The sequence below is a fragment of the Sphingomonas sp. PP-CC-1A-547 genome (assembly GCF_003610375.1).
GTDB lineage: Bacteria > Pseudomonadota > Alphaproteobacteria > Sphingomonadales > Sphingomonadaceae > Sphingomonas.
Map to the genome: position 1 here is coordinate 1 of NZ_RAPZ01000014.1, position 112,524 is coordinate 112,524.

Below are 112,524 nucleotides of genomic sequence, written 5' to 3' on the forward strand. Positions count from 1 at the left end.
AGACGTCCAGACCCACGAAATGCGTCATCGCTCTCACTCCTTCCCTCGATGCACGAGGTCAGGTCGACCCCGATCCAGGCATCGTACGTGAAGGGGCTGCAAATCTCATCTGCTGTCGAAATGCAGCCGCCGCGATACACCATCTTAGGGAACAAGCTTAGGACAGAAGCTCGTCCACCCAAGCCGGCACCAAGACCCCCGCCGCACCGATCCGCGTCTGCTCGAAGAACACGCTCCCCATCGACGGATCGAGGTTCAACTCGAGCGTCCGCGCCCCGTGATACGCCGCGGTCTGCACGAACCCCGCCGCCGGATACACCGCACCCGAAGTCCCGATCGACACGAACAGATCCGCCTTCGCTAATGCGGCCTCGATACGCTCCATCTGGTACGGCATCTCGCCAAAGAACACGATGTCCGGCCGCAACGCCGCCGCCCCGCACGCGCCGCACACCGACCCCTCCGGCAACGCCCCCGCCCAAGGCTCACGCGCGCCGCACACGGCACACAAGGCCGACAGCAGCTCGCCATGCATATGTAGCATCCGCGTCGCGCCCGCCCGCTCATGCAGGTCATCGACATTCTGCGTAACGATCAGCAGCTCGCCGTCCCAAGCCGCATCCAGCCGCGCCAGCGCGTGGTGCGCGGCGTTAGGCTCGACCGTCGCTAGAGCCGCGCGTCGCAGATCGTAGAACCGGTGCACCAGTTCCGGATCCGCCGCGAGCGCCTCGGGCGTGCAGACGTCTTCGATCCTATAGCTTTTTGGAGCCAGATCGTTTTCGTAAACATTCCAATAGGTTATGCCGCCTTTAGAGCGAAATGTCGGGACGCCGGACTCGGCGGAAACGCCCGCGCCGGTCAGGATTACAATGTTCTGGATATCGCGCATGGCGACAGAATACGCGAGTGACGGAATGTCGGAAAGTGGTGGAAAGCAGCCTTTCCGCTTTGGAGCGGGGCAATACCAAGTCTCGCCAACTCGGCGGCGGCAATAGCCAAGTATTGTCGATAGACTGCAATCAGGATAAGCCGGAAGTATAAAATGTTTAGGGGAGGAAGAAATGCGTAGATTCCTGCTTGGTATGATTGCCTCAATCATCGCATCGGCGGCCGGAGTACAGGCTCAACAAGGGGGCGCGGGAGCGGGGCCGAACAACAGCGGTCCTGGAGACTTGAACCGTCAGCGGACTTTCGAAGAGTTCCAAGTAGGCGTTGCCGACTCCAATCGATTGACGACGCGGCCTGTACCGACGCTGCCGGGAGAAATTAGGCAGGGGCTGGAAGTCCATGACGCAAAGGGACTGGTCATCGGCAAAGTCGAGTCCGTCGGTAAAAGCTTTGCGACGGTGTCGAGCGCGATCGGTAGCGTCGAGGTAGACTTCACCTCCTTTGCAAAAAACAAGAACGGGCTTTTGATCAATCTTCCCAAGAGCAAGATCGACGTGCTGATGGCGCGGGGGCATCCGGCATCGTGAGGGGCTGATAGGCTCAGCCCCGGCCGTCGCCTCTTCACAGGGCGGAGTGTCCCCCGCCGCGCTCCGCCGCGCCGACGTTCGACTTCGAAAAAGCGGACGGGTCGCAATCGCGTGATCCGATCGGACCGATGCGTCCGGTTTCCCCCGTCGGACGTTGAGCAGCATCGACCACGCCACCGTGGCCGTCCGCGACCCGTTCGCAGGTACCATGTCGGCGTCTAGGCCGGCAGAACTGAAGGATCCGATGCGATGTTGACGAAAAAGCTGATGCTGCTGAGCGGCGTGGTCGCGGTCCTTGGCGGCTGTGGTCAGACGACTTCGACCGACTCGAACACCTCGACCGCAAATATCGCCATGGGCAACACCAGCGCCGCGGCGAGTGCGACCCCGGCTGTCAACCGCGTCCGCGGCGTCATCACCGCGATCGGCACCGATGCGCTGACCATCCAGACCTATGACGGCAAGTCGGCCACCGTGCCGCTCGACGCCAACACCAAGTTCGCCTGGGTGGTGAAGTCCGACCTGTCGACGCTCAAGGATGGCGACTTCATCGGCACCGCGACGACTGGTCCTGACAACGCGTTGCGCGCGGTCGAACTGGTCATCTTCCCCGAGGCGATGCGCGGCACCGGCGAGGGGCATTATCCCTGGGACGTTCCCGGCGCGGTCGCGGCAGCGGGCGGCGGCACGAGCGGCTCCAGTGCAATGACCAACGGCACCGTCGACGGGCAGAGCGCGATGACCAACGGCACCGTCGATGGCCAGAGTGCGATGACGAACGGCACGGTCGCGCAGCAGAGCGGCATGACCAACGGCACCGTTACCGGCGGCGCAGGCAAGCCCGGCGAGACCAAGCTGAGCATCTCGTACAAGGGCGGCAAGGCCCAGGTCGTCGTTCCCGTCGGCACGCCGATCGTCCGGTTCGAGCCGGCCGAGCGCACCGTCCTCGCGAAGGGCCAGAAGCTGTTCGCGATCGTCACGACCGACTCCAAGGGCGCCAAGTCGGTCGCCGTTGGCAAGAACGGTCTGACACCGCCAATGTAATCGTACTAACATATTGAAATAACTAGGAAAGGTCGGGGTGGCGCTAAGGCCATCCCGGCCTTTTCCATTTGGTGAAATCGGATACGCCAGCGCACGTTGGTGTGACCTTATCGTAACCTTTGGCCGTTTGCGCGCCGATCACCGCAACGACCCCGTCTTCAAAAATCGCACGATCGCCGCTAAGACGCTTGCAAACCTGTATCCGTAAAGGCGCTGCATGACCGTCATCACCGAAGCCGACCTGATCGAAAGCGTCGCCGACGCACTCCAGTTCATCAGCTACTACCACCCGATGGACTACATTCGCGCACTGGGCGTCGCGTACGAGGCCGAGCAATCGCCTGCCGCCAAGGATGCGATCGCGCAGATCCTCACCAACAGCCGGATGTGCGCGGAGGGCCACCGCCCGATCTGCCAGGACACCGGGATCGTCACGATCTTCGTCAAATGGGGCCAGGATTGCCGCCTGGAGTCGACCCGCAGCTTGCAGGAGGTCGTCGATGAAGGCGTGCGGAAAGCCTATCTCAACCCCGAGAACAAGCTGCGCGCGTCGATCCTCGCCGACCCCGCCTTCACCCGCCGCAACACCAAGGACAACACGCCGAGCGTGATGCATGTCGAGATGGTGCCCGGCAACACCGTCTCGATCGACGTTGCCGCGAAGGGCGGCGGCAGCGAGAACAAGTCGAAGTTCAAGATGATGAACCCGAGCGACTCGATCGTCGACTGGGTGCTCGAGATGATCCCGCAGATGGGCGCCGGCTGGTGCCCGCCCGGCATGCTCGGCATCGGCATCGGCGGCACCGCCGAGAAATCGATGATCCTCGCCAAGCAGTCGCTGATGGGCTCGATCGACATGGCGCAGTTGAAGGCGCGCGGGCCGAGGAACGACATCGAGGCGCTGCGGATCGAGATCTACGACAAGGTCAACGCGCTAGGCATCGGCGCGCAGGGGCTGGGCGGACTCTCCACCATCCTCGACGTGAAGATCTTCGACTGGCCGACGCATGCCGCGTCGAAGCCGGTGGCGATGATCCCGAACTGCGCCGCCACCCGCCACGCGCATTTCGTGCTCGACGGCTCGGGCCCGGTGTATCTGGAGGCGCCGAAGCTGGAGGAATGGCCCGACGTCAACTGGACACCCGACAAGGCCGCGATCCGCGTCGATCTCGACACGCTGACGCCCGACGTCGTGCAGACGTGGAAGCATGGCGACCGCCTGCTGCTCAACGGCAAGATGCTGACCGGGCGCGATGCGGCGCACAAGCGGATCAAGGACATGCTCGATGCGGGCGAGCCGCTACCGGTCGATTTCAAGGGTCGCGTGATCTATTATGTCGGCCCGGTCGATCCGGTCGGCGCGGAAGTCGTCGGACCTGCGGGCCCCACCACGGCGACGCGGATGGACAAGTTCACGCGGATGATGCTCGACCAGGGCCTTTTGGCGATGGTCGGCAAGGCGGAGCGCGGCGGCGATGCGACCAAGGCGATCGCGGAAGCCAAGTCGGCGTATCTGATGGCGGTCGGCGGTGCGGCGTATCTCGTCGCGCGCGCGATCAAGGGCTCGAAGGTCGTCGGCTTCGCCGATCTCGGGATGGAGGCGATCTACGAATTCGAGGTCAGCGACTTCCCGGTGACCGTCGCGGTCGATTCCGCGGGCGAGAACGTCCACCAGCTCGCACCGCTGGTGTGGCGCGAGAAGATCGCGCGTGAAGGCTTGCTGACGCCGGCATGACGACGCGCGCTGGCAGAAGGGGGCGGGGGCCCATCCGGTGGGTCGTGGCCTTCCTCCTTCTGCTTGCCGTCGCAGTCGTCCACGCGCCGCAGTTGCTAGCGTTTCCGTATGAGCAGCACGTCGGCACCGTCACCGTCTATGCCGAGCGTCCGATCGATCCGCGGATCGCCAGCGAACTGGCGCGCGCGGAAGGGTTGCTGCGCGCCAGTCCGATCTACACCGGCCCGCTCGATCGGTCGCTGTTCCTGACGGACGCTGGCTGGCGGTGGCGCCTTTTGGCGATCCAATCGCCGGGTGCCTTTGCATTCCGCCGGACCTTCAGTTCGGCGATCGTCTTCAACCGCAGCGATGTCGCTGCGGATCGCGTGACGAACGGTCGTGCGATCGGCGGCACTCGCACGCTGTCCGGCGTCATCGCGCACGAGACGACGCACATCATGATCGCCAACCATCTTGGCGAACTGCGTAGCGCGATGCTCCCGACCTGGCAGCAGGAGGGGTATGCGGATCATGTCGCGCGCGAGAGCAGCCTGACGGACGCGGAGGCCTCTCGTCTTCGTAAGACCGATCCGGGCGCGCCGGCGCTCGTCTATTACGACGCCCGGCGACGGGTCGCGGCAGCGTTAGGCGCCAAGCGCGGATCGGTCGACGCGTTCTTCGCGGGCGGCTGAACGAAGCAGGGTTCGGAACGCACTCGGGCCAGTCCTGTTGGTAATACGACCTCATCGGAGCACGCTCATCATGCCAAAGACCGCAATCGCCCTCGTCGCATCCTTCGCCCTTGCGACTACGGCCTCGGCCCAGACCACCGCGCCACAATCGGCGTCGACTCAGGGTGGCCTGGGCAGCCTCGGGGGACTCGGCGGTCTGCTGGGTGGGGCGTTGCCGAACGTCGGATCGATCGGCGCGGGCAATGCTGCCGGATTGCTCGGCTATTGCCTGAAGAACAACCTGCTCGGCCAAGGCGGTGCACTTGGCGCCTTAACTGGCGGGCGGAATGCAGCGTCACGAGCGGGCAGCGTAAAGGCCCCGGCCACCGGCGCGCAGTCGATCCTTCAGCGTCTGACCGGACGTCAGGGCGTGCAGACTTCGCCGGGCTATGCCGCGGGACAGGAAGGCGAAGTGCAGGCGCCGAACGGCCAGGCGTTTTCGCTCGACGACCTCGGCGGGCAGGTGAAGACGCGGATGTGCAGCATCGTCCTCAATCGGGCGAAGTCGTTCCTGTAGGGCGGCGGTCTTGGGCAGTCGGCGTCTCTACGGGGCAAAGCGCAGCGTGTGTACCTGAACCAGCATGTTTCCCCACGAAGGCGGGGACCCAGACTGGGCTCCCGCCTTCGCGGGAGAACAAAGACGTGAACTGCCCCTTCGATCTGTCACGGACGGCGGCGTGCCAAACGTCCCGGAATCTCTGGATAGTTTCGGCCATACAATGCCGCAAAACTTAACCGATCAAGTACGTAGCGCTGTGGAGTCTGGAACTGGTCTCACATTAGGCGGCGCGGGCCGGGCAATGGGTTTGCCCCCGAGCGCAGCATGCCAACACGCCCCGTAGTTTTCACAAACGAAAAGAGGCTGCCGGATCGTCTCCCGACGAACCGACAGCCTCCTGACATGGTCAGCGGCCGGAGAGCTCCAGCCCGGAGGACCATGCGTACCGCTTATCCTGTGACACACGCGTTGACTGGGAGAGGATACTCCCCACGCACGTCGGCGGCGTTAGCGGTGCGTCCCCCGAACGAACCGAACCGAACTCACTGCTGAACCATGAGACATCGGATCACCTCCTTTCGCTTGTTGAAACAACGCGGCCAAGCCTGACCGCAACGCCAATGTGTGCCGACCGCGCCTGCGATACAAGCCTTGTTTTACGGAAGTTTTCGGTCAATCCTGTCCGACTGCCGGTTCGTCGAAATCAGCCGCGGCAATCCTCGGTGACGCGCTCGATCTCGGCCCAAGCGGGCACGACGAGCGGCGGCAGTCCGGCCTGCTGGACGACGAACCGCCCGCGACTGAACCCCATCGCCTCCAGCAACGAATCGTTCGGCATCAGCGCAGCCGCGACATAGGGCGGCGTGCCCCCGGTCGGTTGTACGGACACGGCGCGCGTGACACTCGACGTGCGGATCGTGAGCGGCGTCGCCGTGCTCCCCGCGCGCGACAGGTAGACCTGGCGCGCCGCGGTGTCGCACCGCACCGTCAGCGAGGCGTCGGCATTGGCAGGCCCGAACAACGCGATCGAACCGCGCGCATCGCGGCGATACACCCACGTCCCCGGCGAATACGGCCAGTCGCGCCAGTCGGCAGCGATCGGTGCCGGACGCGGCTCCGGGGCAGGGGCCGGGGCGACGGTGCGCGGCGGGGGCGGCGCTTCCGCACGCGGAGGCGGCACGCAGCCCGCGATCGACGCGAGCGTCGCCAGACCGGCAAGCCGCGCCAGGACCAGAGGGCGGGCAAGCGATCGCAAGCCGACGAGGTGAGGGGACGGAGTGCGCATCGCATCGCTATGCGGCACGCCCGGCGGTCGCTCAAGTACGACGAAGCGCGCCCGGCGGGAACCGCCGCACGGTGATACCGGTTCAACGACGGAAGAAATCAGGAGAACGTCCATGTCCGATACCGCCGCCCAGACGCCAACCCAGCTGCTCGTCCAGTCGAACATCTCCGGCACGATGAAGGTCGAGAGCCGCGACGGCGACAATGTCGGCTCGGTCCACGCGTTCATGGTCCACAAGGGCACCGGCCGCGTCACGCACGCCGTCCTCAGCCTCGGCGGCTTCCTCGGCATGGGCAAGAGCTTCTACCCGCTGCCGTTCGCGCTCCTCCAGTTCGACGCGGTCCGCGACCTCTACGTCGTCACGATCGACAAGCGCGTCCTCGAAGGCGGCCCGAGCTGGGCGAACAACGCGCCGGTGTTCGACCAGGCCTATGCCGACCGCGTCGCAAGCTATTACGGGTCGAGCAGCGAGGACCTTGTCGTCGGCTAAGCTCCATGTCGACCGGTGCGGGTAAGTTGCCTGCACCGGTGACGTCCGCGATCACCGCGACCGCGATCCCCCCATCCGCATTTTCTGGCTCTTGCCGTAACGCGTTTTCCGCGTGCCGGGCTTGCCCTCGTTCGAACGTCCCATGACCGGCGCCTTCTGCTGGTCGACCGGCAGGCCCAGTTCCTCGTTCTCCAACTGCCGGATCTCGTCGCGAAGTCGCCCGGCGGTCTCGAACTCGAGATCGCTAGCAGCCTTGCGCATCTGCTTTTCGAGGTCCTCGATATACGCGCGCAGGTTGTGGCCGACCATGTGCGGGCGGTCCTCGTCGATCGGGATCGTCACCTGATCCTGGCTCGCCACGTGCGCGATGATGTCGCCGATGTTGCGGCGGATCGTCGTCGGGGTGATGCCGTGTTCGGTGTTGTACGCGACCTGTTTCTCGCGGCGGCGCGACGTCTCGTTCATCGCGCGTTCCATGGATCCGGTGACGCGGTCGGCGTACAGGATCACGCGGCCGTCGACGTTGCGTGCCGCGCGACCGATCGTCTGGATCAGCGACGTCTCGGAGCGCAGGAAGCCCTCCTTGTCCGCATCGAGGATCGCGACCAGCCCGCATTCGGGGATATCCAATCCCTCGCGCAACAGGTTGATGCCGATCAGCACGTCGTACACGCCGAGCCGTAGGTCGCGGATCAGCTCGATGCGCTCCAGCGTCTCGACGTCGCTGTGCATGTAGCGGACCTTGATCCCCGCCTCGTGCATGTACTCGGTCAGGTCCTCCGCCATCCGCTTGGTCAGCGTGGTGACGAGCGTGCGGTACCCCAGCGCCGTGGTCTTGCCGACCTCCACGATCAGGTCCTGGACCTGTTCCTCAACCGGCTTGATCTCGACGGGCGGATCGATCAGCCCGGTCGGGCGAATGACCTGTTCGGCGAACACGCCGCCGGTCTGCTCCATCTCCCAGCTGCCAGGCGTCGCCGAGACATAGGTCGTCGGCGGGCGCATCGCGTCCCATTCGTTGAAGCGCAGCGGGCGGTTGTCGATCGCGGACGGCAGGCGGAAGCCATACTCCGCGAGCGTCAGTTTGCGACGGTGATCGCCGCGCGACATGCCGTTGATCTGGCCGATCGTGACGTGACTCTCGTCGACGAACAGCAAAGCGTTGTCCGGGAGATATTCGAACAAAGTGGGCGGAGGCTCGCCCGGCATGCGGCCGGTGAGGAAGCGCGAGTAATTCTCGATCCCCGCGCAGGAGCCGGTCGCCGCGATCATCTCAAGATCGAAGTTCGTCCGCTGCTCAAGCCGCTGCGCCTCCAGCAGCTTGCCTTCCAGCACCAGTTCCTTGAGCCGCTCCGCCAGCTCGTGCTTGATCGCCTCGCCCGCCTGCTTGAGCGTCGGGCCGGGGGTCACGTAATGCGAGTTCGCGTACACGCGCACCGAGTTCAGCGACGCGACCTTCTTGCCGGTCAGCGGATCGAACTCGATGATCTCCTCGATATCGTCGCCGAAGAACGAGATGCGCCATGCGCTGTCCTCGTAATGCGACGGGAAGATCTCGAGCGTGTCGCCCTTCACGCGAAAATTGCCGCGCTGGAACGCTGCGTCGTTGCGCTTGTACTGGAGCGCGACGAGTTTGCGTACGATCTCGCGCTGGTCGACGGTCGTGCCCTTCTTGAGGTCGAAGATCATCGCCGAATAGGTCTCGACCGAGCCGATGCCGTACAGGCACGACACCGACGCGACGATGATGACGTCGTCGCGTTCGAGCAGTGCACGGGTGGCGGAATGCCGCATCCGGTCGATCGACTCGTTGGTCGACGACTCCTTCTCGATGTAGGTGTCCGACCGCGCGACATACGCCTCGGGCTGGTAATAATCGTAATAGCTGACGAAATATTCGACCGCGTTGTCCGGGAAGAAAGACTTCATCTCGCCGTACAGCTGCGCGGCGAGAATCTTGTTCGGCGCGAGGATCAGCGCGGGGCGCTGGACGCGGTTGATGACGCTGGCCATCGTGAAGGTCTTGCCCGAGCCGGTGACGCCGAGCAGCACCTGATCCTTCTCGCCGTCGCCGATCGCGGAGACGAGTTCGGCGATCGCGGTGGGCTGGTCGCCTGCGGGTTCGTACTCGCTGACGAGGTTGAACCGCTTGCCGCCCTCGACCTTGTCTGGGCGCGCGGTCGGGCGGTGCGGGACGAAGCTTTCGCCGGTTTCGGGCTCGGCGAGGCTGGTGCGGATCTGAATGGCCATCGAGGGGGAATATGGGGAACATGGCCTAAGTCGGCAACGGCCACGGGACCTGTTTGGCCGATGCCAAGTTTAGCTGTTGTTGACCCGTCCGGCTCGCGCCCATAATGCGACCGTTTCGCAAGCCATCGATCCGCCAGCGCCCGCGCGTAGGCCAAGGAATAGACGCATGACCGCCCCGACCGTCGAAGCAACCCGCGCGCCCGCGCTGATCCCCGAGACCCCCGCGTTCCTCAACGCCAAGGTGCTGTGGGTGCGTCACTGGAACGAACATCTGTTCAGCTTCGCGATCGAGCGGCCATCGACCTTCCGCTTCCGCTCGGGCGAGTTCGTGATGATCGGTCTTCCGCAGGAAGGCGGCAAGCCGATCATGCGCGCCTATTCGATCGCCAGTCCGCATTATTCGGAGGAGCTCGAGTTCCTGTCGATCAAGGTCGAGGATGGCCCGCTGACCTCGAAGCTCCAGCTGATCCAGCCCGGCGACGAAGTGTATCTCGGCAAGAAGCCGACGGGCACGCTGGTGCTAGACGCGCTGCTCCCGGGGAAGCGCCTGTTCATGTTCTCGACCGGCACCGGCCTCGCGCCGTTCCTCAGCCTGATGCGCGATCCCGACGTCTATGCTGCGTACGAGCAGGTGATCGTCGTGCACAGCGTGCGCCGCGTAAGCGATCTCGCCTATCACGACGAGATGGTCGGTTTGCTGGCGGAGGATCCGCTGATCGCCGACGAGGCGCAGACGCAGTTCCACTACATCCCGACCGTGACGCGCGAGCCGTTCCGCACCACGCGGCGGATCGGTGCGCTGATCGAGGATGCGTCGCTGTTCGGCCACCCGGTCCGCGGCGATCAGAAGCTTAATCCCGAAACCGACCGCGCGATGCTGTGCGGCTCGACCGAGATGATCAAGGAATTCGCGGTGATGCTCGAGGCGCAGGGCTTCGAGGAGGGCGCGAATTCGAAGCCGGGTACGTTCGTGATCGAGCGCGCTTTCGTCGGCTGATGGCGTTGCGCTTTGGGTTCCCCCGCGAACGCGGGGGCCCAGGGATTACTGCACCGTCGCATGCCGGGAGGGTTCGGGCCTGGGCCCCCGCCTTCGCGGGGGGACAGCTAGTTGCGTCCCCCGCGTAACCCGCCGATATCGCTCCTTATTCATAAGAGGAGAGACCCATGATCGGTTACGCGACGCTCGGCACCAACGACATCGACTCAGCGCTTGCGTTCTACGATGCGCTATTTGCGACGGTGGGCGGCAAGCGCCTCATGCAAATGCCCGACGCCCGCCAGCTCACCTTCTACGGCGCGGGCCCCGACAAGCCGATGCTGGTGATCGGCAAACCCTATGACGGCGCGGCCGCCACCGCGGGCAATGGTACGATGGTCGCGCTAGCGGCGGATTCGCGCGAGCAGGTCGACCAGGTCTACGCCAAGGCGATCGAACTCGGCGGCGCGGACGAAGGCGCTGCCGGCACGCGTGGACCCGAGGAGATGGGCTTCTACGGCGCGTATTTCCGCGATCCCGACGGCAACAAGCTCTGCGTATTCAAGATGGGGTGAAGCGCCCCCGGTCACTCCGGCAGTGTTCGGCACCTATCGCGTCCTAGCAGGTACACCTCCCCGGCGAAGGCCGGGGCCTAGTTGGGGAACGTCGCTAACTGAACGCCGTCTTTCGTTACTTCGACCTTCCAACTGGGCCCCGGCCTTCGCGGGGGTGGTAGTGTGCAGATTCGGCGTTACTCTTCTCTCTCGTTGTTCTCCCGCGAAGGCGGGAGCCCAGTCTGGATCCCCGCCTTCGCGGGGAAACAGGCTTACTCGCTCGAAGAGAATACACGTCGAACAGCCCGAGGTGATCGAAAATCTAGCGTAAAGCCCGAACCGCCGGCGTATCGAGACACTTTAGCAGCGCCTCCCGCGACATCGTCACACCCGCCGCCGGCTTCACATACCCCGCAACCTCCGTTGGCCGCCCGAGCGTCACCGGCGCAAACCCAGTCTGCCCCGTACACCGCATCGCCGCCGCGAGCAGCTTCGGCGGCGTGTCATACCCTTCGAACGACAGCCGAAACGTTCCCCAGTGGATCGGGATCCCGTGTGCCGCGCCTAGCCGTCGATAGACCTCGACGGCGTCGACCGGCCCAATATGGCTGCCCGACTCCATCTGCCCATCGACGAACCGGAACGCACCGATCGGGATCAGCGCCAGCCGGACCGGCCCGAGCGCCGCCGCTTCGACCGGCCATTGGCCGTCACCCATCCCGGTATCGCCCGCAAAGAACACGTTCCCGCCCGGCAGCGTCACGACGAAGCTCGACCACAGCGCGCGATTGCGATCGGTGAACCAGCGGCTGCCCCAATGATGGTTTAGCGTCACGGTGACAGCAACGCCTGGCTTGATCGCCACCCGCTGCCCCCAGTCGAGCGCGGTCGCCTCCGCACCGGTCTGGCCGATCACGCTGTCGTTGCCCAAGCTGGTGACGATCCGCGGCCGATCGCGCTCCCAAAGTCGTTTCAGCGTCGCCTCGTCGAGATGATCGTAATGATTGTGGCTGACCAGAACGACGTCGATCTTCGGCAACGCATCGAACGCGATCCCCGGCGCGGCGACACGACGCGGACCCGTGCCGAGCGGCCCGGCCTTCTCCGCCCAGACCGGATCGGTGAGGATGTTGAGCCCCTGCGTCTGGATCAGCACGCTGGCATGGCCGACCCACGTCACGACCATCCGCTCGCCCTCGACGCGGGCGGGCGGCGCGATGCGGTTCACCGCGACCGACTTGGGCCACGCAGGCCGGCCATCGCTGCCGGTGAAATACTTCCAGAAGAAGCTCGCCCGACCACCGCCGCTGCCCTTGGGCTGGATCTGCTTGATATCCGCGTCGCCGTCAGGATTGAAGAACCGCGAACCGTCGAAATGGCTCGACGTCGACCCACGATAATAGATCCGGTCGAGGAATTGCGGCACGATCGTCACGATCAGCGCACCGATCACGACCAGCAACAGGATGGCACCGCCGACGATCTTCAATAGTCTCGTCACGGCGTTCCTGTCTGCACGGGATTGGATGTCGCCCTAACGCACGCTGGCGATCATCGTTCAGATCAAGCGCGCAATGCGGTCCGCCGCGCGAAATTCCGCCGCGCGAAATTCCATTGCCACAGCATCAGCAACGGCACGACGATCGTCTCCATGCCCAAGCCAAGGACATGACCCTGCGATGGCACGCCGACCGCGATCAACGATATAAGCCGTGATACGCCCCCGACGAAGATCAGCCCGCCGAGCAGCCGGAACCGCGGTCCCTTGCGCTCGATATTCGGGATGCAGCTGACGAACCCGAGCCCGGTCGCGAAGAATATCCCCGAGATATACCGGAAATGGCTGTCGAGATCCCTCGGCACATCGGCCAGATGCCCGAATGGCGCAGGTCCGTGCAGGACGCCCTGGCCGCCGACGATCAGCGGCAACAGGCACGCCACCGCAATCACGGCCTGCAACAGGCGCTTCTCGATCGAGCTGGTCATGGCAAGGGCCTCAGCAATTCTGGGCGGATACGAAATGCGCGGAGCGAAATCCGCACCTCGAAGATGAACGAGATCAGCGCCGCGATCAGCAGGATCATCGCCAGGATGAAGCACACCGCGACGTAGGTCCCGAAGTGCAGCTTCGCGAGTTCGGCGATGAACAGCAGCGCGATCAGGATACACGTCATGATCGCACTGGAGACCGCGAGGAACAGCGCAGCGTTGATGATCGTCATCCGGCGGTCGAGCAGGCGCAGTTCCCAGACGAAGCGGACATGCTCTGGCCCGGTGCTGCTCGCGTGCAAATGTTCCAGTTTCCGCGCGCGGTCGATCACTCGAGACAGGCGGCCGGCCAGCACGTTGAGCAACTGGCCGATACCCGCCAGCATGAACACGGGCGCTAGCGAAAGCTGGATCGTCTGGGCGATCGTCGAGACGGCGGGGATCGTCGGCATGCGGGCACCATGTGGTAAAACGCGCTCGATAGGAAGAACGCGCGTACCGCATGGCGCCGCAATTACAGCGGCTTGCCGCTGCTTGCCTCGCGCAGGCCTCCAGGACGGCGGTCAGAAGTCCTTGCGCAGCAGCAGCCCGGCATAGCGCTTGTCGTCGCGCGGCACGAACCGCACCGTGCCCGCAAACGTGCCCGCGGTGAGGAACGACGAATAGGACGTGTTCGTCAGGTTCTTCACATACGCGCGCAGCTGCCAGCCGGAGGTATCGCTCAGCACCGCGACGCTCGCGTTCCAGATCGCGTAGGATGGCTGGACCGTGCTCGGCGTCTCGGCGAGCGAATATTGCACCTTGCTGCTGAACGTCACGTCGGTCTGCAACTCAAGCGCCAGCGTGTCGGTCAGCCCGAACTTGTACGCCGCATTCTCGTACAACTTGATCTTCGGCGCATAGGGGAGCGGCTGGCCGTTGATGTTGCAGCTCGTCGGCGCGCCGGTCGGGCAGAGGAAGTTGCGCACCGTCGCGTCGGTATAGGCGGCGGAGATGTCGAGCGTCAGGCCCTTGGTCGGGCGCAAGGTCACATCCGCCTCGACCCCGCGCGAGCGGACCGATCCGGCGTTGATCAGCCGGCTGACCTGCGCCCCCGCGACGACGTCGTTGAAGCTCGCCTGATACCCGTCGAAATTGGTCGTGAACGCCGCCAGACTGTAGCTCAGCGCACGGTTCGCAGTGCTGCCCTTCAGCCCGATCTCATAGGAATTGGACGTCTCCGGGCTCAACGGCACTTCGTCGAGCGGCGTCGTCGCGTTGAGCGAGCGCATGTTGAAATACACGTTGTACGCCGGGCCCTTATAGCCGTGCGAATAGGTGAAATAGGTCTGCGCATGCTCGCCGAGATCGTACTGGAGCCCGAGGCGATAGCTGTCGCCGCGCTTGTCGATCCCGCCGGTCGCGTTGTGATAGGCGCGAACGCCGGGCCGATCGAGCGCCGCCGCGCCGGTGTTGAGCGGATCCGCGGTCGACGTGCGGACGTGGTAGAAATCCAGGCTGTCCCAGGTCGAGCGATAGCCCGCGATACCGCGGAATTTCGGCGTGAAATTGACGTTGGCCTCACCGAACAGCGCGTAATTGTCGTTGGTGATGCCGTAGTTTGCAACGCCCGTGGTCGTCGTTTGCGCGCCGCCGGCCGCGAGCGACGTCAGCGTGCGCTGATACTGCTCGTCGGTCGTCGCGTGCAAATAATAGGCGCCGACGACGTAGTCGATGAGGCCACCCTTGGGCGACGTCAGCCGCAGTTCCTCGGAGAATTGCTTGGTGTTGACGCTGCCCGCATCCTGGCCCGACGGAAACGCGGTCGAGAGCGCGGCGACGCTGTCGTAATCCTGGCGCTGGTTGTTCAGCCATTGCCGCCAACCGGTGATCGAGGTGATGTGATAGTCGCCGAGCGCGAGTTCGCCGGTGAACGACCCGCCGTAATTCTCGTCCTTCACGTCGGTGATCGAGTTGTTGTTGGTCCGGCGATTGCTCGGCCCCGCGACGATCCCGCTAGCGCCCAGCGCGGCGGCGAGGTCGGGTGAATTGGTGACGACACCGGTCGGATAGGCGGTGCGGCTGGTGGCGGCATAGACGCTGGTCGGGGTGGTATCGTGCGAGTTGAGATAGTCGCCGATGATCGTGAACTTCAGGTCGTCGGACGGCGTGACGACCAGCTTGCCGCGCGCGCCGTAGCGCCGGTAGCCGTTGACGTCCTGATTACGCGCGACGTTGCGGACGTTGCCCTTATAGTCGTCGTACAGGCCGCCGATCAGCGCCTGTACCTTGCCGGGGACGAGCGCGCCCGAGATGCCGGCCTTGATTCGGTATTCCTCATCAGATGTGATGCCCGCCTCGCCGAACGCGCGGAACTCGTCGGTCGGGTTGCGCGTGACGATGTTGACGACGCCCGCCGAGGCGTTCTTGCCGAACAACGTGCCCTGCGGTCCGCGCAACACCTCGATCCGCTCGACTTCGCCGAGATCGAGCGTCGACTGGCCCGGGCGAGTCAGGACGACGCCATCGAGCACGGTCGACACCGATGGCTCGACGCCGGGCGAGGTCGTGATCGTGCCGACGCCGCGGATGAAGATCGTGCGATCCTTGTTCGACGCGCCGCTGCGGAAGCCGACCGACGGGATCGTAGCGGCGATGTTCTCGACCGTGTTCAACTGGCGCTCGGCGAGCGACTGGCCGCTGACCGCGGTGATCGCGATCGGCACCGACTGGAGCGTCTCGTTGCGATAGCGCGCGGTGACGATCACCTCGTCGCTCTGCGCCGCCGGGGTGGGGGCGGGGACGGGTGCGGGCGCTTCCTGCGCGAAGGCCGGCATGGCGAGCGCGGCCAAGGCGGTGCCGGCGAGTAGCGCGAGACTGCGCTGGGTGCGTGGATAGAGCATGGTTTCCCTCCCGAAATGATAGCGTCTTTTAATTCCCATTCTAGCGATGGGTATAAAGAACGGCATTGCGCCGCTTCGTGTCAGCTTTAGCGCGCCTCGATCGGTCGCAGCGTCGGCAACAGCAGCTGGATCCATCCGACCGCGAGCAGGTAAGACACGCTCGCGAACAGGAATAACGGGAGATATCCAAGGCCTGCGGTAAGCACGAGCCCCGCGACCTTGGCGATCACCATCCCCCCGACATTGCCGCTGAACGACCCGAACGCGGTCACGCGACCGAGCTTGTCCTGTGGCACGACGTCGGCGATCAGCGCGAAGAGATTGGTCGAAAATGCCTGATGTGCCGCGAGCGTCAGTGCCATGAGCCCGATCGTGACCGCGTAATTGCCCGCGTAGAGCACCAGCGGGATCGGCAGCACGCAAAGCGCAGCCACCAGCAATATGCCTTTGCGCACCGCATTGACGCTGTAGCCCAGCCCCAGCAACCGCGTCGAAACGCCGCCGCCGAGCAACGACCCGACCGCCGCGCCACCATACGCAATGGCGAGCGGCACGCCGAGCGCGACGCCGGTCAGGCCGTATTGCCGGTGGAAGAAGTCGGGCAACCAGAACAGCAGCAACCACCACGTCGCGTCCGACAGGATCTTGGCGACCGCGATCGCCCAGGTCTGGCGGTTGCGCAGGATCGGGCCGTACTCGGTGAGGGGAGCGGTATCCGTCTCGACCGGACGGGGCGGGGAGAAGGTCACGCGCCGTGTCGCGACCAGCCATACCGCAGCCCAGACGAGCCCTAGAGCGCCCGCCGCGACGAACGTCCCGCGCCACCCGACCAGCAGCGCTACGCCCGGGATCGCCAGCGGTGCCAGGATCGCGCCGATGCTGTTGGCGGCGTTGGTCGCGCCGAATCCGCTCGATCGCCAGTTCTTGGGCAGCACCGATGCGATCGTCTTGATCCCCGTCGGCGTCCCCATCGCCTCGGTCGCGCCGAGGCTGACGCGGATCATCACGAACTCGGTCATCGACCGCGCCCAGCCATGCGCCATCGCCGCGATGCTCCACGCCGCGACGCCGATCGGGTTCGCCCATTTGACGCCGAGCTTGTCGACGATCCACCCGGTGAACAGGAACGCGAACGCCGCGCCGCCCTGGAACCAGGCGGCGAGCGTGCCGTAGTCGTCATCGCTCCACCCGAGATCGGTGGCGATGATCGGCTTCAGGACGGAGATGATCTGGCGGTCGACGAGGTTGAGGATGCCGGCGGTGACGACAAGCGCGAACAACAGCGCGCGCGCACGGGCGCTGAGTTGCGCGACGGTCTTGGTAGGCTTGGTCATACGCGCTTAACATGGACGAGGCGCGCGCGGCGGCCAGCCAGTTTCTCTTCGTGGAGCCGGTTATTTGGTTGCAGGGGGGCGGACAGGCTGGCCCTCACTTCGCGGATTTGTTCGGAGATTATCTGATCAATCAAGCACGCTTGTTTCCCCGCGAAGGCGGGGATCCAGACTGGGCTCCCGCCTTCGCGCGCAGTCTCTAGTTACTGCGACTTTTCCAACTGGGCCCCGGCCTCCGCCGGGGTGGCGCTACTGTGGGGTGGGTGCGTAATTAAACCGCCGGTGACCAATCAGATCACCAAAGGCCCATGCTCGATCCGCGGCAACACATGCCGCGCAAACAGATCCGCCTCGGCCGCATGAGGATACCCAGAGAGAATAAACGCATCGATCCCCCCCGCCCGGTAAGCATTCAGCTTAGCCAGTACCTGATCCGGATCGCCGACGATCGCCGCGCCGCAGCCCGAGCGGGCGCGGCCTATCCCGGTCCACAGGTTCGCCTCGGCATACCCATCATCCGACCCTTCACGCAGCTCAGCCTGACGACGCACGCCAGCCGATTGCGAATCCAAAGACCGCTCTCGGATAGCCCGCCCCTCGGCATCATCGAGCTTCGACAACAGCCGGTCGGCGGCGGCGCGTGCTTCGGCCTCGGTCTCTCGCGCCACGACATGGACCCGGTACCCGAACCGCAACGTCCGCCCATGCTTAGCCGCCCGCGACCGCAGATCCGCGATGATCGCGCGGACCGCATCCATCGTATCCGGCCACATCAGATACACGTCGGCATTGGTCGCCGCCGCATCGCGCGCAGCCTCCGACAGCCCCCCGAAATACAATGCCGGACATGTGCCTGACATTGTCGTAACCCGAGGCGGATCGACCTTCAGCTTCCAGAATTCGCCGTCATGATCGAGCGGCTTCCCGTCGAGCAACGTCCGCAGGATGTGCATCGCTTCGACCGTGCGCGCGTATCGCGGCGCGCTTTCCAGCTTCTCGCCCGGCAGGTCGCTCGAGATGATGTTGATCGCGAGCCGTCCGCCGAGCATCCGGTCGATCGTCGCGATCTGGCGCGCGAGCTGCGGCGGCCAGCTCTCGCCGATCCGCACCGCCATCAGCAGCCGCAACCGCTTGAGCATCGGCGCGATCCCTGCGGCGAACGCGGTCGTGTCGATCCCCAGCGCATAGCCCGACGGCAGCAGGATATTGTCATACCCCGCGGTCTCGGCCTGCATCACGATGTCGCGACAATGCTCCCAGCTCGATTTCAGCGCCGCATCGGGCACGCCGAGAAACTCGTAATCGTCGTCGCACAGCGCGGAGAACCAGCTGATTTCGCAAGGGGGCAGGACCGTCATGGCAAATCCTCACCCATCCCGGCCTGCAGCACTGCATACCATTCAGCCCGCGTCCACTCGACCTTGTACGCGTCTGCCGAAGCCGCAATCCGCGCCGGATTCTGCGACCCGACGATCGGAATGATCCGCGCGGGATGCGCCATGATCCACGCCAGCGTCGCGGTGGCTGCATCGACGTCGTAACGCGCGCCATGCTCGGCCAGAAGCTTCGCCGCCGGATGATCGCCGTGCGCCAGCCGCCCGCCGCCGAGCGGCGACCACGCCATTACCGCGACGTCGTGCCGCATCGCCTGGTCGAGCGTCCCGTCGAACAACGGCGCGGTGCGTAGCGGCGAGAACTCAGGCTGCGTGCTGACGATCGGCTGGCCCAGGAAAGCCTGCAGCGCGTCGAATTCTTGCACGCTGTAGTTCGACACGCCGATGCTGCGGATCTTGCCCGCTTCGACCATCCGCGTCAGCGTTTCGGCCACCTCGTGTGGGTGCGTCAGGAAATCGCGACGGTGGATCTGGTAGAGGTCAACATGCTCGACGCCGATCCGCGTCAGCGACGCGTCGAGCGCATCGGCTAGATACGTCGCGCTCGAATTATACGGGATGCCGGGACGGATGCCCGCCTTGGTCGCGATCACCATTTTCGCACGCAATGACCGGTCTTCGGCCAGCGCCCGCCCGAACAGCGTCTCCGCCGAACCGAACCCGGCGGGCACGTCGCAGCCATAGATGTCGGCTGTATCGAAGAAGTTGATCCCCGCCCCCAGCGCGGCCTCGATCATCGCATGGACAGGCGCGACCTCTCCGGCCAGCCGCCACATGCCCCAGGCTATCGGCGAAACAAGGATTTCGCTCTTGCCGAGCGGGCGAAGGTCGTTGGAAAGGCGGATCGTCGTCATGCAGGCGGCTTTGGCATAGGGAATGACAGCTTGGTAGCCACGATCAGATACGGCGTCGTCGGAACGGGCATGATGGGCGTCGAACACCTTCGCAACCTGGCGATCCTGCCGGGTGCCGAGATCGTCGCGATCGCCGATCCGGTCGCGACCTCGATCGACTGGGCGACGGATGCGCTTGGCGACCGCGCCGCCAATGTCGCGCGCTTCGACAGCGTCGAGGCCTTCGCAAAGGGCGCCGACGTGGACGCGATCGTCATCGCCTCGCCCAACAATACGCACCGCGACGTGCTCGAACGGCTGTTCGACATGGACGCCGCGATCCTCTGCGAGAAGCCGCTGGCGACGACGATCGAGGACGCCCGCTGGATCGTCGACCGCGCTGCCGTTCATTCGAAGCCGTTCTGGACGGGGATGGAATACCGCTTCATGCCCCCCGCCGCCGCGTTTATCGAACAGGTCCACGCAGGCCGCGTCGGCCGCCTTCAGATGCTCTCGATCCGCGAACACCGCTTCCCGTTCCTGCCCAAGGTCGGTGACTGGAACCGTTTCTCCGCCAACACCGGCGGCACGATGGTGGAGAAATGCTGCCACTTCTTCGACCTGATGCGGCTGATCGTCGGCTCCGAAGCGGTCCGCGTCTATTGCTCGGGCGCGATGGACGTGAACCACCTCGACGAACGCTATGACGGCCAGCGCCCCGACATCATCGACAACAGCTACACCACCGTTGAATTTGCCAACGGCGTCCGCGCCATGCTCGACCTCAGCATGTTCGCCGACGGTGCCGAGAACCAGGAGGAGATGTCCGCCACCGGCGACGCCGCCCGCCTCGACGTGCTGATCCCCGCAGGCGAACTGGTCTACTCCCCCCGTGTCGGCTTCCTGAACCCGAAGCAGGTCGAGCGTGCCCACGTCGCCGTAGACCCCGCTGCCAAGGCCGCGGGCTCGCACGAAGGCGCCACCTACTACCAGCACGCTGCGTTCGCTGCAGCGGTCCGCGGGGAGGGGCCGGTCCAAGTCACCGCGGAGGACGGCCTGCGCGCCGTAGCGATCGGCACCGCTGCCGAGATCAGTGCCCGCGAGCACCGCGTCGTGCAAATGACCGAACTGGGGCTATAGGATCTACTCCGACAGACCATTGCCACGCCGAGGAAGACCGTCATGAAATCGCTGGTTTGCGCCGCGCCGGGATCGCTCATGGTCGCCGACCGGCCGATGCCCCGTCGCGAGGAGGGCGACGTCCTGATCAGGATGCGCCGTGCCGGGCTCTGCGGGACGGACTATCACATCTATGCCGGGACGCAGCCTTATCTGTCCTATCCGCGCCTGATCGGCCACGAGCTGGCGGGCGAAGTCGTCGAAGCACCGACCGGCTCCCGCTTCACGCCCGGACAGATCGTCACGGTTAATCCGTACGGGGCCTGCGGTCACTGCATCGCCTGCCGCCGCAACCGACCGAATTGCTGCGTCAACATCGCGGTGCTCGGCGTTCATACCGATGGCGGCATGTGCGAATGGCTCGCCGTTCCCGAGGCATCGGTCGTCGATGCGCAGGGATTGTCGCTGGACCAGGCAGCGATGGTCGAGTTCCTGGCGATCGGCGCGCATGCGGTACAACGCGCCAAGCCCACACCCGATGCGCGGATATTGGTCACGGGGGCAGGCCCGATCGGTGTCGCCACCGCGCTGTTCGCCCGGATCATGGGCGTCGCGTCGGTCACTTTCCTCGATACGCGCGCAACCCGGCTGGCGTTCGTTCGTGACCAACTGGGTTTCGAGACGATTGTGGTCGCCGACGACGGCGCGACCGAGGCTCTCCGCGCAATGACCGATGGCGACATGTTCGATGTCGTGTTCGACGCCACCGGCAACATCCACGCGATGCGCGGCGGCCTGATGCACGTGGCGCACGGCGGCACCTATGTCCTGGTCGGACTGTGCAAGGACGATCTGGTCTTTTCCGATCCGGAATTCCACAAGCGCGAGACGACGTTGCTCGCCAGTCGAAACGCGCTGTCGAGCGATTTCGACCACGTCATTGCAAGCATCCGCGACGGGTCGATCCCGACTTCGGTCCTGCAGACGCACGCGTTGACGCTGGAGGACGCACCACGGCGCGTTCCAGCCTTGATCGCCGAAGCGGACAGCGTGATGAAGGCGATCATCTCGATCTAGCCTGGCCATGCTTCGAGAGGCATGTTTTCGATAGATTTGGAGCGCGAGAGGAAGTGCCGATCTCCCCGAATATGTGCATCGCTTCTCGTCCCGTCGGCGGTACCGGGCTGTCCGTGGCCGAACTCGGGTTTGGTTCGGCAACGCTCGGTAATCTGTACGATCCGGTATCCGACGCCGACGCACAGGCCGCCATTGCCGCGGGGCTGGAGGCAGGTCTGCGCTATTTCGATACCGCGCCGCATTATGGTCGCGGCCTGTCCGAGCGACGGCTCGGAGACGGATTGCGCCAGCAGCGCGACGTCACCGTGTCGACCAAGGTCGGTAGGTTGATGACGCCGGACGCGAGCATCGGCGACGACCGCGAACGCGACGGGTTCCGATCGCCGATGCCGTTCCGCATGCACTATGACTACAGCCACGACGGCATCCTGCGCAGCCACGACCACAGCCTACAGCGCCTGGGCCTTGCCCGGATCGACCTGCTCTATGTCCACGATATCGGTCCACGGACGCATGGCGGGGCCGCGGCGCATTATTGGGAGCAGCTGACAGCCGGCGGCGGCTTGCGGGCGCTCGATCGCTTGCGGACGGAAGGAGTAATCTCCGGCTTCGGCGTGGGCGTCAACGAGATCGGCATATGCCTGGACGTGATGCGCGAGATGCCGATCGACGTGATTTTGCTGGCCGGGCGGTACACGTTGCTGGAGCAGGATGCGCTGGACGCGCTGTTCCCGGCGTGCGCGGAAGCGGGAACGTCGATCGTGATCGGTGGGCCGTACAACAGCGGCATACTCGCGACCGGCACGAAGGCGGGCGGTCCGCTCCATTACGACTATGCCGCCGCACCCGACGGCGTCATTGCGAAAGTCCGCGCGATCGAGGCGGTCGCGGATCGGCATGCGGTTCGCCTGCCCGCCGCGGCGTTGCGCTTCTGCCTTGCCCACCCACGCGTCGCGAGCGTCATTCCCGGACTCGGAAGCGCGCAGCGGGTCGCCGAGACCCTCGACCTTTACCACGAAGTCATCCCCGACGATTTCTGGCTAGAGTTATGCCATCTGAACCTGCTGCGCGAGGATGCACCGGTGCCTGTCGCTGCAGCTTGAGATCAGGCGATCGTCGCGTCGCCAGCGCGCGAGCTTTGCCGACCCCGACCAAGGTCGGTGTCCCCGCAGGGAATGGTCATCACGGTGACATACGGGAAGAAAATGGTGCTGCCGGTGAGGATTGAACTCACGACCTCAGCCTTACCAAGGATGCGCTCTACCACTGAGCTACGGCAGCACTCGCTGGCATCGCTGCCGGCGGAGTGGGGCTAAGAGACGAGGGCGGGATGATTGTCAAGGCACCGCACCGCAATGTAGGGCATATTTATGGATGATCGGGATCGAAAGGCGGCGGAGAAGGCCGAACGCATGGCGGCTGCGCTGCGCGAGAACCTGCGGCGGCGCAAGGCGCAGGCGCGCGCCGCCGGCGCGGCACCTGCGACCAAGGATGAGCCTTTTAGCTGATCGCCCTTAAGGCAATGGCGCGCATTTGGCGGTCAGCCAGGCGCGATCCGCCGCGTCGGTCATTTCCGGCGCCAGCACCGCCAGCACCTGTGCGTGATAGTCGTCGACCCATTGGCGCTCTTCCGCGGTCAGCAACGCCGGCTCGATCAGCGTGCGCTCGATCGGGCAAAAGGTGAGCGTCTCGAAGCCCAGCATTTCGCGGTCGGCACCGGGGATGGCGCGCGGCTCGATCAGGATCAAATTCTCGATCCGGATGCCGTATTCGCCGGCCTTGTAATAGCCGGGCTCGTTGGAGAGCATCATGCCGGCACGCAGGGGCTCCATCGCCGCGCCGCCGGGATAATTGGGCGAGGCAATCCGCTGCGGACCCTCGTGCACCGCGAGATGCGCACCGATGCCGTGGCCGGTGCCGTGCGCGAAATCGAGGCCGGCTTCCCACAGCGGACGGCGCGCGAAGGCGTCGATCTGGCCGCCCATCGTGCCGTCAGGAAATACCGCCGTGGCGATGCCGATATGGCCCTTCAGGACGCGGGTGAAGCGGTCGCGCATCTCTTCGGTCGGGTCGCCGATCGGCATGACGCGGGTGACGTCGGTGGTGCCGTCCGCATATTGGCCGCCGGAATCGATCAAATAGAGCTGGCCGGGTTCGATCGGCGCGCTCGACTCCTCGGTGACATGGTAGTGCGGGCTAGCGCCGTGCGGACCGGTCGCCGAAATGGTGTCGAACGAAGTGTCCTTCAGCAGGCCGGTCTGTTCGCGGAACGCGAGCAGCTTGGCGGCGGCGCTGAGTTCGGTCTGACCGCCCTTTACGCATTCGATCTCGACCCAGCGCAGGAAGCGCGCGAGTGCGGCGCCGTCGCGGGCGGAGGCGGCCCGGTGGCCGCTTATCTCGACCGGGTTCTTGATCGCCTTGGCAATTACGACGGGATCGCGCAGCGGCAGGACCTTAGCGCCGCCCGCCTGGAGCGCTTGCGTGATCGCGGCGACCGCGCGCTCGGGATCGGCGGCGACGCGCTTGCCGGCATAGGTGCCCAGCGCAGCGGCGAACGCGGTGCGATCATGGAGGCGGACGGCGTTGCCGAGATGCTGGCGAACCGCGTCGTCGAGCTTGTCGGGCGCGACGAACAGGTCGGTGGTGCCGTCCGCGCCGACAATCGCATAGGACAGCGCGACCGGCGTGTGATCGACATCGCCGCCACGCACATTGAGCGCCCACGCGATCGAATCGAGTGCGGACAGGATAACCGCATCGGCATTTTGCTCGGACAGCCAGTCGGCGATCTTCGCACGCTTTTCCGCGGACGAGGCACCGGCGAACTCGTCCGGCTGGACCGTCAGTTTCGCAGGCGAGGGGGCGGGGCGGTCGGCCCAGATCGCGTCGATCGGATTGGCGTCGACCGTGACCAGCGTTGCGCCCCGTTCGGCGAGAGCGGTGGTGGCCTCTGCGACCCAGGTCCCGGTATGCAGCCACGGGTCGTAGCCGATCCGACCGCCTTCGGGGGCGTGTTTGCCAAGCCACGCAGCGGGGCTGGTCTGCGGCACGGGCTCATAGTCCCACTGCGCACCATCGACCTGCTCGCGAACCTGGATCGTGTAGCGCCCGTCGGTGAAGATCGCCGCGCTGTCGGCCAGCACGACCGCAGAGCCCGCTGATCCGCCAAAGCCGGTGAGCCAGCCAAGGCGCTGTGCATAGCCGCCGACATATTCGCTCATATGCTCGTCGGTGAGCGGGATCACGAAGCCGTCGAGGTTTTGCGCGGCGAGTTGGGTGCGGAGGGCGGTGAGGCGGTCGGTCAGCGGGGGCATGTTTTGGGTCTCTCGTTGGGGCCGAAGTTCACAAAGTTCACAGTCTGGCGAGGTTGCGATGCGCGTCCCGTTGGTATTGCAGCGGGGTTTGCCGGGTCATGCCGGGCGTTGTGGCAGAAACGCGGTTTGTAGGACAGCGGCGAGGGGCGACACCTCGCCGGACGCACATTCGCTAGACTAGCAAATCGATTTCACCGCCCCCCTTGTTCTCCCGCGAAGGCGGGAGCCCAGTCTGCGTCCCCGCCTTTGCGGGGAAGCAAGCTTGGTGTAGGTTCGCAGGACCAGCCGCCCCCCCGGCGAAGGCCGGGGCCCAATTGGGGGACGATGGTAACGAGGGATTGCGCGCCGTTACTGCGACCTTTTCAATTGGGCCCCGGCCTTCGCCGGGGTGGTGGTTGCGGCGGGGATCGGTTCTTGCCAATACCACAGCGTTTGGCATCCACACCCCGCACGGCTAACACACCGGCATGACCACGCCCCCCATTGCCGAACAGCGGCCGCACAGCTTCACCACGCATGGCGTGACGATCGAGGATCCGTATGCGTGGCTGAAGGATCCGAACTATCCGGAGGTCGATGACGCCGACGTGCTCGCGTATCTCGCTGCCGAGAATGCGTATTTCGAAGCGCAGATGGCGCCGCACGAAGCGCTCACCGACACGATCTACGAAGAGATGAAGGCGCGGATCAAGGAGGATGAATCCTCGGTGCCGCAGAAGGATGGCGATTGGCTCTACTGGACCGCGTACGAGACCGGCGGCCAGTACAAGAAATGGTGGCGCAAGCCGGTCGCGGGCGGTGACGACGAGTTGTTGCTCGACGAGCCGGCGCTGGCGGAGGGGCATGAGTATTTCCGGCTCGGGGCGTTCTCGATCAGCAATGACGGGCGCTATCTCGCTTATGCGATCGACGACAATGGGAGCGAGCGGTTCGAGGTTCGGGTCAAGGACCTGGATACCGGCGAGCATCTGCCCGACGTGATCCCGGGGATGCTCAGCGAGATCGTCTGGACCGCGGACGATGCGGGCTTCCTGTACGGGCTGGCGAACGAGCAGTGGCGGACCGACAATGCGCGGTTCCACCGGCTGGGCACGCCGATCTCCGAGGACGTCGTGCTGTTCCACGAGGAAGACGAGGGCTTTCGCGTCGGCGTAGGCGAGACGAGTTCGCGGAAATGGATCGTGATTGCGACCAGCGACCATGTGACGAGCGAACTGTACCTGCTGCCCGCGCATGAGCCGCTGGCGGTGCCGATCCTCGTTTCGGCGCGGAAGGTGGGCCGCGAATATGATGTGGACGAGCATGACGGCACGCTGTTCATCCATACCAACGACGTCGACCCGAATTTCCGGCTTTGCACCGCGCTGGTCGAGGAGCCGGATGCGTGGAGCGAGCTGATTCCGGCCTCGCCGCATTTCTATATGACCGGCGTGGAATGCTATCAGGATTTCTTCGTGGTCGATGGGCGCGAGGATGGCCTCGATCAGATCGCGATCCATCGGTACGAGACGCCGACCGAGGGCAAGCGGATCGATTTTCCCGAGGCGAGTTATGTCGCGGGGCTGGGCGACAATCCCGAGTACGACATGACCGTGTTGCGGCTCGGGTATGAGTCGATGGTCACGCCTGGCACCGTGTATGATTACGACGTCGATACCGGTGAGCGGACGATGCTCAAGGTGCAGGAGATCCCGAGCGGGTATGACGCGGCGAAATACGCGACCGAGCGGCTGAAGATCGTTGCTCGGGACGGGACCGAGATTCCGGTCTCGATCGTGTATCCGGCCGGGTTCGTGCGCGATGGGTCGGCGCCGTTGTTCCTCTATGCGTATGGCGCGTACGGCTATGCGATCCCGCCGGGGTTCTCGACCGGGCGGATGAGTTTGCTCGATCGCGGGTTCGCTTATGCGATCGCGCATATCCGCGGCGGCGATGATCTGGGCCAGCAATGGTATCTGGATGGCAAGCTGGAGAAGCGCGCGAACACGTTCAACGATTTCGTCGATGTGGCGAAGGCGTTGGTCGACGCGCAGTGGACGTCGGCGGGCAGGATCGCGATCGCCGGGCGGTCTGCTGGCGGCGAGCTGATGGGGGCGGTGGTCAATTCCGATCCCGAGCTGTGGGGCGCGGTGATCGCGGATGTGCCGTTTGTCGACGTGTTGAACACGATGCTCGACGAGAGCCTGCCGCTGACGCCGGGCGAGTGGCCGGAGTGGGGGAACCCGATCGAGGACGAGGCGGCGTTCGAGCTGATCCGGTCGTATTCGCCGTACGACAACGTGAAGGCGCAGGACTATCCGCCGATGTTTATTTCCGGTGGGCTCAACGATCCGCGCGTCACGTACTGGGAGCCGGCGAAGTGGGCGGCGAAGCTGCGGCTCATGAAGACCGACGATAACGTGCTGTTGCTCAAGACCAACATGGGCGCGGGGCATGGCGGCAAGTCGGGGCGGTTCGAATCGCTGCGCGAGGGCGCGGAGGAACATGCGTTCGTGCTGTGGCAGCTTGGCGTCGCGGGGTGAGCCGGTTCACGCTCTCGATCACGGCGCAGGACGCGGATATCGACGAGCTTGGGCATGTGAACAATGCGGTCTGGGTGCAGTGGATCCAGGCCATCGCGACTGCGCATTGGGAGGCGGTGGCGCCGGCCGAGCATAAGCTGGCGTATGTGTGGGTCGTGACGCGGCATGAGATCGATTACCGCGGGAGTGTCGTCGCGGGGGAGACCGTTGTTGGCGAGACTTGGGTCGAGGGGGCGCCGAAGGGGGCTCGGTTCGATCGCCATGTTCGGTTTGTCGGGGATGATGGGCGGGTGAAGCTGGAGGCGGTTACGACCTGGGCTTTGCTGGATCGGGGGACCGGGCGGTTGATGCGCGTGCGCGAGGATGTCGCTGCGCCGTTTTATGATGGTCCCTCTCCCCTTTGGGGAGAGGGAGGGAGCGACGCAGGAGCGGAAGGGTGAGGGGCGTTGGGAATTGATGTCCCGAGCCTCACGCCCCTCTCCCTTCCCACCGCAAGCGCGGCGGGCCCCTTCCCTCTCCCCGGAGGGGCGAGGGAGCTTTTAGCCGCTGTTTCTTAGGGCGGTGGCGATGGCGTTGATCGATAGGAGGATGCCTTCGCCGATACGCGGGTCGTCCTCGCCGGCTCGGCGGCGCTTGATCAGCTCGATCTGGAGGAGGTTGAGCGGCTCGATATAGGGGAGGCGGAGGCGGATCGAGGCGTCTAGGGCGGGGTGCTTTTCGAGCAGGCGGGACTGGCCCGTTACCGTGAGCAGACCGTCATGCGTCTGGTGCCAGCCGTCGCGGATCGTGGTGAAGATCTCGCGGAGCTTGTCGTCCTCGACGAGCCCGGCATAGCGTTCGGCGATGCCGATGTCGGACTTGGCGAGCACCATCTCCAGGTTCGCCAACGCGGAGGCGAAGAGCGGCCAGCCTTGCGCCATGTCCTTCAGCAGCGCCTTGTCCTCGAAATCGGCGATCGCGCGGCCGACCCCGTACCAGCCGGGGAGCATGACGCGCGCCTGCGCCCAGCTGAACACCCACGGGATCGCGCGAAGGTCTTCGATGCGGTCGGACTTGGTGCGGCTGGCGGGGCGGCTGCCGATCTTAAGCCCGGCGATTTCCGCGATCGGCGTCATCTGGCGGAAGAAGGTGCGGAAGCCTTCCGTACCGTAGACCAGGTCGCGATAGCTGTGGAATGCGGAGTCGCTGAGCGTGTCCATTGCGGCCGAGAAGCTCGCGTTGTCGGCGTTCGACAGGCGTTCGGGTTCGAGGCTCGCTAGCAACGTGGCCGACGCGATCGCCTCGAGGTTGGTCATCGCGGCGTCGCGCGTGCCGTATTTGGCGGCGATGACTTCGCCTTGCTCGGTGATGCGGATGCGGCCCTGGACGGTGCCCGAGGGCTGCGCGCGGATCGCACGGAACGCCGAACCGCCGCCGCGCCCGACTGCGCCGCCGCGACCGTGGAAGAGCTGCATGCCGACGCGGGCCGCCGCGAAGACGGGTTTGAGCGCGGTCGAGGCTTTCGACAGCTGCCAGGTCGAGGTGAGGTAGCCGCCGTCCTTGTTGCTGTCCGAATAGCCGATCATCACCTCCTGATGGCCGCGCGTCTTGGCGATCGTCGCGATCTCGGGGAGCGCGAACCAGGCGGTCATGACGCCGGGCGCGGCCTCGAGATCGCCGATCGTCTCGAACAAGGGCACGGCCATGATCGCTGCGGTCGGGGTTTCACCGGGGCGGTAGAGGCCGACTTCCTTGAGCAGGAGGTTCACCTCGAGCAGGTCGCTGACCGATTGCGCCATCGAGACGATGTAGTTGGTGATGCACGCAGGGCCGTAGGCGGCGTGCGCGTCGGCGGCGGCCTGGACGATCGCGAGTTCGCCGGCGGTTTCCTCCGAATATTCGGCGAAGCGCGAGGTGAGCGGGCGGGCGTTGGCGAGTTCGCGGCGGAGCAGCGCGACGCGGGCGTCTTCGTCGAGCGAGAGGTAATCGTCCTCGACGCCGGCGACTTTCAGCAGTTCGGCGACGACGCGTTCGTGGACGGCGCTGTTCTGGCGGAGGTCGAGTGTGGCGAGATGGAAGCCGAACGTCTCGACCGCGCGGATCAGCCGGCCGAGCGCGCCGCCCGTCTTGAGCGCGATGCCGAGGCCGTGCGCGAGCGTGACGAGGTCGGCGCGGAAGTCGGCGGGGCTCGCATAGGGTTCGCCAGCGAGGCGGCCGGGGCGGGGGGCGTGTTTCCCCGTGAGCGCATCGTGCGTCGCGGACAGGCGGGCGTAGATGCCGGAGAGCGCGCGGCGATAGGGCTCGTCGCTGCGGCTGGCGGCATCGTCGCCGCTGGCGTCGGCGAGCGCCTGCACCGCGGCGTCGGCGGGGGCGTGTTCGGTCGAGATCGAGAGTTCGGCGCCAAGTGCGTGTACCGCGTCGCAGTAGTAGCCGAGCACGGCTTCGCTTGCTTTGGACAGTGCGGTCTTGAGCGAGTCCGCGGTGACATAGGGGTTGCCGTCGCGGTCGCCGCCGATCCAGCTGCCGGGGCGCAAGAAGCTGGGGGTGCGTTCGCCGAGTGCGCGGTCCCAGCGCTGGTAGAGCGCGGGCAATGCGGGGAGGAACACGTCGCGGAGGTAGCTGAGCGCGGTGTCGACCTCGTCGGTGACGTAGAGGCGGTCGCGGCGCAGGACGCGCGTTTGCCAGAGCAGAGCGATCTGGCGGAGGATCGCGTCGTCGACGCTGTCGCCGTCGGGCGTGGTGTCGCGACCGAGATCGCGCAGGCCCATCAGCTCGGCGATGCGGTTGCGGTGGTCGATCATGCTTTTGCGGCGGACTTCGGTCGGGTGCGCGGTGAGCACGGGGGCGATCAGCGCGTGGTCGAGCAGCGTGCGGATCTGGGCGCGGTCGATGCCTTCGGATTCGAGCTGGGCGATTGCGGAGGCGAGGTCGGCGCCGTCTTCCGCGGCGATGCCCTGGCGGTCCTCGGCGAGGTTGGCGAGCATCGAGAACAGCATGAAGCCGCGGACGAAATCGAGCGTCTCGTCGAGGCTGAGCTTTTCGAGGCTGAGATCGACCGCGCGATCGTCGCCGGGCTTGCCTTCGGAGGCGTCGCGGTGGCGCTCGACAGACGCTTTGCGGATCGTCTCGGTGGCTTCGAACAGCCTCTCGCCGCCATAGGCGCGGATGACGTCGCCGAGCAGTTTGCCGAGGAAGCGGATGTCGGAATTGTTCGCGATTGCGGGGAGGCTTGCCATGATTCCCTGCTGCGCTGCGGCAGGGATCAGGTCAACAAAGAACACCGCGCGACACGCTTAAATAGTCGCTTATTTAGCGCTTTAGACGACAGATTATTGCACAGATCAGCGCTTACGCGACTCCGCGCGTTCTTCCGACGTCACCGTGCCGTCGTGGTTCAGGTCCATCCTGTCGAACCAGGCGAGCGTGCCTTCGCTCCACTCGATCGCGGTAATGACGCCGTCCTTGTTGCGGTCGAATGCCTTGATGCGCGTGTTGGGCGAGGGGAGCTCGTCCTTGGTGACGCGATCGTCGCCGTTGCGGTCGAGCGTGCGGAAGCGGCGTTCCATGCTGGCGCCGAAATCGAGCCGCGAGGTTACCGAGGGCGGCACGAAGCCGACCGCGTTGGCGTCGGCCTGCGCGCGCTGCTCGTCCTTGTCGCCGCACGCGGACACCAGAATTCCCGTCGCGGCGAGCGCCGCTACCAGTTTCACCTGCATAGAATCTCCCGTCGTATCGATGCCGTCAGGCCTCGAGTTCGATGTCCCAATAGAGCCAGTCGTGCCACGTGTCGTGCAGGTAGTTGGGCGGGAAGCTGCGGCCGTGTTCCTGGAGATGCCAGTTGGTCGGACGGATCGCCTCGATATGCAGCGGCATCGCCGCCTGTTTCGGCGTGCGCCCGCCTTTCTTGAGGTTGCAGGGCGAGCAGGCGGTGACGACGTTCTCCCACGTGGTACGACCGCCTTGCGCGCGGGGGACGACATGGTCGAAGGTGAGATCGCGCAGCTTGCCGCAATATTGGCAGGTGAACTTGTCGCGCAGGAACAGGTTGAAGCGGGTGAAGGCGGGAAATTGCGACGGTCGGACGAACTGCTTGAGCGCGATCACCGAGGGCAGCTTCAGCGCGAAATTGGCGCTGCGGACTTCGCGTTCATAGGTGGCGACGATGTCGACACGGTCGAGGAAGACAGCCTTGACCGCGGTTTGCCACGGCCAGACGCTGAGCGGATAGTAGGAAAGCGGCGTGTAGTCGGCATTCAGCACGAGCGCCGGACAACCATCCGGGTGACGCATCAGATCGGGGTGAAACACGGCTTCTCCCACTCAGGCTTCGCAGAGCGCCCTATGGACGACAGCGATGACACCGCCATGACAGCACGCCGCGTGGCGGTCGGTCAAGCATGCTGAGCGACGAACCTGTCGTAACGCGGTTCGCGCCGAGCCCGACGGGGCGGTTGCATCTGGGCCACGCGGTCTCGGCGATCCGCGCGCACGATTACGCGCGGGAGCGGGGCGGGCGGTTCCTGCTACGGATCGAGGATATCGATGGGACGCGGAGTCGGCCTGAGTTCGTGGCGGGGATTTTGGAGGATCTGGCGTGGCTTGGACTGCGGTGGGACTCGCTCGTGTTCCAGTCGGAGCGGCTGGCGACGTATGATGTTGCGCTGGAGGCTTTAAAGGCGCGCGGCCTGGTTTACCCCTGTTTCTGTACGCGGGCGGAGATCGCGGCGAGCGCGTCGGCGCCGCAGGGGGATGCCGGACCGGTCTATCCGGGGATTTGTCGGGGTTTGAGCGCGGAGGAGGTCGCTGCGCGGGGGGATCTGGCGCATTGCTGGCGGCTCGACATGGCGAAGGCTGTGGCGATTACCGGCGTGCTTGCGTGGCACGATGCGATTGCCGGGACGGTTGTCGCCGATCCGTTGGCGCAGGGGGATGTCGTGCTGGCGCGGAAGGATGCGCCGGCGAGCTATCATCTGGCGGTGACTCTGGATGATGCGGCGCAGGGGGTGACGGACGTGGTGCGTGGTGTGGACCTGTTCGCGGCGACGGACGTGCACCGGGTGTTGCAGGCTCTGCTGGGGTTGGGGGTGCCGGCGTATCATCATCACCCACTGGTTGTGGATGCGGCGGGGCGGCGGTTGGCCAAGCGGGATGGGGCTTTGTCGCTGGCTGAGATGCGGGCGGCGGGGGAGGACGGGGTGGCGTTGGCGGCTCGGGTGCGGGGTGGGGATGATGGCGATCGGATAGCGGGGGCCGGGTGAGCGCATGACGGATTGGTGCCAATATCCTTCGAACACGGTGCGGTCGCCAACGCAGCGCAGCCTGCAAATCCTTGTTCTCCCGCGAAGGCGGGAGTCCAGACGGGGTCCCCGCCTTCGCGGGAGAACAAGGAGGAGGGTACGACGCCTGTAACGTGCCACCACCCCGGCGAAGGCCGGGGCCCAATTGGGGGACAGTGATGATGACGCTTATCGCTTCGTTACCTTGGCCTTCCCAATTGGGCCCCGGCCTTCGCCGGGGTGGCGCTCTTGCTTGTACGGGTGCGTTACAGCTCTATCCCCAGCTTCGGCGGCGCCCATGTCATCGCCGCATACAACACGATCGTCAGCACGCACCCCGCCATCAGCGACACCCAGAACGGCGCACCGTGGCGTAGCAGCGCGGGGATCAGCAGGAACATCGGCAGGGACGGCAGCACGTACCAGAAGGTCGCGCCGGCGTGTGCGGCCATCGTCCGAGGGTCGGGCTTGTCGTGCCAGAGCCAGATCATGCCGAGCACCGATACCAAGGGCAGCGACGCCACGAGCGCGCCGAAGCCGGGATAGCGTTTGGCGATCTCCGAGGCGGCGGCGATAAGAATGCCGGAAATCAAGGCTTTCAGCGTCAAGTATAACATGCAGCATTTGCGCGCATCACAAGCGTGTCCGCAACACTATCCTTGCCATTGCTAGCGTCGGCGCGCGCGCTTACATTCCGTCCATGAACACATTCCTCGTCATCCTCCTGATCGCGGCAATGATCGCGACCGTCGTGGCTCTGGTGCGGGGCGTCGTGTCGTTCCTGCAGGAGGGCACGGCGCAGGTCCGCGACGGCAACGGGCCGAGCGCGGCATCGCTTAAGTCGAATCGGATGATGCAGCAGCGTATCTTCTTTCAGGCGCTGGCCATCCTGATCGTCGTCGTGATCCTGTTCGCGGCGGGGCGGAACTAGGGAAAGAGGCTGCGCCCACCTACGCGGTTCGGTCGCTGCTGGCGTTGATATGCGTCCGTCATCCTGACGAACGTCAGGATCCAGAGTAATTGCAGATGCGCTCTGGGCTCTGGTTCCTGACTTTCGTCAGCACGACGGGTCTTGGTGTTGGTGGATAAAAATGGTCAAGCTCAACAAGATCTATACGCGAACCGGTGACGACGGCACGACGGGGCTGGTCGACGGCTCGCGGGTGTCGAAGGCCAGCGCACTGATGCAGGCGATCGGCGATGTCGACGAGGCGAACTCCGCCATTGGTTTGGCGGTAGTGGCGCTCGGCGACGATCCGCTCGCCGCTGCGCTGGAGCGGATCCAGAACGACCTGTTTGATCTTGGCGCCGACCTCGCGACGCCTGCGACCGACGACGGATTTGCACCGTCGGAGATGGTGCTGCGGATCGTTCCGGCGCAGGTCGAGCGGCTGGAACGCGAGATCGATGCGATGAACGTGCACCTCGCGCCGTTGCGCAGCTTCATCCTGCCAGGCGGATCGCCGCAGGCGGCTGCACTGCATCTGGCCCGCGCGATTTCACGGCGCGCGGAGCGGTCCGCGGTCGCGGCGACGCACGATGTGGCGTTGAATCCCGCCGCATTAGCGTATGTTAATCGACTTTCTGATTTCCTGTTCGTGGCGTCGCGGGCGGTGAACCAAAACGGGGCCGGCGACGTTCTATGGCGACCGGGGGCTACGCGCGCGCAGGCGTGATCGGCGTTCGAGCGTTGCGGTACCGGGCGACGCATTGAAGGATAATCGATGCCGCAGCCTGTTCGTCCAAACCCAAACGCCGCTCCTTTGTCGGAACTGAGCGAGCGTTTTTCCGCCGTACGCGCGCTGTCGCTGGCGCTCGCCGCGCCGCTGTCGGATGCGGACGCGACCGTGCAGTCGATGGACGACGCGTCGCCGACAAAGTGGCATCTGGCGCATACGACATGGTTCTTCGAGACGTTCGTGTTGCGCGATCACGTCGCCGGTTACGCGCTCCACGACGAGCGGTTTCCGTTCCTGTTCAACAGCTATTACGAGGCCGAGGGGCGGCGTCATGCACGCGATCGGCGCGGGATGGTGACCCGGCCGTCGCTCGACGAAGTGCGGGCGTACCGCGCGCATGTCGATGCCGCGCTACTCGACGCGCTGCCCGGGTTGTCGGCGGATGCGCAGGCGCTGGTAGCGCTCGGGTGTCATCACGAGGAGCAGCACCAGGAGTTGTTGGTGACCGACATCCTCCACATGTTTTCCGAGAACCCACTGGAGCCCGCAATGTGGCCGGCGCCGCGGAAGGTGCCGGTCGAGATGCCGGGGCCGATCGGCTGGATCGCGCGCGAGAGCGGGATCGTCGAGGTCGGGCATGACGGCGACGGGTTCGCGTTCGATTGCGAGGGGCCGCGTCACGCTGCCTTGCTGGTGCCGCATGCGATCGCCGACCGGACCGTGACGAACGGCGAATGGGCGGCGTTCATTGCCGACGGCGGCTACAGCGAAGCGCGGCATTGGCTGGCGGATGGCTGGGCGTGGGTGAAGGCCGAGGGCCTCGTCGCGCCGCTGTATTGGGAACAGGGCGAGGCGGGCTGGACGCGGTTCGGGCTCGACGGGCGGCGCGCGATTGATCCGGCGGCACCGGTGACTCATGTGAGCTTCTTTGAGGCGGATGCGTATGCGAGCTGGGCTGGCGCAAGGTTGCCGACCGAGTTCGAATGGGAGGCTGCGGCGGCGTCGCATGACGCGAACGGTGGCAACCAGATGGACGTGGCGGGGCCTGTCGAGCCTCGGCCGGCGGCGAATGGCCCGGCGTTCTTCGGCGACGTATGGGAGTGGACCGGCAGCGCGTACCGGCCGTATCCTGGGTTCGTGACCGCGGCAGGTGCAGTCGGCGAATATAACGGTAAGTTCATGAGCTCGCAGTTCATCCTGCGCGGGGGCAGCTGTGCCACGCCGCGTGGCCATGCCCGGCCTAGCTACCGCAATTTCTTCTATCCGCACCAACGGTGGCAGTTCACCGGCGTGCGTCTCGCGAAAGATATCTGATGTTGAAGCCTGAGATCGAGGACGGCCAGCAGACGCTCGCCGACCCGCAATTCCGCGCGGACGTGCTGGACGGCCTTGCCCGGCGCCCGCGGGCGATCCCGGCGCGCTGGTTCTACGACCGGCGCGGCTCGGAACTCTTCGAGAAGATCACCGATCTGCCCGAATATTATCCGACGCGGACCGAGCGTTCGATCCTCGATACGGCCTGCGCCGAAGTGGCGACGCTTGCAGGCGAAGGGCGTGCGGTCGTCGAGTTCGGCTCGGGATCGTCGACCAAGACGCCGATCCTGCTCGATGCCGTAGCGCCGTCGGTATACGTTCCGATCGACATCTCCGGCGATTTCCTGCGGGAGTCATCGAAGGTGCTGGGCGATCAGTTCCCCGACCTGTTGGTACTGCCGTTCGAGGCGGACTTCATGCGGCCCCTGAGCCTGCCGAAGACGATCGCGGATACGCCGAAGCTCGGGTTCTTTCCGGGATCGACGATCGGCAACATGATTCCGCTGATGGCGGTCGACCTGTTGCGCGCGATGCGGTCTTCGCTTGGCGTGGGCGCGATGCTGCTGATCGGGATGGACCGGATCAAGGGTGAAGACGTGCTAGTGCCCGCGTATGACGATGCGCAGGGCGTGACGGCGGCGTTCAACCTGAACCTGCTAGAGCGGATCAACCGCGAACTGGACGGCGACATCCCGGTCGACGCGTTCCGACACAAAGCCGTGTGGAACGACGATCGCGCACGGATCGAGATGCACCTCGAGGCGACGCGGGACGTCGCGTTTACCGTCGACGGGCGATCGTTCGAGATGACTGCGGGCGAGACGATCCACACCGAGAACTCGCATAAATATGGCGCGCGGGATGCGCGGATCCTGCTGCGGTCCGGTGGATGGACGCCGGTGGCGGCGTGGACCGATCCCGAGGGGCTGTTCGGCGTGTATCTGGCCGAGGCCCAGGTGGAGCGCCCCGCGCCCTGAGGCAGGGCCTGTTCCGGACGAGTTACCCGCCACCTAGGCTCAGCCGGGAATACCCCAGTTGGCCTCATTGTCAGCCGATGCGGCGGTGCGGACAAGATGCTCGACATAATGCTGGAAAATCGGAACCGTGAAGGTGACCAGCGTCGGCTCGCCCCCCGGTTCCTTGAACGTGAGCACGACGAAGCGCTGGCCGTCTTCGTCGAGAATCAGGCCAGCTTCCATCGCGCCGGGGCCGCTTGGGGTAATGACGGTCGCTGCCATGATCTTCTTTCACTATCGGGTCTTCGGGCGCCATAACGCTCAGCCGCGCCGAGTCCAGAACCGGCTGGACGTTTGACGTTCGTCAGGCCGTGGCACTCTTGGCATCGGCACGTCGCAGGTCCCGAATTTCCTCCCAGGTGATCGGCCGGTCGCGGCCCGCGCACTGGATGATCAGGCCTGCCGCTTCGGCGTCGTCATAGCCGTCGAAAGCCCGGACCATCTCCTGCAGCGAGCCGCTGGCAACCGACTTGCCGATGTCCTCTTCATTCGCCGCATGCTCGCGCACTACCTTTGCGGGCATATTCCACATGGTCTTCAACACGATTACTGACTCCGGCCCCCGGTGGATCACCGTCGTGAGCCGTGGCGGCGCGGTCGTCCATAGGGCTGGCCGGCGGTATGCGATCGCTTTGGGCGGCGGCGCGGTGAACCGATCTCATGAACCTGTTGCTCCATCCGAGCGGCTGATGCGATCGATCGTTACCGCATACGTCCTATGCGGAAACTTCGCCGGACGGCGCGACCGTGCGTCACTTTCCGCCTTCCCGTCGCGTCAGCGCCGCGACGCAACTCGCACGATCGATCGTGCTGCCGTCGGGTTCTCTTGCGTCGAGATACGTCACGCGGGGGGCATCGGATCCCTTGGGATAGAGATATGCATCGAGCACGCAGATCCCGCTCTGGAACTGAAGCTTTCGCGCGCTGCCTTCGCGAACGTCGGCGTCGGGTTGGCCGAACAGCTTGGTCAGGCCGGCGGCATCCTGGCCGAGCACGCGTTCCAGGCCGACGCTCGTATACGGGATCGCCGGGCGTCCGACCGCAGGTTTCGCGATCGGTGCGGCGCAGCCTGCCAGTCCGCTACCGAGTGCCAGCGCGATGGCTATAGTGGTCAATCGCGTCATGGTCGGCCTTTGCGAGAATACTGGCTGTGGAAGTAATGCGTTGCCATCGCGGCCCCCAGCACTGGCGCGGCGATGTTGAGGACCGGAACCACGAACAGCCCGGTGTTCGCAAGCCCCAGCACGAACCGGCTCCCCTTGGTCGTCGCACGCCAGCCTCGCATCGCCGTTGCGTCCATGTGTCGTGCCGCAACCATGTCACCAAGATCGCGTCCCAGCAGCCAGCCATTGACGACGAAAAACGCGGCCGCGGTCCCGACCCCGGTGACGAGCAGCGCGATGTAGATGGGCAGCATCACCAGGTTGACGAGCACGACGCGCGCAGCGGAGCGTAACCCCATCGCGAGGCTCCGTGCGAACGGCACGGGCCGGGCGGTGCGCAGCGCGTCGGGATAATGCCGAGCCTCGACCGCCTCCACGACCTCATCCGCGAAGATCCCGACGACCGCGATCGCGACCGCTCGGAACAGCAGCCACAAGGCCAGGATCGTGACGAACAGCGCGAACACGGCCGCGAGTCCGCCGGAATGCCAGTCGAGCCACGCGGCCAGTGCGGCTTGCGTACCCCACCACGTGCCGACGCCGAGCAGCGCGAAGACGAGCAGCGTGACGACCATTGACTTGACGAACACCCGGAGCACGGGCGGATCGGTAAGTTGGCCAAGCGAGAGGAGGAGGGCGCGGAGCATCGGCTCGGGATGGCGCGAGGTCGCGGCAAGGTCAACGCGCGTTTCCGCCGTGTCCCCGTCGTGTCTCTGTCGTTTCGGCAGCTCGACCTTTCCCGTTCCCCTGCGGACGCGGGGGCCCAGCTAAACCACGAGCACCGCCCGAGACCCTGGCCCCCCGTTCGCGAGGAACAGCAGAGGGCGTCGTTATGACGACCTATTCCAACAGCATCTACCGAACCGCCGAACCGCCGGAGTTTCGCCCCCAAACCAAAGCCACCACCCTGGCGGAGGCCGGGGCCCAATCGGGGGACGGTGAAGACGACGGACTGCGCGTAATTACCACCGTCTCCCAATTGGGCCCCGGCCTCCGCCGGGGTGGTGGTCTTTCCCAGCTATCAGTCGTCGCTTCGATCATTGCGTTCGTTGCGGCCAATCATTCCCACCCCCCACACCAGTTGCACCAATCCCCCCCGCGATTTACGGCAGGGCTTTCCCGCACCCCCGGAGTTTCCCCTTGAGCACACCAACTTACGACGTCGTCGCGATCGGCAATGCGATCGTCGACATCCTCGCCACCGCCGACGACGCGTTCATCGCCGAGATCGGCGTCGCCAAGGGCTCGATGCAGCTCATGTTCTCGTCGGAAGAAGCCGACGCGCTCTACGCCAAGATGGGCCCGGGCATGGAAATCTCGGGCGGGTCGGCCGCCAACACCGTCGCCGGCATTGCCGCGCTCGGCGGCAAATGCGGGTTCATCGGCCAGGTCGCCGACGACCAGCTCGGCCAGGTCTTCGCGCATGACGTCCGCAGCATCGGCATCGAGTTCGCCACGCCGGTCCGCCCGGGCGACCCGACCACCGGCCGCTGCCTGATCTTCGTCACCCCCGACGGCCAGCGCACGATGAACACCTTCCTCGGCGCAGGCCAGTTCCTGCCCGCTGCCGCGATCGACACCGCGATGATCGCCGACAGCGCGATCCTGTATCTCGAAGGCTATCTCTGGGATCCCGAGGAGCCGCGCGCCGCGATGCGCGCCGCGATCGATTGCGCGCGCGACGCAGGGCGGAAGGTCGCCTTCACGCTCAGCGACGTGTTCTGCATCTCGCGCCACGGCGGCGATTTCCGCCAGCTGCTGTCGGACGGCCTGATCGACATCCTGTTCGCCAACGAGAGCGAACTCGTCGCGCTCGCCGAGACGGACGACTTCGACGCAGCCGTCGCCAAGATCTCGGCACAGGTCCCGACCCTGGTCGTCACCCGCGGCGAGCACGGCGCCTGCGCGATCCAGAACGGCGCGCGTGCCGAGGTCAAGGCCGAGCCGATCGCCAAGGTCGTCGACACCACCGGCGCCGGTGACCTGTTCGCGGCTGGCTTCCTCCACGGTCAGGCGCAGGGCTACGACCTGCAGGCGTCGCTGAAGCTCGGCGCGGTCTGCGCAGCCGAGATCATCAGCCATGTCGGCGCCCGCCCGATGGTCGACATGAAGGCGCTCGCCGCCAAGCATATCGGCTGAGCGAAGACTGTTTCCCCGCGAAGGCGGGGACCCAGACTGGGCTCCCGCCTTCGCGGGAGAACAAGCTTTCTAGCAGACAAAAAAAGGGCCGCGGGAGTTTCCTCCCGCGGCCCTTTTCGCGTCCGGTCTCAAAGCGTTCCCGGAGGCGCCCGATCGTCCTCGGCTGCCCCATCATCGAGCCCCAGCCCGACATGGCTGCGCGAACGGCTATACAGGAAGTAGATCAGCAACCCGATCGCACCCCAGCCCGGCAGCACCAGCTTTGCGGTCAGCGGCAGCGACAGATACAGGCCGATGCAGCCGATGATCGCGAGCGGTGCGACGATGTATACCGCCGGCGTGCGGAACGGTCGCTTGCGGCTCGGGTCGGTCTTGCGCAGCACCATCACCGAGATCGCCACCATCATGAACGCGAACAGCGTGCCCGCGTTCGAATAATCGGCGAGCTTGCCGACCGGCAGGACCGCTGCTGCGATAGCTGCGGCGATACCCGTCACGACCGTGACGACATGCGGCGTGCGGAACTTCGGATGGATCGACGCGAGCTTGGCCGGCAACAAACCGTCACGCGCCATCGTGAAGAACACGCGGGTCTGGCCGAACATCATCATCAGCACGACCGACGGCAGCGCCAGCACGGCAGCAAGCCCGACCAGCCGGCCCATGATCGGCCAGTTGATGACCTGAAGCACATGGACGAGTGCTTCCTTCGAGCACACCAGCGGCTCCATCGCGCCGCCTGCGACGATCGCCGCACAACGCCCGGCCATCTCGGCCGAGCCCGGCGCCAGCACGCCGCCATCGGCGGTCGTCACCGGGTTCGCACCGATCGCGCCGATCGCGCCCGACGCGACCAGTAGGTAGAACAGCGTGCAGATGCCGAGGCTGGCGATCAGCCCGATCGGCACGTTGCGCTGCGGGTTCTTGGTCTCCTCCGCTGCCGTCGAAACCGCGTCGAAGCCCACATAGGCGAAGAAGATCGACGCCGCCGCACCCAGCACGCCGACGCCCGACGAACTCAGTGGGTTGCCGACGCCGTAGGGCAGGAACGGATGGAAGTTATCGGCCTTGAGGACGGGAATCGTCAGCGCGATGAACGCGGTCAGCGCGGCGATCTTGATCAGCACCAGCACCGCGTTGACGCGCGCGCTCTCGGTCGTGCCGACGACCAGCAGCCACGTGACGAGCGCGATGACGATCACCGCGGGCAGGTTCATGAACCCGCCGACGGTCATCGCGGTCTGCAGATCGGCGTTGGGCGTCGCGCCGAATGCAACCTGGACGTTCGCCATCAACGCGTCGGCATTGCGCAACCCGTTGGGAATATGGAAACCGATCCCGTCGAGCAGCCCGGCCAGATGGTTCGACCACCCGACCGCAACCGCACTCGCGCCGACCGCATATTCGAGGATCAGCGCCCAGCCGACCATCCACGCGAGCAGCTCACCCGTGACGGCATAGGTATAGGTGTAGGCCGAGCCCGACACCGGCACCATCGACGCGAGTTCGGAATAGCAGAGCGCCGCGACCGCGCAGACGAAGCCCGCGACGACGAAGCTCAGCAACATGCCCGGCCCGGCCTTCTGCGCGGCTTCGGATGTCAGCACGAAGATACCCGTGCCGATCACCGCACCGACGCCCAGCAGCGTCAGCTGGAACGCGCTGAGCGTTCGCGCCAGACCCTTTTTCTCTGCCGTCGCCAGAATGGCATCCAGCGATTTTACGCGACCAAAAATCAACGCGGTGTCCCCCGGGGATAGCGAGGGCCGGGTCAAATGGCCCCCTTTGCTCAAGCGCCCGAGCCTAATGGCAATTTTATTACGCGCAATCCTTTAGTGCGGTGAAGCTGGCCTATCGCGCCAGCATCGGCCCGAGCGGGCGCCCGCCAAAGACATGAACATGCAGATGCGGCACCTCCTGGTGTCCGTCCTGGCCGACGTTTGCGAGCAGCCGATAGCCGGGTTCGAAAAGGCCGGCGGCGCGCGCGACGGTGCCCACCGCACGGATGAACCCGGCGATCTCGGCGTCTGGCGCGCGGTCGGAGAAGTCGTCCCAGGACACGTATGCCCCCTTGGGGATCACAAGCAGGTGAGTCGGCGCCTGCGGGTTGATGTCATGAAAGGCGATCGCAAAGTCATCTTCGTACACCCGCTTCGACGGGATTTCGCCGCGCAGGATCTTAGCGAAGATGTTCTGGTCGTCATAAGGCTGGGTGGCGTCGATCGGCATATATTCCCCTCCCGCTTGCGGGAGGGGTTAGGGGAGGGGCTGGCCATCCCGATCCCGGCGGAGCATGTGCGTCATGCCCTCCCCCGACCCCTCCCGCAAGCGGAAGGGGGGCAGGTCAGCCCGTCCGCCCAGCCTTCTCGATCAGCCCGCCAACGCCCTCGCGCCGCTCCAACTCGGCACGCACGTCGTCTAGGCTAAGCCCCGCATCCGCCAGCAACACGGCCAGATGGAACATCAAGTCCGCCGCTTCCGGCACGATGCTCGCCTCGTCGCCCGAGCACGCCGCGATCACCGTCTCAACCGCTTCCTCGCCGAGCTTCTGCGCGATCTTCGGGCGACCCTTGGCGAACAGGCTCGCAGTATAGGAGGTGTCGGCGGGCGCATCGCGACGCGCGCGGATGGTCGCCTCGAGGCGGTCGAATACGGGGTCCATGCGCGGCGTGCTGACGCAGCAGCACAGGCGGGTCAATCCTCCACGGGCGGTTTGGTCTTCGCGAACCGCTTCCGCAACGCCCGCCGCACGAGGAACACGCCCATCACCGCAAACCCGAACAGCGCGATGTCCGACATCTCGGGGCTCGTGCGCGGGTGGACGACGCCGCTATGCCCGGACTGGACCGAAAGAATGGCAAGCGCGGGCATGCGCTCAGGCCGCCGAACGAACGGGGGTCCGCACCGGAATCCCGGCTGCCGCCAGTGCGGCATGCGCGTCGCCGATCGACGCCTGCCCGAAATGGAAGATCGATGCCGCCAGCACCGCGCTCGCATGCCCGTCGCGGATGCCCGCCACCAGATCGTCGAGCTCACCAACGCCGCCGCTAGCGACTACGGGCACGCTCACCCGGTCCGAAATCGCCCGGATCAGGTCGAGGTCGTAGCCGCTCCGCGTCCCGTCGCGGTCCATCGACGTGACGAGCAACTCGCCAGCTCCGAGTTCGGCGAGCTTCAAGGCATGCGCGATCGCATCGATCCCGGTCGCGCGTCGGCCGCCATGCGTGAACACTTCCCAGCCTCCACCCGACCGCCGCGCATCGACGCTGGCGACGCAGCACTGGCTGCCGAACCGCTCGGCGATATCCGCTACCAGTTCGGGCCGCTCGACCGCCGCGGAGTTCACGGCCACCTTGTCCGCCCCCGCCAGCAACAGCGCCCGCGCATCGTCGGCAGTCCGCACCCCACCACCGACCGTCAGCGGCATGAAGCACACCGCCGCCGTCCGTCGCACGACGTCGAGGATCGTCCCCCGACCTTCATGGCTCGCGCCAATATCGAGGAAACACAGCTCGTCCGCCCCGGCGGCATCATAGGCGCGCGCTTGCTCGACCGGATCGCCCGCATCGCGCAGTTCGACGAAGTTCACGCCCTTCACCACGCGCCCCTCGGCAACGTCGAGACACGGAATCACGCGTGCTCGAACCGTCATGCGCTGTGCCGTAGAATTGCTTTACGCGGAGACGCGGAGACGCGGAGACGCGGCAAAGCCGCTAAGAAAAATATTTCGCGCAGAGGCGCAGAGGCGCTGAGAGAGAGGAAGGGAGCAAGGCCTGACTTCTTGCTCTCCGCGCCTCTGCGCCTCTGCGCGAACAAGTTTCTGCCTGCGGCGCTCAACTTCTCTCCGCGTCTCCGCGTCTCCGCGTGAACCATCATGCAGCCTTCGCCACGCTCAACGCCGCCGCGAGATCGAGCCGCCCGTCGTACAAAGCCCGCCCGGTGATCACGCCCTCGACCCCGTCCCGCACATGCAACGCCAGCACGTGGATCTCGGCGATGCCCTTCACTCCACCGCTGGCGATCACCGGAATGTCCACCGACCGCGCCAGATCGACCGTCGCGTCGACGTTGCACCCCTTCAGCATCCCGTCGCGCCCGACATCGGTGAACAGCAAAGACGCCACCCCCGCATCCTCGAACCGCCGCGCGAGATCGACCGCGCTCGTGGTCGACACGTCCGCCCAGCCCTTGGTCGCGACCATGCCGTCCTTCGCGTCGACCGCGACGACGATCCCGCCCGGAAAATCCTTCGCCACGCCGCGCACGAACTCGGGGTCCTCCAGCGCCGCCGTGCCGATCACGACGCGCGACACGCCCAGATCGAACCAGCCCTCGACGCTCGCCCGCGTCCGGATGCCGCCGCCAAGCTGCACATGCCCCGGAAACTGCGCCACGATCGACCGCACCGCATCGCCGTTGACCGAAGCCCCCGCGAACGCGCCGTCGAGATCGACCACGTGCAGATGCTCCGCCCCCGCCTCGGCGAACAGCATCGCCTGCGCCGCCGGATCGTCGCCGTACACGGTCGCCCGGTCCATATCGCCCTCGGCAAGCCGTACGACCTGACCCGCCTTGAGGTCGATCGCGGGGAAGATAATAAGGCTCACGGCCGCCACTCCAGAAATCGTTCGAGCAAGGCCAAGCCGTAGCGCTGACTCTTCTCAGGATGAAACTGCACGCCGATCATCGTGTCGCGACCGATCGCCGCGGTCACGGGACCGGCATGATCGGTCGTCGCGAGCACGTTGGAACCCTCGAGCGCGAAGCTATGCAGGAAATACGCCTCGCCCGGCTCGATTAGCGGATGCGCCACGGTCGGCACGACGTCGTTCCACCCCATATGCGGCACTTTTGCTTCCATCGTCCCAGGCTCCAGCCGCCGCACGCGTCCCGGAACCCAGCCGAGCCCGGCATGGGTCCCCATCTCCTCCCCCGCCTCGGCCATCAACTGCATACCGACGCAGATCCCGAGAAACGGCGCACCCTCGTCGCGAACCCGCCGGTTCAGCGCCTCGACCATCCCCGGCACCGCGCGCAACGCCGCCGCGCAAGCGCCATACGCGCCCACCCCCGGCAACACGATCCGCTCGGCCTTGGCAACGACGTCCGCATCCGAAGTCACGATCAGATCGACACACCCAGCCGTCCGCAACGCGTTCTCAACCGAATGCAGGTTCCCCGCGCCATAATCGATCAGGGCAAGCGTCAAATCCCCCTCCCGCTTGCGGGAGGGGTTAGGGGAGGGGGTGACATAGCCGCGCGTGCAACGGTCGCGGCCAGGCCCTCCCCCGACCCCTCCCGCAAGCGGGAGGGGAGCATCAGAGCATCCCCTTGGTCGACGGAATCGCGTCGGCCTTGCGCGGATCGATCTCGATCGCCGTCCGCAGCGCGCGCGCGACCCCCTTGAACGCCGCCTCGGCAATGTGGTGGTTGTTCGACCCGTACAGCGTCTCGACGTGCAGCGTGATGCCCGCCGCCTGCGCGAAGCTGTGGAAGAAATGCTCGAACATCTCGGTATCCATGCCGCCAAGCCGCTTCTGCGAGAACAGGTCCTTCCACACCAGCCAAGGCCGCCCGGAAATATCCAGCGCAACGCGAGTCAGCGTCTCGTCCATCGGCGACAGCGCATCGCCGTACCGCGCGATGCCGCGTTTATCGCCGAGCGCCTGCGCGAACGCCTGGCCGATCGCGATGCCGGTATCCTCGACGGTATGATGCTCGTCGATGTGCAGGTCGCCCTTGGTCCGCACGCGGATGTCGATCAGCGAGTGGCGCGACAATTGTTCGAGCATGTGATCGAAGAAACCGACCCCGGTCTCGACGTCGTACACGCCGGTCCCATCGAGGTTCACGGTGACGTCGATCGCCGTCTCGGCGGTGGAGCGGGTGATCGTGGCGGTGCGCATGCCACCTCCCATAACGTGCGCCACGACGCATGCAATCTTGACCGGCATCCGAATGGCGCTACCCAAGGGATATGACCGATGGACTGCCCGATAGCCTGATTCCGTACGACGAGATCGTACAAGAAGCCCTGCGTGCCGTGGTCGGCCGCGTGCTCGGTTCGGTCGCGGAGGCCGGCGGGCTTCCCGGCGAGCATCATTTCTACATCACCTTCAAGACGCAGGCGCCCGGCGTCGACATCCCCAAGCGCCTGATCGAGCGCTTCCCGGACGAGATGACGATCGTCATGCAGAACCGCTACTGGGACCTCATCGTCGACGACGAGCGCTTCTCGATCGGGCTGTCGTTCAACCAGGTCCCGTCGAAACTCGTGATCCCGTATTCGGCAATCACCGCGTTCCAGGATCCGGCGGTAAGCTTCGAACTCCGCTTCCAGGCGCAGGAAGGTGCGGAGGACGCGCTCGGCGACCATGACGAAGCAGAAAACGACGGCCCGACCGCAGTCCCGATCGAAGATGGCTCGAACGTCGTAGCCGTGGATTTCAAGCGGAAAAAGTGACCCCCTAAACTCCCTCGCCCCTACGGGGAGAGGGAAGGGGCCCGCGGCACTTGCCGTGGGAAGGGAGAGGGGAGTGAGGCTAAGGCCGCTTCCTCCCAAAGCCCCTCACCCTTCCGTCGCCTGCGGCTCCTCCCTGCCTCTCCCCGAAGGGGCGAGGGACCCACGCAAGCCCCGGAAGGTTCTTCCCTCATGACCACCCGCACAGAAACCGACACGATCGGCCCGATCGAAGTCCCCGTCGACGCCTATTGGGGCGCCCAGACCGAACGCTCGATCGAGAACTTCCCCTTCGCCACCCGCGAACGCATGCCGATCGAGATCGTCCACGCGCTCGCCCTCGTCAAACAGGCCGCAGCCCGCGTAAACCGCTCGCACGGCCTCGACGAAACCATCGCTACCGCGATCGACTCCGCCGCGCAGGAAGTCATCGACGGCAAGCTCGACGACCAGTTCCCCCTCGTCATATGGCAGACGGGCAGCGGCACGCAGTCGAACATGAACGTCAACGAGGTCATCGCCGGCCGCGCCAACGAAGTTCTCACCGGCACGCGCGGCGGCAAGTCGCCCGTCCACCCCAACGACCACGTCAACATGAGCCAGTCGTCCAACGACAGCTTCCCGACCGCGCTCCACATTGCCGCCGCCATCGCCACCACGCACCGCCTGATCCCCGCACTCGACAAGCTCCACGCATCCCTCGACGCGAAGGCCAACGCTTGGGACGACATCGTCAAGATTGGCCGCACCCACCTCCAGGACGCGACGCCGCTAACGCTCGGCCAGGAATTTTCCGGCTACGCGAACCAGCTCTACCGCTGCCGCCACCGCATCGAGCCCGCGATCAGCCACGGCATGGTCATCCTCGCGCAGGGCGGCACCGCGGTCGGCACCGGCCTCAACGCGCCCGCCGGCTTCGGCGACGCGATCGCGCACGAACTCGCCGAGATCACCGGCCTGCCGTTCGTCAGCGCGCGCAACAAGTTCGAGGCACTCGCGTCGAACGACCCGCTCGTCCACCTCTCGGGCACGCTCAACACGCTGGCGGTCGCGCTGACCAAGATCGCCAACGACATCCGCCTGCTCGGCTCGGGCCCGCGTTGCGGCTTCGGCGAGATCGACCTTCCCGCCAATGAGCCCGGCAGCTCGATCATGCCGGGCAAGGTGAACCCGACGCAGTGCGAGATGCTGACGATGGTCGCGGGGCAAGTGATGGGCAACCACGTCGCGGTCACCGTCGGCGGCATGCAGGGCCATCTCGAGTTGAACGTGTTCAAGCCACTGATCGGCGCCAACGTGCTGCGCTCGATCGACCTGCTGGCGACTGCGATGGAAGGATTCGCGGAACGCTGCGTCGATGGCATCGAACCTAATCGCGGGCGCATCGCAGACCTGCTCGACCGCTCGCTGATGCTCGTCACCGCGCTCGCCCCCGAGATCGGCTACGACGCGGCCGCGAAGATCGCCAAATACGCGCACGCCGAAGGCCTGACGCTTAAGGAAGCAGGGCTCGCGCTCGGCTTGGTCGACGCCGAAACCTTCGACCGCGTCGTCAAACCCGAATCAATGCTCGGCCGCTAACCTTCCGCGCTCATTCCGTCATCCTGACGAAAGTCAGGACCCAGAGCCACGATCGGCCCGCTGAGTAATTCTGGGTCCTGACTTTCGTCAGGATGACGGATGGTAGTGGGGCGCGGGAACCCAATCCTCCGCCAAACGCTAACCCGCCACACGGACAGGAGAAATTACGTGGGCGCAACGACCATAGGCGCGCTGATCGGCGCAGGCATCGACTCGCTCAGCGGCGACGACGGCAACGCGGACGGCGCGATCATCGGTGCGATCACCGCCAATTTACTCAAGATCGTCGTGCCGTTAGCCGTGACCTACGCGATCGGCTGGGCAGTGCTGCGCGGTGCAGCGGAACTCAAGGACCAGGTTTTCGGGGAGTCAGAAGCATGATCGGACGTATTATCAGTGCATTGGTTGGCCGCGAGATGGGCCGTCGCGACGGTTCGGGCGGAGCCTCGGGCGCGGTAAAGGGTGTCGTGGCGATGGGCCTGATGCGCCGCATGGGCCCGCTCGGCATGATCCTCGGCGGCGGTTACGCAGCCAAGAAGGCCTATGACCGTAACAAGGCCCGCAAGGCCGGCTATTAATCCGCCTTCGTAATACCACGCGCGGGCCGCGCATGGGTTGACGCCCATATGCGGTCCGCGGCAAGGGCGCGCATGCCCCACACACTTCCGTCCGACCCGCATGGTTTCCGTCGTCGCGGAGTCCTGTTCGTCCTGTCCTCGCCGTCCGGTGCCGGCAAGTCGACCATCGCGCGCAGATTGCTCGCGGACGAGCACGAACTCGAAATGTCGGTCTCGGTGACGACCCGCTCGGTGCGACCCGGCGAAGTCGACGGCAAGGATTACCATTTCACCGATCTCGAGGGTTTTCGCGACATGGTTGCGAAGGACGAGTTCCTCGAATGGGCACACGTCTTCAACCACCGCTACGGCACGCCGCGCGCGCAGGTCGAGGAACTCCTCGCGGCCGGCAAGGATGTGCTCTTCGACATCGACTGGCAGGGCGCGCAACAGCTGTTCCAGATCGCCGGCGGCGACGTCGTCCGTGTCTTCATCTTCCCGCCCTCGATGGAAGAACTCCACCGCCGCCTCACCAGCCGCGGCACCGATTCGGAAGAAGTGATCGAAGCCCGCATGTCGCGCGCGGCGAACGAGGTGAGCCACTGGGACGGCTATGACTATGTGCTGGTCAACGACGATGTCGACAGCTGCATCCGCGGCGTGAAGACGATCCTTGCTGCGGAACGCCTCAAGCGCTCGCGCCAGACCGGGCTGATCGGTTTTATCCGTCGCCTGACGCGCTGATCTTCACCCCTTCCTGAAAGGGAGGGGCCGGGGGTGGGTCGGCTGCTGGGGAATCGCTGCGTCAGCCAATAGGCCGACCCACCCCCAACCCCTCCCTTCCAAGGAGGGGAGCAGGTTACACCAGCCCCAGAAACTCTACCCCGACACCAAACTCCTTGCGCTTCAACTCGCGCAACTGGGTCGCCTGCCAGTCCTCGCCCCACATCTCGACCGACCAGTCCTCGTCGATCCCCGCCGCCGCCCAGGCCGCATCGGCATCGATCTCGCCCTCGATCAGCGCCAGCCCGATCACCAGCGAGCCGGTCAACGTCACCACCGGCGACAGGCCCGCCAGCCTAAAATCGTCATACGCCGCGACCGCCTCCTGCAGCCGCGCGACCGTCGCCGCCGGTTGCGCGACGTGCATCACGCCGGTGGTGACTGCGAACGTCACGTCGTACCGACCCCGCGCCCACGCCAGCAGCGGATCCCAGGACGCCGCCTGCCGCTCGACCAGCAACGGTGGCCCCTCCGCGCGGTAGCAGAGCAGATCGCTCTCGCCATACGCCGCCAGCCGCGCCGCGAACTGCGCAGGGTCGTTCGCGATCGGATCGGTCGCCGCATTGGCGAGTCCGGTCAGCGGCATTGTCCGCGGGTTGATCGTCTCGCCGACCGCACGCCATTCCGCCGCGACCGCCTCGGCCAGCGCATCGCTCGGCAACGCGAGCGGCCGCCGCCCGGGCGTCCGCACCGGCTTGCCATCGAGCGTCACCACTCGGTCCGCATCGATCGCGACGTCTGTCCAGAACCGCTTCATGCGCCCATTCCGTTCATTCAGGCGGACTCCGCCAGCGATGCGCCAGACTGCGCGGCACGGTGGCGATCATCGCCATTGCCGACAACACGATCGCCGTCCCGAGGATCTTCGGCCCGAGATCATGCGCGCGCGCGATCAGGATCAGCCCGAGCAGCGCGCCTGCCACCCCTGCCAGTCGCACCGCGACCAGCACGAACCAGCGCCGCTGCGCGAGCTTGTCGGCGTCGGTCATCGTGGCGCCACCATGTGGAGCAAGTCCGGCACGGTCGCCGCGACGACATCCGCACCCGCATCCGAAAGCTCGTGCACGTCGTGATACCCCCACGCGACCCCGACCGCGCGCACACCGGCGGCCCGCGCCATCGCCATGTCGAAGCTCGTATCGCCGATCATCGCGGTCGTCTCGACGGTCGCACCTGCCTCGGCGATCGCCGCGAGCAGCATCGCCGGATCGGGCTTCGACGGATGCCGGTCCGCGGTCTGCAGCGTCACGAACCGATCGGTGATCCCGTGCGCCGCGAGGATATGCGCGAGACCCCGGTCCGACTTCCCCGTCGCCACGCCGAGCAGCCAGCCGTCTGCGGCGAGTGTCTCGATCACCTCGGCAATCCCCTCGAACAGCGGCTCGTCGGCAAGCTCGCCACTCGCGCGCATCGCATGGAACGCGTTCTTGTAGTCGGTGGCAAGCGACCGGTGCAGCGCATCGTCCGCCTCCGGCAGCAATACCTGCATCACCTCGACGAGACTAAGCCCGACGATCCGCCGAATGGCCGCACGTGGCGGCGGGATCAGCCCGGCGCCCTCGAACGCACGCTCGCACGCGACGCAGATATTCGCCTGGCTGTCGACGAGCGTCCCGTCGCAATCGAACACGGCAAGACGGATCATGAGATTTTCCAACGCATCGCCGCCTCGTAGATCACGCGTGCACGCGAGGGAACGCCAAACCGGAACGCGCGCGCCTGCGAACGGTTCGTGTCAGATATCTCTGGAGACTCAACGATGGCGCACGCACAGACCGATACCCCGAACATCTGGGCCGCCGCCGCCGCGGGGCTGGTTGCCGGCTTGGCCGCGTCATTGGCGATGGACCTGTTCCAGGCCGGCATCGCCGCGCTGTCCTCATCGGAGAGCGATGCGGAACCGGCGACTGAGAAGGCGGCGGACAAGGTGTCGCAGGCGGTGGTCGGCCACGAAATCCCCGACGACCGCAAACCGCTCGCCGGGCAGGTCGTGCATTATGCGCTCGGGGCAGGGCTCGGGATCGCCTATGCGGTGGCGGCGGAATACCGGCCATCGGTGACCGCGGGATTCGGGACGGCGTTCGCGGCGGTGACGACGACGGTGCTCGATGAGGCGGCGGTTCCGGCGGTGGGGCTAGGCGACGCCCCGTGGAACACCGCGCCAACGACGCATCTGTATAGCGCCGCGTCGCATATCGTGTTCGGGACGGTGACCGAGGGCGTGCGGCGGTTGCTGCTGGTGTGGCTGAAGTAGGACGCGACTAGTTCCTCCGCGAAGGCGGGGGCCCAGGAATCAAGCAGCGTTACGACCATGACTCCTGGACCCCCACCTTCGCGGGGGAACAAAAGTTCGCGGAAGCCTCCAAACAAACCACGCCACCCGGCGAAGGTCGGGGCCCAATTAGGGGACGTCGCTAACGGACGTCATTGCTCCGTTACCTCAACCTTTCCAATTGGGCCCCGGCCTTCGCCGGGGTGGTGTGAGAGGTGAGGAGGCTGTCAGTTTCCCTAGCTCCCCCCTCTCCCCACGGGGAGAGGGAAGGGGCCCGCGGCCGTTTGGCCGTGGGAAGGATGAGGGCACGCGTCAGCCGAAGAGCATCAACTACCGAGTCCCAGGCCCACTCCGAGGCCCAGGCTTCCCAGCTCCCCCCGGACGACCACGCCCCGCCGGCTTGGCCCCCTCAACCCGCGACCCACTCCGCGGCGCCCCGAACTTCGACCCAGCCCCGGTCCGAGGCCCACCCGTCTTCGGCGCAGGCTTGCCCGTCGCCTTCTCCTCGACAACCCCACGCCCACGCCGCTCACCCTTACGGTCTTTCCGCACCGACTTCGCATGCGCCCTAGCCCGCGACTTCATCTGCTCGCGCGTCGGCGCGGTCTTCTCGTCGAGCACCAGGTCGTCGCCCAGCTTCTCCTCGAAACCCAATTGCTTGAGGCTCTCGGCGAAATGCGTCGGCAGTTCCGCGGTCACGTCGATCGATCCACCATCCGGATGATCCACCTTAATGCGGCGCGCGTGCAAATGCATTTTCCGCGAGATCCCGCCGGTCAGGAACGCAGCAGCCCCGCCATACTTGCCATCACCGACGATCGGGTGCCCGATCGCCGCCATGTGCACGCGCAACTGGTGAGTCCGCCCCGTGAACGGCTGCAACTCGACCCACGCAGCACGGTTGCCCGCACGCTCGATCACCCGGTACCGCGTCCGCGCCGGCGCGCCCTCGGCCTCGTCGACGTGCATCTTCTCGCCACCGGTGCCCGGCTGCTTCGCGATCGGCAGCTCGATCATGCCGTCCTCGATCGACGGCACGTCGACCACCAGCGCCCAATAGACTTTCCGCGCAGTCCGCCCCGAAAACGCCTTCGCAAAGAACGCCGCCGCGCGCGACGTGCGCGCCACCAGCAGCGCGCCGGACGTATCCTTGTCGAGCCGGTGGACCAGCTTCGGCCGACCCTCGTTGTCGTACTGGAGCCCGTCGAGCAGCCCGTCGACATGCTGCGTCGTCTTGGTCCCGCCCTGCGTCGCGAGACCCGGCGGCTTGTTCAGCACGAACGCCTGGAAATCCTTGTGGATGACCATGGACTGCGCGAGCTCGGTTTCCTCGTCCGACAGGATGACGCGTTCGCGCACCCGCCTTGGCTTGTCGACGTCGGCCGCGGCCTTGTCGGCTTCGGGCGGCGGCACGCGCAGCATCTGGCCCGCCGCGATCCGGTCGCCCGGCGTCGCGCGCGCGCCGTCGACGCGGAGTTGCCCGGTGCGCGCCCACATCGCCACCGTCGTGAAGCTCGTATCCGGCAGATGCCGCTTGAACCACCGGTCCAGCCGGATGCCGTCATCGTCGAACCCGACGTTGAACTCGCGGAAACCCGTATCGCTATCGCTTTTGCCCGCAGTCATGCGACGGCCCTTACTGCGGAGAGACCCGCGAACAACGCGGCGACCGAACCGATCACCGACACCAAAACATACCCGAACGCGACGCCGAATGCGCCGCGTTCGATCATCGTGACGACATCCAGCGAGAAGCTCGAGAACGTCGTGAATCCCCCCAACACGCCTACGCCAAGCAGCAGCCGCCACGTTTCCGAAGCGGTATTGCGGGCAAGCACGCCAACCAGCACCCCCATCAGCAACCCACCGATCAGATTCACGGCAAGCGTACCAAAGGGATAGTCAGGACCGAGCAACGACAGCATCGCGCGGCCAGTCAGATAGCGCGCGCCGGATCCGACCGCACCACCGACCATGACATAGAGAAGGGGAAGCATTCTCGCGCCCTAGCGTGAATCGGGCAAAACGGAAAGGTGCGCCGCGGGAAGGGGATGTGCGCTTCATCGGGGGCAGTTCGAGATCGCCGAGCGAGCGCTGTCCCAAAATGTTTCCCTGCGAAGGCGGGGACCCAGACTGGGCTCCCGCCTTCGCGGGAGAACAAGGAGAGGGGAGGTAACATCGCCCCAACCCGCCACCACCCCGGCGAAGGCCGGGGCCCAATTGGAAAGGTCGCAGTAACGAAGGATCGCACTCAATTAGCAACGTTTCTCAATTGGGTCCCGGCCTCCGCCGGGTGGTGCACCTATCGCAACACCTCACCGCCCGGCGTTGGAAACCATATCCACATCGCTCCCGCCACCAGCCCGCGCCGTCACATACACAACGTAAGCGTCATTCCCCCGAACCCCGCCCAGCACATGCTGCCGCCCGTCCGTGCTATGCCCCGCCGAATACCCAGCCACGCTAGCCTTCGTAAAATACCAGTCGAGCATCTTCTGCATCGGCGCGGCGCTCGCGAAACTCACCACGCGCAACCGACACCCGTCCCGATCCGCCCCCGCAGCCTCGGTCAGCCGCGCCGCCGGATACAGCGGCAGGTCCGCCGGCAACCGGTTCGCCCACCCCGCCGAATAGCCAATCTTCTGCGCACAAACGCCCGCATCCGGCGTCGTCTGCCGCTCCGCCAGTGCCCCCAGCGTCAGCGCGCCGTTCGCGGTCTTGCACTCCGGACAGTCGTTGGAGGCCGCCGGCGCGCGCTTGAGAGTCCGCGGATCGACCGGATCGGCCTTCAGAGGACCTTCCGGCGGCACCGCGCCGCTATCCGGCCGAGGCGGCGGGCGCACCGCGTCGGTATTCGACGACTGTGCCAGCCGGGGATCGACCATGATCTGCCCACCCAGAGACGACGTCAGCGCCGGATCGCGCACCGCGCCGTTGGTCAACTCGGCATCGAGGCTGTTGAGATCCTGCTGGTCGGTCGACGACCGTCCGCACGCGGCCAGCGCAAGTGGGAGGAGCAGGGCGGAGCGCAGCGAAAAAGTCATCACTCGCATCCTATGCGCGCCCGCCGATGAAGAAAGCGTTTTCCGCACACCCTCGATCCTCCCCCGCCAGGGGGAGGTGGCTGGCGCTTGCCAGACGGAGGGGGAGGCACGCGCCAACGACTGTTTCGTATCCTCCCCCTCCGTCACCTTCGGTGCCACCTCCCCCTGCGGGGGAGGATCGTAAGGGCCCGCCAAGTCTTGCCCGAACCGGTCCGACTCGCCATGTTCACCCCATGCTGAACATCGTCTCGATCCTCATCGGCCTCGTCACCTTGGTGCTCGGCCTCGTCGCGTTCATCCCGCTGCTCGGCTGGATGAACTGGCTCGTCATCCCGATCGGCATCGTCGGCGCCGCGGTCGGCGCGCTCTCGTCGAGCAGTGGCGGCCGCAACCTCAACATCGTGCTGATCATCATCTTCGCGCTCCGCCTCAGCCTCGGCGGCGGGATTATCTGACGCAAGAAGGGCCCGGCGTTTCCACCGGGCCCTCCAATCGCAAGCACGCAACATCTTTATGCGGCGAGATTATGCTCCAGCGTGATCTCGGCGTTGAGCACCTTTGACACCGGGCAGTTCGCCTTGGCGTCCGCGGCGATCGCCTCGAACTCTTCCTTCGAGATGCCGTCGACCTTCGCGTTCAGCGTCAGTGCCGACTTGGTGATCTTGAACCCGTCGCCATCCTTGTCGAGCGTCACCTTCGCCCACGTCTCGAGCGTGCCGGCCTCATATCCCTTGCTGGCGAGCGCAAAGCTCAGCGCCATCGTGAAGCACGATGCATGCGCGGCCGCGATCAGCTCCTCGGGGTTGGTGCCGGGCTCATTCTCGAAGCGCGTGTTGAAGCCGTACGGGCTGTCGGACAGCACGCCCGACTGGGTCGAGACATGGCCCTTGCCGCTCTTGCCGAGGCCTTCATACTTTGCCGAACCGCTGCGTGTGGTCATCGTTTTGATCCTTCATCGGACAAGAAAAAAGGCGCCGCGGTTTCCCACGACGCCCTTCCACAACGCGCAACTATCGAAATAGCGGCATTGATTTCGCCGATGAGTGTCAGCGGCAACGACGGTTGTTGTTGCTCGTGCCCTTGTCGATCGCGCGACCGGCGAGGCCACCGAGGACGGCGCCGCCCAGCGTGCCGACCGTCCGGTCGCCGCGGGTGTCGACCGTGCGGCCGAGCAGTGCGCCGCCGACGCCGCCGATGATCGTGCCGGTCGTGCCGTTGTTCTTCTTGCAATAGACCCGGCCGTCACGACCACGCCATTCGCGCCGATCGCGCGCATCGGCGGCCGACACGGGAACGAGGACGGTCGGCAGGACCATTGCGCTGAGGCCCATGGCCAGAACGAACTTACGCATGATGTAACTCCCTAGTGAATTGATCTGCTGGTATAACGAAGCCGCTATAGCGCCAGTTGCATGAACCAAAAACAACACCGCGTTCATGCTGGCGTTCATCTTCGCGGCCGGCATCGGCGCGTTGCTATCAACAGCCGACGGGCATCATCCCGCGGTCCCGCTTTACGCTGGATGGCAGGCCGGTTACGCCGCGGCGATGTTGCCCGTGCCCTTGCCCGTCGAGATCCTGCCCGTCGCCGCGCCTTGGTTCGACCTCGCAGGCCTAGCGGTGTTCGCCGCATCGGGTGCGCTGGCAGCGGCCAAGCGCGGCCAAACGTTCGTGACGCTCGTGTTCTTCGGGCTCATCACCGGCGTCGGCGGCGGCACGGTGCGCGACCTGCTGATCGGCGCGCCGGTGTTCTGGGTCCATGACGCGCGCGCCGCGAGCGTGTGCCTGGGTGTGGCGCTGCTGATCTGGGTGACGCCCGAGCGCTGGTGGAAGGACGAGGCGCTTGGCTGGTTCGACGCGGTCGGGCTTGCTGCGTATGCGGTGTACGGCGCGGCGAAGGCGCTGGGGTACGGCGTGCCGCCGGTACCGGCGGCGCTGATGGGCGTGATGACCGCGTGCGTCGGCGGCATCATCCGCGACGTGCTGGCGGGCGAACCGTCGATCCTGATGCGGCCGGAATTGTACGTGACGGCGGCGGCGCTGGCGGCGGCGAGTTATGTGGGGCTGGTGTTGCTGGGTGTGCCGCTTGCGTTGGCGGCGGTGATCGCGGCGAGTGCAGGGTTCACGTTGAGGGCGGCCGCGATCCGCTTTCACTTGGCGCTGCCGGCATACGGTGGGCGCCGCTAACCCCTCGCGCACCAACAGTTTGTTTCCCCGCGAAGGCGGGGACCCAGTCTGGGCTCCCGCCTTCGCGGGAGAACAAGGGGGGGTGGGCGGCCGGTTGAGCTTGAACCGACAATTACCACTTGTCGGCCTGATCTCTACTGGTCGGCCGAAGCACCTTCCATCTTCCCCACCACCCCGGCGAAGGCCGGGGCCCAATTGGGGAACGTCGCTAACAATGGACTGCGTTTCGTTACTACAGCCTCACCAATTGGGCCCCGGCCTCCGCCGGGGTGGTGGAAAGTTCGCGCAAGCTTCGTCCAGGTGCGAAGCGACGCTTTTACCCCCGCACAACCCCAACATCCGCAAACCGCCGCGGCTCCACCGGCGGCACCGCCGGCTCGTTCAGCGCACACTGCCAATGCCCGACATCGATCCACTGCCCGTTCTTGTACCCGACCTCCCGGTACACCCCGGCCCGCCTAAACCCGACCGCCTCATGCAGCTTGATCGACGAATCGTTCGGCAGGGCAATCGCCCCGATCGCCTGCGTAAACCCCTGAGCCCGCAGCGTATCGATCAGCGCCTCGTACAACAGCCGCCCCGCGCCCTGACGCTGCGCCGCATCCGCGACATAAATCGTGGTCTCGCACGCAAACCGGTACGCCTCGCGCTTGTGGAACGCCGAGGCATAGGCGTAGGCCAGCACGCCACCCTCTGTACCGATCGTCGCCACCAGCCACGGGTACAGCCCGTCCGACGCCGCCATCCGCGCGCGCATCTGCCGCGCATCGGGCGCCTCGGTCTCGAACGACACCGTCCCGACCAGCACGTGCGGCGCATAGATCGCCGCGATCGACGCGGCGTCCTCGGGGACCGCCGCCCGGATGACGATCCCGCCGCCGTTGCCAGTTGCGGGGATCGCCATCAGAACCCGATCCGTGCCAGCAGCAGGTCGAGCAGCTTGGCATCGCCGATACCCGCGGCCGTCGGCCCCATCCCGCCACACTCCAGGCAGCGCGCCTGGATCGAGCCGGACGTCGCCAGCCGCTTCATGTCACCGACCGCCCGCGCAAGCATCTGGCGCCGGTCCGCCGCGACGTGCGCGAACGCATCGCCGCCACCTGCATCATCGTCGCCATCAGTGCCGAAATCCTGCGCGATCGTCGCGAGGAAGCCCGGCTTCTTCTCCAGATACTCGGCATGCACCTTCGCCGGATCGAGCTTGGCGCGCTTGGCGGCCTCGTCGATCGCGTCCTGCAACGTCCCGAACCGGTCGACGAGCCCGATCTGGCGCGCGGTGCCGCCATCCCAGACGCGGCCCTGGCCGATCTCGTCGACCCGCGCCGGCGTCATCTTCCGCGATGCCGCCACGCGCGAGACGAACTGGCGATAGCCGTTCTCGATCCCCGCCTGCGCGATCGCGTCGAACATCGGCGTGGTGCCGCCGGTGATATCGGGCTGGCCCGACAGCGGCGTGGTCTTCACGCCGTCGCTGGTCACGCCGATCTTGGCGAGCGCGTTTTCGAAGGTCGGGATCACGCCGAAGATGCCGATCGAGCCGGTGATCGTGCCAGGCTCGGCAAAGATCACGTCGGCCGGCGTCGACACCCAGTAACCGCCGCTCGCGGCCAGCCCGCCCATCGATACGACGACGGGCAACTTCTGCCGTTTGGCCTCGAGGATCGCGAGCCGGATTTGCTCCGACGCCATCACCGAGCCACCCGGCGAATCGACGCGCACCACCAGCGCCTTCAGCGTCTTCTTGGCGAGCCCGTCGAGCACCGCCTTCTCGATCGTCTTGCCCGCCGCCTTGCCGGGGCCGCTCTCGCCGTCGACGATCTCGCCGGCGATCGTCAGCACGCCGATCGAATCGCCCGCGGTAGGCAGCGGGTTCGCCTTCACCCACGCGTCGTACTTGATCGCATTGTAGTTGCCGGCCGGCTTGGAAGCGTCGCTGTCGGCATATTCCGCCACGCGGCGCCCAAACGCGGTCCGGTCGCCGAGCTTATCGACGATGCCCGCGCGCAAATTCGCCTCTGCGATGTTGCCGTTAGACGCGAGGATCACCTTGTCGGGCGCGGTCATGAACTGCGCGATCTGCGCCTTGGGGCGTGCTTTCGCGACGGCCTCGCGCCACTGCGCGAACAACGTGCCATACAGCGCGGTGCTCGCGGCGCGCGCGTCGTCGCTCTGGTCCGCCCGCGTGTACGGCTCGACGAACGACTTGTAGCGGCCGACGCGGTAGACGTGTGCGTTGACGCCGAGCTTGTCGATCAGGCCCTTGTAATAAAGCTGGTTGCCGCCCGGACCCATGAAGATCGTGCCGCCCAGCGGGTTGACCCAGATCTCGCTCGCATTCGCCGCCAAGCGATAGCCGCCATCGGTGTACGCGGTCGCATAGGCCAGCACCGGCTTGCCGCTCGCGCGCACCCGCGCCAGCGCATCGCCGACCTCGCCCAGCGCCGCCGGATACGCACCACCGAAGCTATCGAGATCGAGCACGACGACCTTCACGCGCGCATCGGTGCGTGCGGTGTCGATCGAGCGCACCACGTCACGCAGGCGAAACTGTCGGGTCCGGCTCTGCCCCGAGAGTGCGGCGAACGCGGCCTGCTCCTCGGGTTGCTCGACGATCGAGCCGTTGAGGTCGAGTACCAGCGCGCCATCCTTGATCGCCGTCGTGCTCTGCCGTGCGTTGAGCGCCGCGAAGATCAGCCCGAAGAACAGCAACATCGCGATCAGGACGAGCGCATCCTTGATCGCCACGAGGAACTTCCACACGCCCCGCACGAGCCGCCATTTCCGCCGCGGCGGGCGGGCAGGGTCGACATAGGAGGGGGCGTAGGACGGCGCAGCGGTATCGGTCATGGGACGAGAGCTAGAGCAACGGGGCGCACAGGTAAATGCCCTGTATTACGGGGCCAACACAGGAGTGGTTCAAGTCCGTAGGGCTACCCAACCGCCACGCAGTCCCCCTCCCGCTTGCGGGAGGGGTTAGGGGAGGGAAGTCCCACAAGCGCTCCGCCGAGAAACCCCTCCCCCGACCCCTCCCGCAAGCCGAAGGGGAGCAGAAGAGAGTTCCGCCCAAGTGTTCTCCTGCGAACGCAGGAGCCCAGGATACCGAGCACCGCCCTCCGTCACCCTGGACTCCTGCGTACGCAGGAGAACGGCAGCGCGCTCAGCAGTACCGTCACCACCCTCTCAGCCACGATGCCCGAATACCACGTCCGCCCGAAAAAATTTCACCCCCGGAACCTTTGACATGCCGCACCCCGAGGCACATATGCCGTCCGTTGGCACTCGATAACCTCGAGTGCCAGAAATCTGTCACAATCCAAAAGGACATGGACCCCATGAACTTTCGTCCGTTGCATGATCGCGTGCTGGTGAAGCGCCTCGAAGCCGAAGAGAAGACGGCTGGCGGCATCATCATCCCCGACACCGCCAAGGAAAAGCCGCAGGAAGGCGAAGTCGTCGCCATCGGCACCGGCACTCGCGCCGAGAACGGCACGATCACCCCGCTCGACGTCAAGACCGGCGACAAGATCCTGTTCGGCAAATGGTCGGGCACCGAGGTCAAGGTCGACGGTGAGGACCTCCTCATCATGAAGGAATCGGACATCCTTGGTATCGTTGGCTGACGCCGACGGGCTCGGCATCGTCAGGTATCACTGACGTGAACGGGCCAAGGAATGCTGGCGGCGAAAACCGCGCCAGCGTCTGCACTTTGTGAACTTCCACTTTTTGAAAGGGCAGCTGACATGGCTTCCAAGGACGTAAAATTCGGTCGTGACGCGCGTGAGCGCATCCTCCGCGGCGTCGACATCCTCGCCGACGCAGTCAAGGTGACCTTGGGCCCCAAGGGCCGCAACGTCGTCATCGACAAGAGCTTCGGCGCACCGCGCATCACCAAGGACGGCGTCACCGTCGCCAAGGAGATCGAGCTTAAGGACAAGTTCGAGAACATGGGTGCGCAGATGCTGCGCGAAGTGGCCTCGAAGACCAACGACATCGCCGGTGACGGCACGACCACCGCGACGGTTCTGGCGCAGGCCATCGTCCGCGAGGGCATGAAGTCGGTCGCAGCGGGCATGAACCCGATGGACCTGAAGCGCGGCATCGATCTCGCCGTCATCAAGGTCGTCGAGGACGTCAAGGCGCGTTCGAAGCCGGTTTCGGGTTCGAAGGAAGTGGCGCAGGTCGGCATCATCTCGGCCAACGGCGACCGTGAAGTCGGCGAGAAGATCGCCGAAGCCATGGAGAAGGTCGGCAAGGAAGGCGTGATCACCGTCGAGGAAGCGAAGGGTCTCGAATTCGAGCTCGACGTCGTCGAGGGCATGCAGTTCGACCGCGGCTATCTGTCGCCGTACTTCATCACCAACCCCGAGAAGATGACCGTCGAGCTTCAGGATCCCTACATCCTGATCCACGAGAAGAAGCTCTCGAACCTGCAGGCGATGCTCCCGATCCTGGAAGCCGTCGTTCAGTCGGGTCGTCCGCTCCTGATCATCGCAGAAGACATCGAGGGTGAGGCTCTGGCCACGCTCGTCGTCAACAAGCTGCGCGGCGGCCTGAAGGTCGCAGCGGTCAAGGCACCGGGCTTCGGCGATCGTCGCAAGGCGATGCTCGAGGACATCGCGATCCTGACCAAGGGCGAGATGATCTCGGAAGACCTCGGCATCAAGCTCGAGACCGTCACGCTCGGCATGCTCGGCACCGCCAAGCGCGTCACGATCGATAAGGATAACACCGTCATCGTCGACGGTGCCGGCGATCACGACACGATCAAGGGCCGCACCGAAGCGATCCGCCAGCAGATCGAGAACACGACCAGCGACTACGACAAGGAGAAGCTCCAGGAGCGTCTCGCCAAGCTTGCCGGCGGCGTTGCCGTGATCAAGGTCGGTGGGTCTTCCGAGGTCGAGGTCAAGGAGCGCAAGGACCGCGTCGACGACGCGCTGCACGCAACCCGCGCAGCCGTCGAAGAAGGCATCGTCCCCGGCGGCGGTACGGCTCTGCTGTACGCAACCAAGGCGCTTGATGGCCTCGAGGGCGCGAACGACGACCAGACGCGCGGTATCGATATCGTCCGCAAGTCGCTGACGGCTCTGGTTCGCCAGATCGCGCAGAACGCGGGTCATGACGGTGCGGTTGTTTCGGGCAAGCTGCTCGACGGCAACGACTCGAACATCGGCTTCAACGCCGCGACCGATACGTACGAGAACCTGGTGGAAGCCGGCGTGATCGATCCGACCAAGGTCGTCCGCACCGCGCTGCAGAACGCAGCATCGGTCGCAGGCCTCCTGATCACGACCGAAGCGGCCGTGAGCGAAATGGCCGAAGACAAGCCCGCCATGCCCATGGGCGGCGGCGGCATGGGCGGCATGGGCGGCATGGACTTCTGATCCGAAGGGCGGCCGTAGCCACCCTGGCTACGGACTCGCCCGAGGACGGCCGGCGGGTCGGCGGCGCAAGCCACCGATCCCGTCCGACGAAAGCAGCGGCTTCGCCGCTGCTCGGTTCCAAGCCAAACACCGACCAAAGCAAAGGGCCAGGGAGCAATCCCCGGCCCTTTGTTTGTCCGCAGACAAGTGGTAAAACACACCGATGCGGCACGATCCCCTCTACAAGAAGATCACGGTCGACGAGTTCCTGGCGATCGACTTCGGCACGGACCGCAAGTTCGAGCTGGTAGACGGCGTCATCCGCATGATGACCGGCGGCACTCCCGCGCATTCTCGGGTGGCTACCAACATCCTCGTATTCCTAGCCGGGAAACTCCGCGGTACGGGATGCCGAGCGTACAACTCCGACATGGGTGTGCGGGTCAATGACACCGATCTGCGCTACCCCGATGTCAGCATCTTCTGCGGCAATCCGGCAACTCGCGAACGCGAAGAACAGCGCATATTCAACGATCCCCAAGTGATTTTTGAAGTCCTTTCCGGCTCGACCGCGAAGGTAGACCAAGGCGCGAAGCTCGCCGAGTATCGCGAACTCGCATCGGTCGACACCATCGTCTTCGCCGACCCCGAAAACGAACTGACCCGCGTCGTCCAGCGGCTCGGGCCAACGACATGGCGCGACGACATGTTCGCCCAGCCGCACGACGTGGCCCTGCCGTCACTAAACCTGACGATTCCTCACACCGAGATCTTCGCGCGCGACTGAACCCGCTACTTCGCTGCCGCCGCTTCGTCCGCCGCGATCTGGTCCAGCGCTCGCCACACCACCGGCGCGATGTGGCTCAAGTCGAAGCTATGATACGCCTCGCCGTCGATCGGTACCACCAACGCCTTCCCACCAGCCGCCGCGCACAACCGCTCCGCCGCGGTGAACGGCACGACCTCATCCTTGCGACCATGCATCAGCAGCACCGGCACCGTCACTCGCCGGATTGCCGCAACGTTGTCGAACGCATCCGCATACAACCCCCGCGCGACGCTCGGCACGAACCGCGCAAAAGAGTCGAACGCGCCCAGCGTCACGACCCCGTCAATGCTCGCTCCGGCCGAGCCTTCCGCTGCCGCATGCAATGCCACCGCGGCGCCTAGTCCGTCGCCGAACACGAACCGCTTGCCGTCAGGCACCAGCCGTTTCGCCAGGTCGACGAACGCACGACCATCCTGATACAGCCCCTGTTCGTCGGGAACGCCCGTATTGTCGCCATAACCGCGATACGATGCAACAATTACGCCGCGGCCGTCACGGGCGAAGGCTTGCGCGGCATTCGCGGCGACATCACGATTGCCAGCGCGTCCCGGCAAGTAGACGAGCACCGGACCCGTCGGGGTTTCGGGTGGCCAGAACCAACCCTTCAGTCGTGCGCCGTCCGCCGCTACCGCCTCGACCGATAGAGGAGTACGTCCGGTCCACGCCGGTGTCGCTGCAAGTGGCGCAGGCTGGTACAGCGAGCGGCCGACCGGATTGACGCAACCGGCGAGCGCCGCAGACATGACGATCGCCGCGACGAGTGGGAATGGGCCACGCCGGCGACGCGATATCTTCCGTTCGCGCAGACCTCGCCTGCCGCGCGCCGCAGCGTCGATCATCGCACCCTCCCTGTTTAAGCGAATTGTAGATGCGGCGCGCCGACCGGGCACCAGGACTTCCTTCCAATTCAACGGTTTGCAATTCAGTTTGCTTGCACCCCACGCAAAGGGTGCAACGGGCGCTGCTTCACGCTACCATCACGCCATGACCGCAGGACGCATCGATCAGTTGACCGAAGCCCAACGCGCCTGTCTCCGGCTCGTACTGACCCATCACAACTCGAAGGAGATCGCGCTGATTTTCGGCGTGTCGCCGTCCGCGATCGACAAGCGGATCGAGCGTGCGATCCAGATCCTCGGCGTCGGGACGCGGTTCGAGGCGGCGCGTCGGTTGCAGGAGCATGAGCGCGGCGAGACCGACGACGGCGTTCTCGTTCGCGACCGGCTTCCGTCCGACCCCGCCGCTATCGCCGCCACCGTCACCGAGCCAGCGTTGCATGCCGAACAGTATGCCACATACGAACGGCTACCATCCGAACCATTCGACGTTCCCTCTGCCGCCTCCAAGCCCGCAAACAGCGATCAGATCGAGCCGTGGGGGCTTGTTCGCCGCTTCCTCGGGCTATCCGGTGGCAGCGGATCTACGGGGGTGGCGCGCAATCGGTTTTCGATCGGCAACAGGATATATCGACTGCTCGCACTCATGGGACTGATCGCCGTCACGTCGATGGCGGTCGTCAACATGGCGATGACGTTGACGACGCTGTTACGCTCGAACCGAGATCAGAGCGCTCCCGTACACGGCACCGCAACGTCGGTGCCCAGGGGAGGAATTTCGATGTTGAGAGAACGCCGCCGCGCTGCCGACAGGGTAGCCAATGACTTTCTCGAAGCAGAGGCCGCGGTCGACAAGGCCGCGATGCTCACCGCTTCATGCATGGCGACGCTGATGCAGCAACGCGTCGCCGCGAACCTGCCGCTCGGCACCGGCGCCGCGGCGTTGCAGATGGTCTCGCAGGCGTCGTTCGAGATGGTCGCCGTCCGACAGCGCTTCATCGAAGCGCACCGCGCACTGGTCGATGTCCGTACCGAGATCGGGCTCGGCCAGTTCTACGGGTACGGTGACACGGCGGAATGCCCGCCGAACGAGGGCGCACTGCGGGTTGCGACCGAATTCGACGCCCCGGCCCACTTGGCCCCGGTCCATCTGGCCGCGGTCGCCTGAACGACCGACTGACGGTCCTGCGGAGATAAGAGTTGGATCGGGTCTGGGTGTTCTACGCGATACAGTTGACCGCGTCCGGCTACGCGCTCCTGCGGGGCGGGGCACCGGAGCGGTTGACGGGCCTGGCCCTGTTGCTGGCAGCGCTCTCCACCAGCGTTATCCAGCGCGACATCCCGGTATTGTTCGCCGGAATGGAGGTCGGTGTCATGGTCGTCGACCTGATCCTGCTCGTCGTGATGATCATGATCACGTTGCATGCCGATCGCTTCTGGCCAGCCTGGGTCACCGCGCTCCATGCGTTGGGGACGGGGGCTCATCTGGCCAAGGCGATCAGCCCCGATGTCATCCGCCTCGTCTACGCCGTCCTCTCTGCCGTCTGGAGCTATCCCATCGTTCTGCTTCTCGTGATCGGGACGGTCAGGCATTCGCGACGGATCCAAGCCCAGGGCTGGGATCTCGACTGGAGTCGCCAGGACCGCACGATCCGATAAGCGAATTCGGAAGACGTTTATGACTTACGCACTTGCCGTAACGCCGATCAACATTGCCAAGCTCTCGGCGTCGTTCGCCGTACCCGACACCGTTCTGGTCGATATGGCGCGGCGGCTGTACGAACTCCGCAAGGTCCGGGATGCGATGCTCGGCGACGCGCTGTTCTCGGAACCTGCCTGGGACATCCTGCTCGACCTGTTCATTTCGGAACACGAGCAGCGCCGGCTGAGCGTCTCGGCGGTCTGCATCGGCGCTCGCGCGCCGTCGGCCACCGCGCTACGCTATCTGACGATGTTGCAGGATGCGGATCTGGTCGAACGCATTCGCGATGCGCGTGACGGTCGTCGCTCGCACGTCCAGCTCACGGCGCTCGGTAGATTGCGCATGACGAACCTCCTGGGTCGCCTGATCGACGCGTAGCTGGGCAGGAAAACGTGAAGGGCAGGTCGCCTCCAAAGAGACCGAACCTGCCCTTCGTCGAGCCCTAGTGTGACGCCGCCGGCTGGCGCGGCGTCACGATCTGTGCGGTGCGCCCAGCCGGTCGCGTCTGACCTGGTGTCGGGATCTTCGCCTAATGGCGCATCGGCCAGTGCGCGATCGAGCGAAATGGTGATCCGGACGATGTTCGGCGCATATGCCTCGATCGCGACAGGGCTTCCGTTTCGGTCGCGCGTCGCGAGCGTATCGGCCTTCGCCTGCTTCATGAGTGCCGACGTCAGGCGCGTGCCCGTCAACAGGAAGCGTGCGGCAGAAGGAGGATCGGTATAGGATCGCATTTTGCGTCAGCACCGGCCGCGCACGCGCCGTGCTCATGCGCAACCATGCTCAGCTTGCAGTGGGAATGCCAGATATCGCGTGGTGGTGTATTGGCTCGGAACGCGCGAACCGGACAGAGAGCAATGTGACCGGTTGGAAGGCGGTGATGTAGCTCGGGGGTAGGCTAGTCGCCGCCGATGGGGCATGGCGTCCACGTCTAACGAGGTGAGCTAGCAGATGGACGACCGAGCGACGATGCCGCGCATTGCGGGGCCCGAGGATCATGTCGTGGTCGTCGGGGGCGGGTTCTCCGGCGCGCTGTTCGCGGTCAATCTGATGCGGCACGAGGGGCCGCGCGTGACGTTGATCGAGCGGCGTGATCGGCAGCTCGCGCGGGGCGTCGCGTATAGTGCCGCGCATCCCGATCACCTGTTGAACGTCCGTGCCGGCAACATGAGTGCGCTGCCCGACGATCCCGATCACTTCGTCCGCTGGCTGGAGGCGCACGGCAAGGGCGACCGCAAGACCTTCGTCCCGCGCACGACGTATGGCGCGTATCTGCGCGAACTGCTCGATGCGGCGATCGCGGAATCGGACGGCCGGCTGGTGCATGTAGAAGGCGAGGTCTGCGCGATCGATCCGGTCGAAGGCGACGGCGTGGCGCTGACGATGGCGGATGGGCGCAAGATCGCAGCCGACACCGCGGTGCTCGCGCTCGGCAATTTGCCGCCGCACACGCCGCCGGGGTTGAAGCCGGACGCGCTGCCGGCCGGTGTCTATTACGCGGACCCGTGGGCGGCCAACCTCGCCGAGGGGCTGGGTGCGGACGACACCGTCGTGCTGGTCGGCACCGGGCTGACCGCGATCGACGCGGCGTTGCTGCTCGATGCGCAGGGGTTCGCCGGGAATATCCTGGCGATGTCGCGACGCGGGTTGTCGCCGCGACGGCATGTCGATGGCGCGCCGGCGCACCGCGGGGGTTCGGACAAGCCGCAGGGTGGGCTGACCGATCTCGTCCGCCATGTCCGCGCTCGTGCCGCGGAGGAGGGCTGGCGCTGCGCAGTCGATGAGCTTCGTCCGGTGACGCAGATGCTGTGGTCGGCGGCTTCGAAGGAAGTGCGCGGACGCTTCCTTCGCCATTTGCGGCCCTATTGGGACGTCCATCGCCACCGCCTGGCGCCTGCGGTTGCGGACCGTGTCGAGGCGCTCGTCGCGACCGGGCGGCTGAGCTTCGCAGCGGGAAAGATCGTATCTGCCGACGCCGACGGGACGCAGGCGAAGCTGACATGGCGGCCACGCGCCGAGACCGACCCGGTCGTCACGCGCGCCGCGCGGATCGTCAATTGCACCGGACCGCAGGGCGACCTGTTGCGGTCGGAAGAGCCGCTCGTGAAGCACCTGCTCGCGGCCGGTGCGATCCGCCCCGATCCGCTTCGGCTCGGCGTCGACGTCGATGCGCAGTCACGCACGATCCGTGCCGATGGGACGCCCGACGACCGGATCCACTGCATCGGGCCGATGACCCGCGGCGGATTGTGGGAAGTCGTCGCGGTACCCGATATCCGCGTCCAGAGCTGGGATCTCGCGCGCCGCCTGTCCAACGCGCAATGGGTCGGGGGCGAGGGCCTTTGACCGCGATCCGGCGCTTTTTCTCGGGTGATGCGGCGGGCGCCATCGTGCTGCTCGCGGCGGCGATAGCGGCACTGATCGTTGCAAATTCACCGCTCGCGTCAACGTACTTCGCGACGTTGCACCACGCAGTCGGCGGGATGAGCGTCCATCACTGGATCGACGACGGCGCGATGGCGCTGTTCTTCCTGCTGATTGGGCTGGAGGTGAAGAGCGAGTTCGTCTCGGGGCATCTCTCGACCTGGGGCGAGCGGATCATGCCCGGTGCGGCGGCGCTCGCGGGCATGGCGGTGCCGGCGGCCCTCTATGTGCTCGTCAACACGGGTACGCCCGCCAATCTGCGCGGTTGGGCGATCCCGGCGGCGACCGACATCGCGTTCGCACTCGGCATCCTCGCGCTGCTCGGCTCGCGTGTGCCGACCTCGCTGAAGGTTCTGCTGACGGCGATCGCGGTGATCGACGATCTGCTCGCGATCCTCGTCATCGCGGTGTTCTATACCGGCCACATCGCGTTGCTGCCGTTGCTTGGCGCGGGTGTGGGGCTCGGCGTACTCGTCATCCTGAACCTGTCGGGCGTGCGCTCGCTGGTGCCGTATCTGCTGATCGGTGTCGGCATCTGGTACGGCGTCTTGTTGTCGGGTGTGCATGCGACGCTCGCGGGCGTGGCGGTCGCGATGACGATCCCGCTACGGACGGGGGACGGCCAGCCGCCGCTGAAACGTCTCGAACACGCGCTCCAGCCCTGGTCGAGTTTCCTGATCGTGCCGGCGTTCGGGTTCGCCAATGCGGGTATCGCGTTCGGCAGGATGGTGGCGGCGGACGTGATCGCGCCGCTGCCGATCGGGATCATGCTGGGACTGTTCCTCGGCAAGCAGATCGGCATCTTCGCGACGATCCGGGGGCTCGTGACGTTCCGGCTGGCCGAGGCGCCCAGGAACGCGAACTGGACGCAGGTGTACGGCATGGCGGTGCTGTGCGGGATCGGCTTCACGATGAGCCTGTTCATCGGCGGGCTCGCCTTCGCCGGCGCACCACACGCTATGGACGCGGTGAAGATCGGCGTGTTCGCGGGCTCGATCCTGTCGGGCGTTGCCGGCTGGCTGATTCTTCACCGCACAGCACAGTGAGCCAGTGATGCTGATCGGCACTGGGCAGGCACCACCCCGATGAAGGTCGGGGCCCAGTTGGGCAACGATGCTATCGGCGGGTGCGCTTTGCCACAGCGACCTTTCCACCTCAGCCCCGGCCTCCGCCGGGGTGGTGCATCTCGGCCAGTACGGTAGCTGACAATAATTCCGACAATACTACGCCAAACATACGCGCAAGCCCGGCAATCGATCTCGAATTGCTACGTCTCCGGAGCCTAATTGCCAGTCCTCGCGAACCGCCATCCTTTCGGCGGCCCGCGCATGGGGACCACAATGCACATTCTTCGTTTCGTCGCCGCCGCCGGTATCCTGACCGGCTTCGCCACGCCCGCGCTCGCACAGGACACCGCGCCGCCGTCTCCCGTGACCGTCTCCGGTTCGGTGACGCTCGCGACCGACTATCGCCTGCGCGGCGTGTCGCAGTCGGACAAGGACGGCGCGATCCAGGGCGGGCTGACGATCGCGCATGAGAGCGGGATCTACGTCGGCGCATGGGGCTCTAACCTGTCCGGCTGGGGCACGTTCGGCGGCTCGAACATGGAGCTCGACCTGATCGGCGGCTACAAGCACAAGCTCGCGGACAACGCGACGATCGACGTCGGCCTGACCTGGTACATGTATCCGGGCGGTGCCTCGAAAACCGATTACGCCGAGCCTTATGTGAAGCTCAGCGGCACGACCGGCCCGGCGACGCTGACCGCGAGCGCGTTCTATGCGCCGAAGCAGCAGGCGCTGGGCAAATGGTATCGCACCGGCGCCGATGCCGCCGCTGGCGTCTATACCGACGCGGGCGACAAGGAGGACAACCTCTACCTGACCGGCGACGGCGCGTTCGCGATTGCCGGTACGCCGATCACCGCCAAGGCGCATATCGGCCATAGCTGGGGCAATGACGGCCTCGGCCCCAACGCGACCAGCGCGGCGCCGACCGGCGACTATTGGGATTGGTCGCTCGGTGCGGACACTACGTATCGAAACCTCACTTTCAACCTGAGCTATGTCGACACCGACATCACGCGTCGCAGTGCAGCGTATCTCCAGCCGAGCTTCTCCCGCGGCCAGGACGGAACCGGATCGATCGCCGACGGCACGATCGTCGCCTCGCTCACCGCCGCCTTCTGAAGGATCGACCGATGCAGGATCTACTCTGGATAGCGTTCATGGTCGGACTGGTGGCGGCGACGCTCGCCTATGTCCGCCTGTGCGACAACGCCTGAGCCCATGAGGACACCATCATGACCCTCGACCTCTGGCTCGCCGCGATCGTCGCGCTCGGGCTGCTTTTCTATCTCGTGGCGGTGCTCATCCGTCCCGAACGCTTTTAGGAGCGCGTCCTCATGACATTCGAAGGATGGATCCTCATCCTGGGCTTCGTCGGCATCCTGCTGGCGTTGACCAAACCCGTCGGCCTGTGGCTGTTCGCGTTGTACGAAGGCCGCCGCACCCCGATCCACGCAATCCTCGGCCCGGTCGAGACCGGCTTCTACAAGCTCAGCGGCATCGATCCGAAACAGGAGCAGGGCTGGCGCCGTTACGCGCTGCACATGATCATGTTCAACGCGATGCTGATGGCGCTGACCTACGCAGTGCTGCGTCTGCAGGGCGTGTTGCCGGGCAATCCGCAGGGCTTGGCGGGACTCAGCCCCCATCTCGCGTTCAACACCGCGATCAGCTTCACGACGAACACCAACTGGCAGAGCTATGGTGGTGAATCCACCATGTCGAACTTCAGCCAGATGTTCGGCCTGACGATCCACAACTTCCTGTCGGCCGCGACCGGCATCGCGCTGGCGTTCGCGCTGTTCCGCGGGTTCGCGCGGCGCTCGAGCGCGACGATCGGCAATTTCTGGGCCGATGTTACGCGCGTGACGCTGTACTTGCTGCTGCCGATTTGCGTCGTCGTGACGCTCTTCTACATCGCCAGCGGCGTGCCGCAGACGATGGCCGGCACGGTCGACATGACGACCCTCGAAGGGCTGAAGCAGACGCTGACGCTCGGGCCGGTGGCGAGCCAGGAGGCGATCAAGATGCTCGGCACCAATGGTGGTGGCTTCTTCAACGCGAACTCGGCGCATCCGTTCGAAAACCCGACCGCGCTCGTCAACCTCGTGCAGATGCTGTCGATCTTCGTCATCGGCTTCGGCCTGACCTGGACGTTCGGCAAGGCCGTCGGCAACACGAAACAGGGCTGGGCGATCCTCTCGGCGATGCTCGTGCTGTTCCTCGCCGGCGTCACCGTCACCTATTGGCAGGAAGCCGCGGGCAACCCGATCCTTCACAACATCGGCGTGGCGGGCGGCAACATGGAAGGCAAGGAGGTCCGCTTCGGGATCGCCGCGTCGGCCCTGTTCTCGGTCGTCACCACGGCCGCGTCGTGCGGTGCGGTCAACAGCATGCACGACAGCTTCACGGCGCTGGGCGGCATGATCCCGCTGCTCAACATCCAGCTCGGCGAAGTCGTCATCGGCGGCGTCGGCGCAGGCATCTACGGCTTCCTGCTGTTCGCCATCCTCGCAGTGTTCGTCGCGGGTCTGATGGTCGGCCGGACGCCCGAATATGTCGGCAAGAAGATCGAATCGCGCGAAGTGAAACTGGCGGTGCTGGCGATCGCCATCCTGCCGCTCGTCATCCTCGGCTTTACCGCGCTCAGTGCCGTGCTGCCCGACGGGCTCGCAGGGCCGCTCAACAAGGGTCCGCACGGGTTCAGCGAGATCCTCTACGCGTTCACCAGCGCGGTTGGTAACAACGGGTCGGCCTTTGCCGGGCTCACCGCCAACACGCCGTATTACAACGGTCTGCTGGGGGTCGCGATGTGGCTCGGGCGCTTCTTCATCATCGTGCCGATGCTCGCCATAGCCGGTGGTCTCGCGGCCAAGAAGTACACGCCGGAGAGCGCAGGCTCGTTCCCGACGACGGGTGGCCTGTGGGTCGGCCTGCTGGTCGGGATCATCCTGATCATCGGTGGCCTGACCTTCCTGCCGAGCCTCGCGCTCGGTCCCATCGCCGATCATCTCGCGATGATCAGCGGCAAAACCTTCTGACGGGACAAGCCAAAATGGCACGCACCCCTACCAAGTCGCTGTTCACAGCGGACTTGATCGTTCCCGCGATCGGCGACGCTTTCCGCAAGCTCGATCCGCGGCAGTTGATCCGCAACCCGGTGATGTTCGTCACCGCCTGTGTCGCCACGCTGTTGACGATCCTCGTCAACGTCGGCGGCGACGGGCTGTCGGTCGGCTTCAAGATCCAGCTGGTGATCTGGCTGTGGCTGACCGTGCTGTTCGGCACCTTCGCCGAAGCGCTCGCCGAAGGCCGCGGCAAGGCGCAGGCCGCGTCGTTGCGCGCAACCAAGGCCGAACTGACCGCGCGCCGCATGAAGGGGGATCAAGTCGAGTCCGTCCCCGCTAGCATGCTCCGCGCGGGCGACATCGTCCTGGTGACGATGGGCGACCTGATCCCCGCGGACGGCGAAGTCGTCTGGGGCGTCGCCTCGGTCAACGAGGCCGCCATCACCGGCGAGAGCGCACCGGTGATCCGCGAGGCGGGCGGCGATCGATCCGCCGTCACCGCAGGTACGCGCGTCATCTCCGACGAGATCCGTGTGAAGGTCACGGCCAATCCCGGCGAAGGCTTTCTCGACCGCATGATCGCGCTCGTCGAGGGCGCCGAGCGGCAGAAGACGCCGAACGAGATCGCGCTGACGTTGCTGCTCGTCGGCCTGACGATCATCTTCCTGATCGCGGTCGGCACGATCCCCGGTTTCGCGAGCTATGCGGGCGGCCGTGTGCCGGTCGCGATCCTCGCGGCGCTCCTGATCACGCTGATCCCGACGACGATCGCGGCGCTGCTGTCGGCGATCGGTATCGCGGGCATGGACCGTCTGGTGCGCTTCAACGTGCTGGCCAAGTCCGGCCGTGCGGTCGAGGCGGCGGGCGATATCGACGTGCTGCTGCTCGACAAGACCGGCACGATCACGATCGGCGATCGTCAGGCGAGCGAGTTCCGGAGTGTCGGTGGTACGCGTGACGAGGACCTTGCCGAGGCGGCGTTGCTTGCCAGCCTCGCCGACGAAACACCCGAGGGCCGCTCGATCGTCGTCCTCGCGCGCGAAAAGTTCGGCGTGACGACCAGCGAACTGCCGGGCGATGCGGAGGTCATTCCATTCACCGCGCAGACCCGGATTTCGGGTGTGATCGTCGGTGGCTCGCTGATCCAGAAGGGTGCGGTGGACTCGATTTTGAAGGCCAATCCGGGGGCAGGGGCAACCGCCGCCGCGACCGAACTGCGCCGCATCACCGACGAGATCGCCCGCGCCGGCGGCACGCCGCTGGCGGTCGCCCGCGACGGCCGGTTGCTCGGCGCGATCTTCCTCAAGGACGTCGTGAAGGCTGGCATCCGCGAGCGCTTCGGTGAACTCCGCGCGATGGGCATCCGCACGGTGATGATCACCGGCGACAACCCGCTCACCGCCGCCGCGATCGCCGCCGAAGCGGGCGTCGACGATTTCCTCGCGCAGGCGACGCCGGAGGACAAGCTCGACCTGATCCGCAAGGAACAACAGGGGGGCAGGCTGGTCGCGATGTGCGGCGACGGCACCAACGACGCACCCGCGCTCGCCCAGGCTGATGTCGGCGTGGCGATGAACACCGGTACGCAGGCCGCGCGCGAGGCGGGCAACATGGTCGACCTCGACAGTGATCCGACCAAGCTGATCGAGATCGTCGGCCTCGGCAAACAGCTGCTGATGACCCGCGGTGCGCTGACGACTTTCTCGGTGGCGAACGACGTGGCGAAGTATTTCGCGATCATCCCGGCGATGTTCGTCGCGCTCTATCCGGGGCTCGGTGTGCTGAACGTGATGCGGCTGGGTTCGCCCGAAAGCGCGATCCTGTCGGCGATCATCTTCAACGCGATCATCATCCCGATGCTGGTGCCGCTTGCGTTGAAGGGGGTGGCGTACAAGCCGATGGCAGCGGGGCCGCTGCTCGCGCGGAATCTGGCGGTGTATGGTCTGGGGGGGCTGATCGCGCCGTTCGTCGGGATCAAGCTGATCGACCTCTTGGTCGGTGTGCTGGGCCTGGCCTGATGACCGAGACCAACCCCTGGCGCACGCGAGGACGCTCACACCAACCCCCAGCAGCACCCCGGCGAAGGCTGGGGCCCAAGTGGAAAGGTCGTGGTAACGAAGCGCAACGCAAGTTGGCGAGGTTGCCCAATTGGACCCCGGCCTTCGCCGGGGTGGTGCCAAGGGGGAGGGCGCAATTTTCGATGTGCTCGAGGCGGGGCCTTACCGACTCCACCCAACCCACAATCGTCACCCCAGCGAAAGCTGGGGTCTCTCCCCGAAGTGCGCCGTGCGCGGCACGATGCCCCAGCGTTCGCTGGGGTGACGGCAGAAGGAAGCATTAAATGACCTCCGATTTCACCTCCGCCCTCCGCCCGGCGTTCGTCATGACGATCCTGTTCGCGCTGCTGCTCGGGATCGTCTATCCCCTCGCCATGACCGGGATCGGACAGGCCATCTTCCCCGCCCAAGCGAACGGCAGCCTCGTCATGGCCAACGGCAAGGCGATCGGCTCGACCGTCGTCGGCCAAGCCTTCACCACCGACCGCTATTTCCAGACGCGCCCCTCGGCCGCCGGCAAGGGCTATGACGGCCTGGCCTCGTCGGGCTCGAACTACGGCCCGACCAGTCAGGTGCTCGTCGATCGCACCAAGGCCGATGTCGCCAAACGCCGCGCGGAAGGCGTGACCGGTCCACTCCCTGCCGATCTCGCCACCGCTTCGGGTTCGGGTCTCGACCCCGATCTGTCGCCAGCGTCGGCGTATACCCAGGTTGCCCGTGTCGCTCGGACCCGTGGCTTGCCCGCCGACAAGGTCCGCGCGCTCGTTACCGCCAACTTCGACGGTCCGCTGCTCGGCATCCTCGGCGAGCCACGCGTCAACGTCTTCGCTCTCAACCGCGCCCTCGACGCAACGCGTTGAACGACGACACGCGACCATCCCCCGAGGCCCTTCTGCGACAGGCGTCGCAGGAGGGTCGCGGCCGTCTGAAGATCTTTCTCGGCGCTGCCCCGGGTGTCGGCAAGACGTACGAGATGCTCTCCGAGGGCGCGGAACGTCGCCGCGCCGGTGTCGACGTCGTTATCGGCGTGGTCGAGACGCATGGTCGCGTCGAAACCGAAGCGCTTACCAGAGGGCACGAGATCGTCCCGCGAAAGACGATCCCGTACGAAGGCCGCACGCTCGACGAGATGGACCTCGACGCGATCCTCGAACGCGCGCCGACGCTCGTCCTCGTCGACGAACTCGCGCATACCAACGCCCCCGGCAGCCGCCACCCCAAACGCTATCAGGACGTCGAGGAACTGCTCGCGGCCGGCATCAACGTCTATTCGACGATCAACATCCAGCACATCGAGAGCCTCAACGACGTCGTCGCCTCGTTCACGCGCGTCCGCGTCCGCGAGACGGTGCCCGACAGCATCGTCGAGGCGGCCGAGATCGAAGTCGTCGACATTCCCCCCGACGAACTGATCGAGCGGCTGAAGGCGGGCAAGGTCTACCTTCCCCACGAAGCCACCCGAGCGCTCGCGCACTTCTTCTCAAAGTCCAACCTGTCTGCCCTGCGCGAACTCGCGCTCCGGCGCGCCGCACAAGCCGTCGATGCGCAGATGCTCGAACACGTCCGCGCGTTGGGCGTCGGCGGTACCTGGGCGGGCGGCGAGCGGATCGTCGCCGCGATCAGCGAACTGCCCGGCGCGCTCGGCCTCGTCCGCGCGACCAAGCGGATCGCCGACGCGATGCACGCGCCCTGGACCGCGGTGTATATCGAGACACCCCGCGCGCAGACCTTCGGCGAGCCCGAGCACCGCCAGCTCGCCGCGGTCTTCAACCTCGCGACCCAACTCGGCGGCGACGTCGCGACCGTCCCCGCGACTTCGGTGGTCGACGGCCTTAAGACCTTCACCACCGAGGCGCGCGCGACGCAGCTGGTGGTCGGCAAGTCCACCCGCTCGCGATGGTTCGAACTCTGTCACGGTTCGGTCGTCGACCAGATGGTCCGCGAGTCACCGGGGATCGCCGTCCACGTCCTGCCGATGGACCCACCCACCGCGCCCCGCGGCACACGCGTGCGGACCGGAGGATGGGGCAGCAAATCCGGCTACGCCTGGACGACGGCGATGGTCGCGGGGGTCACCGGCGTCGCGAGCGCGCTGTTCCACATCCTCAACCTCGGCAACGTCGCGCTGTTGTATCTGCTCCCGGTGATGGCCGCGGCGAGCCTGTTCGGCCTGCGCACCGGGCTGTTCGCAGGCGTGGTCTCGTCGATTGCGTACAATTTCTTCTTCCTGCCGCCGACCGGCACGCTGACGATCAGCAATCCCGAGAACGTGATCTCGATCCTCGTGCTGCTCGGCATCGCGTTCGTGACGAGCCAGCTCACGTCTCGGGTGCGCGCGCAGGCCGACATCGCCGCCGCCAGCGCGCGCACCAACGCAGCACTGGCCGGATTCCTTCGCCAGCTGACCTCGCTCAACGACCCGGTCGCGCTCGCCCGCGCGATTTGCGAGGAGATCGGCCGGCTGTTCGGCGTGCGCGCCGTGATCCTCGTCGCGGAGGACCCCGGTCTAGCGGTGCAGGCTGCGAACGGCTCGGACTACCGGCTGGAGACGATGGAGATGGCGGCCGCGCAATGGGCCTACGACACTGGCGCGCCGGCGGGCCGCGGGTCGAGTACGCTGGCGGCGTCGGAGTGGTTCTTCCAGCCGTTGCGCTCGGGCGAGCGGACGCTGGCGGTGCTTGGGCTGGCTCGGGAAGCGGGGGGCGATCCGGTGCGGTCGGACCAGTTGCCGTTGCTCATGAGCCTCGTCGATCAGGCCTCCCTCGTGCTCGAACGCGCGCGGCTGGAGGTCGAGATGCGCGACGTCGATGCGGTGCGCGAGCGCGATCGGTTGCGACAGGCGTTGCTGTCGTCGGTCAGCCACGACCTGCGCACGCCGCTCACCTCGGTGATGGCGGCGGCGGCGGAACTGCACCGCGGCGTCACGCCAGAGTTGATCGACACGATCGAGACCGAGGCAGCGCGGCTAAACCGTTTCGTCGGCAATCTGCTCGACATGGCGCGGGTCGAGGCGGGTGCGCTCCGGTTGCGGCTCGAACCGACCGACCTTACCGACGCGGTGGCGGGCGCGGTGCACGACACGAAACGCGTGCTCGAAGGCCACGCGATCGAACTCGACGTTGCGCCGAACCTTCCTCTGGTCCGCGTTGACCCGCAACTGTTGCATCATTGCCTGCTCAACCTGCTCGACAATGCCGGCCGCTATGCCGATCCGGGGACGCCGATCGTGGTCCGCGCGGAACACCGCTTCGGGATGCTTCGGCTGTCGGTGATCGACCAGGGGCCGGGCTTGCCACCCGGCCGCGAGAAGGAGGTGTTCGAGACGTTCCGCCGCCTCGAAGGCTCCGACCGCGCGATCGGCGGGACCGGGCTCGGGCTTGCGATCGTAAAGGCGTTCGCCGAAGCGATGGGCATGACCGTCGAAGCCAGCAACCGTGAAGACCTGACCGGCGCCCGGTTCAGCCTGTGCTTCCCCGTGGCGCTGCTCGTCCGCGACACCGATGGAGCGAATCTATGAGTGTGCAGACGGTCCTGATAGTGGACGACGAACTGCATATCCGGCGGTTGTTGAAGAACACACTGGAACGGGCGGGATACGGTGTCGAGGAGGCGGTCGACGCGCGCGAGGCGCTGCGGATTGCGGGGAGGCGGCCGTTGACTGCGGTGCTGCTGGACCTGGGGTTGCCCGACCGCGACGGACTCGAACTGGTGCCGCTGCTGAAGAAGCTCGGCGATCCGATCATCCTCGTCGTGTCCGCGCGCGAGGCGACCGACCAGAAGGTCGCCGCGCTCGATCTCGGTGCCGAGGATTATGTAACGAAACCGTTCGATACCGAAGAACTGCTTGCGCGGTTGCGGGTCGCGTTGCGCGGTCGAGGGGAGGCGACGTCTCGGCCGACAATCCTGCGTGCGCATGGGGTGGAGATCGATTTCGAGCATCGCCTCGTCCGGCGTGGCAACGAGGAAGCGCATCTGACGCGGAAGGAGTTCGACGTGCTGTCGGCGCTGGCGGCGCATCCGGGGCGGGTGGTGACGCATCAGCGGATCCTGGAGGCGGCGTGGCCGACCGATCACGACCGGCGGATCGAATATCTCCGCATCGTCGTGCGCAACTTGCGGCAGAAGCTGGAGGGGACGGGGGGCGTCGGCACGGTCATCGCGAACGAACTTGGGATTGGATACCGGCTGCTCGTCGACGCCTGAGTTGAGAAGATAGTGTGCTTCCCCGCGAAGCCGGGGATCCAGACTGGGCTCCCGCCTTCGCCGGAGAACAAGGAAGCGGTCGACCCGCTCGTCACCCCCGCCCCAACCGTCACCCCAGCGAAAGCTGGGGTCTCCCCGCAACAGGTCGCCCCTGCCGCGCGGGTTCCCGGCTTTCGCCGGGACGACGGGGGTTGCGCACTACGTGAACACTATGGCTCCCCCGCGATATCAATCTCGAACGCTTATGCCGCAGGCGATAGCTGGAGTGTCGCATGACCGACGCCCACCGCCTCCGCACCGAACTCAGTCTCCGCGCGAGCGGAATCCTGTCGCTCGCGATCGCCTTCACCGCGATCTACACGCTCGCCCGTCTCCATCAGCAAACCGGCGCACTCGCATTTCTGCTCGCCACGATCGGCTTCCTCTGCGCGATTGCCGGAGCGATGTTGGTGGTCGTCGGTGGGCATATCCACGACCCGGTCAGGATCAGCGCCCGCTGGCGCCGCGCCGCGCGATAAGGCGCGCCCGCGGCGGGACCTGTCGACGCGCGCGCGCGCCGTCACTATGCTACCGCATTGCAGCATGATGAGGACAAGGGAGCGCTCTGCATGATCGGTCGACGCGAAGTAGTAACCGCGCTGGGTCTGTTGGGTGTCCTCCCACAGGCCGCCGCCGCGATGCGTGCAGCGCCCGGCAAGGCAGAGCCGTTCTCTTGGGATGCGCTCCAGCAGCGCGCCGCGACGCTCGCCACCAAGCCATACGCCGCTCCCGCCAAGGTCGCAGCCGCCGCCGCGATCGATTACGACAAGGTCGGCAGCATCCGCTTCCGCGCGGACAAGACGCTGGCGGGCGGTATCCGCCTGTTCCCGCTCGGTCGCTATGCGCCGATGCCGGTAGCGATCAACGTCGTCGAGGCCGGTCAGGCGCGCCGCATCGAGTTCTCGCGCGACCTGTTCGAGGCCGAGGAAGGCCATGCCGCCGCGCTGGGTATCGCCGGTTTCCGCGCGATGGCACCGGGCGGGACCAGCGACTGGATGGCGTTCCAGGGCGCATCCTATTTCCGGACCGCCGGCGCGCAGGACCAATATGGCCTGTCCGCGCGCGGGCTCGCGATCAACACCGGGCTGCCGGGCCGCGAGGAATTCCCTGACTTCACCGAATTCTGGATCGAGCGAACCGGCGCGGACGCGTACACGATCTACGCGCTGATGGACGGCGCCAGCGTCACCGGCGCGTACCGCATCCAGTCGCGCCACGTCGCCGGTGCGGGAGTCGAGCAGCAGGTTTCGTCCGTGCTCAACCTGCGCCGAGACATCGAGCGGCTCGGCGTCGCGCCGGCGACCAGCATGTTCTGGTACGGCGAAGGCAACCGCGCCGCCGCGGTCGACTGGCGTCCCGAGATCCACGATTCGGACGGTCTCGCGCTGCTCACCGGCGCCGGCGAACGCATCTGGCGCCCGCTCAACAACCCGCCGCACGATACGCTGGACAGTTTCGCCGACCAGGCGCCCAAGGGCTTCGGGCTGATTCAGCGCGACCGGAACTTCGATCATTACCAGGACGACGGCGCGTTCTACGATCGCCGGCCGAACCTGTGGGTCCAGCCGCAGGGCGACTGGGGCAAGGGCGCGGTGATGCTTTATGCGTTCCCGACGAACAGCGAAACGGTCGACAATGTCGTCTCGTTCTGGACGCCGGCCGCGCCGGCCAAGGCGGGCGAGCGGTTGCAGTTCGATTACTTGCTGTCGTGGAAATCGACCGATCCGACCGCCGTCGCCGCGACAGCGCACGTCGTCGATTGCTGGCAGGGCGTCGCCGGCCGACCGGGCGCCGAGCCGGTGAAGGGCGCGCGAAAGCTCGTGGTCGATTTCATCGGTGAGGGTCTTGCCGGGCTCGACCGGCAGAGCGGCGTGATCGCCAAGATCGACGTCGTCCGCGGCAAGGTGCTCGCCAACGCGGCCTATCCCGTCGTCGGCCAGAAGAACCGCTGGCGCGTCACCGCCGACGTGGCCCCCGATGCGCAAGGGCCCGCCGACGTCAGGCTGTTCCTCACGCGTGGCGGCCGCGCGCTCAGCGAAACCGTCCTGACCCCGATATTCTGATGCCCGCGCTTCCCATGATGCCGGGCGAAACGCCGATCGAGATGCCCCCGCAGCGTTTCGACGGTCCGCCGCCGCCCTGGTCCGCACCCGAGCCCGGCCCCGGCATGGTCGTATCCTCCGACGATATGCTCGCGCGCCGCATCCTCCTCGTGCTGATGACCGGGCTGCTAGCAACCGCGGCGTCGTCGGCAGTGCAGGAATCGCTGCTCGCGGATGGGCTGAGCTTCTGGGACGCGGCGTTGCTTGCGTTGTTCTTCCCGCTGTTCGCGTGGATCGCGTTCGGCTTCATGAATGCTGCGATCGGTTTCGTGCTGCTCATGACCGGCGGGCATCCGGGGTTCGTCCCGACGCCGCGCCAGTCCGAACCGCTCGCGGGTCGCACCGCTATCCTGATGCCGGTCCACAATGAGGACATCGATGCGGTGTTCGAGCGGATCGCCTGGATGGCGCGCGCGATCGCCGCCGGCGGTGTCGCCGACCGGTTCGACATCTTCATCCTGAGCGACTCCGGCGAAGCGGCCGAGGCGGCCGAGATTGCGGCATGGGAGCGCCTCGCGCCGACGCTCGACTGCGCGCTCTATTACCGTCGCCGGACCGTGAACGTGGGGCGCAAACCCGGCAACGTCGCGGAGTGGATCCGGCGGTTCGGCGGCGGCTATCGCTATATGCTGATGCTCGACGCGGACAGCCTGATGGGCGGCAACACGATCATCGGCATGGCGCAGGTGCTCGAACGGCGGCCTGCGGTGGCGCTGCTTCAGACCGTGCCGGCGGTGATCAATGGCGTGACGTTCTTTCAGCGCTGGATGCAGTTCGCGAGCCGTTTGTACGGCCCGATTTCCACCGCCGGGCTGGTCTGGTGGTCGGGCTCGGAGGCGACGTTCTGGGGGCATAACGCGCTGATCCGGATCGAGGCGTTCGCGTCGAGTTGCGGGCTACCCGACCTGCCAGGGCGCGCGCCGTTCGGTGGGGTCATCATGAGCCATGACATGGTTGAGGCGGCGCTGCTCCGCAGGCGCGGCTGGCGCGTCCACATGCTGATGACCGAGGAGACGTTCGAGGAATATCCGCCGACGCTGATCGACGCGGCGGTGCGCGACCGGCGCTGGGCGCAGGGAAATATCCAGCATCTCAGCTTGCTGACGTCGTCGGGGTTCCACTGGGTCAGCCGGCTGCAACTGCTGATGGGCGCGTCGGCGTTCATCACCTCGCCGGTGTGGCTGCTGATGATCGCGACGAGCGTGGTGCAGGCGCTGATCGGCGAGCGCAACATCGTCGAGGCGCAGACGTCGTTGCAGGTGCTGTTCGTCACGTTGCTGCTGCTGTTCGGGCCGAAGCTGCTGAGCGTGATCTGGGCGTTCTCGAATGCAGAGCGGCGCGCGGGGTTCGGCGGGCGGCGCGGGATCGTCAGGTCGGTGCTGGTCGACGTACCGTTCTCGATGCTGTCGGCGCCGGTGATCGCGCTGACCCAGACGATGGACCTCGCGGGAATCCTGATGGGCCGGAAGTCCGGTTGGGCGCCGCAGAACCGTGACGCGCACGAACTGTCGCTGGCGGACGTTATGCCGCGCTATCGGTGGCATGTCGGGGTGGGGGTGGCGTTGCTGCTCGTGACGCCGTTCGCGCCGGTCACGGCGGCGTGGCTCGCGCCGGTGACGCTGGGGTTTTTGCTCAGTCCGTTCCTGACGATGCTGACGGCGAGCGAGAAAGCGGGGCGGTGGGCGCTGTCGCACGGGATGTTCGTCGAGCCGGGCGAACACGTTTCGGTGCTCTCGCGGCCTTCGCTGCCGGCGCACACCAGCCAACTCCCGTCATCCTGACGAAAGTCAGGACCCAGGGTAACTAAGCGTCGCCGGTCTTGGCTCTGGATCCTGACTTTCGTCAGGATGACGGCGCGTTTTGAACCGATCTAAGCCCGGTGCCCGCTCAACTCCGCCCCCGCATCCACTGCGAACCGGCGGTTCCAGATCGTCGCCGACGCTGACACAGCGGTCACCACCAGGAACGCCAGCGTGAAGTCCGCCAGCGCCGGCCGCGTCGCGCCCGTCCCCAGCATCCCTACGTGCAGCGACGCCGCTCCCACGCAGATGCCGAGCGACAGCATCAACTGCTGGAACGTCGCGTAGAAGCTCGTCGCGCTGCTCATTCGCGACGACGGAATCTCGTCATAGGCGATCGTGTTGTACGCCGAAAACTGGAAGGACATGAAGAAGCCCGAGATCATCAGCACGCCGAAGATCACCGGGATCGGCCAGTCGGGGCGAAACAGTCCGGCGACCGCGTAGCCCGAACTCGCGCAGAGTCCGCCGACGATCAGGCTGTTGCGGAACCCGAAGCGCCTGAGCACGCGCGGTGCGAGGCTCTTCATCATCAGCGAGCCGATCGCGCCGGCGATCGTGATCGCACCGCTCGCCGCCGCGGTCATCCCGAAGCCCAATTGGAGCATCATCGGCAGCAGGAACGGCTGCGCGCCCTGCGTGATGCGGGTCAGCGATCCGCCGATCACCGACAGCCGGAAGGTCGGGATCCGCATCAGCGACAGGTCGAGGATCGGATCGCTGCGATGCTTCGCGTGGCGGATATAGGCGACGCCCGCGACCAGCCCGACCGCGATCAGCACGACGGCGCGCGACAGTTCGCCGTTGCGGCTGGTCATCTCGAACCCGAACAACAGGCAGCCGAGCGACACGCCCGACAGGATGAAGCCGGGGACGTCGAAGCGCGCCGGTTTGTCCTCGCGGACCTCGCCGATGAAGCGCGTTACCAGGATCACGCCGAGCAGGCCGATCGGGACGTTTAGGTAGAAGATCCAGCGCCAGTCGAGATAGGTGACGATCGCGCCGCCGACCGGGGGGCCCAGGATCGGGCCGATCAGCGCGGGCATGATGAGCCACGACATCGCCTGGACCATGTCCTCCTTGGCGACGCTGCGGAGCAGGACGAGGCGGCCGATCGGGATCATCATCGCGCCGCCGAGCCCTTGCAGGAAGCGCGCGACCATCATGAAAGGCAGGCTGGTCGCCTGGCCGCACAGCATCGATCCGCCGACGAAAATCAGGATCGCGGCGCGGAAGATCGTCCGCGAGCCGAACCGGTCCGCGAGCCGTCCGCTCGCGGGAATGAAAATCGCGAGCGCCAGCAGGTACGAGGTCAGCGCCGAACTCATGCTGGTCGCGGGCACGCCGAAATCGCGTGCCATCGTCGGCAGCGCGGTGGCGAGCACGGTCGAATCCATCTGTTCCATGAACAGCGCGCAGGCGATGATCAGCGCGGTGACGCGGTAGTTGCTCGGCGTGTGCGGCAGCGCGTCCGGGTCCTTGGCGACGCGCGCGATCGTGTCGGCGGCGGGCATGATGCCATCGCGGATTTCGCTGTTGATCGACGCCAGCCCGCGGCGACGCAGCCTCAAGTCTGCCACCCCCCGCCGAGCGCCTTGAAGACGTCGACCTGGCGATCGACCAGCAGCGCATCGGACGCGGCGAGGTTCGCCTGCGCGGTGGTCAGCGCCGCTTGCGCGGTCAGCAGCGAGAGGAAGTCGGTGCGGCCGAAGCGGTAGAGCGTGCCGGCCTGGTCCGCAGCGCGTGCGGCGCTGGACTGCGCGCGGCGGAGCGCGGCGTTGCGGTCGCCTTCGCGGGCATAGGCGGAGAGTGCGGTCTCAGTCTGGCGGAGCGCTTCGAGCGTGGTCGAGTCGAACTGCGCGAGGGCTTGGTCCGCGGTGGCGCCGGCCTGGGCGATCTGCGCGCGGATGACCGGGCGGTTGGGGAAGCTCCAGCTGATCAGCGGCCCCAGCCCAAGGTGGAACGCATTGGTCGAGCCGAGTGACGACACGGGACCGGTAAACCCGGCAGACCCGCCGAGGCTGACCTGCGGATAGAGGTTGGCGGTCGCCACGCCGATCCGCGCGGTCGCTGCGGCGAGCGAGCGTTCGGCCTGGCGGATATCGGGGCGGCGCAGGATCAATGCGGTCCCGTCGCCGATCGGCAGCGGACGGGTGAGCGCGGGTGGCCGCGCGCACGTCGCGACGTCCTTTGGGTAATCGGCGGGGGCGCGGCCCATCAGCGTCGCCAACCGGTACAGCGCGGCGGTGCGCGTGGCGATCTGCGACGGGATCAGCGCTTCGCTTTGGTCGACCGCGGTGCGCGCACGAGTCACGTCGAACGCGGTGCCGCGGCCGCCGCGTTGCAGGCGCTGCGTCACGTTCAGCGTCTGGCGTTGCAGCGCGAGGATGCGGTTGTTCGCGGCCAGCACCGAGTTGGCGGTGCAAGCGGTGGCGTAGCTGCGCGCGGTCTCCGCGGCGACGGTGACGCGGACGTTGTCGCGCGCGGCGGCGACTGCCTCGGCATCGCCTTGGGCCGCCTCGATCGCGCGGCGGATGCGGCCCGACAGGTCGAGTGGATAGGCTAGCGTGATGCCGAGGTTGTAGTCGAGCGTGCCGGGCAGGCTGCCGCCGGTCGTATAGGGGCGGTCGAGGGAGGTGCCGCCGCCGAGGACGGTCGACAGCGTGCGGCCAGCTGCGATTTCGGCGACGACTGCGTCGGCGCGGCGCAGGTTGGCGTCGGCGGCGCGGAGGTCGGTGTTGGCGGCGAGCGCTTCGGTGACGAACGAGTCGAGGCGGGCGTCGCCGTAGAGTTGCCACCAATGGTCGGGGAGGGGGGCGTTGGCGAACGCCTTCTCGTGGCCGCTGTCGAAAGTGCCTTGGGCGGAGGGGCGGTTGACGACTGCGGACTCGGGGAGGGCGTATTTCGGGCCGGCGGTGGTGCAGGCGGCGAGGGCTAGCGCGAATGCTGCCGCAACTGCTCCCCTCCCTGGAAGGGAGGGGTTGGGGGTGGGAAGGCCGGCTCGTGCCACAACGGTTCGGATTTGTGGAAGCCTACCCACCCCCGGCCCCTCCCTTTCAGGGAGGGGGGAAGAAGGGGCGTTTCTAAGCGACGTGAGATGGCGACCGAACATCATGCCGTCGTCCCCGGTGCGACGCGCGGCTGGACCGTTACCGTCGCGGTGCGGCCCATGATCAGCTGCGTTCCCTTCGGCACGCTGGTCAGCTTCACCCGCACCGGGATACGCTGCGCCAGTCTCACCCAGTTGAAGGTCGGGTTCACGTTCGGCAGCAGGTTGGTCGTGTTGGTCCGCTCGCTGTCGTTGATCCCCGCGGCGATGCTGTCGACGCGGCCGTGCAGCGCTTGCGGTTCCCCCATCAGGTGGACGACGACCGGATCGCCGACCCGGATGCTGCCGAGCTTGGTCTCCTCGAAATACCCCTCGACGCGGAGCGAGTCGGTGTCGACCAGCGCCATCGCCTGCGCGCCGGTCGCGATGTAGTCGCCCGGATGCAGGTCAAGGTTGGTGACGATCCCGTGCACCGTAGCGCGCACCGTTGTCCGCGCGAGGTTCAGTGCTGCCGTCGACCGCGCGCTCTGCGCCTGCGCGAGCGCGGCGGACGCGGTGGCGACGCGGGCGACGTTCTGCTCGTGCGTTTCCTTCGCGACCAGATCGCCGAGCGCAAGGTCGCGCTGTGCCTCGCGGCGGGCCTGCAACAGCGTCGCGCGGGCGCTCGCGATCGACGCGTCGGACTGCGCCAGCGTCAGCTGGAAGCGCGGGCGATCGACCACGAACAGCACGTCGCCGGGCTTCACCGCCTGGTTGTCGTGCACCGCGACCTGCGTGACGAGGCCGGCGACGTCGGGCGTCACGCGGACGATGTCGGCGCGGATATGCCCGTCGCGCGTCCACGGATCGGTCTCGTACCGCTTCCACAGCCACAGCGCGACCAGTACCGCGAGCGCGACGATGATCAGCGTGACGGCCGAGCGACCCAGCGGGGCGAACAGCGATTTGAGGCGGGAAGGGGTCATGCGGAAGGTCCGGTCAGCAGGGCGAGCAGCCCGAGGATGAGGATGAACAGCGCGAGGTCGACCAGCGGTCGATACGTCACCACGCGGTAGGCGCCTGCGAACGCAAGCAGCCGCGTGGCGATGCCGGTCAGGATGACGGCGGCGACCGCGAGCAGCAGGATGCTCGGCAGATACACGCCGCCGATCGAGATTTCGCCGGTCATGCGGCCACTCCGTAGGCTGGCGCTTGCGGGAAGAGATTGCGGCGAAGCGAGGTCAGCGCGAGCACGCCGGTGCGGTGGCGATCGGGCGTGCTGGTCGCGAAACCTCTCATCGCGGCGTCGATTCCGGCGAGCAGATCGGGTTCGGGTGGCGCGGGTTCATCGGGACGTAACGCACGGTAATGCGCGCCGATACCACGCAGGACCGGCGTGATCACCGCGGCCTCATCGGGTGAGCCATCCATCCGCAACTGCTTGAGTTCGCCGACCGCGACGCCGACCCGCAGGTCGGTCAGCGCGTCGAGCAGCGGCTTGCCCGGATCCTCGCCCTGCAACGCAAGGCGCGGCGCGAGCAGGCCGATGCGGTCGAGCATCCGCGCGATCCAGCCCGCCGCATCGGGGCGGCTCATCGAGTCGCTGCGCGCTGCCAGTTCGCGCCAGCCTGCGCGGATCAGTCGCCGCGCGCTGGTATCCGCGCCGATCGTCTGGAACAGGCCGACCGTCACGACCGCGAACAACGTGCCGATCAACTGCGCGATGCCGCCATTGAGGAACGCATCGAAGCTGCCGCCGAACCGGTCGTTGAGGCCCACCGTGTTCAACGCTCCGAGCAAGCCGCCGAGCGTCATCAGCAAGGTCGCAGGGCGGGCCAGGAACATCCCTCCGATCAGCATCGGCGGTGCGAGCACGGCGGCGAGCGTCACGAAATCGGTCACGCGCGGCAGGATAGCGAAGGCGTAGACGGCCGATATGACCAGCCCGATGATCGTGCCGTAGAAGAACGCCAGGATCGATGGTGCGGGGTCGTCGCTGTTGCCGAACAACGCGCAGCACACGCCGGCGATCAGCACCGCGCCCGCCCCGTCCGACCAGCCCGTACCGATCCAGAAGACGCAGCCGAGCAGGATGGTCGCGACGGTGCCGGCGGCGGCGCGGAGTGCGATGCCGCGATCGCGGTGAAGCGGTCGCTTGGCGATCCGGGCGAGCAGCCGTGCGACCGCTGGCGTGACGGGCGCACGCGATGGCGAGCGCATCTGGTCGCGCAGGTCGCGCGCGTTACGGTGCGCGTCGACCAGTTCGCCGAGCCGCGCCAGGAGGCTGAGGCGCAACGCATCGCGCCAGATCAGCGTATCGCCCACCACCGGCTCGAGGACACGCGCCCGTTCGATCAAGGCATCTGCGGTCGGACCGCGCTCCGCCACGGGCGGCGGATCGCGCAACCATTCGCGGACGTCCTCGATCAACGCGAGCGCCTCGGGGCGGGGCGCATCGGCACCGCGCTTCAGTTCGACGATCCGGTCGTCGACCGCGCTCGCCAGTGGCAGCAGCATCGACAGTTCTGCCTGCAATGCACGGAGCGTCCGCGTACGGGGTAGCAGGCGCGCGGTATCGAACGGCAGGTGGATGGACAGCTGGTGAAGCTCGTTGATGTCGAGCGCGAGGCGACGACGATCGCGGTCGAGCGCGGCATCGGAGGCCCCCGCCAGTGAATCTCGCGACCAGCGCTCGGCATCGGCCAGGATCGCGTCGATCCGCGCGAGCAGCGTCGCGGTCACGGTCTGCGGGAAGACGAAGCCGTGGATCAGGCTCCCGCACAGAATGCCGATCGTGATCTCCTGCACGCGCAATGCGGCGATCGTGAACACCGCACCCGGCGTCGTGACCGACGGAAACCCGATGATGCTCGCCGTATAGCCCGCCAGCAGGAACAGGTACGCGCGGGGTGTCCGGTCGAGCAACGAGATATACAGGCATAACCCGAGCCATAGCGCGAGGCCGAGCGAGAGAAGCTCGGGTGCGTTGACCAGGTTCGGCACCAGCACCACCGCAGCCGCCGCGCCGAGTACCGTGCCGGCGACGCGGAACACGGCCTTCGACAGCACCGCGCCGGCCAGCGGCTGCGCGACGATGTACGATGTCGTCACCGCCCAATAGGGACGCGTCAGCCCGATCCTGAGCGCGATGTAATAGGCCAGGATCGCGGCGACGAAGCATTTGACCGAGAAGAGCGCTTCCTTCCCGCCGAATTGAGCGAGGTTCATCGCGCGCGATCCGCCATGAAGCGTGCGCCAAGCCGTTCCGCGACGTGCAGCGCGGTGGCGAGATCGTCGTGGGATACATCGTCGAGCATCGCCGCGCGGAGGCTTGCGAACTTGGCCTCGATCGTGGTGACGAGCGCGCGGCCGTGTTCGGTCAGGCGGATGCGGCTCACGCGCGCGTCGGCGGGATCGCGGCGGCGCTCGACTAGGCCCGCCGCGGTCATCTGGTCGATCGAGCGGACCAGCGAGGCCTGCGTCACGTCGAGTTGCTGCGCGAGGTCGGTCTGGCGGACGTCGTCGCCGAGCCGCCCGACCTGGACGAGCGCCCAGCCGGTCGATGCCGACACGTTCATGTCGCGAAGCGCACGATCCGCCGCCTGCCGCCACATCTTCGCGAGCGGAAGCAGCGTGCGCGCATAGGCGGATTCGAGAGTAGCACGTGCGGAAGTCATTAGCGTGCTAAGTAACGACGATTGCGTGTGCTGCAATGCGGAATCGATTTGTGACGGAAATGTTAGGTTTGGAGTCAAACCGATTGGCACCTCCCCGGCGAAGGCCGCGGCCCAGTTGGAGAGGTTGCGGTAACGGAAGGCCGAACTCCGTTATCAACGTTCCCCAATTGGGCCCCGGCCTCCGCCGGGGTGGTGCCTCTCAACGAAAAGGTCTTACTCGACCGCCAGGATTACATGGCTGGCCTTGATCAACGCCAGTGCGCGGATGCCGATCTGCAGGTCGAGCGCCTCCGCGCTCTCCTTGGTCAACGTCGCGGTCAGCGTCTTGCCGAGCGTCAGTTCGAGCGTCACCTCGCTCGAAATCGCGCCGTCCTCCCGCGCGATCACGGTCCCCGCCAGCGTGTTGCGGGCCGACGTCCGCAGGCTCTCGTCGCCGCGTGCGAGGATAACGAAGCTCGACTTGATCAGCGCCAGCGCGGTCGCGCCCGGCACTAGTCCCAGATCCTCGGCGCTGCCGCGCGTGATCGTCGCGACGATCTCGACGCCATCCGCCACCGCCAGCGTAACCTCGGCATCGATCGTCCCCGGCGTCACGCGCGACACGGTGCCGCGCAACACGTTGCGTGCGCTCGTCTTCATTCCGATTCCCCATAGCAGCGGCTTCAGCGACAGCCCGTTCGACACGCTAGCCTCGATCCGCGCCATCGCGCTGGCGAGCTCGGCCTCGGCGACCGCATAACCGTCGAGCACGGCCACGCCCGCCTCGGTGATCGGGCTCGCGCCACCGTCCTTGCCGCCCGCCGCAGGGAGCACGAGCGGGCGGTCGAACAGATTGTTCATCACCTGCACCGCGTCCCATGCCGCCTTGTAGCTGAGGCCGACGACCTTCGCGGCGCTGGTGATCGAGCCGCCGTCGCGGATCGCGCGGAGCAGCGCGATCCGGTCGGCACCGACGCGGCCGGTCTGGTCCTTGGCGAGCAGGATCGTGGCGTGGAGGGCGGGGTCCGGCGATAGCGTCATGGCCCCCCTCATACCTACTGCTTGATGCGGAAGGTAAGCCCGATCGTGCGCGGGTCGCTCGGCGTGGCGAGGATCAGCCCCGAATTGCCCGCCTGGATCGTCACGTTCTGGATGTAGTCCTTGTTCAGCAGGTTGCGCGAGAAGACGGCGAGTTCCCAGCCGTTCTTCGAGCGGAAGCCGATGCTGCCGTTGACGATCGTATAGCCTTGGATGACCGTGAACGCCGAGCCCGAGGGATCGCCGAACTGGCGCGTGCGGGTGTTAGAGTCGACATGGACGAAGCCGCTGCCGATGTCGGCGATCGGCTGATTGTAGTCCGCGCCGAGCGTGTACGACCAGCGAGGCAGGCTCGAGAGCCGCTGGCCGCTGAGATCGCAGAACGCAGCAGTGTTGAAGATCCGTTCGATCGGGCAGGGGGCGGCCGGGTAGGAATTGAACTTGCCGTCCGCGTAGGCGACGCTGCCGCGAAGCGAGAGGTTGCGCGTGACGAGCGCGGTCGCGTCCGCCTCGAAGCCGCGGACGGTGACCTTCGGGATGTTGGCGAGGTAGGTGCGCAACGCCGCGGCGGCGCGCGTGTCGGTGACGTTCGCCTGGAAATCGGTGACGCGCGTGTAATAGCCGTCGACGTTGAAGATCAGGCGGTTGTCGAACAGCTGCGTCTTGAGGCCGATCTCGTAGGCGGTGTTCTTCTCGGGGCGCACCACGGCGGTGCTGATCGCGGGCTGGTTCTGGTCGTTGAGCGGAAGGCCAGACATGTTGATACCGCCCGATTTCTCGCCGCGCGCGTAGCTGGCGTAGGCGAGGACGTTATCGGTCGCCTGGTACGCGATGTTGCCGCGCCCCGTCAGCGCGCCGTCCTTGTCGCTGGCGGCGTAATTCTGGCCGCGCAGGATCGACAGCTTGGCCGCGTTCAACGCCGCGTTCGTGGTCTGGAGGCCGCCGAAGGTGAAGGTGTCGTACGTCCCCTCCTTCTCCTCATAAGTATAACGAAGCCCGCCGGTCAGGGTGAGGCGATCGACCGGCTTCCAGTTCACTTCGCCGAACGCCGCATAGCTGTCCGAGCGGAAATCGGTGCGGCCGTCGGTGCCGTAGCCGTCGAGCAGGTTGCTCGGGACGGCGGTTGCGGCGGCGCCGGTGCCCGTTGTCGTGCCGATCAGATAGCGTGCGGCGGCGGGGCCGTAGATCGAGATCGGGCGGCCGATCACGCGCTGGCGGAAGAAGTAGAGTCCGCCGACGTAGCTCAGCTTATGGTCGCCGTTCGAGGCGAGGCGGAGTTCCTGGCTATACTGGTCCTGGCGCGAGGGGATGTGCTGTTCGGTCTGGATCGGGATGCCGGTATAATCGCGATCGTTGTCGGCATCCCAGTTCCAGAATCGCCAAGCGCTGACCGAGGTGAGCGTCGCACCACCGAGGTTCCAGTCGGCGATCACGCCGACGCCGCCCTCGTTGGTATCGACGCCGAGTGCCGCATCGATATCGGTCTTGCGGTCGTACGGATTGGTGCTGGGCGGTGCGTAGTTGAACTGCGCGGCGAGGCCGGTCGGGCCGCCGAACTGTCGCGTGGCGGTGCGGAACACCGCGCCGCTGGCGCCGCTCGTCGGGCGGGTCGCGACATTGTAATAGACCTGCGTGCAGCAATTGCTCTGGAAGTTGGTAAAGTCGGCGCTGGCCTTCACCTGGAACACTTCCGAAGGGCGGAACAGCAATTGCCCGCGGATCGCCTGGTTGCCGATGGTGTTCTGGTCGCGGCCGGTGACGACGTTGTCGATCACGCCATCGCGGCGCGTGCTGACCACTGACACGCGACCGGCGAGCGTGTCGCCGACGATCGGGCCTGAGACGGCGCCCTTCACCTGGAGGAAGTTGTAGCTCGCATAGCTGATCTCGGCCTCGCCCTGCGTCGTGAAGGTCGGGGCGCGGGTCGTGATGTTGATTGCGCCAGCGGTCGAGTTCTTGCCGAACAGCGTCCCCTGTGGACCGCGCAGCACCTCGACCTGCTCGATGTCGCTGAAGTCGAACGCGGCGGTGGCGGGGCGGGCGTGATAGACCTGGTCGACATAATAGCCGACGCCGGGTTCGAGCCCGTCATTGGCCTGGCTGACCGCCACGACGCTGCTGCCGAGCCCGCGGATCGTGAACGCGGTGTTGCGCGGGTTCGCCGAGCTGTAGTTCAGCGCGGGGACGAGCTGCGCCAGCTGCTGCGTGTTCACGGTGTAGGAGCGGTCGAGCAGCGCGCCACCGACAACGGACAGCGAACCGGGGATTTTCTGAGCGTTTTCCGGGCGGCGGCGGGCGGTGACGGTCACTTCCATCGAGGTGTCGGAGTCGCCTGGCTGTACGACGCTGCCTTCGGTGCGAGCCTGTTCCGGATTGGCGGCGCTGGTCTGCGCGGCTGCCATCATTGGCAGGCACGTCGTTGCCAGCAGCACGGCAGTCAGCCGCGCGAAGTCATGTCCCCGCATTGTCGTCACCCCTTCGTTATATAGTCGAGCTACATAACGAGAAGTTTCGAAACGGGTAGAGGGATTTGCGGACGCGCACGCACGCGCAACCGCATACCACCCCGGCGAAGGCCGGGGCCCAATTGGGGGACGACGCTTGGCGGGCGTCGGATGCCGTTACTGCGACCTTTCCAATTGGGCCCCGGCCTTCGCCGGGGTGGAGGCAGCGGTGTTAGGCGAGGAGGGCGACGATCTCGGCGGCAATCTCTGCCGGCAACCGCGACGTGCCGTCCGCGACCGTCGACACCGTCGCCCAGCGGCCTAACAGCCCAGCCTCGGCCATCGCCGCGTAGTTCGTCCGCACCCGATCCTGCAGTCCGGTATCCGCCTCGTACGCGTCGAACGCATCGTCGGTGTAAGACCGCTTGCGCTTCTTCATGATCAGCCCGCGTGCGATCGCGGCCGGCGTGTCGAGATACACCGACAGGTCTGGCTTCGGCAGAGCGAACGACCCCGTCTCCAAATCCGCGATCCACGTCATCATCGCGTCCGCCTCGTCCGCCAGAACCTGCGCCGCCTGATAGGCCATGTTCGAGGCGATATACCGGTCGAACACGACCACGTCGTTCGCCGCCATCGTCGCCAGCAGGTGCTCCCGCGACTCCATCCGGTCGAGCGCATACAGCACCGCCGCCGCCCTGGGCGACGTGCCACGCGGCAGGGTGCCCGCCAGCATCGCGCCCAGCGCCCAGCCGCCGACCGTCTCGGTATAGCGCGGGAACGACACGACGTCGGCGGTGCGGCCGGCGGCGCGCAACTGCTCGACCACCAGTGCCGATGCGGTGGCCTTGCCCGCGCCATCGGCGCCTTCGATTGCCAGGAGAAAACTCATCTCTTCGCCCTAGCAAGGCTTACCGGCTCACCAAAGCCCGCAAATCGATCAGCCCGCGCAGCAACGACGTGCCGCCCGGCGAGGCGATGTAGCGCGGCGTCCAGTTCGGCCTGAACTTCTCCTTGTACGCCCGCAGGCCCGCGAACCCGTAGAAGCGCTCGCCGTGGCGGAACAGGAAGGCCGCCACCTTCGACCAGGTCGGTGACAGCCGCCGCGCCTCGATCCCCGACAGCGGCGCCATCCCGAGCGAGAAATTGCGATAGCCATGCTCGTGGCCCCACAGCATCAGCCGCGTGAACAGGAAGTCCATGCCCCCCTGTGGCATGTCCTCGGCGTGACGCATCAGGTCGACCGACAGCTCCTGCCTGTTCGGCGTGCCCCAGACGTTGGCGAAGGCGACGATCCTGCCCTTGATCCGCACCACCGCGCAGTCGAACTTCGCCATGTATCCCGGCTCGAACCGACCGACGCTGAAGCTCTTCTCGGCATGATCCTTGTCGGCGAGCCACCAGTCGGAGATCGCCTGGAGTTCGGGGATGATCGCCGACATCGCGCCGGCTGGCACGACCGCGAACTCCGCGCCCGCCCGTTCGGCGACACGGCTGGCCTTCCGCACGCTGCGCATCTCGGGCGTCTCCAGCGTGAAGCCGTCCAGTTCGACCGTCGCCTCTTCGCCGTATTTGACCAGCTTCAGCCCCATCTCGATCGCGATCGGCACGATGCGCAGGCCGATCTGATACAGCAGCAACCGTCCCTGCGCGGCGTCGGCGCGGGCGCGGATCGCCCATAACAGCTCGGACCATGCCTCGCTCGGACCGACCGGATCGCCGAGCACGATCCAGCTCGCGCCCTTGACCTGATACATCAGGAACGCGTCGCCGCTGTCCGAGACCAGGAAGCGCTTGTCGCCAGTAAATGCGAGCATCGCGTCGGTGCGGTCGGCATGCGCGAGCGCGGCGGTCGCGACGTCGTCGGGCAGCATGTCGTGCACCATCGGCACGGGTGCTGCCGCGAACAGCCGCCAGATCGCCGCGCCGATCAGCAGCAGACCGACCGCGAGGCTGGTGCGCAGGAACCGCGAGGCGTTGGCGTTGGTCTCGAACTGCCACCACAGGTCGCTCGAATAGCCGACGCGGCGATAGGCGAAGAAGCCGATCAACACCGACAGCCCGATCGCGGCACCGACGCCGACCAGCCATTCGGGCGACAGCGGCTCCGCGGTCAGCCGCGTCCGCCGGTAGAACGCCGCGCGCGTCCATTGCAGCGCGGCGGCGGTCAGCAGCAGGATCGTCGCCTCTTCGTAGTCGAGGCCCTTGGCGATCGACAGCACCGCGCCTGCGACGAGCAACGTCCGCGCCGCCCAGAATGCGCCGTCGAGCCGCCGGTACAGGCCAAGCGCGACCAGCAGCAGCATCACGCCGACGAGGCTCGCCGCGACATGCGCCATCTCGCTGATCGGCAGTGGGAGGATCGTTGCGAGTGTGTCCATGCGACCCGGCGCAGCGGGGAGCGCGCCCGATACGAGCAGCATCGCGCCACTGAGGAACACCAGCACGCCCAGCAGCAAGGGTGCTAGCGGCAGCGCGATCGTCAGCGGATCGGTGCCTCGCCCACGCCACTGACGTCCCTCGTGGAACGCCATCAGTACCGCTGCCAGGATCAGCGGCGCGACGTAATAGATGATGCGGTAGGCCAGCAGCGCGGCGAGGACCGTCGCATTGTCCTGCGGCATCGTCGCGATGATCACCGCCTCGAACACGCCGAGCCCGCCTGGCACATGGCTGATCAACGCAACGACGATCGCTACCGCGTAGCCGAGGAACAGCACCGGATAGAGCTCGGGCGAGGCATTGGGGAGCAGCACGAACAACGCCGCACTCGCCGCCGCCAGGTCGACCGTCGAGACCAGCAGGAGCGCGAGCGCCTGCCGCCAGTTCGGCAACGGCAGCCGCCAGCCGAGCAGCCCGATCGATCCACCCTGGCGGTGACGCAGGACGATCCCCAGCATGACGAGCGGGATGACGATGCCGACGCTGCGCTCGAGCAAAGGCGGCATCGTCCACTTCACGATCGGTAGCGTCCCCGGATGGATCGCCATCGACAGGCACGCGACCGTGATGACCCCCGCCCAGAACGTCACGCCGGCTATCAGCACGACGCGCGCCACGGCGGCTTCGTCTAGCCCGGCGCGGCTATACACGCGGTATCGCGCCGATCCGCCGGTCAGCATGGCGAGCCCTAGATTGTGGCTGATCGTATAGCTTGTGAACGACGCGACCGCAGCTGTGCGCCACGGCAGCGGGTGGCCGATCACTTTCAGCGCGATCGAATCGTAGAAGGTCAGCGCGATATAGCTGACGACAGTCAGCCCGATTGCGACCGAGAGCTGCGACCAGCCGAGCGCGGAGAACGCTGCGCGCACTTCGGATAGACGAATTTCGGCGGTCAGCTTGTGGATCGCAGCGAAGCCAAGCACCGCGACGATGAGTACCGCCAGCGCGATTAGCGTGCCGCGGCGATGCGCGATCCAGTCGCGGGTCCGGATGATCAACGGACGAGTCGTCATCGGGTCAACCGCGGTGCCAGGTCTGCGTCTTGCACAGGAACCCGCCGATCAGGCAGCCTTTCACGTCGATCGTATTCGCGTCGACCAGCGTCAGCGTCGACCCGAAGGTGCGGCCCATGTCGGGGACGAAGATCTGGCCCGACCATTTCCTGCGGCCGCTAGGGCGATATTCGCGGAGCAAGGCGGTGCCGATCAGTTTCGGCGTGCCGCCATCGCGGGCGTCGGCCTGCGCCTCGTCGCTGGCGCGCACCACCCAGCCGCACAGCCTGTCCCCGCAGGCGCCGGTCTTCACGGCCACGCTGTTCTTCGGATTGTGCCAGGTGCCTTCCACGGGGGAAGCAGGGGCCGGGCTGCCCACGGCCATCGCGAGCGCCATCATCACAGGAATCATCGGTCGATCCTCAATCCGCGAAAACGAACCGCGCCAGCACCTCGTAGAGCGCATCGGCGTCGCGGTGAAGCGGGTGTCCGCCCGGCAACGCGATCCGCGTCGCGTTGGCCTGGGTCAGCAACGGACACAGGCTGCCGACTTCCTCCACGCCCTGGACGCATAGCAAAGGTGCCCAGGTCAGCCGGCGCGCGGTCGGCATCGCATCGACGGTCGGGGTCCAGAGATCGAACACCTCGCTCGGCGAGGCGCGGAACTGGACGTTGTCCTCGGGCACGATCAGCGCGACCTTGGCGATTTTTGCGCGCAGTTCGGGGGCAAGGTCGACCAGACCATCATGCAACATGTCCGCGCCGAACGACTGGCCGATCAGCACCACCCGGTCGGCATGGCCGAGCCGCAATGCGCGCTGTTCTGCGCGCGCGATCAGCGTCGTGATGTCCGCCGGCGTCCGCGTCGTGCGCAGATAGGTCAGCGTGTTGACCGCGACCACCGGCACGCCGTCCGCCGCCAGCCGTCGCGCGATCTGGGGCGCCATGCCGATCCTGTAGCCGAGATCGCCGGTGAGGAGGACAACGGCGAACGGCCGTTGCGGCTTGGTAGGATGGACATCGGTAAATAATGGCCCACCGAAATAGCCGAGCCAGCTCATGAAGCCGGCCGCAGCAATGGCGGCCATGAGCAGCGCGAGCAGGGACCGGTAGAGCCACGTCATCCGCAACCGATTGCGCCCGGGCGGGTGATGGGCACGTGGAGCGATAGTGAAGTTTTCTTCACGCACTGCTCCCATCCTTGGAAGGGAGGGGCTGGGGGTGGGTTGGCGCGCTCGTGCCGTAACGGTCTGATATGCGGAAACCGACCCACCCCCGACCCCTCCCTTCCAGGGAGGGGGGAGGAACCATCTCGCCCCTCAAACCGGATCGTGCGCGAGCCGTTCGTGATGCCGGATCACTTCGTCGATGATGAAGCGCAGGAATTTTTCGGAAAACTCGGGATCGAGCTGCGCTTCCGCCGCCAGATGCCGCAATCGGGCGATCTGGCGTTCCTCGCGACCCGGATCCGCGGGGGGCAGGCCGTGCGTCGCCTTGTGCCGGCCGACCGCCTGCGTGACCTTGAAGCGCTCGGCGAGCATGTGGATCAGCGCCGCATCGATATTGTCGATGCTCTGGCGGTATCCGTTGAGCAGGTCGTCAGCCATCCACGCACCCCTTTCGTTGGTTCGGCGCGCCTTTTGCGGGCGCGGATCGCGAACGGCAAGAGGCGGCAAGGGTTGCTTTGCAGGGGCATAGGCGTCAGAGGCTCGGGAAGATGAGCGCCACCGTCCACCGCCTCGACACCCTTGGTCCCACGCCCGAGTCACAGCCGTCGCTGGACCCGATGGTCAAACTCGTCTCCGGCGACATGGACAAGGTCAATGCGGTGATCCGCGGCCGGATGGAGTCGGAAATCCCGCTGATCCCCGAACTCGCCGGTCACCTGATCGCTGGCGGCGGCAAGCGGATGCGGCCGATGCTGACGCTCGCGAGCGCGCAACTGATCGACTATACCGGGACGCAGCATCACCTGCTCGCCGCCGCAGTCGAGTTCATTCATACTGCCACACTGCTCCACGACGACGTCGTCGACGGCTCGGACCTACGCCGGGGCAAGCGCACCGCCAACATCATCTGGGGCAACCCCGCGAGCGTGCTGGTCGGCGATTTCCTGTTCAGCCGCAGTTTCGAACTGATGGTCGAGGCGGGCAGCCTCAAGGCGCTCAAGATCCTGTCCTCGACCAGTGCGGTCATCGCCGAGGGCGAGGTCAACCAGCTCACTGCCGCACGCCGCGTCGATCTCGGCGAGGAGCGCTATCTCGACATTATCGGCGCGAAGACCGCGGCGTTGTTCGCGGCGGCGTGCCGGATTTCGGCGGTCGTCGCCGATCGTCCCGAGGCTGAGGAGGCCGCGCTCGACGCCTATGGTCGCAATCTCGGCATCGCGTTCCAGCTGGTCGACGATGCGATCGATTACGTCTCGGACGCGGATACGATGGGCAAGGATGCGGGCGACGACTTCCGCGAGGGCAAGATGACGCTTCCGGTGATCCTCGCCTATGCGCGTGGCTCGGCCGAGGACCGTGCTTTTTGGAAAGATGCGGTCGAAGGCCGCCGCGACAGCGAGGCCGACCTTCAGCATGCGATCCGCCTGATCCGCTCGACCCGCGCAATCGACGACACGTTCGCGCGCGCCCGGCATTACGGCCAGCGCGCGATCGACTCGATCGGCGGCTTCCCCAATGGCGAAGCCAAGGACGCTATGATCGAAGCCGTCGAGTTCGCGGTCGCCCGCGCATACTGATCGCGTTAGCGGATCGGTGATCCGGCATTCGGCAGCGTCGCCTCGCCGACCGGCGTCGATTTGCCGAACAGTGCGCGGTCCGCAGGGCCGAATGCGTACTTCCACAGGATGTAGAGATAGGTCGCGGCGATTGCGGGTTCGCCGATCGCGAGCTCGACCCATTCGTAACGTTTGGGCAGCGCGGTGAAGCCTGCGCCCACCAAGATCGCGGCTAGTGCGGCCCAGATCAGCGGCCAGCGCCACGGTGAGACGCTTGTCCCAAGCAGATGGCCGAGCAGCTTCGATTTGATGATCGACGTGAGGCCTACCGACAGCATCAGCGCGATCGCCGGACCCGCCGCCTGGTAGTTGACGGGGTAGCCCAGCGCCCGGATCGTGAAGATCAGCGCGAAGCTGAGGCCGACCTGGAAAGCGAGCATTGCCGCGGAGATCATCAAATTGCGGTGGCGGGCGATGTAGACGAGCGCGGATTCGCTGACCGCGCCGGTCGAGGCGAGCACTTCGGCAGTCAGCAGGAACGCGAGCGCGGCGGTGCCGGCGACGAACTGCGGGCCGACCACACCCATCACCGCTTCGCCGGGGATCGAGCCCATCAGCGCGAGTCCGCCTTGCGCGGCCATGATCCAGAACGCGACCTGGCGGACCTGGTTGGCGATCGCGGCACGGTCGTTGATCGCGAGGCTGTGCGTGATGACGGGGCCGAGGATCGGGTCGAAGCTGGTCTTCAGCTTCTGCGGCAGGCTCGCGACCTGTTGCGCCATGTAATAGATGCCGACGATCTTGGGCTCGAACATCACGCCGAGGATGAAGCGGTCGACGTTGCGGCTGCCCCATTCGAGGATGTCCGCACCGGCGAGCGGCACGTTGGCGCGAGCGAGGGCGTACAAGGGACGGAGCTGGGGTTTCCAGCCGCGCGGGATGCCATAGCTGCGCAGGAACGGCACGAGGCTGGCGATCAGCGCCGCGGTCATCGATGCGACGTAGCTTAGCACGAGACCGTCGCGGATCGTGAAATACGAGAACGCCCAGGCCGCGATTGAGATCGTCCAAGGCTCGACTACCGCGCGGGCGGTGACGGCGGCCTTGACGTTGAGCCTGTACGCCAGGGCTGCGAGGCTGACGTCGGACCAGGCAATCGCGACGATGATCAGCGGCAGGAACCGGTCGAGCCCGGTGATCGCGCTGTTCGGATACATGATCTGCGGGAAGGTGCAGAGCACCGCACTGGCGATGAGCGACGCGACGAACGCCACGGCCATGGCGTCCCACACGACGTTTGCGTGCGGGCGGTCGGCGCTACTGAGCGCCTGCGCGAGGCCGCGTTTGAGGCCGAGCGTCGCGAGGAGTGCGGCGAGTTCGACCACCACGACGGCGATTGCGAAGCGGCCAACGAGGTCAGGGCCGTAGATGCGGCCGGCGATGAATAGGAACGGGATGCGCGCGGCGAGGCGGAGGACGAAGCCGGCGATGTTCGTGCGGCCGCCCTTGGCGAGTGTGTCGATGTCTTGGGTGGCCTCGGTCACGCTTCTCCCCTCTCCGGAAGGGAGGGGTAGGGGATGGGTTGGCCCGTGAGGTTCGGTTGCGCCTGCCTTGAGCCGACCCACCCCCGGCCCCTCCCTTTCAGGGAGGGGGGAAGGTTTTCGGACCCCATCTGGCTCAATGTGCAGCGCCCCAGCTGAGTCCGGTACCGATTTCGATGCCCAGCGGCACGTCTAGCGTAACTGCGGGGAGTGCCGCATTGGCCATGACTTGCTCGATGACAGGCTTTGCGGCCTCGACGTCGCTCTCCGGCAGTTCGAACACGAGTTCGTCGTGCACCTGGAGCAGCATGCGGACGTTCGGCAGGCCCGCTTCGAGCAAGGCCGGCCCCATCCGCACCATCGCGCGCTTGATGATGTCGGCGCTCGTCCCCTGGATCGGCGCGTTGATCGCCGCGCGTTCGGCACCCTGCCGCTCGTGCTGGATCTTCGAACGAATGCGCGGGAAGTGCGTCTTCCGCCCGAACAGCGTCGTCGTGAAACCGCTCGCACGAACGCTCTCCGTCGTCTCCACGATGTAGTTCGAAATGCCGGGGAAGCGATCGAAATAGCGGTCGATCATCGCCTGTGCTTCGTCCGCCGACACGTCGAGCCGACCCGCCAGACCCCAGCGCGAAATGCCGTAGAGGATCGCGAAGTTGATCGTCTTCGCGCGGCCGCGGGTGTCGCGGTTGACCTCGCCGAACAGTTCCTGTGCGGTGAGGCTGTGGATGTCGTCGCCGTTCGCGAACGCCGCCTTCAGCGCGGGGACGTTCGCCATGTGCGCGGCCAGCCGCAGTTCGATCTGCGAGTAATCGGCGGCGAGGATGACGTTGCCGGGCTCGGCCACGAACGCGTCGCGGATCTGGCGGCCGATCTCGGTGCGGATCGGGATGTTCTGGAGGTTCGGATCGGTCGAGGACAGGCGGCCAGTCTGCGCGCCGGTGAGGCTGTACGACGTGTGGACGCGACCCGTTGCCGGGTTGATCTGTGCCTGCAACGCGTCGGTGTAGGTCGATTTCAGCTTCGACAACTGGCGCCAGTCGAGCACTTTTCGCGCGATCACCGTGCCGGGCGAATCCTTGTCCGCGGCGATCCGCTCGAGTTCGTTGACGTCGGTCGAATAGACGCCGGACTTGCCTTTGCGGCCGCCCTTGATGCCCATCTTCTCGAACAGCACGTCGCCCAATTGCTTGGGGCTGCCGATCGTGAACGGCGCGCCGGCAAGCGCGTGGATTTCGGTTTCCAGGCTCGCCATCTGGCCGGCGAACTCGGTCGAGAGCTTCGACAGTTTCGCGGCGTCGACCTTGATGCCGTACATCTCCATCTGCGCGATGACGGGGACGAGCGGGCGATCGACCATCTCGTAGACGCGGGTCGAGCCTTCTGCGGGCAGGCGGCGCTTGAACCGGCGCCAGAGGCGGAGCGTCACGTCGGCGTCCTCGGCGGCGTAGCGCGTGGCGGCCTTGAGGTCGATTTCGTTGAAGGTCCGCTGTGTCTTGCCGGTGCCGACGACATCCTTGAACGCGATGCAGCTGTGCGAGAGGTGCGTGGCGGCGAGTTCGTCCATGCCGTGGCCATGCAGACCGGCGTCGAGATCGAAGCTCATCACGATCGTGTCGTCGAATGGCGCGATCTGCACGCCGCCGGTCGACGCATAGGCGCGGCCGAGGACGATCATGTCGTATTTAAGGTTGTGGCCGATCTTCAGGACGCTCGGATCCTCGAGCAACGGCTTCAGTTTCGCAAGCACGAGCGCACGATCGAGCTGGACGGGGTTTTCCGCGAGCAAATCGGTGCCGCCATGCGCGAGAGGTACGTAGCATGCGAGGTTCGGATGCAGCGCCATGCTGACCCCGACGAGGTCCGCGCGCGTCGCGTCGATGCCGGTGGTCTCGGTGTCGATCGCGATCCAGCCTTGGTGTTTCGCCACGGTGATCCAGCGATCGAGTGCGGCCTCGTCGACGACGGTTTCATAGTCGTCGTGCTTGCAGGGCTCGTCCTCGTCGAACTCGGCTGTGCTCGCGGGCTCGGCGACGGGGGCTTCGGCGACCGCAGAGAGCTTGGCGATCAGTGACTTGAAGCCGTGATGTTCGAGGAACGCGCGCAAGGGCGCGTCGGGGATGCCCTTGAGTTCGAGATCCTCCAGCGGCTCGGGCAGCGCGACGTCGCATTTGAGCGTGACGAGAACCTTTGACAGCCGCGCCATCTCGGCATGCTCGATCAGGTTGTCGCGCAGCTTGCCTTTCTTCATGCCGTCGGCGGCAGCGAGCACGGATTCGAGATCGCCGTGTTCTAGGATCAGTTTCGCCGCAGTCTTCGGGCCGACGCCGGGGACGCCGGGGACGTTGTCGACGCTGTCGCCCATCAACGCGAGCACGTCGCCGAGTTGCGCGGGGGAGACGCCGTGGAATTTCTCCGCGACATGCTCCGCGCCGAGCCGGCGGTTGTTCATCGTGTCGTACATGTCGAGCCCGGGCTCGATCAGCTGCATCAGGTCCTTGTCGGACGAGACGATCGTGACTTCCCAGCCTTGCGCGAGCGCGGCCTTTGCATAGCAGGCGATGATGTCGTCGGCTTCGAGTCCCTCGGTCTCGATGCAGGGGAGACTGAAGGCGCGCGTGGCGTCGCGGATCATCGGGAACTGGGGGACGAGATCCTCGGGCGGGGGCGGACGCTGCGCCTTGTACTTGTCGTAGAGATCGTTGCGGAAGGTCTTCGACGATTTGTCGAGAATGACCGCCATGTGCGTCGGGCCATCTGCCGCGTGGACCTCGTCGGCGAGCTTCCACAGCATCGTCGTATAGCCGTACACCGCGCCGACCGGCTCGCCATGCTTGTTGGTGAGCGGCGGCAGCCGGTGATAGGCGCGGAAGATATAGCCGGAGCCGTCGACGAGATAGAGATGGGGCATCGCGCGCGGTCTAGCGGATGCGAGGGCGGGCTCCAATGGGCGAAGCGTGGTTGTTGGGTATCAGGTGGGGAGAAAAGCGGTGGGGAGATGGCCCCCAGCTGTTCCGACGGGAACACCACCCCGGCGGAGGCCGGGGCCCAATTGGAAAGGTGATCGTAATGGCGCGCTGCGCTTCGTTATAACCGTTCCCCAATTGGGCCCCGGCCTTCGCCGGGGTGGAGGTGGGTTGGGGTGGAAGCGGAGGTTTGGGGCGTGCCCGTCATCTCAATCCCCCCCCCCCGCAAGGGGGAGGTGGTGCCGAAGGTGACGGAGGGGGAGGATACGAAACGCCTGTTTCCCTTTCCTCCCCCTCCGTCTGGCAAGTGCCAGCCACCTCCCCCTGGCGGGGGAGGATCGATATGGCTCGTTTACTTCTTGATCAGCCCGATCTCGACCAGTCGCTCGTACAGATAGTCGTGCGCGGTGATCGGGGTCGGATAGCGGTTCGCGTTGTCCGGCGTGATCGTCCCGGGCAGCGTCTCGATCAGGAAATCTGGCGCAGGATGCAGGAAGAACGGCATCGAATAGCGCGAGTGGCCGCGGCGTTCGGGGGGCGGGTTGACGACGCGGTGCGTGGTCGAGGGCAGCACGTTGTTGGTCAGGCGCTGGAGCATGTCGCCGACGTTTACCACCATCGCGCCCTCGGGCGGCTTGATCGACAGCCAGCGGCCGTTGGCGCGGTCGAGTAGTTCGAGCCCGGCTTCCTCGGCGCCGAGCAGCAGGGTGATGAGGTTGATGTCCTCATGTGCGCCGGCGCGGACGCCTTCGGCATCGGCGGGGATCGGCGGGTAATGCAGCAAACGAAGTATGCTGTTGCCGTCCTTCACGGCTGGATCGAACCAGTCGGGCTTGAGCTTCAGGTGGCGCGCGATCGCCGAGAGGAGCTTGTCGCCGGCGCGGTCGAACGCGGCGAAGAGTTCGAGAAAGACCGGCTTGAAGCCCTCGGGCCGCGTCGGCCAGACGTTCGGCGCCATCGTGTCGGCATAGCGATGACCCTCGGGCAGTTCGCGACCGACGTGCCAGAATTCCTTGAGGTCGACGACCTTGGCGTCCTTGGCGATCTCGGTCTTGAACGGCGTGTAGCCGCGCGCGCCGCCGCCGCCGGGGATGTGATAGCCGCGCTTCTCGTCCTCGGGGAGGTCGAACAGGAGCTTGGTCTCGGCCCAGGCGCGCTCGATCAGGTCGGCGGGGATGCCGTGATCGGCGACGATCGCGAAGCCGTAGCGCTCGAACGATTCGCCGAACGCGGCGGCGAAACCGTCGGGGTCGGTGTCCTGCGTGGCGAGGCTGAGTGTCGGGACCTGGGCGGCGGGAGTGTCGAGCATGAGGTGCGTGTCCGGATTGGGGGACGCCCGATATAGGGGATTGGGGGTGCCGTGCCAAATGCTTGGGTTAGGGTTGGTCTGGATTTGGAATCTGTAATGATCCTCCCCTTGGCGGGAGAGGATCGTAGACTTATCCGCTGATGACGATCGTGCCGGTTGCCTTGTCCTTGCCGTCGGGGGCGAGTTCGAGGCGGAAGGGTTTGTTCTCGTCGGTAGTGCCGATCAGATTCGCGCCTTCGCCGTGCACCTTGTAGCCGACCTTGCCCAAGCGCTGCGCGAACCAGTCACGGACGATTAGCGGAGGCGCCGGGCTGGTGAATGCAACGCGTAGGCCGCTGCCTGCATCGCTACCGTTGTTTTCGTTACCGACGATGTTCAGGTTCTTGATCGACGACCCTGGATACAGGCGGACGCCGTTAAGATCGAAATTGCTCGTATCGATCTTGATCTTCGGCAGCTTCACCGAGCCCTGGAAGCCGGGCACGTCGATCTTCATCTCGCCGGTCTCGCCATTGATCGCACCGAGCACGTTGCCGCCATCGGCGTTGATCGAGACCGATGCGCCCTCGTTCGAGCGATCGCAGGCGGACAGGGCAAGCACGCTGGTGAGACCGACAGCGGCAAGCAAAAACGGGCGGATCATGGTCATCTCCGAAGTGTGTTGTTCTGACAATACAGATAGGGGTCGTCGGCGCACTGCGCAATCGTCGCATAGTTGCGCCGGTTAGCGGGTTCCGCGCGACCGCCCGAGCGGCTACAGGCGCACGCATAATGCAGACCCAGGATCCCCAATCCGACGCGCCAGCGATGCGCGGCGCGCCGATCGGCTTCGTCGAGTTCGTCGCGCTCGTCGCCTCGCTGATGTCGCTGACCGCGCTCGGCATCGACTCGATGCTGCCAGCGCTGCCGGCGATCGGCAACTCGCTCGGTGTCGCGACCGAGAACGGGCGGCAGTTCGTCGTGACCGCGTTCGTTATTGGTTTCGGCGTCGCGCAGCTCGTTCACGGGCCGCTCGCGGATCGGTTCGGGCGGCGGACGGTGCTGCTCTGGTCGCTCGTCCTCTACATCATCGCTAACGTCGCCTGCGCGACCGCGGGGAGCTTTACTTTGTTGCTGGCCGCACGCGCGTTTGGCGGCGCGGTGATCGCCGCGGCCCGTGTCGCGACGATCGCGCTGGTCCGCGATTGCTATCACGGGCGGGCGATGGCGCGGGTCATGTCGATCGCGTTCATGGTGTTCATGATCGTGCCCATTCTCGCGCCGACGTTCGGCTGGGCGGTGCTGCAGTTCGGCGACTGGCGTGCGATCTTCTGGACCGTGGCGGTGCTGACGCTGGGGGTGTTGATCTGGTTCTACCTGCGGATGCCCGAGACGCTGGCGCCGGAGAATGTCCTGCCGATCACCCCGGGGCGGATCCTAAGCGACTGGCGGCAGACGCTCGGCGATCGCAATTCGCTCGGCTACACGCTCGCGTCGACCGCGTTGCTGGGATCGCTGTACGGCTATCTCAATTCGATCCAGCAGATCATGGCGGACGTGTTCCACAAGCCGTCGCTGCTCGCGCTGATCTTTGCCACCACGTCGGTGACGATGGCGATCTGCAACCTGCTCAACTCGCGGATCGTGATGCGGCTAGGGACCCGGCTGATCAGCCATGGGGCGCTGTCGCTGATGATCCTGGTCTCGCTCGTCCATCTGTTCGCAATCGAGGTCGGGTTCGAGACGCTGGTCAGCTTTGCCGTCTTCCAGGCGCTGACGCTCGGCTGTTTCGGGCTGGCGACGTCGAACTTCTCGGCGATGGCGATGGAGAATATGGGGCGAATCGCCGGTACCGCGTCGAGTGTGCAGGGGTTCCTGAGCGTGACCATCGGTGCGGTGTTCGGCGCACTGATCGGCCAGGCCTTCAACGGCACCACCGTGCCGCTGGTCGGTGGGTTCCTGCTTGCCGGGCTTGCCGCGCTGCTGTCGATACTGGTGACCGAACGCGGGCGGCTGTTCCGGCCCGCGTCGACCGCGCCCGTCCGCGCTTGAAGGAACCACCGCGCACGTCCACCGTTCGCATCTGGTAGGCCTGCATGATGCAGGCATCCTGACACGAGGGAGTGTGACCATGGGCGGACATCAGGTGCCGAGTGCCGGATCGGGCGACGACGGCTACGACGAAGAGGGCTATGACGAGAGCCAGCGCGCCGAGATCCTCGAGGCCACGCGCAATGGGCCGAGCGACGGCATCATCCTGACCGACCTCGAACCCGATCTGGGCGAAGACGACACCGACGATGAGTCGATCGACGAGACCAAGATGGACTCCGAAGAGGTCGGCGAGACGGACTCGTCAGTGACGATGGACGAGGCCGACATGGACGAGGACGACGTCCAAGACGAACTCGACGACGACACGATCGACGACGATGACGACCTGAAGGACGCCGACGACGTCGCGCTGAAGCCCTGAACTATCCGCGACGCGCCGCTGACAGGCGCGTCGCCCTTAGCTGGCGGCGTTGGCGAGGATCGCAAGATCGTCCGCGTTGAACGCCGCGCCGGCGGCATCGGTCGGTTGCTCCACCGTGTTACCCGAAGACGCGTTTGTTGGGGCCGGTTCCGGTGCGTCGTTGGCGACATTATATGCCGTCCACACGATCCCCGCGGACCAGAAGAGCGCCGCCCAGCGGCTGCGGAACAGGCGTGAAAACCCCATCGATGCTGCATCGCACACTGGTTGTCACCAGAGGGTAAACGGAAGGCGTTAACACCGGGCGCGGCTGCTTTTCGCCGCTTTTCCGCTGTATTCCTGCCCAGTCCGCCCCGCCGCGGCCATGGTTCGTTCATCCAAATGACAGGAACCGTTGCTGTAACGCAACACAGCGGAACAGTTCCCTGGCAGTTCCCTGAATGTGACGTTTTTTGTGCAACTATGTGCTCGCCGACCGGTTTGGCTTGCCTGGACCGAACCGACGCACCGTGCAGTCGGCGATCCACGCAACAACACGGTATAAGGTCAAACTCATGCGTAAGCTTTCCCTGGCAATCGCCCTCGCCGCCGCAACGGTCGCAGTTCCCGCTTTCGCGCAGGACATGTCGGCACCGGCACCCGTCGACAACAGCGCACAGCCTGGCGAAGCAGCAGCGCCCGACGGTTCGAAGGCATTCGGCATCGAGCCGTATTTCGGCGTGATGGGCGGCTGGGAGCAGTTCGACAACGAGCGCGGCCACGGCATTCCGCAGGCGATCAACGCTGACGGTTCGACCCGTCGCAGCTACAAGCCATCGGGCTCGCTGGTCCAGGGCGTGCTCGGCGTGAACGTGCCGCTCGGCCCGGTCTTCGTCGGCGCGGAAGGCAACGTGATCAAGGGCATCGATGGCAACATCGATTGGGAATACGGCGCAGCAGGCCGCTTCGGCTTCCGCGCTGGCGACAGCGGCCTGATCTACGGCAAGGTCGGCTACCAGTGGGTCAACTTCGACCATTTCTCGGGTCGTTCGAACGTCGTCGCAGACACCGGTCGTGACTATAGCGCGATCACCTACGGCATCGGCGCAGAGGTCGGTCCGCAGAACATCGGCCTGAAGGGCATCACCGGCAACGCAGGCTTCCGCATCCGCGCCGAGGTCAACACCTTCGGCGACGCGCAGAGCTTCCGTCCGATGCTCGGTATCATCACGCACTTCTAAGCCTTTGCCTCGCAAGAGGTTCAAGCTGGACGCGTAACGGGGGCGGGGAGTGGCTAGGGCTATTTCCCGCCCTTCGTGTGTCTGGAATCGTTGGGTTTTCGGGCCGAGATCGAGCGGTTCGAACGCTTGCGATCGCGGTGTCGCCGATGCGCGGAAGTGCACAAAGTTCACACGCTGGCGCGGTTGTGCACATCGCGCGACAGCGTCGTAATCGGTCGTCCGGATGCGGATGGGTGCCATGCTCACGCTGCATCTGATCACGGCTCGGCAATGTAGGACAGCAGCATCGCTCGTGCCCACGCCGCGTTCCCGGGATGTTGGACGCCCCCATGAAGTTGCTCCGGCACGACGCCGATGCCGCAACGCATACCGGCTATCGCACCCGAGATGTGCATCCGGTCGATGTTCACGATGCGTTCGCCTTATTTCCGACTCCGCCCGTCGCAACCTTCGCCGCCGCGAGGTGACATCGTCGCGCGCGCGCGTACGCGCGAGGGACGATGGAGTATGTGTTTGATTTCATGCGGTTGCTAAGTGGCGATCGCGCTGGCGCCACGCGCCGCGGTGGGTCCGGTCGACGCCCGGCGCCCGGAGTCCTGCTGCAACTCCGCCTGGTATTCTACGGCGTGCTGCTCGGGCTGATGGTGCCGGTGATCCGCCAGATCGACTGGGCGGCTCTGGTGCCGCCGGGCTTGAAGGTCGAATGGCCCAGCGGGTTCGGCATCGCCTGGCCCGCCGGTCATCTGCGCGTGCCCGGCGGCTGGAGCAAGGCTGCGGACGCTGCCGCAGCGGACGCGTCGTCCTCGGCAAACGCTGCTGCCTCCGCCGCTTCCACCACCACCGGGGCGCTGGCCACGGCGGCAGGCGTTGCGAGTGCGGCATCGACCGCCGCTGCCGCCGCCTCCGCGCTGTCGGGCGGCAAGGCAGTATCCGCGCGATTCACGATATGCGGCCATGCCAAGCGGATCGACTGCATGGTCGACGGCGACACCTTCTGGATGGCGGGCACCAAGATCCGCATCGCCGACATCGACACGCCCGAAACTCATCCGCCCCGTTGCGCGTCCGAAGCCCGCGCCGGCAAGGCCGCCACGCTCAAGATGCAGGCGCTGCTCAACGCCGGCCCCTTCACGCTGGTCCCGATCAAGCGCGACGTCGATCGCTATGGCCGCAAACTGCGCATCGTCGAGCGTGACGGGAAATCGCTCGGCGAGGCGCTGGTACGGACCGGGCTCGCGCGGCGTTACGGTGGGGGCAAGCGCGCGCCCTGGTGTCGAACCGGCTGGTTCTGACGGGACGGCGCAGCGTCCTCCCGGCGATCATCCTCGTTTGGGTTGCCGACCTCGCCTTCCAGGAACCGTGGTTTCGATATCTCCGTCCATCACGGTGCGGACGACCCGTCTAGTCGAAGTGCTTGCGCTCGATCGTGATCCGCGGATCCTTGCAGAACCCGCAGTCCTTGCCGACGAAGCGCGCGGCGGCAGTCCGGTCGTTCTTCAGCCGCCAGTCCAGCCAGGCGGTCACGACCTCCGCCGCGATGCCGCCATGCGGCTGCATGTAGGTGCCGCCATGACCCACCGGTATGTTGACCAGCGCCGCGGGGATATGGTCGATCCGCTGGAAATCGTCGGTGCCGTTCGCGACCGCGATGTCGGTCGGGCCGCCGAGGACGTAGAGGATCGAGCCGCGCAGCGTCTTCAGCAACGCCTTGTCGGACACCACGCCGCCGATCGGGTTCGCGCCCTCGGGAAAGAAGCCGCTGTTCATGATCACCGCGGTCGTCACGCGCGGGTCCTGCGCCGCGGATAACGCCTGCAAGCCGCCGCAACTCCAGCCGGACGCCGCGATCTCGGTGGTGGCGATCTTGCCCTTGAACGGACTGCCGGCGCGGGCATTCTCGCGCTGCGCCCAGTCGATCGCGTCGGTCAGCGCGCGCGTCGGCGTTGCCGAGGTCAGCTTCGTGCCGGGGGCGGGGGTCGGTGCGGGCTTGGTCGCGGCGTCGGACTTCGGCTTGGGGATCGTGCCCGACGCGATGACGAGATAGCCGTGCGAGGCGATCTCCAGCAGGTGGTTGCGCGAACTCGTACCGTCCGCGCTGCAGCCGCCATTGCCGAAGACGTAGATCCCGAGCTTGGCCCGACCCAGCGCACCAAGATTCGCCGCGCGGTAGACGACATGGTCGGGCAACTCCGGTCGTTCCTCGAAGATCGCGGGGTACGTGCCCGACCCGCGTTCCAGTGCCGCTGATTGCGCCGCCACGCCGTTAGCGGTCTGCGCGATCGCGGGCGAACCTAGCATCATGCCGGCAATCAGAAGGGCGAGAGCGCGCATGCTGGATCTCCGTATTGGTAGAGGTGGGGCGTCAGAACGAGAAGCGGACGCCGACACGGTAGATGCGCCCGACGATGTCGTACAAGGCCGGGTTGGCGCTCTGCGGCGACGCGGCCGGGTCGTGATCGAAGACGTTGTCGACCTTAAAATACCCGGACACCTGTTTGGTGATATTATACGTTCCGCCGACGTCGAGATAGAACGCGCCGGGCATGAAGTTGCGGTCGATCGTCGGCGCGGTCGTGGTCGATTTGGGGCAGGTTCCGGGCGCGCAGACGACGTACTGGTTGCCGTAATTGCCGTCGCTGAACCAGCGTTCCTGCACCGTCAGGCTGAAGCGGTCGTTGCTGAACGCCTGTACCGCAAGCAGCTTCCAGCGCGGGGTGGCGCCGAGGTTGACGCCGGCGCCGTCAGTCGGAATCGTCCCCGGCAGGCCGGTATCCGTGACGAACTTCCGGATGTGCGTCGCCAGGCCGCGGAGCGTGAACGTCCCGTCCACACCGAGCGGGCGCCGCCACCGATAGCTTGCCTCGATATCGAAGCCGTCGGTCTTGATCGAGGCGAGATTGAACGCCTGCGTGTTGATGAAATTGGGGCCAGCGGTGTTGTTGAGATTATACGCGCTGCAGGTTTCGGGCAGGATGTTGCGGAAGCACAGGTCGACGATCTGCGCGGCGCCGAGGCTGGAGATCACGTCGGTGACCTTGATGTTGTAGTAATCGACCGAGGCGCTGAACCCCGGCAGCCAGGACGGGTTGGCATAGACCGCGCCGACCTCGGTATTGCGCGCGATCTCGGGGGTAAGTGCCGGGTTGCCGATCGCGTTCTGGATGGCCACGACGTTGACGTTGCGCGCAGGGTCGAGGAAGTTGGGCAGCGTCGTCGTCACCGGAGCGGCGAACAGCTCGGACAGATTGGGTGCGCGAACGTCGCGCGATGTGACGCCACGCAGGCGAAGTCCGTTGAGCGGCGTGTCCCATGTCCCACCGATCTTCCACGTCCAGACACGGCCCGACGTGCTGTAGTCGGTGATGCGGGCCGCGCCGTTGATGTTGGCCCTGCCCATCATGTCCGACTTGAACAGCGGGACGTCGAGCTCGAGGAACGCTTCCTTGACGTCGTAGGCGCCGGTGCCGTTCTTGTAGTTGCCGGCATACCAGTTGTTGCCCGCGGTTAGCAGCGTCGGGTCGGCGGGGTATTCGCTGGTATTGGGACTGATCGCGGAGACGCCGGCGCCGTATGCGTCCGCGCGGACCTTGTAGAATTCCTTGCGATATTCGCCGCCGAACGCGACCGACAGGGGACCGGCCCAGAGTTCGACGGGGGTGCCGGAAAAGGCGAGGCTCGCGACGTCCTGCGTCAAGTGGAGGCGCTGGATCGGGCCGTTCTCGGGCTGGACATACCGGCGTGCCGACTCGGACGGAGTCGCGCCGCCGATGATATTGAGCGGGATACAGCCATTGGCGCGCGCGACCGGGTTGGCGCAGACGATGGCGCCGTTGAGCGTGATCGCCTGGATCGCCTGGTTGAAATGCGGCGTGAGGACGATGTCGTCGACGTCGATCGCGGTATCGGTGATGCCGCGCTCGTAATAGGCATCATAAGTCCAGGGCGACCCACCGATATCGAACTTGCCCTTCAGGCCGCCGACGACACGGTATTGGCGGCGATCGGTATGGACGATGGTGTTCGGCAGGATCGCGACGCTGGCGCCGAACTGGAAGTCCGTGATCCCTGCGGTCGCACATGCCGCCTGGATCGACGCCGGGACGAACGGGTTCGCGCACTGGAGCCTCAGGCCGGGTCGGTTGGCCCCGTTGGTTGGCTGGTTGTGAGTCTTCACCTGCCCGACATTGACGCTGACATAGACCTCGTTGTCGGTCGCAAAGTCGTAGCCGATCCGACCATAGCTATCGATGCGCTGGATCGCCGACTGCAAGGTGCGGCCGGTATCGA

Annotated in this window: 110 protein-coding genes and 1 tRNA gene (1 of these 111 only partly in view); 51 read left to right on the forward strand and 60 right to left on the reverse strand. The window is 66.1% G+C overall.

The genetic code is table 11. The annotated features are described in order from the left end of the window. Positions 1-157 precede the first annotated feature (157 nt). Complete coding sequence (locus C8J39_RS15210) at positions 158-889, reverse strand: NAD-dependent deacylase (RefSeq protein ID WP_120301256.1); 732 nt, start codon at positions 887-889, stop codon at positions 158-160. 172 nt (positions 890-1,061) lie between these two features. On the opposite strand from C8J39_RS15210, the gene C8J39_RS18550 reads away from it, so the two are divergent. The 5 genes from C8J39_RS18550 (at position 1,062) to C8J39_RS15235 (ending at position 5,481) form a co-directional block, all read left to right on the forward strand. Further along, positions 1,062-1,475 carry a hypothetical protein gene (locus C8J39_RS18550; protein ID WP_132833637.1) on the forward strand — a complete coding sequence of 138 codons (414 nt, stop codon included), beginning with the start codon at positions 1,062-1,064 and terminating at the stop codon, positions 1,473-1,475. Positions 1,476-1,724: 249 nt separating this feature from the next. After that, on the forward strand, positions 1,725-2,519 hold the full coding sequence (locus tag C8J39_RS15220) for a hypothetical protein (RefSeq protein WP_183038017.1): 795 nt from the start codon (positions 1,725-1,727) through the stop codon (positions 2,517-2,519). Between the two features lie 217 nt (positions 2,520-2,736). After that, the gene (locus tag C8J39_RS15225; RefSeq protein WP_120301258.1) at positions 2,737-4,254 is read left to right on the forward strand and encodes a fumarate hydratase; all 1,518 of its coding nucleotides are present in this window, start codon (positions 2,737-2,739) and stop codon (positions 4,252-4,254) included. A gap of 44 nt (positions 4,255-4,298) precedes the next feature. After that, positions 4,299-4,925 (forward strand): hypothetical protein, encoded by a 627-nt coding sequence (locus C8J39_RS15230; protein ID WP_120301259.1) that lies wholly within the window; start codon positions 4,299-4,301, stop codon positions 4,923-4,925. Between the two features lie 70 nt (positions 4,926-4,995). Next, positions 4,996-5,481 (forward strand): DUF2501 domain-containing protein, encoded by a 486-nt coding sequence (locus tag C8J39_RS15235; protein WP_120301260.1) that lies wholly within the window; start codon positions 4,996-4,998, stop codon positions 5,479-5,481. 685 nt (positions 5,482-6,166) lie between these two features. Here the strand turns inward: C8J39_RS15235 and C8J39_RS15240 are convergent. Further along, the gene (locus C8J39_RS15240; protein ID WP_243644487.1) at positions 6,167-6,748 is read right to left on the reverse strand and encodes a hypothetical protein; all 582 of its coding nucleotides are present in this window, start codon (positions 6,746-6,748) and stop codon (positions 6,167-6,169) included. Between the two features lie 112 nt (positions 6,749-6,860). On the opposite strand from C8J39_RS15240, the gene C8J39_RS15245 reads away from it, so the two are divergent. Continuing rightward, positions 6,861-7,238 carry a PRC-barrel domain-containing protein gene (locus C8J39_RS15245; RefSeq protein ID WP_056065550.1) on the forward strand — a complete coding sequence of 126 codons (378 nt, stop codon included), beginning with the start codon at positions 6,861-6,863 and terminating at the stop codon, positions 7,236-7,238. A gap of 51 nt (positions 7,239-7,289) precedes the next feature. Here the strand turns inward: C8J39_RS15245 and uvrB are convergent, their stop codons facing one another. Then, complete coding sequence (gene uvrB / locus C8J39_RS15250; protein WP_056065553.1) at positions 7,290-9,488, reverse strand: excinuclease ABC subunit UvrB; 2,199 nt, start codon at positions 9,486-9,488, stop codon at positions 7,290-7,292. 166 nt (positions 9,489-9,654) lie between these two features. On the opposite strand from uvrB, the gene C8J39_RS15255 reads away from it, so the two are divergent. After that, positions 9,655-10,485: a ferredoxin--NADP reductase gene (locus tag C8J39_RS15255; RefSeq protein WP_056489813.1), complete on the forward strand. Its 831-nt coding sequence runs from the start codon at positions 9,655-9,657 to the stop codon at positions 10,483-10,485. Between the two features lie 167 nt (positions 10,486-10,652). Beyond that, positions 10,653-11,039 (forward strand): VOC family protein, encoded by a 387-nt coding sequence (locus C8J39_RS15260; RefSeq protein ID WP_056489810.1) that lies wholly within the window; start codon positions 10,653-10,655, stop codon positions 11,037-11,039. A 301-nt stretch (positions 11,040-11,340) separates the two neighbouring features. On the opposite strand, the gene C8J39_RS15265 is transcribed toward C8J39_RS15260, so the two are convergent. The 7 genes from C8J39_RS15265 to C8J39_RS15300 all read right to left on the reverse strand — a co-directional run bounded on the left by C8J39_RS15265 (position 11,341) and on the right by C8J39_RS15300 (position 19,468). After that, positions 11,341-12,519: an MBL fold metallo-hydrolase gene (locus C8J39_RS15265; RefSeq protein ID WP_120301261.1), complete on the reverse strand. Its 1,179-nt coding sequence runs from the start codon at positions 12,517-12,519 to the stop codon at positions 11,341-11,343. 62 nt (positions 12,520-12,581) lie between these two features. Continuing rightward, positions 12,582-13,004: a DUF4345 domain-containing protein gene (locus C8J39_RS15270; RefSeq protein WP_120301262.1), complete on the reverse strand. Its 423-nt coding sequence runs from the start codon at positions 13,002-13,004 to the stop codon at positions 12,582-12,584. Next, positions 13,001-13,459 carry a DUF2721 domain-containing protein gene (locus C8J39_RS15275; RefSeq protein WP_056065567.1) on the reverse strand — a complete coding sequence of 153 codons (459 nt, stop codon included), beginning with the start codon at positions 13,457-13,459 and terminating at the stop codon, positions 13,001-13,003. Before C8J39_RS15275 ends, C8J39_RS15270 begins: the two co-directional genes overlap by 4 nt. Positions 13,460-13,570: 111 nt before the next feature. Then, a complete protein-coding gene (locus C8J39_RS15280; RefSeq protein WP_279388815.1) occupies positions 13,571-15,889 on the reverse strand; it encodes a TonB-dependent receptor in 2,319 nt (772 codons plus the stop codon). Between the two features lie 86 nt (positions 15,890-15,975). Beyond that, positions 15,976-17,223, reverse strand: coding sequence for an MFS transporter (locus C8J39_RS15285; RefSeq protein ID WP_120301263.1), 1,248 nt, complete (start codon positions 17,221-17,223; stop codon positions 15,976-15,978). A 287-nt stretch (positions 17,224-17,510) separates the two neighbouring features. Then, positions 17,511-18,578 carry an LLM class flavin-dependent oxidoreductase gene (locus tag C8J39_RS15295; protein ID WP_120301265.1) on the reverse strand — a complete coding sequence of 356 codons (1,068 nt, stop codon included), beginning with the start codon at positions 18,576-18,578 and terminating at the stop codon, positions 17,511-17,513. Next, on the reverse strand, positions 18,575-19,468 hold the full coding sequence (locus C8J39_RS15300; RefSeq protein ID WP_120301266.1) for an aldo/keto reductase family oxidoreductase: 894 nt from the start codon (positions 19,466-19,468) through the stop codon (positions 18,575-18,577). The genes C8J39_RS15295 and C8J39_RS15300 overlap by 4 nt, the downstream gene beginning before the upstream one ends. Before the next feature lie 30 nt (positions 19,469-19,498). On the opposite strand from C8J39_RS15300, the gene C8J39_RS15305 reads away from it, so the two are divergent. The 3 genes from C8J39_RS15305 (at position 19,499) to C8J39_RS15315 (ending at position 22,746) form a co-directional block, all read left to right on the forward strand. Continuing rightward, complete coding sequence (locus C8J39_RS15305; RefSeq protein WP_259457565.1) at positions 19,499-20,587, forward strand: Gfo/Idh/MocA family protein; 1,089 nt, start codon at positions 19,499-19,501, stop codon at positions 20,585-20,587. A gap of 42 nt (positions 20,588-20,629) precedes the next feature. After that, positions 20,630-21,643 (forward strand): zinc-binding alcohol dehydrogenase family protein, encoded by a 1,014-nt coding sequence (locus tag C8J39_RS15310; RefSeq protein WP_120301267.1) that lies wholly within the window; start codon positions 20,630-20,632, stop codon positions 21,641-21,643. Positions 21,644-21,714: 71 nt separating this feature from the next. Beyond that, positions 21,715-22,746 (forward strand): aldo/keto reductase, encoded by a 1,032-nt coding sequence (locus C8J39_RS15315; RefSeq protein WP_120301268.1) that lies wholly within the window; start codon positions 21,715-21,717, stop codon positions 22,744-22,746. Between the two features lie 103 nt (positions 22,747-22,849). On the opposite strand, the gene C8J39_RS15320 is transcribed toward C8J39_RS15315, so the two are convergent. Further along, positions 22,850-22,924: transfer RNA gene (locus tag C8J39_RS15320), tRNA-Thr, on the reverse strand. Between the two features lie 89 nt (positions 22,925-23,013). Here C8J39_RS15320 and C8J39_RS18855 point away from each other — a divergent pair. Next, positions 23,014-23,151 carry a hypothetical protein gene (locus C8J39_RS18855; protein WP_165895262.1) on the forward strand — a complete coding sequence of 46 codons (138 nt, stop codon included), beginning with the start codon at positions 23,014-23,016 and terminating at the stop codon, positions 23,149-23,151. A gap of 6 nt (positions 23,152-23,157) precedes the next feature. Here the strand turns inward: C8J39_RS18855 and C8J39_RS15325 are convergent, their stop codons facing one another. Next, complete coding sequence (locus C8J39_RS15325) at positions 23,158-24,957, reverse strand: aminopeptidase P family protein (protein WP_120301269.1); 1,800 nt, start codon at positions 24,955-24,957, stop codon at positions 23,158-23,160. 467 nt (positions 24,958-25,424) lie between these two features. Here C8J39_RS15325 and C8J39_RS15335 point away from each other — a divergent pair, with 467 nt between their 5' ends. Then, positions 25,425-27,479 carry a S9 family peptidase gene (locus C8J39_RS15335; RefSeq protein ID WP_120301271.1) on the forward strand — a complete coding sequence of 685 codons (2,055 nt, stop codon included), beginning with the start codon at positions 25,425-25,427 and terminating at the stop codon, positions 27,477-27,479. Continuing rightward, positions 27,476-27,919 (forward strand): thioesterase family protein, encoded by a 444-nt coding sequence (locus C8J39_RS15340; RefSeq protein WP_120301272.1) that lies wholly within the window; start codon positions 27,476-27,478, stop codon positions 27,917-27,919. The genes C8J39_RS15335 and C8J39_RS15340 overlap by 4 nt, the downstream gene beginning before the upstream one ends. Positions 27,920-28,018: 99 nt before the next feature. Here the strand turns inward: C8J39_RS15340 and ppc are convergent, their stop codons facing one another. The 3 genes from ppc to C8J39_RS15355 form a co-directional block, all read right to left on the reverse strand. Beyond that, positions 28,019-30,694, reverse strand: coding sequence for a phosphoenolpyruvate carboxylase (ppc, locus tag C8J39_RS15345; protein WP_120301273.1), 2,676 nt, complete (start codon positions 30,692-30,694; stop codon positions 28,019-28,021). Between the two features lie 105 nt (positions 30,695-30,799). Continuing rightward, entirely contained in the window at positions 30,800-31,174 is a 375-nt protein-coding gene (locus tag C8J39_RS15350; RefSeq protein WP_107954660.1) for an EF-hand domain-containing protein, read from the reverse strand. A gap of 25 nt (positions 31,175-31,199) precedes the next feature. Continuing rightward, the gene (locus C8J39_RS15355) at positions 31,200-31,766 is read right to left on the reverse strand and encodes an HNH endonuclease (RefSeq protein ID WP_056052248.1); all 567 of its coding nucleotides are present in this window, start codon (positions 31,764-31,766) and stop codon (positions 31,200-31,202) included. An 89-nt stretch (positions 31,767-31,855) separates the two neighbouring features. Here C8J39_RS15355 and gluQRS point away from each other — a divergent pair, with 89 nt between their 5' ends. Next, positions 31,856-32,716, forward strand: coding sequence for a tRNA glutamyl-Q(34) synthetase GluQRS (gene gluQRS / locus C8J39_RS15360; protein WP_120301274.1), 861 nt, complete (start codon positions 31,856-31,858; stop codon positions 32,714-32,716). A 284-nt stretch (positions 32,717-33,000) separates the two neighbouring features. Here gluQRS and C8J39_RS15365 read toward each other — a convergent pair whose 3' ends face one another. Continuing rightward, positions 33,001-33,351 (reverse strand): DUF3147 family protein, encoded by a 351-nt coding sequence (locus C8J39_RS15365; RefSeq protein WP_120301275.1) that lies wholly within the window; start codon positions 33,349-33,351, stop codon positions 33,001-33,003. Between the two features lie 83 nt (positions 33,352-33,434). Between C8J39_RS15365 and C8J39_RS15370 the strand changes: the two genes are divergently transcribed. From C8J39_RS15370 to egtD, 4 genes are all read left to right on the forward strand, one after another. After that, complete coding sequence (locus tag C8J39_RS15370; RefSeq protein ID WP_056052241.1) at positions 33,435-33,665, forward strand: twin transmembrane helix small protein; 231 nt, start codon at positions 33,435-33,437, stop codon at positions 33,663-33,665. Positions 33,666-33,825: 160 nt separating this feature from the next. Continuing rightward, positions 33,826-34,410 (forward strand): cob(I)yrinic acid a,c-diamide adenosyltransferase, encoded by a 585-nt coding sequence (locus C8J39_RS15375; protein WP_120301276.1) that lies wholly within the window; start codon positions 33,826-33,828, stop codon positions 34,408-34,410. Positions 34,411-34,458: 48 nt separating this feature from the next. Next, entirely contained in the window at positions 34,459-35,727 is a 1,269-nt protein-coding gene (egtB, locus tag C8J39_RS15380) for an ergothioneine biosynthesis protein EgtB (RefSeq protein WP_120301277.1), read from the forward strand. Further along, complete coding sequence (gene egtD / locus C8J39_RS15385; protein WP_120301278.1) at positions 35,727-36,704, forward strand: L-histidine N(alpha)-methyltransferase; 978 nt, start codon at positions 35,727-35,729, stop codon at positions 36,702-36,704. Before egtB ends, egtD begins: the two co-directional genes overlap by 1 nt. 39 nt (positions 36,705-36,743) lie before the next feature. Here egtD and C8J39_RS15390 read toward each other — a convergent pair whose 3' ends face one another. From C8J39_RS15390 to C8J39_RS15405, 4 genes are all read right to left on the reverse strand, one after another. Continuing rightward, entirely contained in the window at positions 36,744-36,965 is a 222-nt protein-coding gene (locus C8J39_RS15390) for a hypothetical protein (RefSeq protein ID WP_132833634.1), read from the reverse strand. Between the two features lie 82 nt (positions 36,966-37,047). Beyond that, a complete protein-coding gene (locus C8J39_RS15395; protein WP_132833633.1) occupies positions 37,048-37,287 on the reverse strand; it encodes a hypothetical protein in 240 nt (79 codons plus the stop codon). A 208-nt stretch (positions 37,288-37,495) separates the two neighbouring features. Continuing rightward, positions 37,496-37,867, reverse strand: coding sequence for a hypothetical protein (locus C8J39_RS15400; RefSeq protein ID WP_120301281.1), 372 nt, complete (start codon positions 37,865-37,867; stop codon positions 37,496-37,498). Next, complete coding sequence (locus C8J39_RS15405; protein WP_120301282.1) at positions 37,864-38,553, reverse strand: EI24 domain-containing protein; 690 nt, start codon at positions 38,551-38,553, stop codon at positions 37,864-37,866. The genes C8J39_RS15400 and C8J39_RS15405 overlap by 4 nt, the downstream gene beginning before the upstream one ends. 493 nt (positions 38,554-39,046) lie before the next feature. Here C8J39_RS15405 and C8J39_RS15410 point away from each other — a divergent pair, with 493 nt between their 5' ends. Then, positions 39,047-40,045: an adenosine kinase gene (locus C8J39_RS15410; protein WP_120301283.1), complete on the forward strand. Its 999-nt coding sequence runs from the start codon at positions 39,047-39,049 to the stop codon at positions 40,043-40,045. Positions 40,046-40,173: 128 nt separating this feature from the next. On the opposite strand, the gene C8J39_RS15415 is transcribed toward C8J39_RS15410, so the two are convergent. The 8 genes from C8J39_RS15415 to hisB form a co-directional block, all read right to left on the reverse strand. Beyond that, positions 40,174-41,784, reverse strand: coding sequence for an amino acid permease (locus tag C8J39_RS15415; protein ID WP_120301284.1), 1,611 nt, complete (start codon positions 41,782-41,784; stop codon positions 40,174-40,176). A gap of 112 nt (positions 41,785-41,896) precedes the next feature. Continuing rightward, the gene (locus C8J39_RS15420; RefSeq protein ID WP_120301285.1) at positions 41,897-42,274 is read right to left on the reverse strand and encodes a histidine triad nucleotide-binding protein; all 378 of its coding nucleotides are present in this window, start codon (positions 42,272-42,274) and stop codon (positions 41,897-41,899) included. A gap of 115 nt (positions 42,275-42,389) precedes the next feature. Continuing rightward, entirely contained in the window at positions 42,390-42,707 is a 318-nt protein-coding gene (locus C8J39_RS15430) for a phosphoribosyl-ATP diphosphatase (protein WP_120301286.1), read from the reverse strand. Between the two features lie 32 nt (positions 42,708-42,739). Next, entirely contained in the window at positions 42,740-42,916 is a 177-nt protein-coding gene (locus tag C8J39_RS18860; RefSeq protein ID WP_165895261.1) for a hypothetical protein, read from the reverse strand. A 4-nt stretch (positions 42,917-42,920) separates the two neighbouring features. After that, positions 42,921-43,697, reverse strand: coding sequence for an imidazole glycerol phosphate synthase subunit HisF (gene hisF / locus C8J39_RS15435; RefSeq protein WP_120301287.1), 777 nt, complete (start codon positions 43,695-43,697; stop codon positions 42,921-42,923). A 220-nt stretch (positions 43,698-43,917) separates the two neighbouring features. Then, positions 43,918-44,652, reverse strand: a complete 735-nt coding sequence (hisA, locus tag C8J39_RS15440; protein WP_120301399.1) for a 1-(5-phosphoribosyl)-5-[(5-phosphoribosylamino)methylideneamino]imidazole-4-carboxamide isomerase — start codon at positions 44,650-44,652, stop codon at positions 43,918-43,920. Then, the gene (gene hisH, locus C8J39_RS15445) at positions 44,649-45,254 is read right to left on the reverse strand and encodes an imidazole glycerol phosphate synthase subunit HisH (protein WP_120301288.1); all 606 of its coding nucleotides are present in this window, start codon (positions 45,252-45,254) and stop codon (positions 44,649-44,651) included. Before hisH ends, hisA begins: the two co-directional genes overlap by 4 nt. 109 nt (positions 45,255-45,363) lie before the next feature. After that, complete coding sequence (gene hisB, locus C8J39_RS15450; protein ID WP_120301289.1) at positions 45,364-45,951, reverse strand: imidazoleglycerol-phosphate dehydratase HisB; 588 nt, start codon at positions 45,949-45,951, stop codon at positions 45,364-45,366. Between the two features lie 71 nt (positions 45,952-46,022). Here hisB and C8J39_RS15455 point away from each other — a divergent pair, with 71 nt between their 5' ends. The 5 genes from C8J39_RS15455 to gmk all read left to right on the forward strand — a co-directional run bounded on the left by C8J39_RS15455 (position 46,023) and on the right by gmk (position 49,387). Next, positions 46,023-46,508, forward strand: coding sequence for an SspB family protein (locus C8J39_RS15455; RefSeq protein ID WP_056489744.1), 486 nt, complete (start codon positions 46,023-46,025; stop codon positions 46,506-46,508). A gap of 189 nt (positions 46,509-46,697) precedes the next feature. Further along, complete coding sequence (gene fumC / locus C8J39_RS15460; RefSeq protein WP_120301290.1) at positions 46,698-48,086, forward strand: class II fumarate hydratase; 1,389 nt, start codon at positions 46,698-46,700, stop codon at positions 48,084-48,086. Positions 48,087-48,254: 168 nt separating this feature from the next. Beyond that, the gene (locus C8J39_RS15465; protein WP_120301291.1) at positions 48,255-48,467 is read left to right on the forward strand and encodes a hypothetical protein; all 213 of its coding nucleotides are present in this window, start codon (positions 48,255-48,257) and stop codon (positions 48,465-48,467) included. Continuing rightward, entirely contained in the window at positions 48,464-48,664 is a 201-nt protein-coding gene (locus C8J39_RS15470) for a hypothetical protein (RefSeq protein ID WP_056052077.1), read from the forward strand. Before C8J39_RS15465 ends, C8J39_RS15470 begins: the two co-directional genes overlap by 4 nt. 72 nt (positions 48,665-48,736) lie before the next feature. After that, entirely contained in the window at positions 48,737-49,387 is a 651-nt protein-coding gene (gene gmk, locus C8J39_RS15475) for a guanylate kinase (protein WP_056489738.1), read from the forward strand. A 115-nt stretch (positions 49,388-49,502) separates the two neighbouring features. Here gmk and C8J39_RS15480 read toward each other — a convergent pair whose 3' ends face one another. Genes C8J39_RS15480 through C8J39_RS15490 form a run of 3 tightly spaced genes read right to left on the reverse strand, consistent with a single transcriptional unit; the run spans position 49,503 to position 51,071 of the window. Further along, positions 49,503-50,183: an ATP12 family chaperone protein gene (locus C8J39_RS15480; protein WP_120301292.1), complete on the reverse strand. Its 681-nt coding sequence runs from the start codon at positions 50,181-50,183 to the stop codon at positions 49,503-49,505. Positions 50,184-50,196: 13 nt separating this feature from the next. After that, positions 50,197-50,415, reverse strand: coding sequence for a hypothetical protein (locus C8J39_RS15485; protein WP_120301293.1), 219 nt, complete (start codon positions 50,413-50,415; stop codon positions 50,197-50,199). Next, a complete protein-coding gene (locus C8J39_RS15490; RefSeq protein ID WP_120301294.1) occupies positions 50,412-51,071 on the reverse strand; it encodes an HAD-IA family hydrolase in 660 nt (219 codons plus the stop codon). Before C8J39_RS15490 ends, C8J39_RS15485 begins: the two co-directional genes overlap by 4 nt. 114 nt (positions 51,072-51,185) lie before the next feature. Here C8J39_RS15490 and C8J39_RS15495 point away from each other — a divergent pair, with 114 nt between their 5' ends. Continuing rightward, entirely contained in the window at positions 51,186-51,680 is a 495-nt protein-coding gene (locus C8J39_RS15495; protein WP_120301295.1) for a DUF1440 domain-containing protein, read from the forward strand. Positions 51,681-52,028: 348 nt separating this feature from the next. Here the strand turns inward: C8J39_RS15495 and C8J39_RS15500 are convergent, their stop codons facing one another. The 3 genes from C8J39_RS15500 to C8J39_RS15510 all read right to left on the reverse strand — a co-directional run bounded on the left by C8J39_RS15500 (position 52,029) and on the right by C8J39_RS15510 (position 54,742). Continuing rightward, positions 52,029-53,324, reverse strand: a complete 1,296-nt coding sequence (locus C8J39_RS15500) for an RluA family pseudouridine synthase (protein WP_120301296.1) — start codon at positions 53,322-53,324, stop codon at positions 52,029-52,031. Then, complete coding sequence (gene crcB / locus C8J39_RS15505) at positions 53,321-53,695, reverse strand: fluoride efflux transporter CrcB (protein ID WP_183038018.1); 375 nt, start codon at positions 53,693-53,695, stop codon at positions 53,321-53,323. Before crcB ends, C8J39_RS15500 begins: the two co-directional genes overlap by 4 nt. Before the next feature lie 318 nt (positions 53,696-54,013). Continuing rightward, positions 54,014-54,742: a hypothetical protein gene (locus tag C8J39_RS15510; RefSeq protein ID WP_243650197.1), complete on the reverse strand. Its 729-nt coding sequence runs from the start codon at positions 54,740-54,742 to the stop codon at positions 54,014-54,016. A 233-nt stretch (positions 54,743-54,975) separates the two neighbouring features. Here C8J39_RS15510 and C8J39_RS15515 point away from each other — a divergent pair, with 233 nt between their 5' ends. Further along, positions 54,976-55,197 carry a hypothetical protein gene (locus C8J39_RS15515; RefSeq protein ID WP_056052052.1) on the forward strand — a complete coding sequence of 74 codons (222 nt, stop codon included), beginning with the start codon at positions 54,976-54,978 and terminating at the stop codon, positions 55,195-55,197. 56 nt (positions 55,198-55,253) lie between these two features. On the opposite strand, the gene C8J39_RS15520 is transcribed toward C8J39_RS15515, so the two are convergent. Both C8J39_RS15520 and C8J39_RS15525 read right to left on the reverse strand, forming a co-directional pair. Next, complete coding sequence (locus tag C8J39_RS15520; protein WP_120301298.1) at positions 55,254-55,682, reverse strand: OsmC family protein; 429 nt, start codon at positions 55,680-55,682, stop codon at positions 55,254-55,256. A 106-nt stretch (positions 55,683-55,788) separates the two neighbouring features. Next, a complete protein-coding gene (locus tag C8J39_RS15525) occupies positions 55,789-56,094 on the reverse strand; it encodes a glycine zipper 2TM domain-containing protein (protein WP_056489725.1) in 306 nt (101 codons plus the stop codon). A gap of 196 nt (positions 56,095-56,290) precedes the next feature. Between C8J39_RS15525 and C8J39_RS15530 the strand changes: the two genes are divergently transcribed. Next, complete coding sequence (locus tag C8J39_RS15530) at positions 56,291-56,929, forward strand: trimeric intracellular cation channel family protein (RefSeq protein ID WP_056066054.1); 639 nt, start codon at positions 56,291-56,293, stop codon at positions 56,927-56,929. Between the two features lie 316 nt (positions 56,930-57,245). Here the strand turns inward: C8J39_RS15530 and C8J39_RS15535 are convergent, their stop codons facing one another. Together C8J39_RS15535 and sppA are read right to left on the reverse strand one after the other, a co-directional pair. Next, on the reverse strand, positions 57,246-57,833 hold the full coding sequence (locus tag C8J39_RS15535; RefSeq protein WP_120301299.1) for a GNAT family N-acetyltransferase: 588 nt from the start codon (positions 57,831-57,833) through the stop codon (positions 57,246-57,248). Next, positions 57,833-59,776: a signal peptide peptidase SppA gene (gene sppA / locus C8J39_RS15540; protein WP_120301300.1), complete on the reverse strand. Its 1,944-nt coding sequence runs from the start codon at positions 59,774-59,776 to the stop codon at positions 57,833-57,835. Before sppA ends, C8J39_RS15535 begins: the two co-directional genes overlap by 1 nt. Positions 59,777-60,261: 485 nt before the next feature. Between sppA and groES the strand changes: the two genes are divergently transcribed. The 3 genes from groES (at position 60,262) to C8J39_RS15555 (ending at position 63,079) form a co-directional block, all read left to right on the forward strand. Continuing rightward, entirely contained in the window at positions 60,262-60,549 is a 288-nt protein-coding gene (groES, locus tag C8J39_RS15545; protein WP_056052039.1) for a co-chaperone GroES, read from the forward strand. Between the two features lie 120 nt (positions 60,550-60,669). Next, complete coding sequence (groL, locus tag C8J39_RS15550; RefSeq protein ID WP_056052034.1) at positions 60,670-62,313, forward strand: chaperonin GroEL; 1,644 nt, start codon at positions 60,670-60,672, stop codon at positions 62,311-62,313. Between the two features lie 202 nt (positions 62,314-62,515). Then, positions 62,516-63,079 (forward strand): Uma2 family endonuclease, encoded by a 564-nt coding sequence (locus tag C8J39_RS15555; protein WP_120301301.1) that lies wholly within the window; start codon positions 62,516-62,518, stop codon positions 63,077-63,079. A gap of 5 nt (positions 63,080-63,084) precedes the next feature. Here the strand turns inward: C8J39_RS15555 and C8J39_RS15560 are convergent, their stop codons facing one another. Then, the gene (locus tag C8J39_RS15560) at positions 63,085-63,960 is read right to left on the reverse strand and encodes an alpha/beta hydrolase (RefSeq protein ID WP_120301302.1); all 876 of its coding nucleotides are present in this window, start codon (positions 63,958-63,960) and stop codon (positions 63,085-63,087) included. Between the two features lie 145 nt (positions 63,961-64,105). On the opposite strand from C8J39_RS15560, the gene C8J39_RS15565 reads away from it, so the two are divergent. The 15 genes from C8J39_RS15565 to mdoH all read left to right on the forward strand — a co-directional run bounded on the left by C8J39_RS15565 (position 64,106) and on the right by mdoH (position 82,400). Beyond that, positions 64,106-65,125, forward strand: coding sequence for a helix-turn-helix transcriptional regulator (locus C8J39_RS15565; protein ID WP_165895260.1), 1,020 nt, complete (start codon positions 64,106-64,108; stop codon positions 65,123-65,125). A 32-nt stretch (positions 65,126-65,157) separates the two neighbouring features. After that, positions 65,158-65,616, forward strand: coding sequence for a hypothetical protein (locus tag C8J39_RS15570; protein WP_132833631.1), 459 nt, complete (start codon positions 65,158-65,160; stop codon positions 65,614-65,616). 19 nt (positions 65,617-65,635) lie between these two features. Next, positions 65,636-66,037, forward strand: coding sequence for a winged helix DNA-binding protein (locus tag C8J39_RS15575; protein ID WP_120301303.1), 402 nt, complete (start codon positions 65,636-65,638; stop codon positions 66,035-66,037). Between the two features lie 591 nt (positions 66,038-66,628). Beyond that, on the forward strand, positions 66,629-68,005 hold the full coding sequence (locus tag C8J39_RS15580) for an FAD/NAD(P)-binding protein (protein ID WP_259457566.1): 1,377 nt from the start codon (positions 66,629-66,631) through the stop codon (positions 68,003-68,005). Beyond that, positions 68,002-69,129 (forward strand): Na+/H+ antiporter NhaA, encoded by a 1,128-nt coding sequence (gene nhaA, locus C8J39_RS15585; RefSeq protein WP_310793841.1) that lies wholly within the window; start codon positions 68,002-68,004, stop codon positions 69,127-69,129. Before C8J39_RS15580 ends, nhaA begins: the two co-directional genes overlap by 4 nt. Positions 69,130-69,423: 294 nt before the next feature. Then, a complete protein-coding gene (locus C8J39_RS15590; protein WP_120301306.1) occupies positions 69,424-70,272 on the forward strand; it encodes a TorF family putative porin in 849 nt (282 codons plus the stop codon). Between the two features lie 113 nt (positions 70,273-70,385). Then, entirely contained in the window at positions 70,386-70,475 is a 90-nt protein-coding gene (kdpF, locus tag C8J39_RS15595) for a K(+)-transporting ATPase subunit F (RefSeq protein WP_055875324.1), read from the forward strand. A 12-nt stretch (positions 70,476-70,487) separates the two neighbouring features. Beyond that, a complete protein-coding gene (gene kdpA / locus C8J39_RS15600) occupies positions 70,488-72,191 on the forward strand; it encodes a potassium-transporting ATPase subunit KdpA (RefSeq protein WP_120301307.1) in 1,704 nt (567 codons plus the stop codon). Positions 72,192-72,205: 14 nt separating this feature from the next. After that, on the forward strand, positions 72,206-74,236 hold the full coding sequence (gene kdpB, locus C8J39_RS15605; RefSeq protein ID WP_120301308.1) for a potassium-transporting ATPase subunit KdpB: 2,031 nt from the start codon (positions 72,206-72,208) through the stop codon (positions 74,234-74,236). Positions 74,237-74,559: 323 nt separating this feature from the next. Further along, the gene (gene kdpC / locus C8J39_RS15610) at positions 74,560-75,135 is read left to right on the forward strand and encodes a potassium-transporting ATPase subunit KdpC (protein ID WP_120301309.1); all 576 of its coding nucleotides are present in this window, start codon (positions 74,560-74,562) and stop codon (positions 75,133-75,135) included. Continuing rightward, entirely contained in the window at positions 75,132-77,792 is a 2,661-nt protein-coding gene (locus C8J39_RS15615) for a sensor histidine kinase KdpD (protein ID WP_120301310.1), read from the forward strand. Before kdpC ends, C8J39_RS15615 begins: the two co-directional genes overlap by 4 nt. Continuing rightward, a complete protein-coding gene (locus C8J39_RS15620) occupies positions 77,789-78,478 on the forward strand; it encodes a response regulator transcription factor (RefSeq protein ID WP_120301311.1) in 690 nt (229 codons plus the stop codon). Before C8J39_RS15615 ends, C8J39_RS15620 begins: the two co-directional genes overlap by 4 nt. Before the next feature lie 272 nt (positions 78,479-78,750). Next, the gene (locus tag C8J39_RS15625) at positions 78,751-78,996 is read left to right on the forward strand and encodes a hypothetical protein (RefSeq protein ID WP_120301312.1); all 246 of its coding nucleotides are present in this window, start codon (positions 78,751-78,753) and stop codon (positions 78,994-78,996) included. A 90-nt stretch (positions 78,997-79,086) separates the two neighbouring features. Next, a complete protein-coding gene (locus tag C8J39_RS15630) occupies positions 79,087-80,580 on the forward strand; it encodes a glucan biosynthesis protein (RefSeq protein ID WP_120301313.1) in 1,494 nt (497 codons plus the stop codon). Further along, entirely contained in the window at positions 80,580-82,400 is a 1,821-nt protein-coding gene (gene mdoH, locus C8J39_RS15635) for a glucans biosynthesis glucosyltransferase MdoH (protein ID WP_243650196.1), read from the forward strand. The genes C8J39_RS15630 and mdoH overlap by 1 nt, the downstream gene beginning before the upstream one ends. Positions 82,401-82,489: 89 nt before the next feature. Here the strand turns inward: mdoH and C8J39_RS15640 are convergent, their stop codons facing one another. From C8J39_RS15640 to C8J39_RS15700, 13 genes are all read right to left on the reverse strand, one after another. Continuing rightward, positions 82,490-83,989, reverse strand: a complete 1,500-nt coding sequence (locus C8J39_RS15640) for a DHA2 family efflux MFS transporter permease subunit (protein ID WP_120301403.1) — start codon at positions 83,987-83,989, stop codon at positions 82,490-82,492. After that, positions 83,986-85,428 carry an efflux transporter outer membrane subunit gene (locus tag C8J39_RS15645; RefSeq protein WP_243650195.1) on the reverse strand — a complete coding sequence of 481 codons (1,443 nt, stop codon included), beginning with the start codon at positions 85,426-85,428 and terminating at the stop codon, positions 83,986-83,988. The genes C8J39_RS15640 and C8J39_RS15645 overlap by 4 nt, the downstream gene beginning before the upstream one ends. Before the next feature lie 101 nt (positions 85,429-85,529). Then, the gene (locus tag C8J39_RS15650) at positions 85,530-86,432 is read right to left on the reverse strand and encodes an efflux RND transporter periplasmic adaptor subunit (RefSeq protein WP_120301314.1); all 903 of its coding nucleotides are present in this window, start codon (positions 86,430-86,432) and stop codon (positions 85,530-85,532) included. Continuing rightward, complete coding sequence (locus C8J39_RS15655) at positions 86,429-86,635, reverse strand: DUF1656 domain-containing protein (RefSeq protein WP_056065737.1); 207 nt, start codon at positions 86,633-86,635, stop codon at positions 86,429-86,431. The genes C8J39_RS15650 and C8J39_RS15655 overlap by 4 nt, the downstream gene beginning before the upstream one ends. Beyond that, positions 86,632-88,674: an FUSC family protein gene (locus C8J39_RS15660; protein WP_120301315.1), complete on the reverse strand. Its 2,043-nt coding sequence runs from the start codon at positions 88,672-88,674 to the stop codon at positions 86,632-86,634. The genes C8J39_RS15655 and C8J39_RS15660 overlap by 4 nt, the downstream gene beginning before the upstream one ends. Further along, the gene (locus tag C8J39_RS15665) at positions 88,671-89,123 is read right to left on the reverse strand and encodes a MarR family winged helix-turn-helix transcriptional regulator (protein WP_243650194.1); all 453 of its coding nucleotides are present in this window, start codon (positions 89,121-89,123) and stop codon (positions 88,671-88,673) included. The genes C8J39_RS15660 and C8J39_RS15665 overlap by 4 nt, the downstream gene beginning before the upstream one ends. 213 nt (positions 89,124-89,336) lie before the next feature. Continuing rightward, positions 89,337-90,143: a TOBE domain-containing protein gene (locus C8J39_RS15670; protein ID WP_120301316.1), complete on the reverse strand. Its 807-nt coding sequence runs from the start codon at positions 90,141-90,143 to the stop codon at positions 89,337-89,339. 14 nt (positions 90,144-90,157) lie between these two features. After that, positions 90,158-92,605: a TonB-dependent receptor gene (locus C8J39_RS15675; RefSeq protein WP_120301317.1), complete on the reverse strand. Its 2,448-nt coding sequence runs from the start codon at positions 92,603-92,605 to the stop codon at positions 90,158-90,160. A gap of 211 nt (positions 92,606-92,816) precedes the next feature. Further along, positions 92,817-93,476, reverse strand: coding sequence for a thymidylate kinase (locus tag C8J39_RS15680; protein ID WP_120301318.1), 660 nt, complete (start codon positions 93,474-93,476; stop codon positions 92,817-92,819). 19 nt (positions 93,477-93,495) lie between these two features. Continuing rightward, entirely contained in the window at positions 93,496-96,042 is a 2,547-nt protein-coding gene (gene mprF / locus C8J39_RS15685) for a bifunctional lysylphosphatidylglycerol flippase/synthetase MprF (protein WP_120301319.1), read from the reverse strand. A 4-nt stretch (positions 96,043-96,046) separates the two neighbouring features. Beyond that, positions 96,047-96,433 carry a DUF2147 domain-containing protein gene (locus C8J39_RS15690; protein ID WP_120301320.1) on the reverse strand — a complete coding sequence of 129 codons (387 nt, stop codon included), beginning with the start codon at positions 96,431-96,433 and terminating at the stop codon, positions 96,047-96,049. 10 nt (positions 96,434-96,443) lie between these two features. Continuing rightward, positions 96,444-97,145 carry an AcvB/VirJ family lysyl-phosphatidylglycerol hydrolase gene (locus C8J39_RS15695; RefSeq protein ID WP_120301321.1) on the reverse strand — a complete coding sequence of 234 codons (702 nt, stop codon included), beginning with the start codon at positions 97,143-97,145 and terminating at the stop codon, positions 96,444-96,446. Positions 97,146-97,340: 195 nt separating this feature from the next. After that, positions 97,341-97,628, reverse strand: coding sequence for a chorismate mutase (locus C8J39_RS15700; RefSeq protein ID WP_056065758.1), 288 nt, complete (start codon positions 97,626-97,628; stop codon positions 97,341-97,343). Between the two features lie 110 nt (positions 97,629-97,738). Here C8J39_RS15700 and C8J39_RS15705 point away from each other — a divergent pair, with 110 nt between their 5' ends. Continuing rightward, the gene (locus C8J39_RS15705; RefSeq protein ID WP_120301322.1) at positions 97,739-98,767 is read left to right on the forward strand and encodes a polyprenyl synthetase family protein; all 1,029 of its coding nucleotides are present in this window, start codon (positions 97,739-97,741) and stop codon (positions 98,765-98,767) included. Positions 98,768-98,772: 5 nt separating this feature from the next. Here C8J39_RS15705 and C8J39_RS15710 read toward each other — a convergent pair whose 3' ends face one another. The 4 genes from C8J39_RS15710 to C8J39_RS15725 form a co-directional block, all read right to left on the reverse strand. Further along, positions 98,773-100,290, reverse strand: coding sequence for a lipopolysaccharide biosynthesis protein (locus C8J39_RS15710; protein WP_120301323.1), 1,518 nt, complete (start codon positions 100,288-100,290; stop codon positions 98,773-98,775). Between the two features lie 133 nt (positions 100,291-100,423). Further along, positions 100,424-103,198 carry a DNA polymerase I gene (gene polA / locus C8J39_RS15715; RefSeq protein ID WP_120301324.1) on the reverse strand — a complete coding sequence of 925 codons (2,775 nt, stop codon included), beginning with the start codon at positions 103,196-103,198 and terminating at the stop codon, positions 100,424-100,426. A 407-nt stretch (positions 103,199-103,605) separates the two neighbouring features. Continuing rightward, positions 103,606-104,562 carry an isopenicillin N synthase family oxygenase gene (locus tag C8J39_RS15720; protein WP_120301325.1) on the reverse strand — a complete coding sequence of 319 codons (957 nt, stop codon included), beginning with the start codon at positions 104,560-104,562 and terminating at the stop codon, positions 103,606-103,608. A 130-nt stretch (positions 104,563-104,692) separates the two neighbouring features. Further along, a complete protein-coding gene (locus C8J39_RS15725; RefSeq protein WP_132833629.1) occupies positions 104,693-105,205 on the reverse strand; it encodes a hypothetical protein in 513 nt (170 codons plus the stop codon). Positions 105,206-105,333: 128 nt separating this feature from the next. Here C8J39_RS15725 and C8J39_RS15730 point away from each other — a divergent pair, with 128 nt between their 5' ends. Then, entirely contained in the window at positions 105,334-106,593 is a 1,260-nt protein-coding gene (locus tag C8J39_RS15730; RefSeq protein ID WP_107954715.1) for a multidrug effflux MFS transporter, read from the forward strand. 79 nt (positions 106,594-106,672) lie between these two features. Next, positions 106,673-107,017: a DNA primase gene (locus C8J39_RS15735; RefSeq protein ID WP_120301327.1), complete on the forward strand. Its 345-nt coding sequence runs from the start codon at positions 106,673-106,675 to the stop codon at positions 107,015-107,017. 36 nt (positions 107,018-107,053) lie between these two features. Here C8J39_RS15735 and C8J39_RS15740 read toward each other — a convergent pair whose 3' ends face one another. After that, on the reverse strand, positions 107,054-107,263 hold the full coding sequence (locus C8J39_RS15740; RefSeq protein ID WP_120301328.1) for a hypothetical protein: 210 nt from the start codon (positions 107,261-107,263) through the stop codon (positions 107,054-107,056). A gap of 308 nt (positions 107,264-107,571) precedes the next feature. On the opposite strand from C8J39_RS15740, the gene C8J39_RS15745 reads away from it, so the two are divergent. Further along, a complete protein-coding gene (locus C8J39_RS15745) occupies positions 107,572-108,237 on the forward strand; it encodes an outer membrane protein (RefSeq protein WP_056065788.1) in 666 nt (221 codons plus the stop codon). 257 nt (positions 108,238-108,494) lie between these two features. On the opposite strand, the gene C8J39_RS18865 is transcribed toward C8J39_RS15745, so the two are convergent. Beyond that, entirely contained in the window at positions 108,495-108,647 is a 153-nt protein-coding gene (locus C8J39_RS18865; RefSeq protein ID WP_165895258.1) for a hypothetical protein, read from the reverse strand. Positions 108,648-108,746: 99 nt separating this feature from the next. On the opposite strand from C8J39_RS18865, the gene C8J39_RS19125 reads away from it, so the two are divergent. Further along, positions 108,747-109,529 carry a thermonuclease family protein gene (locus tag C8J39_RS19125; RefSeq protein ID WP_243650193.1) on the forward strand — a complete coding sequence of 261 codons (783 nt, stop codon included), beginning with the start codon at positions 108,747-108,749 and terminating at the stop codon, positions 109,527-109,529. A gap of 109 nt (positions 109,530-109,638) precedes the next feature. Here the strand turns inward: C8J39_RS19125 and C8J39_RS15755 are convergent, their stop codons facing one another. Together C8J39_RS15755 and C8J39_RS15760 are read right to left on the reverse strand one after the other, a co-directional pair. Beyond that, positions 109,639-110,568 (reverse strand): hypothetical protein, encoded by a 930-nt coding sequence (locus tag C8J39_RS15755; protein WP_243650191.1) that lies wholly within the window; start codon positions 110,566-110,568, stop codon positions 109,639-109,641. 31 nt (positions 110,569-110,599) lie between these two features. After that, positions 110,600-112,524 carry the 3' portion of a TonB-dependent siderophore receptor gene (locus C8J39_RS15760; RefSeq protein ID WP_183038019.1) on the reverse strand. The gene runs 1,162 nt beyond the window's last position, so only the last 1,925 of its 3,087 coding nucleotides appear in the window; its start codon lies off the right edge, out of view; the stop codon is at positions 110,600-110,602.

Bases quoted from the DNA above. Each gene is read 5' to 3' on its own strand.
- C8J39_RS15700 (WP_056065758.1), bottom strand. From the start codon at position 97,628: ATGGCTGACGACCTGCTCAACGGATACCGCCAGAGCATCGACAATATC.
- C8J39_RS15275 (WP_056065567.1), bottom strand. From the start codon at position 13,459: ATGCCGACGATCCCCGCCGTCTCGACGATCGCCCAGACGATCCAGCTT.
- C8J39_RS15280 (WP_279388815.1), bottom strand. From the start codon at position 15,889: ATGCTCTATCCACGCACCCAGCGCAGTCTCGCGCTACTCGCCGGCACC.
- C8J39_RS15295 (WP_120301265.1), bottom strand. From the start codon at position 18,578: ATGACGGTCCTGCCCCCTTGCGAAATCAGCTGGTTCTCCGCGCTGTGC.
- C8J39_RS15630 (WP_120301313.1), top strand. From the start codon at position 79,087: ATGATCGGTCGACGCGAAGTAGTAACCGCGCTGGGTCTGTTGGGTGTC.
- C8J39_RS15325 (WP_120301269.1), bottom strand. From the start codon at position 24,957: ATGCCCCCGCTGACCGACCGCCTCACCGCCCTCCGCACCCAACTCGCC.
- C8J39_RS15235 (WP_120301260.1), top strand. From the start codon at position 4,996: ATGCCAAAGACCGCAATCGCCCTCGTCGCATCCTTCGCCCTTGCGACT.
- kdpC (WP_120301309.1), top strand. From the start codon at position 74,560: ATGACCTCCGATTTCACCTCCGCCCTCCGCCCGGCGTTCGTCATGACG.
- C8J39_RS15735 (WP_120301327.1), top strand. From the start codon at position 106,673: ATGGGCGGACATCAGGTGCCGAGTGCCGGATCGGGCGACGACGGCTAC.
- gluQRS (WP_120301274.1), top strand. From the start codon at position 31,856: ATGCTGAGCGACGAACCTGTCGTAACGCGGTTCGCGCCGAGCCCGACG.
- hisB (WP_120301289.1), bottom strand. From the start codon at position 45,951: ATGCGCACCGCCACGATCACCCGCTCCACCGCCGAGACGGCGATCGAC.
- mdoH (WP_243650196.1), top strand. From the start codon at position 80,580: ATGCCCGCGCTTCCCATGATGCCGGGCGAAACGCCGATCGAGATGCCC.
- C8J39_RS15430 (WP_120301286.1), bottom strand. From the start codon at position 42,707: ATGGACCCCGTATTCGACCGCCTCGAGGCGACCATCCGCGCGCGTCGC.
- mprF (WP_120301319.1), bottom strand. From the start codon at position 96,042: ATGACGACTCGTCCGTTGATCATCCGGACCCGCGACTGGATCGCGCAT.
- C8J39_RS15245 (WP_056065550.1), top strand. From the start codon at position 6,861: ATGTCCGATACCGCCGCCCAGACGCCAACCCAGCTGCTCGTCCAGTCG.
- C8J39_RS15225 (WP_120301258.1), top strand. From the start codon at position 2,737: ATGACCGTCATCACCGAAGCCGACCTGATCGAAAGCGTCGCCGACGCA.
- C8J39_RS15620 (WP_120301311.1), top strand. From the start codon at position 77,789: ATGAGTGTGCAGACGGTCCTGATAGTGGACGACGAACTGCATATCCGG.
- C8J39_RS15525 (WP_056489725.1), bottom strand. From the start codon at position 56,094: ATGCGTAAGTTCGTTCTGGCCATGGGCCTCAGCGCAATGGTCCTGCCG.
- C8J39_RS15480 (WP_120301292.1), bottom strand. From the start codon at position 50,183: ATGAAGCGGTTCTGGACAGACGTCGCGATCGATGCGGACCGAGTGGTG.
- groL (WP_056052034.1), top strand. From the start codon at position 60,670: ATGGCTTCCAAGGACGTAAAATTCGGTCGTGACGCGCGTGAGCGCATC.
- C8J39_RS15535 (WP_120301299.1), bottom strand. From the start codon at position 57,833: ATGGCGATCCCCGCAACTGGCAACGGCGGCGGGATCGTCATCCGGGCG.
- C8J39_RS15220 (WP_183038017.1), top strand. From the start codon at position 1,725: ATGTTGACGAAAAAGCTGATGCTGCTGAGCGGCGTGGTCGCGGTCCTT.
- C8J39_RS15375 (WP_120301276.1), top strand. From the start codon at position 33,826: ATGGTCAAGCTCAACAAGATCTATACGCGAACCGGTGACGACGGCACG.
- C8J39_RS18550 (WP_132833637.1), top strand. From the start codon at position 1,062: ATGCGTAGATTCCTGCTTGGTATGATTGCCTCAATCATCGCATCGGCG.
- C8J39_RS15725 (WP_132833629.1), bottom strand. From the start codon at position 105,205: ATGATCCGCCCGTTTTTGCTTGCCGCTGTCGGTCTCACCAGCGTGCTT.
- C8J39_RS15555 (WP_120301301.1), top strand. From the start codon at position 62,516: ATGCGGCACGATCCCCTCTACAAGAAGATCACGGTCGACGAGTTCCTG.
- C8J39_RS15660 (WP_120301315.1), bottom strand. From the start codon at position 88,674: ATGAACCTCGCTCAATTCGGCGGGAAGGAAGCGCTCTTCTCGGTCAAA.
- C8J39_RS15680 (WP_120301318.1), bottom strand. From the start codon at position 93,476: ATGAGTTTTCTCCTGGCAATCGAAGGCGCCGATGGCGCGGGCAAGGCC.
- C8J39_RS15745 (WP_056065788.1), top strand. From the start codon at position 107,572: ATGCGTAAGCTTTCCCTGGCAATCGCCCTCGCCGCCGCAACGGTCGCA.
- C8J39_RS15270 (WP_120301262.1), bottom strand. From the start codon at position 13,004: ATGACCAGCTCGATCGAGAAGCGCCTGTTGCAGGCCGTGATTGCGGTG.
- C8J39_RS15400 (WP_120301281.1), bottom strand. From the start codon at position 37,867: ATGACGCGATTGACCACTATAGCCATCGCGCTGGCACTCGGTAGCGGA.
- C8J39_RS15705 (WP_120301322.1), top strand. From the start codon at position 97,739: ATGAGCGCCACCGTCCACCGCCTCGACACCCTTGGTCCCACGCCCGAG.
- C8J39_RS15690 (WP_120301320.1), bottom strand. From the start codon at position 96,433: ATGATTCCTGTGATGATGGCGCTCGCGATGGCCGTGGGCAGCCCGGCC.
- gmk (WP_056489738.1), top strand. From the start codon at position 48,737: ATGCCCCACACACTTCCGTCCGACCCGCATGGTTTCCGTCGTCGCGGA.
- C8J39_RS15300 (WP_120301266.1), bottom strand. From the start codon at position 19,468: ATGACGACGATCCGCCTTTCCAACGACCTTCGCCCGCTCGGCAAGAGC.
- C8J39_RS15260 (WP_056489810.1), top strand. From the start codon at position 10,653: ATGATCGGTTACGCGACGCTCGGCACCAACGACATCGACTCAGCGCTT.
- C8J39_RS15740 (WP_120301328.1), bottom strand. From the start codon at position 107,263: ATGGGGTTTTCACGCCTGTTCCGCAGCCGCTGGGCGGCGCTCTTCTGG.
- egtD (WP_120301278.1), top strand. From the start codon at position 35,727: ATGTTGAAGCCTGAGATCGAGGACGGCCAGCAGACGCTCGCCGACCCG.
- C8J39_RS15755 (WP_243650191.1), bottom strand. From the start codon at position 110,568: ATGCGCGCTCTCGCCCTTCTGATTGCCGGCATGATGCTAGGTTCGCCC.
- C8J39_RS15520 (WP_120301298.1), bottom strand. From the start codon at position 55,682: ATGACCACACGCAGCGGTTCGGCAAAGTATGAAGGCCTCGGCAAGAGC.
- kdpF (WP_055875324.1), top strand. From the start codon at position 70,386: ATGACCCTCGACCTCTGGCTCGCCGCGATCGTCGCGCTCGGGCTGCTT.
- C8J39_RS15670 (WP_120301316.1), bottom strand. From the start codon at position 90,143: ATGACGCTATCGCCGGACCCCGCCCTCCACGCCACGATCCTGCTCGCC.
- C8J39_RS15625 (WP_120301312.1), top strand. From the start codon at position 78,751: ATGACCGACGCCCACCGCCTCCGCACCGAACTCAGTCTCCGCGCGAGC.
- sppA (WP_120301300.1), bottom strand. From the start codon at position 59,776: ATGACCGATACCGCTGCGCCGTCCTACGCCCCCTCCTATGTCGACCCT.
- C8J39_RS15420 (WP_120301285.1), bottom strand. From the start codon at position 42,274: ATGCCGATCGACGCCACCCAGCCTTATGACGACCAGAACATCTTCGCT.
- C8J39_RS15240 (WP_243644487.1), bottom strand. From the start codon at position 6,748: ATGCGCACTCCGTCCCCTCACCTCGTCGGCTTGCGATCGCTTGCCCGC.
- C8J39_RS15515 (WP_056052052.1), top strand. From the start codon at position 54,976: ATGCTGAACATCGTCTCGATCCTCATCGGCCTCGTCACCTTGGTGCTC.
- C8J39_RS15405 (WP_120301282.1), bottom strand. From the start codon at position 38,553: ATGCTCCGCGCCCTCCTCCTCTCGCTTGGCCAACTTACCGATCCGCCC.
- C8J39_RS15310 (WP_120301267.1), top strand. From the start codon at position 20,630: ATGAAATCGCTGGTTTGCGCCGCGCCGGGATCGCTCATGGTCGCCGAC.
- C8J39_RS18855 (WP_165895262.1), top strand. From the start codon at position 23,014: ATGGATGATCGGGATCGAAAGGCGGCGGAGAAGGCCGAACGCATGGCG.
- C8J39_RS15285 (WP_120301263.1), bottom strand. From the start codon at position 17,223: ATGACCAAGCCTACCAAGACCGTCGCGCAACTCAGCGCCCGTGCGCGC.
- polA (WP_120301324.1), bottom strand. From the start codon at position 103,198: ATGCCCCATCTCTATCTCGTCGACGGCTCCGGCTATATCTTCCGCGCC.
- C8J39_RS15370 (WP_056052241.1), top strand. From the start codon at position 33,435: ATGAACACATTCCTCGTCATCCTCCTGATCGCGGCAATGATCGCGACC.
- C8J39_RS15470 (WP_056052077.1), top strand. From the start codon at position 48,464: ATGATCGGACGTATTATCAGTGCATTGGTTGGCCGCGAGATGGGCCGT.
- C8J39_RS15590 (WP_120301306.1), top strand. From the start codon at position 69,424: ATGCACATTCTTCGTTTCGTCGCCGCCGCCGGTATCCTGACCGGCTTC.
- C8J39_RS15560 (WP_120301302.1), bottom strand. From the start codon at position 63,960: ATGATCGACGCTGCGGCGCGCGGCAGGCGAGGTCTGCGCGAACGGAAG.
- C8J39_RS15210 (WP_120301256.1), bottom strand. From the start codon at position 889: ATGCGCGATATCCAGAACATTGTAATCCTGACCGGCGCGGGCGTTTCC.
- C8J39_RS15495 (WP_120301295.1), top strand. From the start codon at position 51,186: ATGGCGCACGCACAGACCGATACCCCGAACATCTGGGCCGCCGCCGCC.
- egtB (WP_120301277.1), top strand. From the start codon at position 34,459: ATGCCGCAGCCTGTTCGTCCAAACCCAAACGCCGCTCCTTTGTCGGAA.
- uvrB (WP_056065553.1), bottom strand. From the start codon at position 9,488: ATGGCCATTCAGATCCGCACCAGCCTCGCCGAGCCCGAAACCGGCGAA.
- C8J39_RS15490 (WP_120301294.1), bottom strand. From the start codon at position 51,071: ATGATCCGTCTTGCCGTGTTCGATTGCGACGGGACGCTCGTCGACAGC.
- hisF (WP_120301287.1), bottom strand. From the start codon at position 43,697: ATGACGGTTCGAGCACGCGTGATTCCGTGTCTCGACGTTGCCGAGGGG.
- C8J39_RS15730 (WP_107954715.1), top strand. From the start codon at position 105,334: ATGCAGACCCAGGATCCCCAATCCGACGCGCCAGCGATGCGCGGCGCG.
- C8J39_RS15390 (WP_132833634.1), bottom strand. From the start codon at position 36,965: ATGGCAGCGACCGTCATTACCCCAAGCGGCCCCGGCGCGATGGAAGCT.
- C8J39_RS15695 (WP_120301321.1), bottom strand. From the start codon at position 97,145: ATGACGTGGCTCTACCGGTCCCTGCTCGCGCTGCTCATGGCCGCCATT.
- groES (WP_056052039.1), top strand. From the start codon at position 60,262: ATGAACTTTCGTCCGTTGCATGATCGCGTGCTGGTGAAGCGCCTCGAA.
- C8J39_RS15675 (WP_120301317.1), bottom strand. From the start codon at position 92,605: ATGCGGGGACATGACTTCGCGCGGCTGACTGCCGTGCTGCTGGCAACG.
- C8J39_RS15720 (WP_120301325.1), bottom strand. From the start codon at position 104,562: ATGCTCGACACTCCCGCCGCCCAGGTCCCGACACTCAGCCTCGCCACG.
- C8J39_RS15655 (WP_056065737.1), bottom strand. From the start codon at position 86,635: ATGACCGGCGAAATCTCGATCGGCGGCGTGTATCTGCCGAGCATCCTG.
- C8J39_RS15575 (WP_120301303.1), top strand. From the start codon at position 65,636: ATGACTTACGCACTTGCCGTAACGCCGATCAACATTGCCAAGCTCTCG.
- C8J39_RS15580 (WP_259457566.1), top strand. From the start codon at position 66,629: ATGCCGCGCATTGCGGGGCCCGAGGATCATGTCGTGGTCGTCGGGGGC.
- C8J39_RS15350 (WP_107954660.1), bottom strand. From the start codon at position 31,174: ATGCAGGTGAAACTGGTAGCGGCGCTCGCCGCGACGGGAATTCTGGTG.
- kdpA (WP_120301307.1), top strand. From the start codon at position 70,488: ATGACATTCGAAGGATGGATCCTCATCCTGGGCTTCGTCGGCATCCTG.
- ppc (WP_120301273.1), bottom strand. From the start codon at position 30,694: ATGGCAAGCCTCCCCGCAATCGCGAACAATTCCGACATCCGCTTCCTC.
- C8J39_RS15315 (WP_120301268.1), top strand. From the start codon at position 21,715: ATGTGCATCGCTTCTCGTCCCGTCGGCGGTACCGGGCTGTCCGTGGCC.
- C8J39_RS15530 (WP_056066054.1), top strand. From the start codon at position 56,291: ATGTTGCCCGTGCCCTTGCCCGTCGAGATCCTGCCCGTCGCCGCGCCT.
- C8J39_RS15500 (WP_120301296.1), bottom strand. From the start codon at position 53,324: ATGACTGCGGGCAAAAGCGATAGCGATACGGGTTTCCGCGAGTTCAAC.
- kdpB (WP_120301308.1), top strand. From the start codon at position 72,206: ATGGCACGCACCCCTACCAAGTCGCTGTTCACAGCGGACTTGATCGTT.
- C8J39_RS15510 (WP_243650197.1), bottom strand. From the start codon at position 54,742: ATGACTTTTTCGCTGCGCTCCGCCCTGCTCCTCCCACTTGCGCTGGCC.
- C8J39_RS15455 (WP_056489744.1), top strand. From the start codon at position 46,023: ATGACCGATGGACTGCCCGATAGCCTGATTCCGTACGACGAGATCGTA.
- C8J39_RS15485 (WP_120301293.1), bottom strand. From the start codon at position 50,415: ATGACCGACGCCGACAAGCTCGCGCAGCGGCGCTGGTTCGTGCTGGTC.
- C8J39_RS15665 (WP_243650194.1), bottom strand. From the start codon at position 89,123: ATGACTTCCGCACGTGCTACTCTCGAATCCGCCTATGCGCGCACGCTG.
- C8J39_RS15365 (WP_120301275.1), bottom strand. From the start codon at position 33,351: ATGTTATACTTGACGCTGAAAGCCTTGATTTCCGGCATTCTTATCGCC.
- C8J39_RS18860 (WP_165895261.1), bottom strand. From the start codon at position 42,916: ATGCCCGCGCTTGCCATTCTTTCGGTCCAGTCCGGGCATAGCGGCGTC.
- fumC (WP_120301290.1), top strand. From the start codon at position 46,698: ATGACCACCCGCACAGAAACCGACACGATCGGCCCGATCGAAGTCCCC.
- C8J39_RS15335 (WP_120301271.1), top strand. From the start codon at position 25,425: ATGACCACGCCCCCCATTGCCGAACAGCGGCCGCACAGCTTCACCACG.
- C8J39_RS15255 (WP_056489813.1), top strand. From the start codon at position 9,655: ATGACCGCCCCGACCGTCGAAGCAACCCGCGCGCCCGCGCTGATCCCC.
- C8J39_RS15650 (WP_120301314.1), bottom strand. From the start codon at position 86,432: ATGACCCCTTCCCGCCTCAAATCGCTGTTCGCCCCGCTGGGTCGCTCG.
- crcB (WP_183038018.1), bottom strand. From the start codon at position 53,695: ATGCTTCCCCTTCTCTATGTCATGGTCGGTGGTGCGGTCGGATCCGGC.
- C8J39_RS15565 (WP_165895260.1), top strand. From the start codon at position 64,106: ATGACCGCAGGACGCATCGATCAGTTGACCGAAGCCCAACGCGCCTGT.